The 111,801-nt window shown below is 70.5% G+C and carries 103 protein-coding genes and 5 pseudogenes (1 of these 108 only partly in view); 58 read left to right on the forward strand and 50 right to left on the reverse strand.

All coding sequences use genetic code 11. From position 1 onward, the window contains the following. Both ACIRF9_RS40420 and ACIRF9_RS40425 read left to right on the forward strand, forming a co-directional pair. Positions 1 to 171 (forward strand): annotated as a pseudogene (locus ACIRF9_RS40420) (type I glyceraldehyde-3-phosphate dehydrogenase); the annotation flags it as partial. A 63-nt stretch (positions 172 to 234) separates the two neighbouring features. Continuing rightward, positions 235 to 972 (forward strand): CBS domain-containing protein, encoded by a 738-nt coding sequence (locus ACIRF9_RS40425; protein ID WP_403833083.1) that lies wholly within the window; start codon positions 235 to 237, stop codon positions 970 to 972. Positions 973 to 1,183: 211 nt separating this feature from the next. Here ACIRF9_RS40425 and ACIRF9_RS40430 read toward each other — a convergent pair whose 3' ends face one another. Then, on the reverse strand, positions 1,184 to 1,765 hold the full coding sequence (locus tag ACIRF9_RS40430; protein WP_403833085.1) for a hypothetical protein: 582 nt from the start codon (positions 1,763 to 1,765) through the stop codon (positions 1,184 to 1,186). 794 nt (positions 1,766 to 2,559) lie between these two features. On the opposite strand from ACIRF9_RS40430, the pseudogene ACIRF9_RS40435 reads away from it, so the two are divergent. Next, a pseudogene (locus ACIRF9_RS40435) lies at positions 2,560 to 2,754 on the forward strand (universal stress protein); the annotation flags it as partial. A gap of 63 nt (positions 2,755 to 2,817) precedes the next feature. On the opposite strand, the gene ACIRF9_RS40440 reads toward ACIRF9_RS40435, so the two are convergent. The 4 genes and pseudogenes from ACIRF9_RS40440 to ACIRF9_RS40455 all read right to left on the reverse strand — a co-directional run. Then, positions 2,818 to 3,240: a hypothetical protein gene (locus ACIRF9_RS40440; protein WP_403833087.1), complete on the reverse strand. Its 423-nt coding sequence runs from the start codon at positions 3,238 to 3,240 to the stop codon at positions 2,818 to 2,820. Between the two features lie 93 nt (positions 3,241 to 3,333). Then, on the reverse strand, positions 3,334 to 6,036 hold the full coding sequence (gene adhE, locus ACIRF9_RS40445) for a bifunctional acetaldehyde-CoA/alcohol dehydrogenase (RefSeq protein ID WP_403833089.1): 2,703 nt from the start codon (positions 6,034 to 6,036) through the stop codon (positions 3,334 to 3,336). 103 nt (positions 6,037 to 6,139) lie between these two features. Then, positions 6,140 to 6,937 carry a CBS domain-containing protein gene (locus tag ACIRF9_RS40450; protein ID WP_403833092.1) on the reverse strand — a complete coding sequence of 266 codons (798 nt, stop codon included), beginning with the start codon at positions 6,935 to 6,937 and terminating at the stop codon, positions 6,140 to 6,142. 31 nt (positions 6,938 to 6,968) lie between these two features. Further along, positions 6,969 to 7,172: pseudogene (locus tag ACIRF9_RS40455) on the reverse strand (PEP/pyruvate-binding domain-containing protein); the annotation flags it as partial. Between the two features lie 605 nt (positions 7,173 to 7,777). Here ACIRF9_RS40455 and ACIRF9_RS40460 point away from each other — a divergent pair. Together ACIRF9_RS40460 and ACIRF9_RS40465 are read left to right on the forward strand one after the other, a co-directional pair. Further along, entirely contained in the window at positions 7,778 to 7,981 is a 204-nt protein-coding gene (locus ACIRF9_RS40460; protein WP_403833094.1) for a hypothetical protein, read from the forward strand. A gap of 175 nt (positions 7,982 to 8,156) precedes the next feature. Further along, positions 8,157 to 9,071 (forward strand): universal stress protein, encoded by a 915-nt coding sequence (locus tag ACIRF9_RS40465; protein WP_403833096.1) that lies wholly within the window; start codon positions 8,157 to 8,159, stop codon positions 9,069 to 9,071. A 432-nt stretch (positions 9,072 to 9,503) separates the two neighbouring features. Here ACIRF9_RS40465 and ACIRF9_RS40470 read toward each other — a convergent pair whose 3' ends face one another. Both ACIRF9_RS40470 and ACIRF9_RS40475 read right to left on the reverse strand, forming a co-directional pair. Next, positions 9,504 to 10,529, reverse strand: coding sequence for a 6-phosphofructokinase (locus tag ACIRF9_RS40470; RefSeq protein ID WP_403833098.1), 1,026 nt, complete (start codon positions 10,527 to 10,529; stop codon positions 9,504 to 9,506). A 357-nt stretch (positions 10,530 to 10,886) separates the two neighbouring features. Next, positions 10,887 to 11,756 (reverse strand): universal stress protein, encoded by an 870-nt coding sequence (locus ACIRF9_RS40475; protein ID WP_403833100.1) that lies wholly within the window; start codon positions 11,754 to 11,756, stop codon positions 10,887 to 10,889. Between the two features lie 48 nt (positions 11,757 to 11,804). Between ACIRF9_RS40475 and ACIRF9_RS40480 the strand changes: the two genes are divergently transcribed. After that, the gene (locus ACIRF9_RS40480; protein ID WP_403833103.1) at positions 11,805 to 12,437 is read left to right on the forward strand and encodes a hypothetical protein; all 633 of its coding nucleotides are present in this window, start codon (positions 11,805 to 11,807) and stop codon (positions 12,435 to 12,437) included. 68 nt (positions 12,438 to 12,505) lie between these two features. Here the strand turns inward: ACIRF9_RS40480 and ACIRF9_RS40485 are convergent, their stop codons facing one another. Then, positions 12,506 to 13,207 (reverse strand): CBS domain-containing protein, encoded by a 702-nt coding sequence (locus ACIRF9_RS40485; RefSeq protein WP_403833105.1) that lies wholly within the window; start codon positions 13,205 to 13,207, stop codon positions 12,506 to 12,508. A 367-nt stretch (positions 13,208 to 13,574) separates the two neighbouring features. Between ACIRF9_RS40485 and ACIRF9_RS40490 the strand changes: the two genes are divergently transcribed. Next, positions 13,575 to 13,862, forward strand: a complete 288-nt coding sequence (locus ACIRF9_RS40490; protein ID WP_403833107.1) for a hypothetical protein — start codon at positions 13,575 to 13,577, stop codon at positions 13,860 to 13,862. A gap of 56 nt (positions 13,863 to 13,918) precedes the next feature. Here the strand turns inward: ACIRF9_RS40490 and ACIRF9_RS40495 are convergent, their stop codons facing one another. Then, positions 13,919 to 14,461 carry a MarR family winged helix-turn-helix transcriptional regulator gene (locus ACIRF9_RS40495; protein ID WP_403833109.1) on the reverse strand — a complete coding sequence of 181 codons (543 nt, stop codon included), beginning with the start codon at positions 14,459 to 14,461 and terminating at the stop codon, positions 13,919 to 13,921. 82 nt (positions 14,462 to 14,543) lie between these two features. On the opposite strand from ACIRF9_RS40495, the gene ACIRF9_RS40500 reads away from it, so the two are divergent. The 4 genes and pseudogenes from ACIRF9_RS40500 to ACIRF9_RS40515 form a co-directional block, all read left to right on the forward strand. Beyond that, entirely contained in the window at positions 14,544 to 15,812 is a 1,269-nt protein-coding gene (locus tag ACIRF9_RS40500; RefSeq protein WP_403833112.1) for an amidohydrolase family protein, read from the forward strand. A 30-nt stretch (positions 15,813 to 15,842) separates the two neighbouring features. Then, positions 15,843 to 16,790: an NADP-dependent oxidoreductase gene (locus ACIRF9_RS40505; protein ID WP_403833114.1), complete on the forward strand. Its 948-nt coding sequence runs from the start codon at positions 15,843 to 15,845 to the stop codon at positions 16,788 to 16,790. Between the two features lie 49 nt (positions 16,791 to 16,839). Then, entirely contained in the window at positions 16,840 to 17,586 is a 747-nt protein-coding gene (locus ACIRF9_RS40510; protein WP_403833116.1) for an SDR family NAD(P)-dependent oxidoreductase, read from the forward strand. Between the two features lie 212 nt (positions 17,587 to 17,798). After that, positions 17,799 to 18,023, forward strand: a pseudogene (locus ACIRF9_RS40515) (APC family permease); the annotation flags it as partial. A 120-nt stretch (positions 18,024 to 18,143) separates the two neighbouring features. Here the strand turns inward: ACIRF9_RS40515 and ACIRF9_RS40520 are convergent. Next, positions 18,144 to 18,332 (reverse strand): hypothetical protein, encoded by a 189-nt coding sequence (locus ACIRF9_RS40520; RefSeq protein ID WP_403833384.1) that lies wholly within the window; start codon positions 18,330 to 18,332, stop codon positions 18,144 to 18,146. A gap of 65 nt (positions 18,333 to 18,397) precedes the next feature. On the opposite strand from ACIRF9_RS40520, the gene ACIRF9_RS40525 reads away from it, so the two are divergent. Continuing rightward, on the forward strand, positions 18,398 to 19,795 hold the full coding sequence (locus ACIRF9_RS40525; protein ID WP_403833369.1) for a flavin-containing monooxygenase: 1,398 nt from the start codon (positions 18,398 to 18,400) through the stop codon (positions 19,793 to 19,795). Further along, positions 19,788 to 20,075, forward strand: a pseudogene (locus ACIRF9_RS40530) (SDR family NAD(P)-dependent oxidoreductase); the annotation flags it as partial. The gene ACIRF9_RS40525 and the pseudogene ACIRF9_RS40530, both read left to right, overlap by 8 nt. A 9-nt stretch (positions 20,076 to 20,084) precedes the next feature. On the opposite strand, the gene ACIRF9_RS40535 reads toward ACIRF9_RS40530, so the two are convergent. Genes ACIRF9_RS40535 through ACIRF9_RS40570 form a run of 8 tightly spaced genes read right to left on the reverse strand, consistent with a single transcriptional unit; the run spans position 20,085 to position 27,228 of the window. Further along, the gene (locus ACIRF9_RS40535) at positions 20,085 to 21,194 is read right to left on the reverse strand and encodes an alcohol dehydrogenase catalytic domain-containing protein (protein WP_403833119.1); all 1,110 of its coding nucleotides are present in this window, start codon (positions 21,192 to 21,194) and stop codon (positions 20,085 to 20,087) included. A 41-nt stretch (positions 21,195 to 21,235) separates the two neighbouring features. Next, on the reverse strand, positions 21,236 to 21,553 hold the full coding sequence (locus ACIRF9_RS40540; RefSeq protein WP_403833122.1) for a 2Fe-2S iron-sulfur cluster-binding protein: 318 nt from the start codon (positions 21,551 to 21,553) through the stop codon (positions 21,236 to 21,238). A 23-nt stretch (positions 21,554 to 21,576) separates the two neighbouring features. After that, positions 21,577 to 22,812 (reverse strand): NAD(P)/FAD-dependent oxidoreductase, encoded by a 1,236-nt coding sequence (locus tag ACIRF9_RS40545; RefSeq protein ID WP_403833124.1) that lies wholly within the window; start codon positions 22,810 to 22,812, stop codon positions 21,577 to 21,579. After that, complete coding sequence (locus tag ACIRF9_RS40550; RefSeq protein ID WP_403833127.1) at positions 22,809 to 23,366, reverse strand: cupin domain-containing protein; 558 nt, start codon at positions 23,364 to 23,366, stop codon at positions 22,809 to 22,811. Before ACIRF9_RS40550 ends, ACIRF9_RS40545 begins: the two co-directional genes overlap by 4 nt. Further along, on the reverse strand, positions 23,359 to 24,030 hold the full coding sequence (locus ACIRF9_RS40555) for a 4-carboxy-4-hydroxy-2-oxoadipate aldolase/oxaloacetate decarboxylase (RefSeq protein ID WP_403833129.1): 672 nt from the start codon (positions 24,028 to 24,030) through the stop codon (positions 23,359 to 23,361). Before ACIRF9_RS40555 ends, ACIRF9_RS40550 begins: the two co-directional genes overlap by 8 nt. Before the next feature lie 2 nt (positions 24,031 to 24,032). After that, on the reverse strand, positions 24,033 to 24,944 hold the full coding sequence (locus ACIRF9_RS40560) for an ABC transporter substrate-binding protein (protein WP_403833132.1): 912 nt from the start codon (positions 24,942 to 24,944) through the stop codon (positions 24,033 to 24,035). 60 nt (positions 24,945 to 25,004) lie between these two features. Next, positions 25,005 to 26,024 carry an amidohydrolase family protein gene (locus ACIRF9_RS40565; RefSeq protein WP_403833371.1) on the reverse strand — a complete coding sequence of 340 codons (1,020 nt, stop codon included), beginning with the start codon at positions 26,022 to 26,024 and terminating at the stop codon, positions 25,005 to 25,007. 19 nt (positions 26,025 to 26,043) lie between these two features. Next, positions 26,044 to 27,228, reverse strand: coding sequence for a cytochrome P450 (locus ACIRF9_RS40570; protein ID WP_403833135.1), 1,185 nt, complete (start codon positions 27,226 to 27,228; stop codon positions 26,044 to 26,046). A 244-nt stretch (positions 27,229 to 27,472) separates the two neighbouring features. On the opposite strand from ACIRF9_RS40570, the gene ACIRF9_RS40575 reads away from it, so the two are divergent. The 7 genes from ACIRF9_RS40575 to ACIRF9_RS40605 all read left to right on the forward strand — a co-directional run bounded on the left by ACIRF9_RS40575 (position 27,473) and on the right by ACIRF9_RS40605 (position 34,479). Further along, the gene (locus ACIRF9_RS40575) at positions 27,473 to 29,035 is read left to right on the forward strand and encodes an FAD-binding oxidoreductase (RefSeq protein ID WP_403833137.1); all 1,563 of its coding nucleotides are present in this window, start codon (positions 27,473 to 27,475) and stop codon (positions 29,033 to 29,035) included. 51 nt (positions 29,036 to 29,086) lie between these two features. Next, the gene (locus ACIRF9_RS40580; protein ID WP_403833139.1) at positions 29,087 to 29,881 is read left to right on the forward strand and encodes an ABC transporter ATP-binding protein; all 795 of its coding nucleotides are present in this window, start codon (positions 29,087 to 29,089) and stop codon (positions 29,879 to 29,881) included. Next, on the forward strand, positions 29,878 to 30,636 hold the full coding sequence (locus ACIRF9_RS40585) for an ABC transporter ATP-binding protein (protein WP_403833141.1): 759 nt from the start codon (positions 29,878 to 29,880) through the stop codon (positions 30,634 to 30,636). Before ACIRF9_RS40580 ends, ACIRF9_RS40585 begins: the two co-directional genes overlap by 4 nt. Further along, a complete protein-coding gene (locus tag ACIRF9_RS40590) occupies positions 30,633 to 31,514 on the forward strand; it encodes a branched-chain amino acid ABC transporter permease (protein ID WP_403833143.1) in 882 nt (293 codons plus the stop codon). The genes ACIRF9_RS40585 and ACIRF9_RS40590 overlap by 4 nt, the downstream gene beginning before the upstream one ends. After that, entirely contained in the window at positions 31,511 to 32,536 is a 1,026-nt protein-coding gene (locus ACIRF9_RS40595; protein ID WP_403833145.1) for a branched-chain amino acid ABC transporter permease, read from the forward strand. Before ACIRF9_RS40590 ends, ACIRF9_RS40595 begins: the two co-directional genes overlap by 4 nt. Next, positions 32,533 to 33,729 (forward strand): ABC transporter substrate-binding protein, encoded by a 1,197-nt coding sequence (locus tag ACIRF9_RS40600; RefSeq protein ID WP_403833148.1) that lies wholly within the window; start codon positions 32,533 to 32,535, stop codon positions 33,727 to 33,729. Before ACIRF9_RS40595 ends, ACIRF9_RS40600 begins: the two co-directional genes overlap by 4 nt. Positions 33,730 to 33,876: 147 nt before the next feature. After that, entirely contained in the window at positions 33,877 to 34,479 is a 603-nt protein-coding gene (locus ACIRF9_RS40605) for a TetR/AcrR family transcriptional regulator (protein ID WP_403833150.1), read from the forward strand. Positions 34,480 to 34,585: 106 nt separating this feature from the next. Here the strand turns inward: ACIRF9_RS40605 and ACIRF9_RS40610 are convergent, their stop codons facing one another. Continuing rightward, positions 34,586 to 35,257, reverse strand: a complete 672-nt coding sequence (locus ACIRF9_RS40610; protein WP_403833153.1) for a DNA-binding response regulator — start codon at positions 35,255 to 35,257, stop codon at positions 34,586 to 34,588. A 72-nt stretch (positions 35,258 to 35,329) separates the two neighbouring features. On the opposite strand from ACIRF9_RS40610, the gene ACIRF9_RS40615 reads away from it, so the two are divergent. Beyond that, on the forward strand, positions 35,330 to 36,178 hold the full coding sequence (locus ACIRF9_RS40615; protein WP_403833156.1) for an aldo/keto reductase: 849 nt from the start codon (positions 35,330 to 35,332) through the stop codon (positions 36,176 to 36,178). Positions 36,179 to 36,359: 181 nt separating this feature from the next. Next, positions 36,360 to 36,734 carry a hypothetical protein gene (locus ACIRF9_RS40620; protein WP_403833159.1) on the forward strand — a complete coding sequence of 125 codons (375 nt, stop codon included), beginning with the start codon at positions 36,360 to 36,362 and terminating at the stop codon, positions 36,732 to 36,734. A gap of 262 nt (positions 36,735 to 36,996) precedes the next feature. Here ACIRF9_RS40620 and ACIRF9_RS40625 read toward each other — a convergent pair whose 3' ends face one another. From ACIRF9_RS40625 to ACIRF9_RS40665, 9 genes are all read right to left on the reverse strand, one after another. Further along, positions 36,997 to 37,779, reverse strand: coding sequence for a CbtA family protein (locus tag ACIRF9_RS40625; RefSeq protein ID WP_403833162.1), 783 nt, complete (start codon positions 37,777 to 37,779; stop codon positions 36,997 to 36,999). A gap of 22 nt (positions 37,780 to 37,801) precedes the next feature. Next, the gene (locus ACIRF9_RS40630) at positions 37,802 to 38,023 is read right to left on the reverse strand and encodes a CbtB-domain containing protein (RefSeq protein WP_403833165.1); all 222 of its coding nucleotides are present in this window, start codon (positions 38,021 to 38,023) and stop codon (positions 37,802 to 37,804) included. A 55-nt stretch (positions 38,024 to 38,078) separates the two neighbouring features. Continuing rightward, positions 38,079 to 39,797 carry an AMP-binding protein gene (locus ACIRF9_RS40635; RefSeq protein WP_403833168.1) on the reverse strand — a complete coding sequence of 573 codons (1,719 nt, stop codon included), beginning with the start codon at positions 39,795 to 39,797 and terminating at the stop codon, positions 38,079 to 38,081. Between the two features lie 92 nt (positions 39,798 to 39,889). Then, positions 39,890 to 40,951 (reverse strand): phenylacetaldoxime dehydratase family protein, encoded by a 1,062-nt coding sequence (locus tag ACIRF9_RS40640; protein ID WP_403833171.1) that lies wholly within the window; start codon positions 40,949 to 40,951, stop codon positions 39,890 to 39,892. Positions 40,952 to 41,014: 63 nt separating this feature from the next. Continuing rightward, entirely contained in the window at positions 41,015 to 41,317 is a 303-nt protein-coding gene (locus tag ACIRF9_RS40645; protein ID WP_403833173.1) for a hypothetical protein, read from the reverse strand. 101 nt (positions 41,318 to 41,418) lie between these two features. Next, entirely contained in the window at positions 41,419 to 41,877 is a 459-nt protein-coding gene (locus ACIRF9_RS40650) for a nitrile hydratase accessory protein (RefSeq protein WP_403833175.1), read from the reverse strand. Next, on the reverse strand, positions 41,874 to 42,476 hold the full coding sequence (nthA, locus tag ACIRF9_RS40655) for a nitrile hydratase subunit alpha (protein ID WP_403833178.1): 603 nt from the start codon (positions 42,474 to 42,476) through the stop codon (positions 41,874 to 41,876). The genes ACIRF9_RS40650 and nthA overlap by 4 nt, the downstream gene beginning before the upstream one ends. Next, complete coding sequence (nthB, locus tag ACIRF9_RS40660) at positions 42,473 to 43,192, reverse strand: nitrile hydratase subunit beta (protein WP_403833180.1); 720 nt, start codon at positions 43,190 to 43,192, stop codon at positions 42,473 to 42,475. Before nthB ends, nthA begins: the two co-directional genes overlap by 4 nt. Beyond that, complete coding sequence (locus tag ACIRF9_RS40665; protein ID WP_403833182.1) at positions 43,189 to 44,724, reverse strand: amidase; 1,536 nt, start codon at positions 44,722 to 44,724, stop codon at positions 43,189 to 43,191. The genes nthB and ACIRF9_RS40665 overlap by 4 nt, the downstream gene beginning before the upstream one ends. A gap of 566 nt (positions 44,725 to 45,290) precedes the next feature. Here ACIRF9_RS40665 and ACIRF9_RS40670 point away from each other — a divergent pair. The 5 genes from ACIRF9_RS40670 to ACIRF9_RS40690 all read left to right on the forward strand — a co-directional run bounded on the left by ACIRF9_RS40670 (position 45,291) and on the right by ACIRF9_RS40690 (position 49,508). Beyond that, positions 45,291 to 46,265 carry a helix-turn-helix domain-containing protein gene (locus ACIRF9_RS40670; protein WP_403833183.1) on the forward strand — a complete coding sequence of 325 codons (975 nt, stop codon included), beginning with the start codon at positions 45,291 to 45,293 and terminating at the stop codon, positions 46,263 to 46,265. Between the two features lie 154 nt (positions 46,266 to 46,419). Further along, on the forward strand, positions 46,420 to 47,226 hold the full coding sequence (locus tag ACIRF9_RS40675; protein WP_403833186.1) for a hypothetical protein: 807 nt from the start codon (positions 46,420 to 46,422) through the stop codon (positions 47,224 to 47,226). 235 nt (positions 47,227 to 47,461) lie between these two features. Then, a complete protein-coding gene (locus ACIRF9_RS40680; RefSeq protein WP_403833188.1) occupies positions 47,462 to 48,676 on the forward strand; it encodes a 4-hydroxybenzoate 3-monooxygenase in 1,215 nt (404 codons plus the stop codon). A gap of 119 nt (positions 48,677 to 48,795) precedes the next feature. Continuing rightward, on the forward strand, positions 48,796 to 49,287 hold the full coding sequence (locus tag ACIRF9_RS40685; protein ID WP_403833190.1) for a DUF2975 domain-containing protein: 492 nt from the start codon (positions 48,796 to 48,798) through the stop codon (positions 49,285 to 49,287). Further along, complete coding sequence (locus ACIRF9_RS40690) at positions 49,287 to 49,508, forward strand: helix-turn-helix domain-containing protein (protein ID WP_403833192.1); 222 nt, start codon at positions 49,287 to 49,289, stop codon at positions 49,506 to 49,508. The genes ACIRF9_RS40685 and ACIRF9_RS40690 overlap by 1 nt, the downstream gene beginning before the upstream one ends. A gap of 129 nt (positions 49,509 to 49,637) precedes the next feature. Here ACIRF9_RS40690 and ACIRF9_RS40695 read toward each other — a convergent pair whose 3' ends face one another. Next, a complete protein-coding gene (locus ACIRF9_RS40695; protein WP_403833194.1) occupies positions 49,638 to 50,420 on the reverse strand; it encodes a DUF899 domain-containing protein in 783 nt (260 codons plus the stop codon). Positions 50,421 to 50,544: 124 nt separating this feature from the next. Next, a complete protein-coding gene (locus ACIRF9_RS40700) occupies positions 50,545 to 51,105 on the reverse strand; it encodes a TetR/AcrR family transcriptional regulator (protein ID WP_403833196.1) in 561 nt (186 codons plus the stop codon). A 145-nt stretch (positions 51,106 to 51,250) separates the two neighbouring features. Between ACIRF9_RS40700 and ACIRF9_RS40705 the strand changes: the two genes are divergently transcribed. Beyond that, on the forward strand, positions 51,251 to 52,678 hold the full coding sequence (locus ACIRF9_RS40705; protein WP_403833374.1) for an MDR family MFS transporter: 1,428 nt from the start codon (positions 51,251 to 51,253) through the stop codon (positions 52,676 to 52,678). 100 nt (positions 52,679 to 52,778) lie between these two features. On the opposite strand, the gene ACIRF9_RS40710 is transcribed toward ACIRF9_RS40705, so the two are convergent. Further along, complete coding sequence (locus tag ACIRF9_RS40710) at positions 52,779 to 53,027, reverse strand: hypothetical protein (RefSeq protein ID WP_403833198.1); 249 nt, start codon at positions 53,025 to 53,027, stop codon at positions 52,779 to 52,781. A gap of 97 nt (positions 53,028 to 53,124) precedes the next feature. Between ACIRF9_RS40710 and ACIRF9_RS40715 the strand changes: the two genes are divergently transcribed. After that, on the forward strand, positions 53,125 to 53,478 hold the full coding sequence (locus ACIRF9_RS40715) for a VOC family protein (RefSeq protein WP_403833200.1): 354 nt from the start codon (positions 53,125 to 53,127) through the stop codon (positions 53,476 to 53,478). 171 nt (positions 53,479 to 53,649) lie between these two features. Next, positions 53,650 to 54,144: a hypothetical protein gene (locus ACIRF9_RS40720; protein WP_403833202.1), complete on the forward strand. Its 495-nt coding sequence runs from the start codon at positions 53,650 to 53,652 to the stop codon at positions 54,142 to 54,144. Between the two features lie 59 nt (positions 54,145 to 54,203). Here ACIRF9_RS40720 and ACIRF9_RS40725 read toward each other — a convergent pair whose 3' ends face one another. Beyond that, positions 54,204 to 55,472, reverse strand: a complete 1,269-nt coding sequence (locus ACIRF9_RS40725; protein WP_403833204.1) for an MFS transporter — start codon at positions 55,470 to 55,472, stop codon at positions 54,204 to 54,206. Positions 55,473 to 55,606: 134 nt separating this feature from the next. Between ACIRF9_RS40725 and ACIRF9_RS40730 the strand changes: the two genes are divergently transcribed. Continuing rightward, the gene (locus tag ACIRF9_RS40730) at positions 55,607 to 56,542 is read left to right on the forward strand and encodes a LysR family transcriptional regulator (protein ID WP_403833206.1); all 936 of its coding nucleotides are present in this window, start codon (positions 55,607 to 55,609) and stop codon (positions 56,540 to 56,542) included. Between the two features lie 298 nt (positions 56,543 to 56,840). Here ACIRF9_RS40730 and ACIRF9_RS40735 read toward each other — a convergent pair whose 3' ends face one another. The 9 genes from ACIRF9_RS40735 to ACIRF9_RS40775 all read right to left on the reverse strand — a co-directional run bounded on the left by ACIRF9_RS40735 (position 56,841) and on the right by ACIRF9_RS40775 (position 65,981). Then, positions 56,841 to 57,422 carry a hypothetical protein gene (locus tag ACIRF9_RS40735; RefSeq protein ID WP_403833208.1) on the reverse strand — a complete coding sequence of 194 codons (582 nt, stop codon included), beginning with the start codon at positions 57,420 to 57,422 and terminating at the stop codon, positions 56,841 to 56,843. 251 nt (positions 57,423 to 57,673) lie between these two features. After that, positions 57,674 to 58,012 carry a cupin domain-containing protein gene (locus tag ACIRF9_RS40740; RefSeq protein WP_403833210.1) on the reverse strand — a complete coding sequence of 113 codons (339 nt, stop codon included), beginning with the start codon at positions 58,010 to 58,012 and terminating at the stop codon, positions 57,674 to 57,676. 13 nt (positions 58,013 to 58,025) lie between these two features. Then, a complete protein-coding gene (locus tag ACIRF9_RS40745) occupies positions 58,026 to 58,475 on the reverse strand; it encodes a hypothetical protein (RefSeq protein ID WP_403833212.1) in 450 nt (149 codons plus the stop codon). Positions 58,476 to 58,484: 9 nt separating this feature from the next. Then, complete coding sequence (locus tag ACIRF9_RS40750; protein WP_403833387.1) at positions 58,485 to 58,799, reverse strand: hypothetical protein; 315 nt, start codon at positions 58,797 to 58,799, stop codon at positions 58,485 to 58,487. Further along, on the reverse strand, positions 58,733 to 59,134 hold the full coding sequence (locus ACIRF9_RS40755; protein ID WP_403833214.1) for a vitamin K epoxide reductase family protein: 402 nt from the start codon (positions 59,132 to 59,134) through the stop codon (positions 58,733 to 58,735). The genes ACIRF9_RS40750 and ACIRF9_RS40755 overlap by 67 nt, the downstream gene beginning before the upstream one ends. After that, positions 59,131 to 59,913: a respiratory nitrate reductase subunit gamma gene (gene narI, locus ACIRF9_RS40760; protein WP_403833216.1), complete on the reverse strand. Its 783-nt coding sequence runs from the start codon at positions 59,911 to 59,913 to the stop codon at positions 59,131 to 59,133. The genes ACIRF9_RS40755 and narI (ACIRF9_RS40760) overlap by 4 nt, the downstream gene beginning before the upstream one ends. Continuing rightward, positions 59,910 to 60,731, reverse strand: coding sequence for a nitrate reductase molybdenum cofactor assembly chaperone (gene narJ, locus ACIRF9_RS40765; protein ID WP_403833218.1), 822 nt, complete (start codon positions 60,729 to 60,731; stop codon positions 59,910 to 59,912). The genes narI (ACIRF9_RS40760) and narJ (ACIRF9_RS40765) overlap by 4 nt, the downstream gene beginning before the upstream one ends. Further along, on the reverse strand, positions 60,728 to 62,284 hold the full coding sequence (gene narH, locus ACIRF9_RS40770; protein WP_403833220.1) for a nitrate reductase subunit beta: 1,557 nt from the start codon (positions 62,282 to 62,284) through the stop codon (positions 60,728 to 60,730). The genes narJ (ACIRF9_RS40765) and narH (ACIRF9_RS40770) overlap by 4 nt, the downstream gene beginning before the upstream one ends. Position 62,285: 1 nt before the next feature. Beyond that, the gene (locus ACIRF9_RS40775; RefSeq protein WP_403833222.1) at positions 62,286 to 65,981 is read right to left on the reverse strand and encodes a nitrate reductase subunit alpha; all 3,696 of its coding nucleotides are present in this window, start codon (positions 65,979 to 65,981) and stop codon (positions 62,286 to 62,288) included. A 421-nt stretch (positions 65,982 to 66,402) separates the two neighbouring features. On the opposite strand from ACIRF9_RS40775, the gene ACIRF9_RS40780 reads away from it, so the two are divergent. The 6 genes from ACIRF9_RS40780 to ACIRF9_RS40805 all read left to right on the forward strand — a co-directional run bounded on the left by ACIRF9_RS40780 (position 66,403) and on the right by ACIRF9_RS40805 (position 73,881). Next, complete coding sequence (locus tag ACIRF9_RS40780) at positions 66,403 to 67,236, forward strand: DUF2249 domain-containing protein (RefSeq protein WP_403833224.1); 834 nt, start codon at positions 66,403 to 66,405, stop codon at positions 67,234 to 67,236. 31 nt (positions 67,237 to 67,267) lie between these two features. Beyond that, on the forward strand, positions 67,268 to 67,771 hold the full coding sequence (locus ACIRF9_RS40785) for a hypothetical protein (RefSeq protein WP_403833226.1): 504 nt from the start codon (positions 67,268 to 67,270) through the stop codon (positions 67,769 to 67,771). Positions 67,772 to 68,498: 727 nt separating this feature from the next. Then, positions 68,499 to 69,761 carry a TIGR04053 family radical SAM/SPASM domain-containing protein gene (locus ACIRF9_RS40790; protein ID WP_403833228.1) on the forward strand — a complete coding sequence of 421 codons (1,263 nt, stop codon included), beginning with the start codon at positions 68,499 to 68,501 and terminating at the stop codon, positions 69,759 to 69,761. After that, the gene (locus tag ACIRF9_RS40795; RefSeq protein WP_403833230.1) at positions 69,758 to 72,406 is read left to right on the forward strand and encodes a multicopper oxidase domain-containing protein; all 2,649 of its coding nucleotides are present in this window, start codon (positions 69,758 to 69,760) and stop codon (positions 72,404 to 72,406) included. Before ACIRF9_RS40790 ends, ACIRF9_RS40795 begins: the two co-directional genes overlap by 4 nt. Further along, positions 72,406 to 72,852 carry a hypothetical protein gene (locus ACIRF9_RS40800; protein ID WP_403833232.1) on the forward strand — a complete coding sequence of 149 codons (447 nt, stop codon included), beginning with the start codon at positions 72,406 to 72,408 and terminating at the stop codon, positions 72,850 to 72,852. Before ACIRF9_RS40795 ends, ACIRF9_RS40800 begins: the two co-directional genes overlap by 1 nt. A gap of 36 nt (positions 72,853 to 72,888) precedes the next feature. Continuing rightward, positions 72,889 to 73,881: an Acg family FMN-binding oxidoreductase gene (locus tag ACIRF9_RS40805; protein ID WP_403833234.1), complete on the forward strand. Its 993-nt coding sequence runs from the start codon at positions 72,889 to 72,891 to the stop codon at positions 73,879 to 73,881. 22 nt (positions 73,882 to 73,903) lie between these two features. Here the strand turns inward: ACIRF9_RS40805 and ACIRF9_RS40810 are convergent, their stop codons facing one another. Then, positions 73,904 to 74,326, reverse strand: a complete 423-nt coding sequence (locus ACIRF9_RS40810) for a pyridoxamine 5'-phosphate oxidase family protein (protein WP_403833236.1) — start codon at positions 74,324 to 74,326, stop codon at positions 73,904 to 73,906. A 276-nt stretch (positions 74,327 to 74,602) separates the two neighbouring features. On the opposite strand from ACIRF9_RS40810, the gene ACIRF9_RS40815 reads away from it, so the two are divergent. From ACIRF9_RS40815 to narI (ACIRF9_RS40840), 6 genes are all read left to right on the forward strand, one after another. After that, positions 74,603 to 75,889 carry a nitrate/nitrite transporter gene (locus ACIRF9_RS40815; protein WP_403833376.1) on the forward strand — a complete coding sequence of 429 codons (1,287 nt, stop codon included), beginning with the start codon at positions 74,603 to 74,605 and terminating at the stop codon, positions 75,887 to 75,889. 87 nt (positions 75,890 to 75,976) lie between these two features. Next, positions 75,977 to 76,453 (forward strand): hemerythrin domain-containing protein, encoded by a 477-nt coding sequence (locus ACIRF9_RS40820; protein WP_403833238.1) that lies wholly within the window; start codon positions 75,977 to 75,979, stop codon positions 76,451 to 76,453. A 203-nt stretch (positions 76,454 to 76,656) separates the two neighbouring features. Next, positions 76,657 to 80,340 carry a nitrate reductase subunit alpha gene (locus ACIRF9_RS40825; protein ID WP_403833379.1) on the forward strand — a complete coding sequence of 1,228 codons (3,684 nt, stop codon included), beginning with the start codon at positions 76,657 to 76,659 and terminating at the stop codon, positions 80,338 to 80,340. Between the two features lies 1 nt (position 80,341). Further along, positions 80,342 to 82,015, forward strand: coding sequence for a nitrate reductase subunit beta (gene narH, locus ACIRF9_RS40830; protein ID WP_403833241.1), 1,674 nt, complete (start codon positions 80,342 to 80,344; stop codon positions 82,013 to 82,015). After that, positions 82,012 to 82,659, forward strand: coding sequence for a nitrate reductase molybdenum cofactor assembly chaperone (gene narJ / locus ACIRF9_RS40835; protein ID WP_403833243.1), 648 nt, complete (start codon positions 82,012 to 82,014; stop codon positions 82,657 to 82,659). The genes narH (ACIRF9_RS40830) and narJ (ACIRF9_RS40835) overlap by 4 nt, the downstream gene beginning before the upstream one ends. Further along, positions 82,656 to 83,426, forward strand: coding sequence for a respiratory nitrate reductase subunit gamma (gene narI, locus ACIRF9_RS40840; protein WP_403833244.1), 771 nt, complete (start codon positions 82,656 to 82,658; stop codon positions 83,424 to 83,426). Before narJ (ACIRF9_RS40835) ends, narI (ACIRF9_RS40840) begins: the two co-directional genes overlap by 4 nt. A gap of 30 nt (positions 83,427 to 83,456) precedes the next feature. Here narI (ACIRF9_RS40840) and ACIRF9_RS40845 read toward each other — a convergent pair whose 3' ends face one another. Genes ACIRF9_RS40845 through ACIRF9_RS40855 form a run of 3 tightly spaced genes read right to left on the reverse strand, consistent with a single transcriptional unit; the run spans position 83,457 to position 87,514 of the window. Further along, complete coding sequence (locus ACIRF9_RS40845; RefSeq protein ID WP_403833246.1) at positions 83,457 to 84,419, reverse strand: hypothetical protein; 963 nt, start codon at positions 84,417 to 84,419, stop codon at positions 83,457 to 83,459. 1 nt (position 84,420) lies between these two features. Then, entirely contained in the window at positions 84,421 to 84,894 is a 474-nt protein-coding gene (locus ACIRF9_RS40850) for a hypothetical protein (RefSeq protein WP_403833249.1), read from the reverse strand. Between the two features lie 16 nt (positions 84,895 to 84,910). Beyond that, positions 84,911 to 87,514, reverse strand: a complete 2,604-nt coding sequence (locus ACIRF9_RS40855) for a CHAT domain-containing protein (protein ID WP_403833251.1) — start codon at positions 87,512 to 87,514, stop codon at positions 84,911 to 84,913. Between the two features lie 90 nt (positions 87,515 to 87,604). Between ACIRF9_RS40855 and ACIRF9_RS40860 the strand changes: the two genes are divergently transcribed. After that, entirely contained in the window at positions 87,605 to 87,922 is a 318-nt protein-coding gene (locus ACIRF9_RS40860) for a hypothetical protein (RefSeq protein ID WP_403833253.1), read from the forward strand. 67 nt (positions 87,923 to 87,989) lie between these two features. On the opposite strand, the gene sbnA is transcribed toward ACIRF9_RS40860, so the two are convergent. From sbnA to ACIRF9_RS40885, 5 genes are read right to left on the reverse strand one after another with little or no spacing between them, the layout of a single operon-like run. After that, entirely contained in the window at positions 87,990 to 89,078 is a 1,089-nt protein-coding gene (gene sbnA, locus ACIRF9_RS40865; protein WP_403833255.1) for a 2,3-diaminopropionate biosynthesis protein SbnA, read from the reverse strand. A 60-nt stretch (positions 89,079 to 89,138) separates the two neighbouring features. Continuing rightward, positions 89,139 to 90,227, reverse strand: a complete 1,089-nt coding sequence (gene sbnB, locus ACIRF9_RS40870) for a 2,3-diaminopropionate biosynthesis protein SbnB (RefSeq protein WP_403833258.1) — start codon at positions 90,225 to 90,227, stop codon at positions 89,139 to 89,141. Next, positions 90,224 to 91,231, reverse strand: a complete 1,008-nt coding sequence (locus ACIRF9_RS40875; protein ID WP_403833260.1) for a TauD/TfdA family dioxygenase — start codon at positions 91,229 to 91,231, stop codon at positions 90,224 to 90,226. The genes sbnB and ACIRF9_RS40875 overlap by 4 nt, the downstream gene beginning before the upstream one ends. Positions 91,232 to 91,266: 35 nt before the next feature. Beyond that, a complete protein-coding gene (locus ACIRF9_RS40880; RefSeq protein ID WP_403833262.1) occupies positions 91,267 to 94,581 on the reverse strand; it encodes an amino acid adenylation domain-containing protein in 3,315 nt (1,104 codons plus the stop codon). Between the two features lie 14 nt (positions 94,582 to 94,595). Beyond that, the gene (locus tag ACIRF9_RS40885; protein ID WP_403833264.1) at positions 94,596 to 97,229 is read right to left on the reverse strand and encodes a Pls/PosA family non-ribosomal peptide synthetase; all 2,634 of its coding nucleotides are present in this window, start codon (positions 97,227 to 97,229) and stop codon (positions 94,596 to 94,598) included. Positions 97,230 to 97,843: 614 nt separating this feature from the next. Here ACIRF9_RS40885 and ACIRF9_RS40890 point away from each other — a divergent pair. The 14 genes from ACIRF9_RS40890 to ACIRF9_RS40955 all read left to right on the forward strand — a co-directional run. Next, complete coding sequence (locus tag ACIRF9_RS40890; RefSeq protein ID WP_403833266.1) at positions 97,844 to 98,407, forward strand: dihydrofolate reductase family protein; 564 nt, start codon at positions 97,844 to 97,846, stop codon at positions 98,405 to 98,407. Between the two features lie 282 nt (positions 98,408 to 98,689). After that, positions 98,690 to 98,956, forward strand: a complete 267-nt coding sequence (locus tag ACIRF9_RS40895; protein WP_403833268.1) for a hypothetical protein — start codon at positions 98,690 to 98,692, stop codon at positions 98,954 to 98,956. Between the two features lie 116 nt (positions 98,957 to 99,072). After that, entirely contained in the window at positions 99,073 to 99,672 is a 600-nt protein-coding gene (locus ACIRF9_RS40900; protein ID WP_403833270.1) for a hypothetical protein, read from the forward strand. A gap of 192 nt (positions 99,673 to 99,864) precedes the next feature. After that, positions 99,865 to 100,482 (forward strand): hypothetical protein, encoded by a 618-nt coding sequence (locus tag ACIRF9_RS40905; protein WP_403833272.1) that lies wholly within the window; start codon positions 99,865 to 99,867, stop codon positions 100,480 to 100,482. Between the two features lie 188 nt (positions 100,483 to 100,670). Beyond that, positions 100,671 to 101,240 (forward strand): PadR family transcriptional regulator, encoded by a 570-nt coding sequence (locus tag ACIRF9_RS40910; protein ID WP_403833274.1) that lies wholly within the window; start codon positions 100,671 to 100,673, stop codon positions 101,238 to 101,240. 44 nt (positions 101,241 to 101,284) lie between these two features. Next, positions 101,285 to 102,067, forward strand: coding sequence for an ABC transporter ATP-binding protein (locus ACIRF9_RS40915; protein ID WP_403833277.1), 783 nt, complete (start codon positions 101,285 to 101,287; stop codon positions 102,065 to 102,067). A 2-nt stretch (positions 102,068 to 102,069) separates the two neighbouring features. Continuing rightward, entirely contained in the window at positions 102,070 to 103,842 is a 1,773-nt protein-coding gene (locus ACIRF9_RS40920) for an FtsX-like permease family protein (protein ID WP_403833279.1), read from the forward strand. 368 nt (positions 103,843 to 104,210) lie between these two features. Continuing rightward, complete coding sequence (locus tag ACIRF9_RS40925; protein WP_037622929.1) at positions 104,211 to 104,414, forward strand: cold-shock protein; 204 nt, start codon at positions 104,211 to 104,213, stop codon at positions 104,412 to 104,414. A gap of 325 nt (positions 104,415 to 104,739) precedes the next feature. Next, on the forward strand, positions 104,740 to 105,129 hold the full coding sequence (locus tag ACIRF9_RS40930) for a hypothetical protein (protein WP_403833282.1): 390 nt from the start codon (positions 104,740 to 104,742) through the stop codon (positions 105,127 to 105,129). 350 nt (positions 105,130 to 105,479) lie between these two features. Beyond that, complete coding sequence (locus ACIRF9_RS40935) at positions 105,480 to 106,697, forward strand: ROK family protein (protein WP_403833285.1); 1,218 nt, start codon at positions 105,480 to 105,482, stop codon at positions 106,695 to 106,697. A 25-nt stretch (positions 106,698 to 106,722) separates the two neighbouring features. Further along, complete coding sequence (locus tag ACIRF9_RS40940) at positions 106,723 to 106,938, forward strand: hypothetical protein (protein ID WP_403833287.1); 216 nt, start codon at positions 106,723 to 106,725, stop codon at positions 106,936 to 106,938. 46 nt (positions 106,939 to 106,984) lie between these two features. Next, positions 106,985 to 108,802: an alpha-galactosidase D gene (locus ACIRF9_RS40945; RefSeq protein WP_403833290.1), complete on the forward strand. Its 1,818-nt coding sequence runs from the start codon at positions 106,985 to 106,987 to the stop codon at positions 108,800 to 108,802. A 71-nt stretch (positions 108,803 to 108,873) separates the two neighbouring features. Then, positions 108,874 to 111,249 carry a glycosyl hydrolase family 95 catalytic domain-containing protein gene (locus ACIRF9_RS40950; RefSeq protein WP_403833293.1) on the forward strand — a complete coding sequence of 792 codons (2,376 nt, stop codon included), beginning with the start codon at positions 108,874 to 108,876 and terminating at the stop codon, positions 111,247 to 111,249. 17 nt (positions 111,250 to 111,266) lie between these two features. Further along, positions 111,267 to 111,801, forward strand: partial view of an SGNH/GDSL hydrolase family protein gene (locus ACIRF9_RS40955; protein WP_403833381.1) — the 5' end (the start) only. The gene runs 659 nt beyond the window's last position; 535 of the gene's 1,194 nt are visible here — the first part of the coding sequence; its start codon is at positions 111,267 to 111,269; its stop codon lies beyond the right edge, outside the window.

Genomic DNA, 111,801 nt, shown 5'->3' on the forward strand with positions numbered 1-111,801 from the left:
AAGGCCCCGATCGTCTCCCGCGACGTCATCGGCGACCCCTCGTCCTGCGTCTTCGACCCCGCCCTGACGCAGGCCAACGGCACCCTGGCCAAGATTTTCGGCTGGTACGACAACGAGTGGGGCTACACCAACCGGCTCCTGGACCTGACGGCGCTGGTGGCGGACCACTGACAAGTGCTCCCTCGGTGGCCCGACAGGCGATCGAAGGAGTGAAGCCATGGAGGAGGAACGGCCATGCGACACAACAAGGTCGGCACCGTGATGACCACGGACGTCGTCCGCGCCGAGTACGGCACACCGTTCAAGGAGGTGGCCCGGCTGCTCGCGACCCACCGGATCAGCGGACTGCCGGTCGTGGACGAGGACGACAAGGTCATCGGCGTCCTGTCCGAGACGGACCTGATGATGCACCAGGCGACCACCCCCGACCCCTACGAGCCGAAGCACCGCACGAGGCTCACCGAGCTGACGCCCGGCGCCAAGCGCCGGGCCGCCAAGGGCAGGGCCCGTACCGCCGGCCGGTTGATGACGGCACCTCCCGTCACCGTCCGCGCCGACGACACCATCGTTCAGGCCGCCCGCACCATGGCCCAGAAGCACGTGGAACGGCTCCCCGTCCTCGACGAGGAGGACCGGCTCGTGGGGATCGTCACCCGACGCGACCTCCTCCAGGTCTTCCTGCGGCCCGATCAGGAGATCCGCGACGAGGTGATCGAGGAAGTCCTGGTACGCGCCCTGTGGCTGCCGCCGCGCAGCGTCGAGGTCTCCGTGACGGAGGGGGTCGTCACGCTCACCGGACACATGGAACGCAAGAGTGAGACCGAGATCGCCGTGTCCATGACCCGCCGGATCGACGGCGTGGTCGACGTGGTCGCCCACCTCACCCACCGCCTGGACGACGCCCACCTGCGGACGGAGGAACAAGCCCAGACGATGCACGGTGTGGCCGACGACTGGCTGCGCCGACTGTGAGAGGAGGCGGACCACCATGACGTCGCCGACGTCCTGCGCAAGGACGGACTGACCGTCGAGGCGCTTCCCGCCCGTTCCGTGAACGGCGCGGTTCGTCCGCCGCAATCACGTCCTCCTCGCGCAGCGTCCGGTCCGGCTCTTCAGCAGCCGGCCGCTGGACGCCTGGGTTCCAGGCCGATCCCCGGCCTGGAACCCCGAATCCGTCGTGCCGTCAGCTGGTCTTGTGACCCCAGCGGGGTCCTACCCGGTCCCATTCCGTGCCCCACTCGTCGATGCGGCGGCGGTCGAGCCGCCACCGGACGACCGCTCCGGCACCGAACACCAGGCCGGCGAGGGCGATGGCGGCCGCGGTGCCCAGGAAGCCGGACTCGATGGCCGCCTCCGTGGCACTCGGCGGCGCGGCGGTGAGATGTCCCCGGCTGTCCTGCCAGACCGTGACCCTGGATCCGGCCTTGAGGCCGGTCTCCACCAGGGTCTGTCCCGTGCGGGGCGATCCGTCGGACATGGTCCAGCGCACCGTCGCCGTCCTGCGATCGGGAGTACCGCCGACCGAGGTGGCGGTCACGGGAACATCTTTCAGGAGCACGGCCTGGACGGACTGTCGTTCGGCCCGCTGCCGCGCGAACACCTCGTCCGCGGCGTGAGCGGTCACCAGCCCGGCGGCGGTGCCACCGACGGCGAAGACCGTCCACACGGCCAGCACGGTCCATGCCTCGATGATGTCGTCGCGTCGGCGCAGCGGGTTGCCGCGCCACCGCCACAACCATTTCTTCGCGTACTTGCCGCGGGCCATCGGTCCGCACCTCCTTCTCGTCGTCGTGGTGACACTTCCGAAGGTGGCAGCCGAGACAGTGCCGGGCGATGGGCCGACCAGGCGTTTCCGGAGGGCCGCTCGGGACCGACCGCGGAGTCTGGAAGGGCCGTTCAGCCCAGAACGCGGCGGTACCCGCCTGGCACTTCTCTACGAGGCGATGGCGCAGACACAGCAGCCGCTTCCCGTTCAGCAGCCGGCCGCTCCCCGAGGCGGTGCGTGAGGAGCTCGGCGGCCGCGGCCGGTGCGGAAGGCGCGTCCCTGCGCTTCTCGGAGGCGGTGGACACGGCACGTCTGCTGAGGCTGACCGAGGAGCCGAGTGGCGCAACCGCCTCGACGCGAACCGCGCGGCCCAAGGGCCGAGGCTGGCTGCACCGGGACCGGGAACCGGCGCCTCGGCCACCCAGCGTGGAGGTCGAAGGCGCCGGCCAAGTCCATTCACCGGAGGCCCCACGTCCAGCTGCGCCCTGAGCGCGGGCACCTCCAGGTGCTTCCCGGCAGGCGAGGGTGCCCGGCTCTCCTCCCCCCTGGTGACGACCGGACCGGGCAACGCTCGCAGGAACGCGGCGTTGGTGGCCCCGGTCAGGGGCGGCGGTGGTTTCTCCGGTGTCCGATCCGAACGGCCCTTGAAAGAAGGGCCGTTCGGCGTCGCTGCGAGTTCTGCCGGCTTCTGCCCGGAGGGGCGACGCACGAGGAGCATCGTCCGGGGAGGCCGATGCGTTCGTCGAGCGCCGCGTCCACCAAAACCTTCACTTGAGGAAAGGACAGGCACGGCCATGACGTCGCATCACATAGTCGTCGGAGTCGACGGCTCTCTCATTTCCGTAAGGGCGTTGGACTGGGCCGCGGCCGAAGCCGTACGGCACGGCACCGCTCTGCGCGTGCTGTACGCGGTTTCCGACTGCGACGAGGCCGCACCGATTCTGAGCTACGCCGCGGCGCGCACCCATGCGCGGCATCCAGAACGCCCTCGACGTGGGTCCCGGCGGCCCGGTCGTGGACCGTGGGCGACCGGGCCTGCTGTCGCTGCGGAATCACGCCGTCCGGGAATGGTCGGCCGTGCCGCCGGGGCGTGCGGTGGGAAACGGCCGTACGCCTCCGCCGCGCCACGGCGGGAGCGTCGTCCGGTGTCCGTTGTCCCAGGACCGGGCGGCCTTGTCGGTCTGGCGGCGCAGCCGGTCCTGGAGGTGGTCGACGACCTCCGTGCCGGTGGCCTCCTCGGCGAGGACGACCACCTGCCGGCCCCCGATGCGCAGGTCGGCCGTGGCCGACCAGGGGCGGTCGGCGTGATGCGCGGCCGCTCGGACGATGCGGACCTCACCGGTGACAGCGGGCAGTCCCGGCCGGGTGACGACGGCGTCGATCTTCGTACGGGCGTACGCCAGGGTCTCCTCGTCCACGGCGCCCTCGGAGCGCAGCCGGACCATGGGGGTCGCCTCGGGGTGGTCGGTGGTCATGCCGGGTCCCTTCTTCGGGATGTCGGTGGATGCGGTGCGGTTCAGGCTGCGGTGTCGGATAGCCACAGGGGAGTTGGACACGGCTCAGGTCCATCAGGCCGGTGCGGGCGCCACGACCGGTGAGCCCGCTCGCGCGGTCTCCGAGCGGCCGTAGTAGGCCGCCCGCATCAGCTCCCGCATGTCGTCGAGCATCGGCATCCGGGGGTTGGCGGGCGCGCACTGGTCGTCGTAGGCGTTGAGGGCCTGCTGGGGCAGCGCGTCGAGGAAGGCCTGCTCGTCGACACCGAGGGCCCGGAACGTCGGCTCGATACCGACGGCCTCGCGCAGCCGCTCCACCGCCGAGGCGAGCGACTCGACGCCCTCGACCGGGGTGGCGGCCGGCAGCCCCAGAGTGCGGGCGATGTCCTGGAAGCGTTCCGGGGCACGGTAGTTCTCGTACTTGGGCCAGCCGGTGAGCTTCGTCGGGACGGTGCCGTTGTAGCGGATGACGTGCGGCAGCAGCACGGCGTTGGTACGGCCGTGCGCGATGTGGAACGTCGCGCCGAGGGTGTGGGACATGGCGTGGACGATGCCGAGGAAGGCGTTGCCGAAGGCCATGCCCGCGATCGTGCCGGCGTTGTGCATCTTCTCCCGGGCCCGCTCACTCGCCGCGCGGTCGTTGACCGCCGCCTCGATGTTCTCGAAGATCATCCGGATCGCGTGCAGAGCGAGGCCGTCGGTGAAGTCGTTGGCGTAGACCGACACATAGGCCTCGATGGCGTGGGTGAGGGCGTCGAACCCGCTGTCGGCGGCGAGCGCACGCGGCAGCCCGGTGGTGAGCAGCGGGTCGACGATCGCCACGCTGGGGGTGAGGGCGTAGTCGGCCAGCGGGTACTTCTTTCCTGTGGCGGGGTCGGAGATGACGGCGAACGGGGTCACCTCGGCGCCGGTGCCCGAGGTGGTGGGGATGCACACGAGCCGGGCCAGCTTGCCGAGGACCGGGAAGCGGAAGGCGCGCTTGCGGATGTCCGAGAACTTGTGCCGCATGTCGGCGAAGTCGACGTCCTTGCCTTCGGCCTGCTGCTCGTAGAGCAGCCACATCACCTTCGCCGCGTCCATCGGGGAGCCGCCGCCGAGGGCGATGATGGTGTCCGGGCGGAAGTCGCCCATGAGACGGGCGCCGCGCCGTACGGAGTCGATGCTGGGCTCGGGTTCCACGTTGTCGATGACCTGGACGGTCACCGGTTCACGGCGCCGCCGCAGCACCCGCTCGACCCGGTCGACCAGCCCCAGGCGGGTCATCGTCGCGTCGGTCACGACGGTCACGCGGTGGATGTCCGGCATCGAGGTGAGGTAGCGGATGGACTGCGGCTCGAAGTAGATCTTCGGCGGGACCTTGAACCACTGGAGGTTGTTGCGGCGCACCGAGATCCTCTTGACGTTCAGCAGTTGGGCGGCGGAGACGTTGTTGGACACGGACGTGCTTCCCCAGGAGCCGCAGCCCAGGGTCAGCGACGGCAGCAGGCTGTTGTAGATCCCGCCGATGGCGCCCTGCGAGGACGGGGCGTTGACGATGATGCGTACGGTCTTCATACGGCGGCCGTACGCCTCGGCGAGTTCGGGGTCGCCGGTGTGGATGACCGCGCTGTGGCCCTGTCCGTGGAAGGCGACCATGTCGGCGGCCAGGTCGAAGCCCTGCTGCTCGGAGCCGGCCCGCAGGACGGCGAGGACCGGGCAGAGCTTCTCGCGGGTGAGGGGCTCGTCGGGGCCGACCCGGTCGGCCTCGACCAGGATGAGGGAGGTGTCGGCCGGCACGGTGAAGCCTGCCTGCTCGGCGATCCACACCGGGCTCTGCCCGACGGCCGCGGAGTTGACCTTGGGCTCGCAGCCCGCGCCCGCGGCACCGACGGGGAACAGGTACGTCTCCAGCTTCGCCTTCTCCTCGGCGGTGGCCACGTGGGCGTGCAGGGTGCGGAACTCGACGAGGACCGCGTCGTAGATCTTCTCGTCCAGGATGACGGCCTGCTCGGAGGCGCAGATCATGCCGTTGTCGAACGCCTTGGACAGCACCAGGTCGTTGACGGCCCGGCGGACGTCGGCGCTGCGGTGGACATAGGCGGGAACGTTGCCGGCGCCGACGCCCAGGGCGGGCTTGCCGGCCGAGTAGGCGGCCTTGACCATGGCGTTCCCGCCGGTGGCGAGGATGAGGGAGACACCCGGATGCTTCATCAGGGCGCCGGTGGCCTCGACGGACGGGGTCTCGATCCACTGCACGCAGTGCTCCGGCGCCCCGGCCGCGACCGCCGCGTCCCGCACGACACGGGCCGCCTCCGTGCTGCACCGCTGGGCGGAGGGATGGAAGGCGAACACGATCGGATTGCGTGTCTTCAGCGCCATCAGAGCCTTGAAGACGGTGGTGGAGGTCGGGTTGGTGACGGGGGTGATCGCGCACACCACGCCGACGGGCTCGGCCACCTCGGTCATGTCGTCGAGGTCGTCTCGGGCGATGACACCGACCGTCTTCATCGGGCCCATGCTGTGTGTGACGTACTCGCAGGCGAACATGTTCTTGGCGGCCTTGTCCTCGAAGACGCCGCGGCCGGTCTCCTCCACCGCGAGCCGGGCCAGCGCGGTGTGCTGGTCGAGGGCGGCGACCGAGGCCTTCTTCACGATGTGGTCGACCTGCTCCTGGTCGAGCGCCTCGTAGTCGGCGAGCGCCTTGAGCCCGTTGGTCACCAGGCGGTCCACCGCGACGGCGACGTCGGACGGCACGCCGGCGGGGTCGGTGGTCGCGGTGCGGTCGTCGTGGCGGGTCATGGGGGTGAGCCTCCGTCATCGAGAGGGTGGCGCCGCACGGGGTGACGGCGCGGATCGGGCGACCTGCGGGAGGCGGTACCGCTCCCAGCAGCAGCGTCTCCCGTCAGCGGGTTCCGGGAGCAGGTCCCGTTGGTCCCTTCGAAGGGCTGATCGGTCCCGGAACCGAGGGGCCAGGTGTCCTGCCGGGCAGGAGCTGGTCGTGCCGGAGACCAGGGGCGGGAGGTGTCGGGGTAGGGCGGATGTCGTCGACCCGGTAGGTCAGGCTGTTGACGACGCCCACCACCCCGTCGACCCGGTACGTCAGCCTGATCGCGAGCGGGATGTCGCTGCGGTGCCGCACAGCCCCTTCCAGCGTGGCCATGCCGTCCCGGACGGAGACGACCACGCTGTGGGCCGGCAGCCCGAGGGCGCGCGTCACCACCTCGTCGTGGATCTCCCGGCCGATCTCCTCGTCCGTGCGCAGGAAGACCCGCAGCAGGTCGCGCCGGGTGGCGATGCCGATCAGCCGGTCCTCCTCGTCCACGACCGGCAGTCGCTCCACGCCGTGACGCTCCATCAGGCGCGCGGCGTCCGCGATGCGCTGTTCCGGATGGACGGTGATCGCGGGCGTCGACATCAGCTCCTTTGCCGTGGTGGCGCGGGCGAGGGCATCGGCACGACGCGCGGAGCGGCCCAGCGGGCGCATCCGGAACCGTCGTACCCGCCCGTCCGAGGACCGCGCCGCCTGGCGCCGTATCAGATCGGTCTCGGAGATCACCCCCACGACCTTGTCGTCGTCGTCCACGACGGGCAGTCCGCTGATCCGGTGCCGGTCCAGCAGTCGCACCACGTCCTTGAACGACGTCTCCGGGTGTGCCTCGACGACGTCGACGGTCATCACCTCACCGACGATGCGGTCCATGACACCCACTTCCTTTCTCGTCGAACCTCGGCAGGTACCCGGAGGTCTCACGGGCCAGGCCGTCCGGCTCGGTGGGGGCGGTGTGAGGAAGGCCCGGCAGGCCTCGGTGGTCACCGTGAATCCCGGCGGGACCGGCAGCCCCAGCCAGGTCGTCTCGGCCCAGGTTCGCGCCCTTGCCGCCGAGCATGCAGGCCAAGTCACGGCCCTCGGTGAAGTCGTACACGTAACGGACCATGGCATCGGTCTCCTGCGTCGGTCGTCGGGCTGGACACCTCTCAGCGTCCGACCGCCGCGACCGGAGGGGCAGGTGCTGTCGGTCCCCTCCGCCGGGCCGGTCGGCCCAGCCGGTTCCGTCCCCTCCCCATGGGCGCGCCCGAAGCGGTGCGTCGTGGGGTGCGAGGCGTGGCTCCGGAGACGGCGTCGATGCCGGCGCTCTGTACCGCGAGCCACGGATGATCGGAAGGCGTCGCCCTGCACAGGTCCTGCTCGTGCGAGAGCCGGCCACAGCACGACGGGGCGGGAAGGCGCGCCACCCGCTTCTCGCGGATCCTGATCGCGCGGTGCGCGGCCCCCTGTGGCCGCTTCCCCGCGCCTTTGTCGGGGCCTTCCCGCCACTCCCAGCACACCACCAGGCCCCGAATGCCCACCAGGGCCGAGCGGCCCCAATCCCGGGGAGACGGCCCCCGCGCCCGTTCCCACCGGCTGCCCCGGGTCCGAGCAGCCCCACACACAAGGGCCGTTCCGCGCCTCGGTCCGGCCCCCTCGGCTCATGCGCCGCGACCCGCGGCGGAGTTGGCTCGCAATGACGAGAACGACCACCGACCAGGGAGGGCGAGCACAGTGGGTACCAGTCTCACACCGGAGTTCTGGGAGCGGTTCGCGGTGCTGCTCGCGTTGGGTGCGGGCCTGACGTGCGTCCTCGCAGCCTGGTTCGACGATTTCGCGGTTCGGCTGCTGCGCCGTCGGGTGCACAGGACGCCGCCGCAGGCGCCGACGCCGCGCCGGCCGGAGCGGCACAGTCATCGCGTGTCGGTGCACTCCTGACGGGCTGCCGGGCAGCGCTTCTGTGGGCCGGGGACATGGTCCCCGGCCCACCGTGCTGAGCGCTGCACCTGTGGCCGACCGGGGCCGGTCGGGCTCCTGGCGGGGACCTCCGGCCCCTCCTGCCCCCTGTGCGGGGCTCGGAGACTGGCAGCGCATCCCTGAAGGAGGTCCGCACATGCTCGCCATCACCGTCGGTCTCGACGGCTCGCCCGAAAGCCTTGCCGCCGCAGACTGGGCCGCTCGCGAAGCAGCACAGCGAGAGGTGACCCTACGTCTCCTGCATGCCGAGGACTCGCTGGGCCCTCAGTACGTGCCCTATATGGGCGTTCCGGGGCCAGGCGTGATCGATGCGCAGCGCGAATGGAGTGCCCACCTGCTGCGCGAGGCGGAGGGCCGGCTCACGGAACGCCACCCCGGTCTGCGCATCACCACCCAGCAGGTCCAGGACCAGGCGGTCCCGGCCCTGCTGACCGCCGGGGAGGCCGGCGAACTGCTCGTCCTGGGGTCCCGGCGGCTCGGTACGGTGACGGGATTCCTGGTCGGTTCCGTCGCCCTCGCCGTGGTGGCGCGTACGGAACGGCCGGTCGTCCTCGTGCGAGCCGGTGAGCGCGCGGAGGAAGAGCATCTGCCGGACGCGACGGGCGCAGAGGCGATCACCACTCCGTACCGCGACGTGGTGCTGGGGCTGGAGCTGGAGAGCCCGGGTGACGCCGTCGTCGAGTTCGCGTTCGAGGCCGCCCGGCGACACGCGGCAGGCCTCCGGGTGGTCCACGGCTGGAACCCCGCGGCCGTCTACGGCTACGGCGCCGTCCTGGATTCGGGACTCAACGCCGAACTGGCGGAGGAGGCACGGCACGGACTCAGCGACGTCCTGCGCCCGTGGAAGGACAAGTTCCCCGGGGTTCAGGTGCGGGAGCAGGCCGTCATCGGCGGCGCCGGCCGTCATCTCGTGCACGCCTCGCGGGACGCGTCGCTGGTCGTCGTCGGGCGCAGGAGGCGCAAGGCGCCGGTCGGCGGTCGCATCGGCCCGGTGACGCACGCGGTGCTGCAGCACGCCTCCGCGCCGGTGGCGGTCGTGCCGCACGACTGACAGCACCTGTGGCCACGACCGATCGGGTCCATCAGGGGCCCGATCGGCCCACGCACTCGGTGACTCTCTGCGGGACGCTGGAAGCGGCGAAGGGTGAGGAGGCGACCGCCGAATAGAAGGACGGTGTTCTGACCATCACGGTCCCGGTCCCGGAGGCGAAGGCGGGGACCAGGACCATCCAGGTGCGGCGCGGCTGGGGCAGGGCACGTCGGGCCGCATCAGGTGTGCGACACGTGCGCGGCCGTCCCGCCGGACGGCTGCCGGTCAATCGGCGCCCCAGAGCGAGCGAAGCAAGGGTCAGGAGAGCCACCGCGAAGGTCAACACCAGCCGTCCCTGCCGCCGTTCGGTCGTACCTTACGCCGGGCGGCAGCCGCTCGGAGGCCTGACCGCGGATCGCCGGGTCCGGCAGATCCGGTCACCTCCGGAGCCGGTCAGCCGAAGAACACCTCGAACTCGTCGTACAGCGCCGGATCGACCCTCTTGGCCGTCGCTGTGGCATCAGCGAGAGGGAGACGGACGATCCGAGTGCCCTGCAGGGCGACCATGACACCGAAGGCACCGTCCTTGAGGGCGTCGATGGCGTGCAGCCCGAAGCGGGTGGCCAGCCACCGATCGAAGGCACTCGGGGTGCCGCCGCGCTGGATGTGGCCCAGCACCGTGGTGCGGGCGTCCTTGCCCGTACGTTCCGATATCTCCCGGGCGAGCCATTCACCGACGCCTGACAGCCGTACATGCTCGAACTCGTCGACCGACTGGTCCTTGAGGATCATCTGCCCCTCTCGGGGTACGGCTCCCTCGGCCACGACGACGATCGGCGCGTAGTTGATCATGAATCGGCTGTTCACCTGCGCACAGACCTGATCGATGTCGAACGGTCGCTCCGGGATGAGGATCACGTTGGCGCCACCCGCGATGCCGGCATGCAGTGCGATCCAGCCGGAGTGCCGCCCCATCAACTCCACCACCAGGGTACGCATGTGTGACTCGGCGGTTGTGTGGAGACGGTCGATGGCCTCGGTCGCGATACCGACGGCGGTGTCGAAGCCGAAGGTGTAATCGGTACCGGAGACGTCGTTGTCGATCGTCTTCGGCACGCCGACCAGACGGATCCCCTGGCGGCTCAGCTCGGTGGCCACACCGAGCGTGTCCTCGCCACCGATCACGACGAGTGCGTCCACCTCGTACTTGGCAAGGGTGTCCTGAACCCGTCGTAGTCCGTCCTCGTGCTTGAACGGGTTGGTGCGGGAGGAGCCGAGGATGGTCCCTCCGCGGGGAAGGATCCCCCGCACGCTGGCGATGTCCAGCGGCCTGACATCGCCCTGGAGCAACCCGCGCCAGCCGTCCCGCACGCCGACGAAGTCGAATCCGTAGGTGCCGACGCCTTTGCGGACGACACTGCGGATCACGGCGTTGAGGCCAGGACAGTCACCGCCGCCGGTCAACACTCCGACCTTCATGGCCTTCCTCCCATCCGCCGGTCACCCCGTCCGATCGCGGCCGTCTTGCCTCGACAACCGCGGCCGGGATACGCGGGACCCACTTCCAGCCTCCCTCCGATCGATCCGCAGTCGCCACTCGGCGGGCGCGGTGCCGCACCGGTGCGGCACCAGCCGGCCTGCCATCTGATCCCGCCAAGGCATCCGACTCCTACGTTTCCGCAGGTCATGTGGGCTATCTGGACTCGCCCCGCTCCCTCGACGAGATCAAGGATCGAAACGCGTCCCGCGTGCCACGCGCCAAGGCGCCGGGCAACGGGAACGGGTCTCGCACACACCTCCACGCGCAGCGGCTGTCCGCTCCCAGGGTGGCCGGCCTCAGTCATGAGGGACGACGGCGACCGGGCATCGTCCATGATGGAGGGCGGCGTGGGCGACGGGACCCAGGTGGGCTGCCACACCGTGCCGGTGTGCGCGTCGGCCGACGACCAGGAGCGCGGCGCCTTCCGCGGCCTGTACGACGGCTTGGGCGGGGCTCGCGAGACGGATGCTGTCGGCCACGTCCACCTGCGGGTACTTCTCGTGCCAGGGGCGGAGCGCCTTGCCCAGTTCCTTGCGCGCGTCCTTCGTCATCTCCTCGCTGACGTCGTGATCCACACCCCAGGGCAGGCGTGCGTGGAGTGGCACGCTTCGGCCGTGGACCGCCATCAGGGGAACGCCCCGCGCGGCGGCACTGTGGAACGCGAAGTCGAGCAGGTCGTCGCTGGATCCGCGCAGTTTCAACGCCACCACCACGGCACCGGTCGCGGTGGATGCCGATGTCTCCTTCGGGGTTTCGGCGCGCACCAGCACGACCGGCCGCTCGGCGCGAGCGACGACCGGCATGCTGACGTCGCCCAGGAAGTAGCTCTCGACGGCCTCCAGCCCCCGTGAACCGAGCACGAGCATCTCGGACTCGGAGGCGGCCTGGAGCAGTGCCGCCTGGGCGTCCTCGGCGGCCAGGTTCCCCACGACGGTCAGCTGCGGATGACGTGCCTGCAACTCGGCTTGCGCGGTGTGGACGAGACGCTTGGCCCAGTAGTTCTGATCGACTTCCGAGGGGAAGCGGGCCGGTTCCGGCGCGAGCAGGGGCCACGCATGCAGCAGGCGCAGAGTGAGCCTGCGCTTGTCGGCCTCGTCGGCGGCCCATCGGGCGGCGGCAAGGCTTTCGGGTGAGCCGTCGAGACCCACGGTGACTACGGGTTCCATGGCGGCGGCCTCCGTCTCGTACGAAGCTGGATACGACGGTGGCCGACGGTGAACGAGTCCGATCGCGTGCACGGTCCAGACGCCGCCGACTTGCCGAGCGTGGTGCTTCTTCTCTCCTTCGAGGAGTACCCCAATCCCCTCCTCGGCGCATGTGGAGCCGTGGCGGAGGAGGGCTGCATGCGGCACCCGCCAGGAGAGGAGACGGGCGCGGTGGCGATTCCCCTGGTGGCCGGAATGGACGTTTCCGAAGTCGGCCTGGAGGCCGTCGTCGACCGGCCGTCGGGCGAGGCGGTCCGCCGCCGCGTGAAGCTCCACATCCTGGTCCGGCTGTCGAGCGACGCACGAGGAAGCCGCCTCCGCCCTCGTCGCCCAAGGACATCGCACCCGAAGACGGCCGGCTCCGGCTCGTCTCGTTGGCCGAAGCCCGACGCGGAGCTGACGACGCGGCGGCTCGACGGCACAGCGGGGCACCGATGCCGGACAGCCCGGCAACCGACGTTGTACGCGTCCGCACCGGCTTCAGCCAGTACGCCGAGGCGCATTGCTTCCACGACAGAGGGACAGCCGGAGCGGAGACTGGCGGCTGCGCTGCCTGTCGGCGTGCTGATCGACCTCGCCGCCGTCCTCGTCCGACGTTTCCTTCGTACAGGCGGCGCCCGTCTGCGGAAGTGCTCGCCGTGACAGCCGGCTCCGACCGGGCGGTCGGACCTGGCTGTCACAGAGCTCACCGCCATCAGTTCCCACCCGGGTCACGTGGCCAGGCCGGCCCGGCGCGGCGCATCGGCCTCCGATGCCGCGGAGGTGTCGTCGATCCGGTGGCGGAGTTCGGCGGAGACGCCGACCACTCCGTCCACCCCCTGGCACAGACGTACGACGACGGGGATGAGGGACTTGCGTTCGACGGTGCCCTTCAGCGACACCCGCCCGTCGACGACCCGCACGGTGATCGTGCCGGGCGTGATCCCGAAGCTGCGCAGAAGGATCTCCCCGGAGATCTCCTCCCGGATGGCGCTGTCGCCCCGCAGGAAGACACGCAGCAGATCGGCCCGACTGATCACGCCGATCAGCCGGTCGGCTTCGTCCACCACCGGCAGCCGTTTGACGTGGTGGCGCTCCATGACCTGAGCTGCCTCCACCGCCGTCCACTGCGGCCTGGCGGTCACCGCCGGGCTGTTCATCAGCCCCTCTGCGGTCGTGGCCTCCGCCTTCGCGCGGGCGGAGGGCCCGGGATGCAGCACCGGCAGCAGGCCGGCTGGATCCAGCTGGGCCGCCTCCTTGCGCAGCAGATCCGCTTCGGAGACCACGCCTACGACGCGTTCCTCGTCGTCCACGACCGGTACGGCGGTGATGTCGCACTCGGCCAGCAGCTTGGCGAGCTCCTTGAAGCCGGTGTCCCGGTTCGCCTTGACGACCGGTGTGGTCATGAGATCGCTCACCATCCGGTGCGACATGGCTCCCGCCTCCTGATGTTGCTCGTACGTTCCTCCTTCCACTCTCCGCCAGGCACGCGGGCGCCGCATGAGCCGGTCGGCCCGACCGGGGTCGTTCCATGGGGCCGGATGGCTCCGAGACGACTGGGCCTGGTCCGAACGAGGGAATGGCTCGAGGCGTTCCGGCCGGCCGAGCAGGCGGGCGCGGCCATGCAAGCCGGGCTCGGTCGAGAGCGGGCTCACCGAAAGGCGCCTGGCGAGTGAAAGAGCTCATGAGCAGGTTCTTCGTCTGCTGGTGGTACGGACTCGCGGTGCTGGGCCCGGCCATCGTCAAGGCGGTGCAGCCGTTGCCGTGGTCGGTGGCGAGCGCCGTGCAGAACATCTGTCCATGGGCGGAGTCATCACCGAGGACTTCGACGAGGACTCCGCGGCCTTCTGCCGGGAGGGCGCGAAGTGGTTCTGGGAGACCGTCACCCTGGAGGACACCCCCGACCAGGACGCGGGGTTCCACGCCCGGGTCGACGGCGTGCACACGGAGCTCAAGCCGCACGTGTGTGACAACTGCTGCGTCAACCCGTCGACCGACCACGGCCCCGAGTGGCGCCGTGGTGTGTGGGGGAGCCCCGTGAAGTACGCCCGGCTGGAGGGGCCAAGGCCGACTGACACCCCGTCATGACGGCGGAAACCGTGAGAGCGGCTCCCGGTGAGGGGCCGCTCTCTGCGTCTGTGCGGTCAGGCCTGGGAACGCGTGGCCCGGGCAGCGCCGGCGCCGCCGAGCAGACCAGGGGCGGCGGCGAAGAGCTGTCGCAGCGCGGCGGTCGCGGTCTCGACGACCTCGGCCGGCACCCCGTCGAAGAGCGCCTCGTGGGCGGCCGCGTTCACCAGGACCGAGCGCTCGGCGAGCGCGATGCCGTCCGGCGTCAGCCGCAGCCAGGTGCTGCGCGCGTCGTCGGGGTCGTCCTCCCGCTCCACGACACCGCGGGCCACGAGGCGGTGGGTGACGTTGGTCGTGCCGCCGGTGGAGAGCATCACGGAGCGGGCGAGCTGGTTGGGCTTCATGCGGTACGGCGCACCGAAGCGGCGCAGCGTCACCAGTACGTCGAACTCGGCCGGGGTCAGCCCGAGTTCGGTCAGCTCCCGGCGCATCACGCCGTCCAGCGTGCCGGCCAGGAACATGATCCGTTTGGTCAGCTCCGACGAGGGGTGCTCCACCTCGGGCAGCTCGGTGCGCCACGAGTCCATCCATGCGTCCACGGGATCCGGTGTTGTCGTCACGTGTTGCATCGTAGGTCACTATCGATATAGCTTTCCAAATAGCTTTTAAGAAAGCTTTCAACCTAGAGAGGTGGGCAGCGTCATGCCCGACACCCGCATCCTCATCCGCAACGGCCAGGTCATCGACACCGAGCCGCAGCCGTACGCCCGCCCCCACACCGACGTCATGATCGAGGACGGCCGCATCATCGCCGTGGGGGCCGATCTGTCGGCAGAGGGCGCCACGGTCATCGACGCCACCGACCGGATCGTCCTCCCGGGCTTCGTGGACACCCACCGGCACGTGTGGCAGTCGGCGCTGCGCGGCGCGGCCGTGGACGTCGACCTCGGCACCTACCTCGGGATCCTGGCCCAGTGCGGCCCCCGGTTCCGGCCGGGCGACGTGTACACCGCGACCCTGGCCGGCGCGCTGGAGTGTCTCGACTCCGGCATCACGACCCAGCTGGACTACTCGCACATCTCCTACTCGCCCGAACACGCGGACGCCGCCATCGACGCCCTGCGCACGGCCGGACTGCGCGCGGTCTACGGCTACGGCACCCCCGTCACCGGCGGCGGCAGCCTCGACGACGTCCGCCGGATCCGCACCGAGCGCCTGGCCGACGACAACGCGCTCGTCACCATGGCGTACGCGCCGCTCGGCCCGTCGTTCACCCCGGTGGAGGTGGTGGCGGGGGAGTGGCAGGTCGCCGACGAGCTGGACCTGCGCGTGACCTTCCACGTCGCCGCCACGCCCGTCAACGCCCAGCCGATCACCGCCCTGCACGATGCCGGTCTGCTCCGCGAGAAGATCCTCTACGTCCACGGCAACACCCTCGGCGACGACGAACTGAAGCTGATCGCCGACTCCGGTGCCGCCGCCTCGGCCGCGCCGGGCGCCGAGGCGATGCTCGGCAACAACTCCCCGGTGGCCGGCCGCCTGAAGCGCCTCGGCGTCACCACCGGCCTCGGCGTCGACGCCGTCACCTCGGCCCCCGGCGACATGTTCTCCCTGATGCGGGCCGCGCTCCTGGCCGGCCAGATCGCCGACAGCCCGCGCATGACCTGCGGGGACGTCCTGAGGATGGCCACCCTGGGCGGCGCCGAGGCGCTGGGCCTGGCCGACCGCACCGGCTCGCTGCGCCCCGGCAAGCAGGCCGACCTCGTCCTGCTGCGGCTGGACCACCTCAACACCCTCACCGCCGAGCGCGACCCCATCGCGGCCGTCGTCACGGCGGCCCACCCCCACAACGTCGACACGGTCCTGGTGGCCGGACAGGTCGTGAAGAGCGACAGTCGGCTGGTCCGCGCCGACCTCGGCCGCGTCGCCCAGGACCTGCGGTCCACGGCGGCCGCCGTCGCCGCTCTCTGAAACCCGCACACCGCAAGGAGAAACGTCATCATGCGCGCACTGCACGTCCCCGAAGCCGGTGCCCAGCCCGTCCTCGGTGAACTGCCCGTCCCGGCGGTCACCCCCGGACACGTCCTGATCAAGGTCAGGGCAGCCGGACTCAACCCTCTCGACAACGTCCTCGCGGCAGGAGCGTTCGCCGAGCGGTTCCCCCACCACTACCCGCTGGTCCTCGGCCGTGACGCCGCCGGCGTCGTCGAGGCGGTCGGCGAGGGCGTCGACCACGTCGAGCCCGGTCAGGAGGTCTTCGGCAACGTGCCGCTGGCCCCGCCGATCCAGGCCGGCACCCTCGCCGAGTACGCGCTGCTGCCCGCCGCGACCGTCGTGGTCAAGCCGGGCGGGCTGGACTTCGCCACCGCCGCCGCGCTGCCCCTGGCCGCGGCAGCCGCCTCGGCCGCCGTCGACAAGATCGGCGTCCAGCCGGGCCAGGTCGTGCTGGTCAACGGAGCCGGCGGCGGTGTCGGCCGCTACGCGGTCCAGCTGCTCGCCACTCAGGACGTGACCGTCGTGGGCACGGGCGCCCCCGCTGACGCCGAACGGCTCATCGAACTCGGCGCCACCTCCGTCGTGGACTTCACCGCGGGACCGGTCGCCGAGCGGGTCCGGGCCCTGTACCCCGAGGGCGTCGACGCGCTCGTCAACCTCGTCGGGTTCACCCCCGCCGACGTCCCGCTGGACGCGGTGCGCAAGGGCGGCAGTGTCGCGACCACCACCATGGCCCCCGACGCCGACACCCTCGCCGCCGCCGGACTCACCGGCGGCATGGTCCACGCCCAGCCGGTCCGTGAGACCACGGCGCCGCTCGCCGAGCTGGCGGCGGCCGGTCTGCTGGCCGTCGACGTGGAGGCCGTCCTGCCGCTGGAGCGGGCCGCCGAGGGCCTGGGCGTCCTCGCCGCGGGCCAGGCCCGGGGCAAGATCGTCGTCGCGTTCGGCGACTGACATCCCAAGAATGACCGTCAAGTAGCCCACAGAACAAAGGAGTTGTGTCATGGCTGGACGTCTGGAAGGCAAGACCGCCGTGGTGACCGGCGGCGGCGCCGGAATCGGCCGGGTGATCGCGCAGAAGCTGGCCGCCGAGGGCGCCGACATCGCCGTAGCCGATGTGAACGCGACGGACGAGACGCGGGCGCTCGTCGAGGAACACGGGCGGCGCTTCTTCGCCGCGAACGTCGACGTCTCCGACGAGGCCTCGGTGAACGCCTTCGCCGCGGAGGTGCGCGAGGCCCTCGGACCGGTGGACATCGTCGTCAACAACGCGGCCGTCGCGATGCTGCGCGACCTCGACAACACGACCTACGAGCAGTGGAAGATCCTCTTCTCCATCAACGTCGACGGTTACTTCCTGGTGACCAAGGCGTTCGTGCAGGACCTCAAGGACTCGGCGGCCGGGCGGGTGATCAACATGTCCTCGTCGAGCTACTGGGAGGCCCCGCCGATGTTCCTGGCCTACGTCTCCGGGAAGGGCGCCGTCAACGGCTTCACCCACGCCCTGGCCACCGACCTCGCCCGCTGGGACATCACGGTCAACGCCATCGGCCCGAGCGTCGTGCGCACCCCGACCACGCGCCGTGAGCTGAGCGACGAGTTCTTCGGGCAGCACGCGCAGCTGCAGAACCTGAAGCGGGAGCAGACGCCCGAGGACGTGGCCAACCTGATCGCGTTCCTCGCCTCCGACGAGGCCTCCTTCATCACCGGCCAGGTCCACCTCGTCGACGGCGGCCTGATCCGCCGCTGAGGCCCCCGCACCGCATGGGACCTTCCCCAGCGCGGGAAGCACCGTGCACGGCTACCTCGCCCCGCCCCCTCCGGGCGCGGCCCCGCCGACGTGGTCGGCTCGATCGGCTTCTGCATGGGGGGAGGCTTCGTCCTCCACCGGGCAGGGTGGTCGTCGTCGCGGTGTTCGGGCACCGCAGCGCGGACGTCTCGGCACGCTTCCTCGGCTTCCTGATGGTCCTCGAGTTCGCGGTCCTGCTCGTCCTCGACGTCCTCGTCGTCGGGGACAGGGGCGCCGGCGCCTTCCCGGCCGAGTCCTTCTCGCCGGGTCAGCTGTTCGGCGGCTCGCTGGGCATCGCGCGGATGTTCGCCTTCACGAGCTTCGTCGGCTTCGAATCGGCGGCGCTGTACGGCGAGGAGACCAGGGACCCGGCCCGCAGCATCCCCCGCGCCCTCTACATCTCGGTGACCTCGATCGGCGTCTTCTACGTCCTCACCGCCTGGGTCCTCATCGGCGGCGCCGTCGTCACCACGGTCTCGGTCGGTGTCGTCGGCGTCATGGGCGTGGGGGGCGAGTCCCTACGAGACCATCGCCGCGGCGGTCGTCGGCATGGGGACGCTGTCGATCGTCCTGGTCCAGGCGTTCACGGCGCTGGCGGTCATGGTGTTCTTCCGCGGACGCGGGGACCGGCGGACGTTCTCGGGAGTCGTCGCGCCGGTCGTCGGCGTCCTCGGCCTCGGTACGGCGTTCGTCCTGGCCTCCGTCAACTACGCGACCCTGACCGGCACGGACAACCCGCTGATCAACGTCGTCCCGGTCCTCATCGTCGTCACTGCCGTCGCCGGCGTCCTCGCGGCCCTGCGACTGCGCTCGCGCCGCCCGCTCGCCTACGTCCAGCTCGCCGGCACGACCAACCGGCACCGCCCGCGCGCCGCACGAGCGGCCGGCGTACAGCCGCCGCTACTGCGTCGTGGGTGCCGGCCCCGCCGGGATGATCATGGCCCGCAACCTGCTCCGCGAGGGCGTTCCCTTCGACTGGTACGAGCGCAACCCGGACTTCGGCGGGATCTGGGACCCCGACCACGCGGGCAGCCCGATGTACGACAGCTGCCATTTCATCAGCTCCAAGTACACCAGCGGCTTCTACGGCGACCCCATGCCCGCGCACTTCCCGGACTACCCGGGCTGGCGCGAGATCCGTGACTACATCAGGGACTTCGGCCGCCAGTACGACCTCCACCGGCACGTCCGCTTCGGCACCGAGGTGACCTCCGCCGAGCCGATCGCCGACGACCGCTGGCGGGTCACGCTGTCCGACGGCACGGTCCACGAGTACGACGGTCTCATCTGCTGCCTGGAGTTCCGCGGCAAGCGGGTCCTGGTCGTCGGCGCCGGCAACTCGGGGGTCGACATCGCGTGCGACGCCGCCCGGCACGCGGACACCGCGTATCTGTCGGTCCGGCGCGGCTACCGGTTCGTGCCCAAGCACGTCGCCGGACTGCCCACCGACGCCCTGCTCAGCGGGAAGCTCGACCCGCCCAAGGGTGTCGTCCTCACCAGCGACGTCAACGCGATGCTCGACACCCTCGTCGGCGACCTGACCCGGTTCGGACTGCCCGCACCGGACCACGACGCCCTGAGCAGCCATCCGATCATGAACACCCAGGTGCTGCACCACCTCGCGCACGGCGACCTCGTCGCCCGGCCCGACATCGCCCGGCTCACCGCGACGGGCGTGGTGTTCGGCGACGGCAGTGAGGCCGAGGTGGACGAGATCGTCCTCGCGACGGGCTACGAGTACCGGATGCCGTTCCTGGACCCGGCCCTGCTGGAGTGGCGGCACGGCCACCCGCAGCTCTACCTCAACGTCTTCTCCCGCGAGCTGGACTCCCTGTACGTGCTCGGGTTCGTCGAGTTCGCGGACGCCGCCTACAAGCGGTTCGACGAGATGGCCCAGCTTGTGATGATCGACATCAACGCCCGCGAGACCGGTCTGCGCAAGGACGAGCTGACCGAGCTGAAGCGCACCGACACCCCGGACCTGCGCGGCGGCGTCAAGTACCTCGACAGCCCACGGCACGTCAACTACGTCGAGCGCACCACGTACATGGCCTACCTCGCGCGGCTCCGCGACCGATTCGGCCGGCACGTCGTCGACGACCACACCTACGACGGTCTGCGCGCCGACGCGACCTCCACTCCCTCGCCCAAGGAGCCCAGCCATGTCTGACCGTCCGTCCCTCGCGCTCGTCACCGGTGCCGCCGGCGGGATCGGCGAGGCCGTCTGCGCCCGGCTCACCGCGCAGGGCCGCATCCCGCTGTGCGTCGAACGCGACGAGCCGCTCGCCGACAAGGCGGCCCTGCCGGCCGGCCCGGATGCCGTCCCCGTCGCCTGCGACCTGTCCGACCGGGACGCGGTCGCCGCGCTCTGCGCCCGCATCGAGGGCGAGTGGGCCGACCGCCTGGAGCTGGTCCTCCTCAACGCCGGCGTGATCGTCCCCGGGGACGCCGTCGACGCCTCAGATCTCCACGAGATAGCTCGTGAAGCCGCCCTCGCCGCTCGACGCACCGGAGATCGCGTCGTTGATCTCGTCGAGCGGCCAGGACCTGGGCTGGAGCACGGAGACGTCGATCGCCCCGCTGCCCAGCAGACCGGCGAGTTCGACGCCCTCGGCGGCGGTGAACCAAACCGAGCCGACGAGCTCCATCTGCTCGTCCATCCACCACTTCACGTCGACGCCCAGCTCGCCCGCCGTACCGCCGATGTTGACGATCCGGCCACCCCGGCCGACCCCGCGCATCGCGTCCCTGAGCGAGTCCAGGGAGGCGACCGCCCCCAGGGTGTCGATCATGAAGTCCGCGCCCCGGCCCCCGGTGCGCGACCTCACCCACTCCTCGGTGCCGCCGTCGCGGTTCGAGAAGATCTCGACGCGGTCCGGGGCGAGTTCCTTCAGCCGCTCCAGGAGCGGCACACCGCGGGCGACCGCGAAGACGCGGGAGACACCCAGCGCGAGGGCGACGAGCGTGACACCGACACCGAGGGTGCCCGACGCGCCGTTGACGATCAGTGTCCTGCCCGCGAGGGGGCCGAGCTTCTTGACCGCCGCGTACGACGTGCCGAGGTAGCCCAGCCGGGTGGCCTGCCGGAATTCCAAGTTGTCCGGGAGCTTCACCAGCGCGCTCTGCGGCGCGAGCATGTATTCGCAGAAACCGCCGTAGGGGTAACGGGCGAACATCTCGAGGCTGCCCGGGTTGTAGCCGAAGTAGCCGCCCAGGGTCCAGTAGTCGCACTTCTGCGGTGTGCCGGCGCCGCAGGCGTGGCAGGCACCGCAGGAGCGGCCCGGGTTCACATAGACGCGGTCTCCCGGCCTGACGCCCACGACCTGCTCACCGACCTCGTGCACCACACCCACCGGGTCGAGCCCGAAGATCGCCGGGAGCGGGGGCAGCGGCATCTGGGGGTACCACGTCTGCCAGTTGGCGAGCACGTTGGCCAGGTTCGGCACCATGCCGCAGCCCTTGACGGCCACCACGACGTCCGTGCCGGTCGGGCTCGGCCGCTCCACGTCCTCGATCTGCATCTTCTCGCCCACGGCGTGCAGCCGCGCGGCGCGCATCAGTTCGTTCATCATCTCTCTCCGTGCTCGGGGCGATCCGTCGTCGCGCATGATCAGTACTCGGGCGCGATCGTGACGCGCATGCCGTCGAGCGCGGGACCGAAGACGAGCTGACAGGACAGTCGGGAGTTCTCCGCGAGGTCGTCACAGGCGTCGAGGAGGTCCTCTTCGTCCGGCGACTTGGGGGCGAGCTCTGTGCCGGGTGGCAGGCTGTCGACGTAGACGTGGCAGGTCGCGCAGGAGAGCGAGCCGCCGCAGATCGCCTCCAGCTCGTCGACCCCGGCGTTGCGGATGTTCTGCATGAGGGACAGGCCCGCGCGCGCTTCGACCGGGTGCGTCCCGCCGTCCCGCGTAGTCACTGTGATCTGCATGTTCTGGTTCCTCCGGGGCGGGATCAGGCCGACTTGGCCAGGTCTTTGAGAGGGGTCTGCGCGTCGGCCAGCAGCGCGGGGTCGACCCGGGTGCCGGCCTCCACGAGCCGGCGGCCCTGCAGGTAGTCCCGGGCCGCGTTGACGCAGTCCAGGGCGGCTACCGCGCCGTCCTTGAGATAGACGAGGGAGAAGCTTCGACTGCCGGGGTGGCCGCGCAGGACGGTGCTGTCGTGGCCGTGGCTGAGGCCGACGGTCTGCAGCCGCAGGTCGTACTGGTTCGACCAGAACAGCGGGAGCAGGCGCAGCGGTTCGGGACGGCCGCTGATCGCCTTCGCCGCGGTGTCCGCCTGCTCGGAGGCGTTCTGCCGGGACTCGATACGGATGCCCGGGCCGCCCCGGACCACCGCGCAGTCGCCGGCGGCGTAGACGTCCGCGAGTGAGGTGCGGCACAGGTCGTCGACCAGGACGCCCAGTCCCGCCGGGGCCGCCTCCGCCCCCGCCGACAGCAGAGGTCCGATGACGGGCTCGATGCCGATGCCCACGATCACCTGGTCGGCCGCGACCACGGAGCCGTCCGTGAGACGCACCCCGCTCACCGCGCCGTCCCGGCCCACGATCTCCTCGACCCCGGTGCCGAGGCTCAACTCCACGCCACGGGCGCGGTGTTCGGCCTCGTAGAAGCGGGAGAGTGGTTCGGCGGCGACGCGGGAGAGGACACGGTCCAGCGCCTCGATCACCACGACCTGCTTGCCGAGTTCGCTCAGCACGGCGGCGGCCTCGAGGCCGACGTAACCGCCGCCGATCACCACGATGCGATGACTGTGCGGCAGGGCGGCGATCAGCCGGTCGCAGTCGGCCTTGTCGCGGATCGCGTGGATGCCGCTCAGGTCGTGGCCCGGGCAGCGCAGGGTGCGCGGGGTGCCTCCGGCGCACCAGACGAGGGAGCCGTAGCCGATCGTGGTGCCGTCGGCGCAGGTGACGGAGTGCGCCTCGGCGTCGACGGCGGTCACCCGCCGGCCGACCGACAGCGTGACCTCGTGCTCGGGCCAGAACTCGTCGGGCCGCAGCAGGAGTTGGGTGAACTCCTTCTTGCCGGCCAGGTACTCCTTCGACAGGGCGGGACGCTCGTACGGCGCCACCGGCTCGTCGCCGAGCAGGCAGACGCTTCCCTCGAACCCGGACTGGCGCAGGGAGACCGCGGCCTGTGCGCCCGCGTGCCCGGCGCCGACGATCAGGCAGTCGTAGTACTCGTTCGTCATCGAGGCGCACCGCCGATCAGGACGAAGCACATCGTCGCGGGCCGGTCGCCCTTGTTGCGCCACGCGTGCCGGGTGCCGCACTGGACGGCGATGTCGCCCCGGCGCAGGTGCGTGGTCGCCCCGTCGTCCAGTTCGAGCCAGATCTCGCCGTCGAGGACGAGGTCGTAGTCGACCGTGTCGGTCCGGTGCATGCCGGGCGCGTCGGCTTCGAAGCGCTCGGCCAGGCCGGGGATGAACTCGCGCTGCTCGGCGTCCGCGGCGGCCGGGTCGAACTCCGGGCTCATCATGACGGAGTCGGGCGGGAACGTGACGATCATCAGGCGGGTCTCACCCGGGGCGGGGGGTATGCGCAGCCGGGGCGGGGCGGTCTCGCCCTCGTCCTGCGGCAGCGGAGGCGGCGCCGCGGTGGCGTAGACGACCGAGGTCGTCATGCCGGGGATCGAGGCGTAGTGGTGGACGTTGGGTACGGGGCCGTCGGAGGCGAAGACCGACCTGCCGTCCCGGACCGCGGTGACCACGCGCCGGGGGACCCGGGGTCCGGCGGTCTCACTCATAGGTCAGCCCCTTCTCCTTGAGGCGGGCACGCATGGAGTTGACGTCGAGGCTGAGTCGTCCGGCCGCGTAGAGCCTGCGCTTCTCCTCCTCCATGGCGGCCCGGCGGCGGGCCGCCGTGAGCACCTCGGTGGCGGTCTCGCGTGGCACCACGCAGACACCGTCGTCGTCCGCGACGATCACGTCCCCGGGTTTGATCAGGGTGCCGCCGCAGACCAGGGGGACCTGGACGTCGGCGAGGGTCTCCTTGACACAGCCCTGGGCGCTGACGGTCTTGCTCCAGACGGGGAACTCCATGGCGCGCAGCTCCGCGATGTCGCGCACCCCGGCGTCGATCACGAGGGCGCGGACGCCCCTCGCCTGCGCCGATGTGGCGAGCAGGTCGCCGAAGTAGCCGTCGTCGCAGGGCGAGGTCGGGCTGACCACGAGGATGTCGCCCGGCTGGGCCTGTTCCATGGCCGCGTGGATCATCCAGTTGTCCCCGGGCGGCACCTCGCAGGTCAGCGCCGGGCCAGCGACGACGCGTCCCGACTGGCGGGGCCGCAGACGGTGGTCGAGGAGTCCGGTGCGGTGCTGCGCCTCGTGCGCGGTCGCCACTCCGAGCTCCGCGAAGCCGGCGCAGATCGCCGCGTCGGCGCGTTCGACCGTGGTCACGATCCTGGCCATGGTCAGGCACCCCGGACGAAGCTGGTGTCGAGCACGCCGGCCGCGTCTTCCACCCGCTCCGGCGCGAGCAGCCCGGCGCGGACCATGAGGTCGGCCGTGGCCGCCCAGGCCGCGGGGCTGACGGCGAGCCCGGCCGGCCACATGCCCATGTCCCGTGTGTAGCTGAAGCCCTGGGCGGCCAGGTCCGGTGCGTCGGGTGTGGTGATGCGCTGGTAGATCGGCAGCGTGGTGTCGTCCCGCCGCGGGTCGTTGACGATGTCGTGGGCCTCGGCCAGCGCCGCGATCAGCCGCTCGACCGTGTCGCGGTTCTTGGCCGTCCAGTCGTCGCGGCCGATGACGCCTGCGAAGACGACCTCGGGGATCGCGTCGTTGACCTCGCCGATCAGGCGGTACCCCTCGCGCTCGGCGAGGAAGTTCCACGGCGCGGGCTGGGGCGCGCAGTCGATCTCGTCCTTCTGGAGCGCCGCCCACCGGGTCGTGTGCACCCCGGCGAGGACGAACTCGTAGTCACCGGGGTACGACAGTCCCTCGCGCTGGAGCATGATCTGCGTGTAGAGCGCCGTTCCCTCGGTGAGGGAGGAGGTGCCGATGCGCTTGCCGCGCAGCTCGGCGACCGAGCCGACCTCGGGGCGGGCGACCAGTGACATGGGCAGCCGCAGCGAGTTGGCGGCGACGATCCGCAGGGCGCCACCGGCGACGTAGTCCGCGACCGCGCCCTCGGGCGGGGTGATCGCCAGGTCCGCGGTGCCCTCGCGTACGGCCGTGGTGGCCTTGTCGACCGAGCCGAGCCGCAGGTACTCGATCTCGATGCCGTGCTTGCGGAACAGGCCCAGTTCGTCGGCGACGAACACCGGGAGCCAGTTGAAGCCCTGGGCGCCGCCGGCGAAGCGTACGGGCGTCAGGTCGGAAGTCATGAGGGAACTCCAGTTCGGGGTGCGGTGCGAGGGTCTTCAGCGCCCTGGATGCGAGGGTCTTCAGCGCCCTTGAGCGGTGAGCAGTGCGTCGAGCCGGGGGTAGACCCGCCGGGCGTTGCCTCCGAGGACGGCGTGCCGGGTCTTCTCGTCGAGGCCGAGCGCGTCGATGTAGCGCTTGGTGTCGTCGAAGGGATGCCCTGTCTCCGGGTCCACGGCCTTGACGGCGCCCAGGAGTTCGGACCCGAAGAGCAGGTTCTCGGGCTCGACGACCCGGAACAGGGTGTCGATGCCGGCCTGGTGGTACACGCAGGTGTCGAAGTACAGGTTGCGCATGAGGTGTTCGGACAGCGGCGGTTTGCCGAGGGCGATCGACAGGCCCCGGTAGCGGCCCCAGTGGTAGGGAGCGGCGCCGCCGCCGTGCGGGATGATCAGCCGCAGGTCCGGGTGCCGTTCGAAGAGGTCGCCCTGCAGCAGCTGCATGAAGACCACGGTGTCCGCGGCGATGTAGTGGGCGCCGGTGGTGTGCAGGGCGGGGGAGCAGGAGCCCGACACATGGATCATGCCGGGCACGTCCAGGCGGGTCATCGCCTCCCACAGCGGGTCCCACCAGGGGTCGTACAGCGGAGGTGCCGTCCAACGCCCGCCCGAGGGGTCGGGGTTGATGTTGCACCCGACGAAGCCGGCCGCGGTACAGCGTTCCAGCTCGGCGACGACGGGTCCGAGGTCGCCGTCGACCGTCTGGGGCAGCTGGCACACGGCGGCGAAGTTGTGCGGGAACAGCTCGCAGACGCGCCCGACTGTGTCATTCGAGAGCCGGGCCCACTCCGTCGCGATGTCCTGGCCGGGGACATGGTGGCCCATGCCCGACGCGCGGGGCGACAGGAGGGTGAGGTCCGAGCCCCGCTCGCGCTGCAGCCGCAGATGGTTGTCGGTGATGATCCCGGTCAGGGTGTCGTCGTCGACCCCGGCATAGCGGGGCCGGTCCTGCGTCCGGCTCTCGGCGAAGTCCACCTGGGCCGCCCGGAAGGCATGGAACGCGGGCGGCTCGGTCGTGAAGTGGCCGTGGCAGTCGATGGCCAGGCCCGTGGTCGGTTCCATGTCACGCGTCCCAGACGGCCGGCAGGTCCGTGACCCCGCGGAAACGCCAGCCCTTGGCCGCCGGCTCGCGGCTGTCGTCCAGCCGCAGGTTCGGCAGCCGCAGGAAGACCTCCTCCAGCGCGATCGTGCCCATCGCCCGCGACAGTGCATGGCCCGAGCAGAAGTGCGGACGGAAGCCGAAGGAGAGGTGCGGCCGCTTCTTGCGGAACATGTCGAACCGGTCGGGGTCCTCGAAGCGGTTCGGGTCCCGGTTTGCCGACGCCATGACGATGGCGACCGAGGACCCCGCCGGGATGGTGGTGTCGGCGACAACCACGTCCTCGGCGGCGACGCGCGGGGTGACGCCGATGGGGGCGATCCAGCGCAGGCCCTCGTCGAAGGCGCGCAGCGCGTGCTCCTGCGGGGCGTCCGCGACGACCTGCGCCTGCTCGGGGTTGAGCAGCAGGCCGGCGCAGGCGTTCGCGGCGGCGTGCCCGGGTTCCTGCAGACCGCCCAGGATGATCACCTTCATGGTGGGCAGCACCTCGTCGAAGCCGCGCACCTCGCCGTCCGGCAGGCCGCCGCGCACCACATGGCTCATCAGGGTGTGGTCGGGCTTGGCGGCCACCCGCTCGTACAGTGCCCCGAGCGACGTGTCGATCTCGGCCAGCGCGCGGTCGAGCCGGTCCCACACGGCCGGGTCGTCGGCGACATTCTGCAGACCGGCGCTCATCGCGTGGAACCACTCGACCAGTGTCTCGTTCGGGGTCTCGGTCAGTCCGATGACGTCACCGATGCAGCGCACCGAGATCGGTTCGAAGAGGTCGGCGGTGAGGTTCGCCGACCCGCGGGGCGCCAGCTCGGCGAGACAGCGCTCGACGACCGGGCGGGTCAGGGCCTCGACGTAGCCGCGGACCCGTTCCAGGGTGAGGTTCTCGTCGATGCCCAGGCGGAGCAGCTGGTGGTCCTCGCCGGTCATGGACAGCACGTTCGGCATGCCCATGACCCGGGCCTCCGGTCGGTCCGGGCTGCCGGACGGTCCGAAGACGCGGTCGTTCGCTCCCACCGCGCGGCAGTCCTCGAACCGGGTGACCAGGTATTCATGGGTGCCCTCGAAGAAGGCCACGGGAGCCTCCTCGCGGAGACGGGCGTAGACGGGATAAGGGTCCCGGTACAGGTTCTCGCCATTGAGTTCCAGCGCAGACATCACGGGCCGATCCAATCCGGATTCGAGTCTGACTTCGGATTCCGATGAGTATTTGAGAGCTCTCGGTGCGATGTCAATACGTCGAACATCGGCAAGTTTTCCAGGTGATCTCGCCGCTGCTTGCTGCGTCTGTCGGCGAAAAAAGATCTCTTTCCCGATCCGTTGACAGCCATCTGGGTGAGGCATACGGTCCGGAATCCGAAGACCGATCGGTATCTGAAGCACTCCCTGAAATGAGATGGCGATGACCGACGCGACCCTTCATCTGCCCACCCTCCCGGACGAGTTGGTCCGCGAGCTCGTGGCGGTCGTCGGCGACGACTCCCTCCACATCGAGCGGACCAAGGTCGACGAGTTCAAGGACTCCTACTGGATCCCCGGCGACGAGACCTACGCCGCCTCGGCGGTCGTACAGCCCGTCTCCACGGAGCAGGTGCGGGAGATCGTCCGTCTGGCGGGCCGGCACGGGATCCCCGTGTGGCCGCACAGCCAGGGCCGCAACCTCGGACACGGCGGAGCCTCACCGCGGGTACGCGGCTCGATCCAGATCGGCTTCCAGAAGATGAACCGCATCCTGGAGATCGACGAGGAGCTGGCGTACGCGGTGGTCGAGCCGGGCGTGACCTGGTTCGACCTGTACCACGCCGTACGGGCCCGCGGCCTTCGGCTGCTCACCCCCTGCCCCGACCTGGGCTGGGGTTCCATCGTCGGCAACTCGATGGACGCCGGCCACACCTACCAGCACTACGGCGCCGACTACATGCTCCCCACCGGTCTCGAGGTCGTCCTCCCGGACGGTGACCTCCTGCGCACCGGCGCCGGAGCACTTCCGGACGGCAGGGCCTGGCACCTGTACAAGCGGAGCCTGGGACCGTCGCTCGACCGGCTGTTCGTGCAGTCCAACCTCGGCATCGTCACCAGGATGGGCGTCTGGCTCAAGCGCCTGCCCGAGGCGTACGCGCCGGTCATGCTCGCGATCGGCGACGACGCGGACCTGGAAGCCGCCGTGGACACGATCCGCGAACTGAGGCTCGCGGGACACCTGGAGGGCGCCCCCGCGCTGTTCTCCACCCTGCGCGCCTCCCATATGCTGCGGGACCTCCCCGTGGCCGCCTCCCATCAGCTCAGCGCCGCCGAGATCCAGGAGATCGGAGAGCGCACCGAGGTCGGCGCCTGGGCCGCGCGCGCCGCCGTGTGGGGCGACCCGGAGATCGTGCGGGCCAAGGTCAAACGCATCAAGGACGCCTGGGCGAAGCTCCCGAGCGGCCGGGTCGAGGCCTCCCGGATGTACGCCCCGGACGAGTACGACGAGATCGTCCTGTCCGCCGACCAGATCATGATCGGCATCCCCACCCTCAAGGCGATCGAGAACACACCGGACCACGTCGCCCACATCGACGTCGCACCCGTCGTGCCCCTCCAGGGCCGTCAGGTGCGGAGCATGGTCGAGACGGCCCGGTCGCTGGTGCTCGACGCCGGTGCCAACTTCGGCGCCACCGTCGTGGTCACCGGAGAGCGCTCCTGCGTGGTGATCATCGGCGTCCGCTACGACCGGACCGACCCGGTGGAGGCGCGCGGCGCCTTCGACCTGGCGAGGAGCCTGGTCGCCGCGGCCGGCGCGCTCGGCTACGGCGAGTCCCGCCCCCACCTGGAGTGCATGGACCTCGCCGCCGACCAGTACTCCTTCAACAGCCACGCCTACCAGCGGTTCGTGGAGAAGATCAAGGACGCCGTGGACCCGCACGGCATCCTCGCCCCCGGCCGCCACGGCATCTGGCCTGCCTCGTACCGGGCCTCCCGCGCCTAGGTCACCACGGGCCGTTCCCCTCACCTCACGCAGAACAGGACGGTGCCATCGATGGCCGATCCGACTCACGACACAGCCCTGCGTGTCGACGCACTGGGAGTGAGCTTCCAGGGTGTGCAGGCACTCCAGGACGTCTCCTTCTCGATCCCGGCGGGCGGTGTCTCCGCGGTGATCGGCCCCAACGGGGCCGGAAAGACGACCTTGTTCAACTGCATCAGCGGCGTCGCCCGGCACACCGGCAAGGTCGAACTGGAAGGACGCGACCTCAGCCGGCTGCACGCCGACCGCCGCGCCGCCCTCGGTATCGCCCGCACGTTCCAGACGCCGCTGCTGGTCCCCGAACTGAGCGCCCTCGACAACATCCTGCTCGGCGCCCACACCCGCATGAAGCACGGCCTGCTGGGCGCGCTCCTGCGGCTGCCCCCGGTGGCACGGGCCGAGCGGGCGATGCGCGAGCGGGCGTCCGAACTGCTCGGACGCCTCGGACTCGACCGGTCCCAGGACCGGCGCGTCGACAGCCTCCCGCACGGCGACCGGCGCCGGGTCGAGGTGGCGCGGGCCCTGATCGCCGAGCCGCGCCTGCTGCTGCTCGACGAGCCCGCCGCCGGCCTCGGCGCCGACGAGGCCGCCGATCTGCTCGGCGACATCGAGGCCTTCGCCGCCGACACGGGGATGACCTGCGTCCTCGTCGAGCACGACGTGGGCCTGGTGATGAGGGTCTCGCGTCATGTGGTCGTCCTCGACGCGGGCCGGCTCCTCGTGGCCGGAACCCCCGCCGAAGTGGCGGCCGACGAACGGGTGATCGCCGCCTACCTGGGCGACGACTGGTCGGAGGCGGGCGTGTGAGCACGACACTGCTCAAGACCCGTCGGCTCGTCGCGCACTACGGCTCCGTCGAGGTCCTGCACGGCATCGACCTCGCCCTGTCGGACGGCGAGATCGTCGTCCTCCTCGGCCCGAACGGCGCCGGCAAGACCACCCTGCTGCGGGCCATCTCCCGACTGGTGTCCACCCAGGGCGCGATCGAGTACGACGCCGTGGACATCACCGGCTGGAGCGGCGCCCGCACGGCCCGCGCGGGCGTCGGCCACGTGCCCGAGGGACGCGGCACGTTCGTCGACCTGACCGTGGAGGAGAACCTCCGCCTCGGCAGTCTCGCCCGCCCACGGGACCAACGGGTGCGCTCACGCGAGGACTTCGCACTCGTCTACGACACCTTCCCGGTGCTGGCCGAGATGCGCGGGCGCCAGGCCGGACTGCTCTCCGGCGGGCAGCAGCAGATGCTCGCGATCGGACGGGCCCTGATGGCCCGGCCCCGCCTGCTGCTCATCGACGAGCCGTCCCTCGGTATCGCACCACTGCTCACCCGCCAGCTCTTCGAGGCGCTGGCCCGGATCAGGAACGAGTGGTCGATCTCGCTGCTGATCGCGGAGCAGAACGCACGGCTCTCCCTCGACATCGCCGACCGCGTGATCGTGCTCGCGGGCGGCCGCGTCGCCGCCGCCGGCCCGGTCGAGGAGTTCCGTGACGGCGATGTGATCAAGCGCGCGTACCTCGGCGAGACGGACGGCGGCGCGGAAGCGATCGGAGTCAAGAAGTGACCGAACTGTTCCAACAGGTGCTGGACGGGCTGAGTTCAGGGCTGGTGTACGGCATCCTCGCCCTCGCGCTCAGCGTCGTCTTCCAGGGCACCGGCATGCTCAACTTCGCCCAGGGCGAGATGGCGACACTGTCCGCCTACGTCACCCTGCTCATCCTCAACACCGGGCTGTCCTTCTGGGCGGCGGTCCCCCTGGTCGTCCTGCTGTCCGCAGCCGGCGGGGCGGTCATCGAGAGGGCGCTGGTCCGGCGCGTCGAGGACGCGGGCGAACTCCCTCTGCTCACGCTCAGCGTCGCCCTGCTCCTCGGCCTGAACGCGCTCATGGCGATCGTCTGGACGACCGATCCCCGTACGTTCCCCAGCCCCTTCGGCGAGGGCCTCATCGAATTCGCGGGACTGCGCATGACCGTGCAGCAACTGGGCTCACTGATCACCCTGCTCGCCGTCATGGCCGTCACCGCACTGCTGTTCAACCGGACCGGCGTCGGCCTGCGCCTGCGTGCCGTGGCACAGAACCCGGCCTCCGCCACCGTGCTCGGGCAGCACCAGGGCCTGTGGCTGATGATCGGCTGGGCGATCGCCGCGGCGGTCGGCGCCTTCGCGGCCATCGTCGCGGCACCCGTCCTCACCCTCACACCGGGGATGATGACCTTCCCACTGCTCCTCGCGCTGGCCGCCGGCACGCTCGGCGGGCCGGCCAGCCGGGTCGGTGCGGTCGTCGGCGGCGTACTCGTCGGCATCGCCAACGGGCTCGCGGGCCGGTACGTCCCCGGCCTCGACGGAGACCTCGCGGTCGTCGCCCCCTTCCTGCTCACCGCCGTAGTGGTCACGGTGAGGCCGGCCGGACTCTTCGGCAGGACCAGGACGGTGCGGGTATGAACACACTGCGCCGCTACGCCGTCCCCGGCGGCTGGACCGCCGCCCTCGTGGTCGGCCTCGTCATCCCCTTCCTGGTCTCCGACTACGACCTGCTCGACCTCTCCCGCGTCCTCACCCTCGCGATGGCCGTGGCCGGGCTGAACCTCCTCCTCGGACACTCCGGCCAGATCAGCGTGGGCCACGGCGCCGTCTTCGGCCTCGGGGGATACGCCGCCCTCGTCGTCGTCACCAAGAACGGATGGCCGTGGGTGCCCGCCGTCCTCCTGGCCGGCGTCCTGTGCCTGGTGTTCGGTCTACTGCTCGGCGCGCTCGCACTGAAGATGGGCGGCGCCAACCTCGGACTGCTCACCATCGCCGTGGCCGCCGTCTTCCCCCTCGTCGTCATCCGGCTGAAGTCGACCACGGGCGGGACGTTCGGCCTCTCGCTGGCGCACCCGGGCATCGAGCCGCCCGCGTGGACGGGACTCACCGGGGCGCAGTTCGGATTCGTCGTCAGCCTCCTCGCCCTCGCCGCGACACTGCTCCTGCTGCGCAACCTGGTGACCGGCGCCGGCGGCAGAGCCCTGGCCGCCGTGCGTACGAGCCCCCTGCTCGCCGCCGCGAACGGGGTCAACGTCAACCGCGTCAAGCTCATGGCCTTCGCCGTCAGCTCGGCCGTGGCCGGTGTCGGCGGCGCGCTCTACGCACTCGTCGTCGCCATCGCGGTGCCGGACAGCTACCAGATCGCCCTCTCCATCACGCTCCTCGCGGCCAGTGTCGTCGGCGGCACCAGGACCTGGGCGGGCGCGATCGTCGGCGCGGCCATGGTGGTCTACCTGCCCACCGCCGCCGAGAACGTCGTCAGCGGCGAGACCTCCGGCAACTGGGCCCAACTCGTCTACGCCTGCTGTCTGATCCTCTCCCTGACCGTCGCGCCGACCGGTCTCGTCGGCGGTCTCACGCGCCTCCTGGGCCGGATCGCACCCACCACCGACTCTCCTTCCGCACCAGCTCCTCTCCCCGCAGAAAAGGAAGTTCGATGAGGAACTACCCAACGAAGCTGATCGCCCTTGTGGCCGTGGCCGCGGCCACCGCCACCGCCTGTTCCGGACGCTCGTCCGGGACGCAGACCGACAACAGCGACATCGTGATCCGCGCCAGCTACCCGCTGAGCGGCGTCCTGTCGTCCGCGGGCGTCTCGGCGGACGGGGCGGCGGCCTACTTCAAGGCGGTCAACGTCGCGGGCGGCATCAACGGGCGGAAGATCGACTTCCAGGTCAAGGACGACGCCTTCGACCCCGCCCGTCTGGTGTCCAACAACACCGAGTTCGTCACCAAGGACCACGCGACGGTCGTCATCAACTTCGGCGGCATCGCGGTCGCGGCCCGGCCCCAGCTCAACTCGGCGGGCGTGGCGCAGATCGTGCAGGGCGGAGAGACGGTACTGAGCGACGTCGAGAAGTTCCCGGATTCGCGCGCGTTCGTCCCCGACATCTCCTGGGAGGGCGAGCTCCAGGGCCGCTACATCAAGGAGAAGACCCCGAAGGCCGTCGTCGGCTTCATGGGCTTCAACAACGAACTCGCCGACAGCCAGCTCGCCGGGCTCGCCAAGGCCGGCGTCAAGCCGGTCAAGGCCCTCAGACTCCCGCCCGGACAGGGAGACGTCGCCTCGCAGGTCACGGAGCTCAAGGCGGCCAAGGTCGACACCCTGGTGGTGACGCTCGGCCCGCCGACCCTGGGCGCGCTGCTGTCCTACATGGGCCAGATCGACTACCACCCCCAGGTCTTCATCGGCAGCCCGTACGCGGACTTCGCGAGCACGGTCAAGCCGGCAGGCGCCGCCAACGTCAAGGGAGCCCTCTCCTACCAGTGGTTCAAGGACCCGCAGAACCCGGCGGTGCACAACGAGAAGGCGCTGGTGCAGTACCGCGCCGACATGGCGAAGTACGCGCCCAAGGCGGACGCGGCCCAGTCGTTCGCGCTGACCGGTTACGGACTGGCCGCGGCCGTCGTCGCGGCCCTCAAGGGCGCCGAGGAGGTCACCAGCAAGGGCTTCCTGGCTTCGTGGGACTCCCTGGCCAAGGTGGAGGACCCGCTCCTCATCGACGGAGCGAGCCTGACCGGGGAATCGGACGGCCGACTGGTGCACGAGTACCAGCTCCACGAGTTCAATGGCACCAGCTGGGTGCCGCAGGGCTCCGTCGTCAACGTGTCCAAGAATGGAATTTCCGGCTGAGTTCGTCGCGCGGCGACCGGACCGGCCGAGAACCACTCGGGTTTTCCTCCGGTCCGGGGCGCGAGTTCCGGCACGATACACTGGCGCGCGGTTCAACACCGGGCTGTTCCGCCGTTTGTGAGCGAATGCAGTGGGGAGAGCATCATCATGGCGAGGCTGACGCGAGAGCAGAGCCAGGCGCTCACGCGAGAGAAGCTCCTGAACGCAGCACGTGACGTGGTGGCGCGCGAGGGATACGAGGGTGCCTCCGTCGAACGCATCGCGGACGAGGCCGGCTACTCGAAGGGCGCGTTCTACTCGAACTTCTCCTCCAAGCAGGACGTCCTCCAGCAGCTCCTGGAGGGCAACGCGGGGCACGACGTCGAGGAACTCTCCGAGTTTCTGCGCGACGTCACCGACCCGGACGCCGTCATCGAAATCGTCGCCCATTGGTCCGACACCCGCGCCGCGGAACAGAAATGGGGGATCATCGCCATCGAATTCCTGCGGCGAGCGCAGCGTGACGGAAATCTGGGAATGCGACAACGGCAGCTTTTCGTCAGCCAGTGGGAAGAAATCGGAAATCTCCTCCTCGATAAACTCGCCCTGGGGCGCGACCGCAGAATCAGCGCTCTCGACATGGGCGGAATCGTGCTCGAACTCACCTACGGCGGTATCTCCGGATTCCTTCGCGCCAACACCGCCGGGCAGATGGTGCGACACGTGCTCAAGTCGTTCCGCGACTCGGCCGGGGCGGCGCGAGAAGGGTGAGGGACGCGGCGGGCAGGCGCCGGAGCAGCAGGACGGCGCTCAGGTCGGCGCTCGTACGGACACGTTCGCCGGGTACCCCGGACCATTTCCCTTGTGCCCAGGTGGGTCACCCCCGGAACAGACCCCACACTCCCGCCCGCATCCCGGCCTGGAAACGTGATTCCGCGTTGAGGGCGACGAGGAGTTCGGCGACCCGGCGCCGGTAGGTGCGCAGCGACATGCCCAGTTCCCGCGCGGCGGCCACGTCGGTCATGCCGGAGCCCAGCGCGTACAGGACCGTACGGCCTTGCGCGTCTATCCGGGGCCGGTCGGGATCGAGGAACGCGGCAAGGTCGGTCGCGCTCTCCCACGCGGCTTCGAACAGCGCGTACGCCCCGCTGACCAGCGACGGCTCGGCGCTCATCGTGTACGTGCGGTGACGGTGATCGAGCGCGTACGACGCCCTGGGCCCGGGGTCGGCGAGAATCATGGTCCGCCGGTCGATGAAGACTGTTCCCTGGAGCAGCGGTGTCGCGGCGATGCGTACCGGGATGCCGCTCGCGGCCAGCTCGCGGAGAGTCTCCCGGTCGCGCTCGTCGGCCAGCACGGTGGGGCTGTACAGCTTGCGGGCCTGAGCCCCAGCGTCACGGTGGATCCGCCGCCGCGCGGCCTCACGGGCACCGGGCCAGGTGTCTAGGTCGCGTGCGACATTGACCCATTCCGCGTCGTGGGACTCCGCCAGAGGCCTGATGCGTGCCCGGAGCTCCAGATCTCCCTTGAGGACCATGGTCTGCGCCATACGTTCATTGTGCCTCTGGCAGCAAGGTGCCATCGACTCGTCGGGGGTCTCGGGCCGGTGCAGGCTGGCCGCATGAGCAAAGACTTCCGCCTGGGCGGCGACCTGGTCATCAACCGGCTCGGCTTCGGGGCCATGCGCCTCCCGTCTCAGCAGGGCATGGGCGGTCCGGCCCGTGACCCCGAGACCGGCCGGGCTGTGCTGCGGCGTGCCGTGGAACTGGGCGTCAACCACATCGACACCGCGGACTTCTACGCCAGCGCCGGCGGCGCGGTGCGTGCGAACACCCTGATCCGTGAGGCCCTCCACCCCTACCCGGCGGGCTTGGTCCTGGCCACCAAGGTGGGGCCCATCGTCCGCCCCGACGGCTTCTCCCACGGCACCCCGGCCGACATGCGCGGCCTCGTCGAGGCCAACCTGGAGCGTCTGCGTGTGGACCGCCTGGACCTGGTCTACCTGCGTATCGGCTTCATGGAGCCCCCGCTCGGCGAGTCCCTCGCCGGGCGCTTCGAGGCGCTCGCGGCCCTGCGTGAGGAGGGCCTGATCCGTCACCTCGGTCTGAGCAACGTCGACGCCGCTCATCTGGCGGAGGCGCGTGCGATCGCTCCCGTGGCAGCAGTGCAGAACGAGTTCCATGCCAACCGGCGCGGTGACGCGGACCTCCTGGCGGCCTGTGAGGAGGCCCAGATCGCCTTCGTTCCGTTCCATCCGGTGGGTGGCGGCGGGGAGTTCGAGGACGCCCGGCTGGGCAAGGTCGCGGCCCGGCACGGCGTGAGCGTGCACCAGATCGGGCTGGCGTGGATGCTGGCGTCTTCCCCGGTGGCCCTGGCCATCCCGGGCACGGGTTCCCTGGCCCACCTGGAAGACAACATGGCGGTGGCCGGAATCGACCTCACCGACGAAGACCTCGCCGACCTCAGCTGACCTGGGTTCTCGCGAAGGCCAGACCTGGGTCCTGGCCGGGCAAGAGGGAACGATCGCGTCGCCCCACAGGGCGGCAGCGTGCTTCCGGTGGATCTGGCATCCCTCGACAGCGTCCGCGCCTTCGCGGACGACGTCAGGGGGCGTACGGCCGCCACGGGCATCGACATGTCCGATCACGTCGATGGCCCCCAAGACACTCGATCCGCGGTCACTCGCGGATCCGCCCAAGGGCGGCGGCGCACGTTCGGGGATGCGCGCGTACGCGGCGTCCAAGCCGTGCAACCTGCTGACCGCGCGGTCCCTGGCGGCACACGACGAAGCACGGGCGCGTCACATCACCGTGATCGCATACAACCCCGGCCTGACGGCCGGTACCTCGCTGGGGCGCGCCCAGCCCTGGGCGGCACGCAAGCTCATGCCGCTCCTGCTGCCACCGGTTACCGCGGTCCTCGGCAGATTCCGCCCCCAGTACCACCTCGGAACGGCCGAGCGTGCGGGCGAGGCCCTGGCCGGGCTGGCCCTCCTTCCCCGACCCTTCGGAACCGGCCCGCAGTGACGAGGCCCGTGCCCTTCCGTGGCGGGAGAGCGCGGCCATGGTCGGGCTTTCGCCCTGAGCACCGCGGGGCCGAGCGCTCGACGGCGTAGCGAGTCTGTCCAGAGGGCAGGAGCGTGCCGTCCAGGGCGAGGAGCCTCAGCCCCCCGTCGCCACGCGCCCGGGCGCCCGGGGTGGCGAGCGGGCCGGCCGCCTTCCGGAACACGGTCTCCAGTACGTCCTTCCCGAGCCGGGCCCGCGCCTGGGCCCGGCACGACGACCGGACTCACTTGGGCGAGAGCACGACTGCCGCAGTGCCTGCCGTCACCGCCGCGGGCGACGCCCCCGTTGCCGGGGTCGGCTCGGGGCTGAGCAGCCGTTGCGCCAGCTCGCCGAAGACGAGTCCGAAGACTCCCCACAGAGTGGCCTGGATGGCGAGAGCCGACAGTCGGAACCGCCACAGCACCGTTGCCGGGAAGCCGGAGGGCACCTCGTTGACGGAGGGCAGGAACGCGAACGCCAGGCCGATCGCCAGTGCGAAGGCCGCCACGGCGGTGACGGTGGCGTACCAGGTGCCCAGCTTGGGTGCGAGCCGCCTGCCGAGGAGGACGGCGGCCACGGCGAGGAGAACACTGAGCACGATCATCAGGAAGTACAGGGTTGTCCGTTTGCCGATGGTGTCGGGGTCGCCGACGGCGGGCGGGTTCGCCGGGTACTTCAGGAAGGGCAGGACATAGACCACGGCCAGGGCGCAGGCGGACAGGAGCAGCGCCGTGGCTCGTGGAGTGAAGCGGCCGACTCGGCCGAGGCAGAAGCAGTAGGCGAGGGCGGCGACACCGCCGAAGGCGATCCCGTAGACCAGGACACCGGTGGCGAGGCCGGCGGTGGACTGGAGGCTGCGGGAGACGAGTTCGACCTCGTGCTCGTGCGCGTGGGTCTCCTCGAAGCCGATTGCCTTGCCGACGTTCGGCTCACCGAGGAAGTAGGCCACGGCCAGGGCCGGCACGCCGGCCCCGAGGCCGGCGAGCATGCCGCGTACCAGTAGGTGTCTCACTGTTGCGGAGTTCATGAGCGTGTCCGTGTCCCTTGCGTCAGTGGCAGGGGAAGCCGAGGAGGTGGCGGGCGTCGTGCACCCATTCGTGGACGTCCTCTCCGCTCATCACGGAGGTGGCTCCCTGCTCCGCGCCGACGAAGTAGAGCAGGATCAGCATCAGGATGCCGAAGAAGACCGCCCACGGGACGATCGCGGAGATCGGCAGCCTGGCGGGGAGTTCGGGAGTGGTGACTGTCGGCGGCGCGATGTGCTGTGCCATGGCAGGGGCTCCTTCGGGTTCGCGTTCCATCTCAGTGGTGCTCTTGCTGGTGATGTCAGTGCTTCAGTTCGGGGAAGTCCGAGTCGCGGTACTCGCCCGCAGGGCGGTTTCCCTCAACCTCGTTCTCACGCCGGCGGAGTTCGACCCGGCGGATCTTGCCGGAGATGGTCTTCGGCAGTTCGTAGAACTCGATCCGCCGCACCCGCAGGAACGGCGCGAGGTGGTCACGGGCGTACCGCAGGATCGACCGCGCGGTGTCGGCGTTGGGCTCGTGGCCCTCGACCAGAGCGATGTACGCCTTCGGCACCGCCAGGCGGACCGCGTCCGGAGCCGGAACGACAGCGGCCTCCGCCACGGCCGGGTGCTCGATGAGCACCGACTCGAGCTCGAACGGGCTGACCTTGTAGTCGGACGCCTTGAAGACATCGTCGGTACGGCCGACGTACGTGATGTAGCCGTCCTCGTCACGCGACGCGACGTCCCCCGTGTGGTAGTAGCCGCCCTCCATCGCTGCGGCGTTGCGCTCGGGATCGCCCTGGTAACCGGTCATCAAGGTGAACGGGGATTGCGAGAGGTCGAGGCAGATCTCGCCCTCCCCGACGCCCTCGACCTGGTTGCCCAGCGGGTCGGTGAGCACCACGGGGACACCGGGGAGCGGGCGGCCCATGGATCCCGGTTTCAGCGGCCGGCCCGGGGTGTTGGCCACCGCGGCGGTCATCTCGGTCTGCCCGAAGCCGTCGCGAATGGTCAGTCCCCACTGTCGCTGGACCTGGCTGATGACCTCCGGATTGAGTGGCTCACCCGCGGCGATCGCCTCACGCAGGCTGCCCGGTCCACCGCTCAGATCCGCGTTGATCAGCATCCGCCATACGGTGGGCGGCGCGCAGAAGGTCGTCACCGCCTCGGTCCGGATCTGCCCGAGGAGGGCTCTGGCGTCGAAGCGGGCGTAGTTGTAGACGAAGATCGTGGCCTCGGCCAGCCACGGTGCGAAGAAGTTCGACCACGCGTGCTTGGCCCAGCCCGGGCTTGAGATGTTCAGATGGACGTCACCCGGCTGGAGCCCCAGCCAGTACATCGTCGACAGATGGCCGACCGGGTACGACAGGTGGGTGTGCTCGACGAGTTTCGGCCGGCTTGTGGTGCCGGAGGTGAAATAGAGCAGCAGGCGGTCGGTGCTCGCGTTGGCCGGGTGGGGCACGGCTGCCTTGGCGGCGTCACCGGCGAGGTCGTACGCGTCGGCGTAGCGCAGCCATCCGGCCGGCATTTCCGTGTCCCCGACCGCGAGCTTGAGGTAACCCCCCGGGACCTCGTCGAACTTCGATGTGTCGGCGGGGTTGCAGATGACGGCGCGGGCGTTGCCGCGGTCCAGGCGATCGATCAGCTCCGCGGGTCCGACGGCGGTGGTCGTCGGCATGATGACGGCGCCCAGCCTGATGAGGCCGAGCATGCTCTCCCACAGCTCGACCTGGTTGCCGAGCATGACGACGACGCTGTCGCCGCGGCCGATGCCCTGGGCGGCGAGATGGGCCGCGACCTTGTCGGAGCGCCGGGCCATCTCGCCGAAGGAGTACGAGGCGCGGGTGCCGTCCTCCTCGACGATCACCAGTGCGGGCCGGTCGTTGTCGCGCGCGTAGGTGTCGAACCAGTCGTGGGCGAAGTTGAACGTCGGGCCGACATCGGGCCAGGAGAACGAGGAGAGTGCGTCCTCGTACGCGGAGCGCAGCTTCTGCAGCCGGTCGCGGGCTGTGCGCAGCGCGGTGGTCGTCGTGCTCATCCTTGAGGCCTTCATCTCCAGCGGGAAAGCGAACGGGTGTGGTCCGTTGCCGGTCCGGGTGCTCGGCCCGGCAACGGGATCCCTGCGGTCGCTCAGACCGCGGCGGGGAGCGTGGCGTCGCGCATCATTCCCGTACGCGGGTGGCAGTTGACGTACTCGAACATCTGGTCCTTGCCGTCGGAGACCGAGACCTCGTGGTAGAGCCGCAGCTTCTCCAGGCCGGTCACCACACGGAAGAAGGTGACGAAGATCCGCAGGTGTGTCGGGTGCGATTCGGCCCACCGCTCCAGCAGGTCCAGAGACCGCCAGTGTCCGATGTTGTAGCTCTCGTCGAGCTCGTTGCCGTCGAGGTCGATGCTGCGCACGAAACGGTTGCTGTAGCAGCCGAGCGTGTCGCCGTTGTCGCGCAGGAAGTCCATGCCGTCCTGAAGGCTGGGCAGGATCTCGTCGAAGTAGAGGGCGCGCTCGTCCTGACCCGCCGCCATCCAGTCCTGGCCGGACCGGATGAGCGCGATGTTGTCGTGGCCGCGGACGATCACCCGGCCGCCCTTGGCCGGGTCACCGGAGACGACGGTGAGCTCGGAACGGGCCTCCAGCCAGTCGGTCTGCGAGAGCGGGATACGGTCACGCATCGAGCCCCAGTAGCCGTGCTCCTCGATCTCGCCGCTGCACTCACCCATGAGGCCGCCGATGCCCGGGAAGTCCTCGGTGAAGGCGTACAAGGTCTCGAACTGCTCCGCGCGCGGCGCCACGATCTCGCGGAAGTAGCCGAGGCCCTCGGCCAGCCGCTCGTCCGACTCCCACCAGCCCTTGACGTCGTCGGAGCGCAGCCAGCGGCAGTACGCGGCCGGGTCGGCCCAGTACGCGACGGCCATCAGGTTGTGATGGTCCTGGTTGTCCACGTGGTGCGTCAGGTCATGGCGCACCGGGCCGTCGGCGAGACCGAAGCTGTCGACGATGTGCCGCAGCGCGGCCAGCGCCTGCGGACGCCGGCCCTCATCGGCGTACTGGACTCCGAAGTAGGCCATCACGACCTGCTGCAGCGCCTTGTCACCGCGGGCGACGAACATCGGGAACGGCGGTGTGTAGTCCTCGGACACCCGCCGCGACAGCGTGCGCGGGCACCGGAGGTGCGTGTCGATTGCGGATTCCATGAGTGGTTCCTTCTGTGAGATCTGTGAGATCTGTGAGAGCTGTGCGATCGGGCGGGGGTGTCGTCACCAACCGGTGTTGCCTGCGCGTGCGATCTGAGCCCCGGTGCGGACAAGGCCGAGCTCCGGCGGCGGTTCGGCGATTCCGGGGCCGCCGTCACGCACCCAGGCGGCCAGGGCTTCGGCACGCTCGACGGTGTTCACATGGGTGATCCAGGCGGGTCTGGTTCCCGCGTGTCGTGCCTCGGTGGACGGGTTGACCACGACGACGTTGGAGAGCTCACACGCCCACAGGCAGTCGGTACGCACCAGTTCGGTGTCGGGACCGCTGTGGTGGGTGAGGATCTCGGCGATGCCGTCGTGATCCACGTCGGGATGTTTGCGGGTGGTGCCGCAACAGCAGCCCCGGCACATCCGGATCCGTGGACCGGCGCGCGCCGGCCCTGACGTCGCCGGGGCCGCTGCTGTGTTCACGTGCCGCGCCCCGACCGGCTGCGAGCAGGATCGACGGCGATCGGCTCGGTGTGGGCCTCGTGGTGGTTGCGGTTCGGCGGTTCGGCGAGGACTCGCCGGACTTTCTCGGCCAGCGCGTTCGATTCCAGGGCGCAGTGGGTGGCCATGACGGTCTCCAGCGCCGCGACCCAGTGCTCGTAGTACGACCACGGAACCTCGCCGGTCCCGGTGTCGCCGTTCTCCCAGTCCTGGATGGAGGAGATGAGCGCGCCCTGGAACTGCGACCAGTCGAACCTGAGCGCCTGGTGAGCCGCGACCGCCATGGCGAAGGCGCGGATCTCCCAGGGGAACTGGAAGCCCATCTGGCTCGGGTCGGCGCCCGGCAGACTGCAGACGAGCTCCTCGACCTGGCGCCGGGACTCGCCGAGCGTCTCCGGGGAGGCGTACGGGCCCGGGAGAGTCTCCGTGCCGGTCATGACGCGGCCGTGGCGACGGGACCGACGCCGATCATCGAGTCGCGGGTGACGAGCTCGGCGAGCTGCTCCTCGGTCCAGCCCTCCGTGCCGGCGGGGCGCTGCGGCAGAACCCAGTAGCGCATCTCGCTGCTGGAGTCCCATACGCGCACCTCGACGTCCTCGGGCACGGTGAAGTCGAAGGACTCGCCGAGCACCTTGCGCGGCTCGCGGGTGATGGCGGCACGGTACTGCGGGTCCTTGTACCAGTTGGGCGGGAGGCCGAGCACCGGCCACGGGTAGCAGGAGCAGAGCGTGCAGACGATGACGTTGTGGACGGTGTCGGTGTTCTCCACCACGACCATGTCCTCGCCTTGCAGGCCGCTGATACCGAGCTCCTTGCAGGCCTCGGAGGCATCCTCGACGAGGCGCGCTTTGAACTGCGGATCGCTCCAGGCCTTGGCGACGACCTTGGCGCCCAGTTGCGGGCCGACCTCGTGCTCGTAGATCTCGACCATGCGGTCGATGGCCTGGGTGGTCATGATGCCCTGCTCGATCAGCATCGACTCGAGCGCCTTGACTCGGGCGGCGATCTCCTCCTGGGTCCGGATCTTCGCGCTCACGCGACTGCTCCTTCGGTGTCGGCGGACACGGGGGTGACGAGTTCGATGTAGGGGTCCCAGACGTCGACGTAGACGGAGCCGTTGGGCTCGGCGTGCTCGGCGCCCCACAGTTCTTCGTTGGTGAACCGGAGCGTGTAGACGTGCTCCGGGTTCTCGCCGAGGCCGTTCCCGGCGGTGTCGGGGTAGATCATCGGGCCGTGGTGGAGGACCACCTCGGCGATCGCGCCGCGGATGTAGCGCGCACGGCGCGTGTGCCCCTTGGGAGCCGAGCGGTCGACCCGGACGATGTCGCCGACCTTGAAACGGGCCACCTTGTCCGAGGGGCGCTTGGCCGGAGCGCCGGCCGGGACGACGGCCTCGACGAAGGCGAGCAGCTCGGGGTCGTCGGCGTGCTCCGGAAGCGGAGCATCCGGGTTCGCGAGGTAGTACTCGGTGCGTCGGTCGAGTTCGGCCATGTCGAGCTTGCCGAGTTTCTCCCCGAAGTGCTCGACGGTGTGGACCCAGTGCTCGTAGTACGGCGACTTCAGGTAGACGGCCGGATCGATCAACTCGATGCCGTGACGGAACTGGTCGACGCCGAAGAAGCCCGCGCGGAAGCACATGGCGAACATCGGGAAGACGGCCTTCTCCCATTCGGTGCGGAAGACCGGCTCCTCGTCGGGGACGACGACCGGCCCGACACCGTCGGTGCCGGCGAGGTCGAACACACCGTTCATGCGCTGAACTCCTTCTTCCTGTCAGGGACGGTGAGCGTTCCGAGCGTCTGCTCGAAGGCGTGGGCCGCGCGCAGGACTTCGGCGTCGGCGAACCGCTTGCCGATGACCATCAGACCGACGGGCAGGCCATCGGCCAGGCCCGCCGGGATGGTGCACGCGGGGTGACCCGTCACGTCCAGCGGCGCGGTGTTGGAGAGCATTTCGAGAGCTCGTCCGAGGACCTCCTCGACCGGGGCGTCCGCCGGCGGGACGAGGCTCGCTGTGATGGGCAGCGTCGGCATGACCAGGACGTCATAGGTGTCGAGCACGTTGTCGTAGGCGGCGGCCAGGACGCCTTCGAGGTTGCGCGCCTTGGCGTAGCTCGCGCCGTAGCCGTTGCGCAGCGCGTAGGTGCCGCCGAGGGCGACCAGCTTGACCGTCTCGGAGAACGCCGATGGATCGCGGCGCCACTGTTCGCCGAAGAACGCGATCTGCGCCGGGTCGTAGAGCCCCTTCCAGTTCATGCCGTAGGCGTTGCCCTGAACCATCTGCCAGGTCGCGCCCTCGACGGAGATGACGTCCCAGATCGCGGCGCCGTGCTTGTGCCACGGAATCGAGACCTCCTCGGCGACGTGGCCCGCCGTCGTCAGCCTTTCGACGGCCTGCCTGACGACCGCGTTGACGCCGGGGTCGGAGTTGGCCTGGTCGAATCCCTCGGTGACGACACCGATGCGCAGACCGCGTCCCGAGTTCTCCAGCGCGGCGAGGTAGTCCGCACCGGCGATACCGGTGGGCTGGCGGGGGTCCTGGCCGTCCGCACCCGCGATCACCGTCAGCATCGCGGCGGCATCGGCGACAGTCGGCGCGATCGGGCCCAGGTGATCCAGCGACTGCTCGATGGGGAACGCTCCGGTGTACGGCACCAGACCGAAGGTGGGCTTGAAGCCGACGATGCCGCAGAACGCGGCCGGGATGCGGATCGACCCTCCCTGGTCACCACCGAGGGCGAGGTCGACCTCACCGGAGGCGACCAGAGCGGCGCTGCCGCTCGACGAGCCGCCGGTCGTGCGGTCATGGTCCCAGGGGTTGCGGACCGGGCCGGTCTTGGAGGTGTGCGACGCCCCGGAGAAGCACAGGTCTTCGCACACCGCCTTGCCGGCGATGGTCGCTCCCGCCTGGAGAAGGCGCGTCACCACGGTCGCGTCCACGTCCGGAACGAAGCCGCGAAGAGTCTCCGATCCGTTCATCATGGGTACGCCCGCGACCGCGACGTTGTCCTTGACGGCAATACGGCGACCCGCCAACGGGCCGTCGCTGCTCTCGCGCAGCTCGGTGGTCACGTACCACGCTCCGAGCGGGTTGTCGGCCGGCTCGGACCATGTGCGCACCGGGGCTTTCGGCGCCACATCGTGGTCGTACAGCTCGTCGACGACCGCCCAGGAGCCGAGCAAGCCCGACGCCGCCGCGTGGTACACGTCCAGGTGCTCCGCGGGAACGCCGAGCCGCAACTCGTCGGCCAGGTCCTCGACGGCCCTCCGCGAGGGAAGCTCCATACCAATCCTCCTATATGTCAAGGCTCATCAAGGCTCATCGGCGCGTAGGGAGACACCACGGTCTGCGTCTCGTCGAAAGGCGAGAGAGGTCGATCTCGGGATGCCGGCCCGGCGAAACGCGCCGGGGCCGGCGCCCGGGTCGCCAGGCGCGACCGGGCCGGCGCCGTCCAGCGGGCGGCACGTCATCAACGCGGCGTCGGCATACCCGTACGCGTCGAGCGATCCTTTTTCCACTCGGAATGAGGTGGCATCTCGGCCTCCAGTGCGAGTCGGCGATAGCCCGGAACGTCCTCTTGGGGTTCCGCGAGTCACCATGACCGTACGAGTCGCCGCAGCGTCGTGTTTGTCGCACAGAGACAGCCGCCTTGACCGTCAGTGCCATCGTCAGCGCGGCGGCCCTGAGCGGGAGGGCATCCGATCGCACGGCCGGAGCCGCGGCCGCGAGCCCGACCGGCCGCTGACCGCCCCGCCCCTCCCGTTCCGGACCGCGACGGCGTATCGTACGGCCGCACTACACGCCTCAGTCGGCTTTGTGGGGATGAGATCCACTTGGGAGGAGGGGGCCGATGTCGTTGCAGCCTGCACCCGCCGATCGGCCTGATGCCCAGGACTGCGCCTCGGCGACGGTTCAGACCCATGCGGTCGATACCTGGATCGAGATGATCCGCGACACCTTCGTCGCGCTCGACATCACGCCTGCCGACCCGGCCCGGTTCTCCGGGTCGGTGCGCACCCGGCAACTGGCGCACCTGATGGCAGCCGATGTCGCCGCCACCTCGCAGACCTTCGAGCGCACCCCCCGCCTGACCGCCCGTCAACCCCGGAACCTTCTGCAGATCGGCATGCCGGTCGCGGGCGAGGGCCTCCTCTCCCAGGACGGGCGGACCTGCACGCTGCGACCGGGGGATTTCGCCATTTACGAAACCTCCCGACCGTTCACCTGGAACCTGAGCCCTGACTGGAAGCTGCGCGTGTACACCTGGCCACGCGCGTCCATTCCGCTGACGGAGTCGGGATCGCATCAGCTGACCGCGACGGCGGTGCGCGCGGATTCGGCGCTGGGACGGCTGCTGTCACCAGTCCTGTCGAACCTGCTGGACCCCGGCTGCGAGGTGTCCTCGGGCGGTGCTGTCCGCCTCGCCGGCGAAATCGCGGAACTGGCGATCACAGCCGCGCTCGAGGAGGTCGAGCCGGACGACCCCGACGCCCAGGCACGCCGGCTCTACACCGCCGTACTGCACCACATCGACGCACACATCGACGACCCGAGCCTGTCACCCCAGCAGATCGCGAACACTTTCTACATCTCCACGCGCACCCTCCACCGGGTCTTCTCCCGCTTCGACACCACGGTGGCCACCGCGATCAGAACCCGCCGCCTGGAATCCTGCCGCCAGGCGTTGCTCTCACCCCGCAACGCCCACCACTCGCTCACCGACATCGCGGCCCGATACGGATTCACCAACCTGGCCGTCTTCAGCCGAACCTTCACCTCCACCTACGGCACCACCCCCAGCCGCTACCGCGAGGTCCGCCGCTGACCACGACTCGGTGGAGCCGTTCGCGCGCTGTGGCCACCCGTTGCGCGCTCGGAGAGTTGGGCTTCGTCGGCGAGATCGCCCGCAAGGGCGGCTACGGCGCTGCGCCGAGAAGCACAGCCGGGTCGTGGACTTCTCCGACGGTTACCCTGCGGGAATGCCGTACGAGCTCAACGCTGTCATGGGAAGTTTCGACCTGCTCAGGAGCCAGACTGCCGGGATTCGGGAAGCGGCTGTCGCCCCGCTCCGACAGTGCATGGGGCTCGTGCCTGTCACCGAACAACTCCTCGAGGAGCCGACCGGTCTGCTTGCCGGCCAGGATGGCGCCGGGCCTGAGAGTCAGCCATTCAGGGTAATGTCCCCGGCCTTCGAGCAGACCTGGAGCTACTGGTCCAGGGGCGGGCCGATCGCCTACGTGGAGGCAGACTTCCACGGGGGAGACGGATACCAGACCTCTGCCGTGTGGCGAACCGGCGCGAAGGTGTGGGGTCCGGCCCATACCTGGGACTTCACCGGTCCACGGGAAGACTGGCCGATCAATGCCGCACTCGCCCTGCTCGATGTCGTTCCGAGCAGCTCCGAAGAAGCGGACTACCACGACCTGTTCCTGGAAGTGGGGCTTGGTCGGGAACAGGACATGGACGGCTGGCAGTTGGCCGGCCGGACTGCTCGATGGGCGGCAACCTACGCCGAGTGGCATGAGGAGCAGCTGGCGGAGCACGAGAGAACAGCGCGTGCCGCTGCGGAGTTCGAGAAACGCAGGAGGCTCCCCAACGTTCCGGTGGCTCTGGACGGTAAGGCGATCATGGAGCTGCTCGGCATACCTCCAGGCCCACTGATCGGTGCGGCCACTCGCCAGCTACAGGATCTGCATCTCGAACTCGGCCCGCTGTCACGGGAAGAGGCCGTAAACCGGCTGCGGACCTGGGCCGTGGAGCAAGACACGGGGCGCCAACAAAGATGATGCAACACGGTAAGAGGTCCTTCGCAGTCACAGAACGTCAACACCCCCGTGATCGTGTGAGCTCCTTGCTACTGCCGGTTGCTCTCCCCGACCCGCCACTTCTCCCGGTGCCCGACGCTCCGCCCGGCGATCCACCGGCGCACCCGCACCGGATCCCCCGTGGACTGGTGGGCACGTGCGAGGACCGCGCCGGTTTGGGCGACGCCGTCGGCTACGCTGCACTGGGAGGTGTCAAGTGGCGGAAGAGCAGCGGGAGTTGAGTGAAGCGCCGGAGTCCACGACCGTCGTGGTGATCGGTGCGGGGCCGGCCGGGCTGACCTTGGCCCTTCTACTGCGCAGCTGCGGCGTCGACTGTGTCGTCCTGGAGCGCCGCAGCCGCGAGTACGTGGCGCAGCGGCAGCGAGCCGGCATCGTGGAGAGCCGTGCCGTCAGGATGTTCGAATCCTGGGGGCTGGCCGACCTGGTGCTGGGCGGCCCGCCGCACGACGGCATCCTGGAGTTCAGGGTGGACGGCGAGAGTCACCTCGTCGACGACCGCGACGGTTCCGAAGGCCCCGGGGCGCGTCTGTGTCCCCAGCAGATCCTGGTCCAGAAACTCACCGCTGCCTGTCTCGCCGACGGTGGCGACCTGCGCTACGAGGCGGCCGACGTCTCCCTGCACGACCTGACCGGCGACCGCCCGACCGTCCGCTACCGCTCCGCCGAAGGCGCCCTGCATACGATCACCTGCGCCTTCGTCGCCGGCTGCGACGGTGATCACGGCGTCACCCGCACCGCCGTTCCCGACGGCGTCCTCACCGCCCACACCCACGACCACGGCATCGGCTGGCTCACCGTCCTCGCCGACGCCCCGCCCCCCACTCACCCCCTGCTCGCCGTCAGCTCGCAGGGCTTCGCCGCGCACTTCCCCCGCGGACCGCACAGCAGCCGCTACTACCTCCAGTGCCCGCCCGACGACCATCCCGACGCCTGGCCCGACAACCGCGTCTGGGACGCGCTGCGCACGAGACTCGCCGACCCCGCCCTCATCGCGGGCCCGATCACCGACCGCGAGACCTTCCGGCTGCGCAGCCTCGTCCACGACCCGATGCAGTACGGCCGGCTGTTTCTCGTCGGCGATGCCGCCCACATCGTGGCCCCCATGGGCGGCAAAGGCATGAACCTCGCCCTGTACGACGCCGATCTCCTCGCCCGCGCCATCCGGGACCACGTCCGCGACCACGACGACACCGGGCTGCGCACCTACTCCCGGCGTTGCCTGCGGCGCGTATGGAACGACCAGGAGTTCTCCCACTGGCTGACCCGGACGGTCCACGACGCCGGCGACGACACGAACTCGGGCCCGTTCCTGCGCAACCTGGCCCGCTCCCGCCTCGACCGGCTCTTCACCTCCCCGACGGCAGCTCAGGCCTTCGCAGAACAAATGGCCGGGCTGGACCCGGCCCAGTAGTACTTCATCAGATTCTGGTTCTCCTCCTGCGTGCGGTGAGGGGGCGGCCGCAGGTGACGCCTTGCTTCGTCTATCGAAACTCGATAGATTTCCATCGCAAGTCGATGGAGGGATGGGCTATGGGGAAACTGGCGGTGTGTGCGCTGCGCGGCGTGCTCGTGGTGGTGCTCGTCGGCACCGTGTTCGTACAGGCATTGATGGTGTGGACGTTGGTCAGCGGGAACGACCCGGAGGACGGGTCGCTCCCGCTGACTCCGCTGCGCGTGATCACGATCCTGGGCATGGTCTCGGTCCAGGTCGCCCTGGTCTGCGTATGGCGGCTGGTGACGATGGTGCGACGCGGAACCGTGTTCTCCCACGCCGCCTTCCGGTACGTGGATGGAGTGATCGGCGCGATCGTGGCGGCTGCCCTGGTGTGGTTCGCGGTGACGCTCATCAATGCGCCGGGCCAACGGGAAGACCCGGGCGTCACCGTCATCATGGGCGGGGTTGGCGTGGCCATCCTCGGGGTCGCGCTCATCGTGCTCGTGCTGCGGATGCTGCTCGCCCAAGCCGTCGCGCGCGACGTCGAAGCGGCGCAGATGCAGGCCGAGTTGGACGAGGTGATCTGATGCCGATCGCCGTCGACATCGACGTGATGCTGGCCAAGCGGAAGATGTCCGTGGGCGAACTCGCGGACCGCGTAGGGATCACGCCCGCCAACCTTGCGGTACTCAAGAACGGCCGCGCCAAGGCGGTGCGCTTCGCGACGCTCGCCGCGCTCTGCGAGGTGCTCGAGTGCCAGCCGGGGGACCTGCTGCGCTGGGAGGCCGAGGATGCCGTGGGTGGATGACGCGCCCCAGGGCTGGGGTGAAAACGCCGGGCACCACAGGCCCCTGACGCGGCACATGGACCGCGAACCCCCGTCCTTCCAGCCCGGCAGGGCGGGGGTTCGTCATCGGGCGGGCAGCCAGAGACCGTGTCAGTGGTGGTGGCCGTGTCGGCCGAGGGTTTCCACGGGGGTTGCGCCGGGGCGGGTCCACTGCGGTACGGGGCGACTGGTCGGGCCCCAGGTGGCGTTCCCGTTCGCGTCCGCGCGCCAGGACCAGCACGGGCTGCGCCCCTCGGGCCGGCCCTCGGGGTTGTCCTCCCATGCCTCGCCGCGGCCATAGGGCGTCATGTCGAGGAGGCCGAGGGACCCGTTGACCCGCTCGTTGCCACGGCCCGTTGTGGAGTAGGTGAGGAACACGCGGTCGCCGTCGCGCAGGAAGCAGGTGAGGTAACCCATGTCGCCACCGACCGGCGCGTCCACTTCGCGCACTGAATACCAGGGCTGGGTGTAACCCATGAACTCGACGTAGGAGGCCACCTCGTCCCACCGACCCGTGGTCAGGATGGCGAAGGACACGCCGCGGGCGTTGAGGTAGACGGCGTCCTTGAGGTGCCAGGCCGTGGTGGTGCAGCCCTCGCACTGCCCCTGGTGCGGCGCGCCGTCGTACCACATGTGCTTGTAGACCACGAGCTCGTCGCGGCCCTGGAACAGGTCCAGGAACGGGACCGGGCCGTCGGGTCCGACGACCTCGACCGTCCCGTCGAACTCCACCATCGGCAGCCGGCGGCGGGCCGCGGCGAGAGCGTCGCCCTCGTGGGTATAGGCCTTCTCGCGGACCAGGAGCTCGTCACGGGCGGCCTGCCAGGTGGCCAGGTCGACGACGGGCGGGCGGCTGGGCAGCGCCGTGGTCGGGTCACTCGGCGTGGTCGTCATGGCGTCCTCCGTGGGGTCTCGTGCCGGGCGGCGTCGTACGACGACGTCCTACGACACCAGAACAGACCCGCGATCCGGCCGAAACTCATCGTGGCGGGGCCCTCGGATGAGAGGTCCCGCGTGGTCAGCGCACGAGGGGGAGGAAGATCGTGTCGACGATCTCTTCGAGGACGTGGTCGGGTGCGGGCGCGAAGGTCGTCAGGATTTCGTGGCGCAGCAGGTCGAAGGGGAGGGACTTGATGCGCTCGGTGAGGTGTTCCGGCTTGATCTCGCCGCGGGCGACGGCGCGGTCGAAGAGCATGTCGGCGGTCTGCTCGCCTCCCGCGGTGAGGAGGTCGCCGGGGCTGGTTCCGGTCTCCTGGTAGTAGCCGGCCAGGTGTGCGCTCATGACGATGACGAGCTGGACACGGGTGGCGTTGATCTCCCGCATGAGGGTGAGGACGTCCTCCCGCAGGCTTCCGGTGTCGGGGGTGTCTACTCGGGAGCGCTCCAGGACGTGGGTGATGGCCGCCCGGACGAGCTCGTCGCGGCCGGACCAGCGGCGGTAGAGCACCGGAGGACTGGTGCCCGCGCGCTGTACGACGGCGTCCATGGTGAACCTGGCGTAGCCGTGGTCCGTGAGTTCTTCCCAGGCCGCATCGAGAAGAGCCTTCTCCAATGCCGCTCCACGGCGCCGCTCGGCCATCCGCCCTCCCTTAGATAGATTGACCTTTCTTATTCTAGCCCCCTACCCTGACCATCGTAAGATAGACCGCTATATCTTAAGGTGGCTGTTCGTGAGCACTCCCAACGAGACCGGAACCGCACCCGCGGTCGCGGACCCCGACCGCATGGACCCCGCCGTGTGGCGGACGGCGGTCACCATCATCGTGGGCGCCCTCGCCGTCGTCTTCGACACCACCATCGTCAGCGTCGCCCTGGGCGACCTGGCGGAGGAACTCGACGCCCCGCTGTCCACCATCCAGTGGGTGAGCACCGGCTACCTGCTGGCGGTGTTCGTCACCATCCCGCTCGCCGGATGGGCCCAGTCCCGGCTGGGTGGCAAACGCCTGTGGACGGCGTCCCTTGGCGTATTTCTGCTCGGCTCGATCCTGAGCGCGCTGGCGTGGGACGCGGCCGGCCTTATCGCCTTCCGCATCGTCCAGGGCATCGCGGGCGGCATCATGATGCCGCTCACGGCCACGCTGATCATGCAGGCCGCCAAGGGCCGCAACATCGGCAAGGTCATGGCCGTCATCACCGTGCCCACCGCCCTCGGCCCGATCCTCGGCCCGGTCCTGGGCGGCCTCATCCTGCATCTGGCCGACTGGCGCTGGCTGTTCCTCGTCAATGTCCCCTTCTGCGTCGTCGGCGGCTGGCTCGCCCGGCGCAACCTGCCCGACGACCGGCCCGCACCCGGCAGCCCCCGCGCCCGCTTGGACGTCATCGGCGTGCTCCTGCTCTCCCCGGGCGTCGCCGCCCTCATCTACGGACTCTCCCGGGTCGAGGGCAGTGCGGGCTTCGCCGACGCCGAGGTCCTCGTCCCGCTCATCGGCGGCCTCGCCCTGGTCGGAGGCTTCACCGCCCGGACACTGCCCCGCACCACCGGCGCCTTGGTCAACCTGCGGCTGTTCCGCCACCGCGCACTGGCCTCCGCTTCCACTCTCCTCTTCCTGGGCGGCATCACCCTGTACGGGGCGATGATGCTGCTGCCCCTGTACTTTCAGCAGGTCCGTGGCGAGGACGCCCTCGGCGCCGGGCTGCTCCTCATCCCGCAGGGCGTCGGCGCGCTCCTCGCACGCACCCTGGCAGGCAACTACACCGACCGCATCGGCCCCCGCTGGGTCGCCCTCGCCGCCTTCGCCGTCGTCACCGCTGCCTCCGTGCCGTTCGCCCTCGTCACCGACGACACCAGCGAGGTCCTGCTCATGGCCGCGCTGCTCGTCCGCGGCATCGGCATGGGCGCCGCCATGATCGCGCTCAGCGGCGCCGCCTATGTCGGCCTGGAACACAAGGAGATCCCCGACGCCAGCATCATCACCCGCGTCGCCCAGCAGATCGGCGGCTCGGTGGGGATCGCCGTCCTTGCCGTCATCCTCCAGCACACCGCCGGCGACGCCCACACCCCGGGTGCCCTGGCCGACGGCTTCGACGCCGCCTTCTGGTGGTCGGTGGCCTTCACCGCCGTCGCCGTACCGGTGTGCCTGCTCCTGCCCGGTCGTCCCAAGCCAGTGGACCCTGCCGACAGGGCCGAAGCCGAAGCCACCATCGAGGTCTAGGGGGTGTTCGGCGGATCATGCAAGTGGGCGCGGCTGGGGCGCCGCGCCTACCGAAGTCCGGTCAGAGGGGTGGGCGTTGGGCGAGCCATTACTTGACCGATCACCGGCCGTGGCGCCCCGTGTCCTGCTCCACGGCCCAGGTTCGCAGCCGGGTTACGGCTTCTTCCCGTGACAGCGGGCTGAGTTCGAGATGCAGATCGGCGACCAGCACCCCGCCGGGACGGCAGCCGCACGAGCCGAGTTGCCGGCGATTGGGGACGCGGTCCGCGGCGACGGGGATGGTCGCCTCGGTACCGCGTCTGCGCAGGTGGGCCTGGAGGATCGCCCCGCCGTGCCCGGCTGTGATCACGACGGACAGTGGCTTTGTCCCTGCTCGACGGCCAGATGCGTCTCGGGCGATGGTGTCGTGTCGGCCCGCCGGATCGTCGTCCTGGCAGGATGGCGGCATGGAACGTGTGCTTGGAATCGGTGGATATTTCATGCGGGCCACCGACCCGACAGCCCTGAGCGTGTGGTACCGCGATTGCCTGGGCCTGGAGGCCGATGAGAACGGCCTGTGGCAGCAGGGAGCCGGGCCGACGGTGTTCGCGACGTTCGAGTCCGGGACCGACTACTTCGGGTCCCGCGCCCAGCAGAGCATGCTCAACTTCCGCGTCCGCGACCTGGATGCGATGCTCGCGCAGTTGCGTGCCAAGGGAGCGGACGTGGCTGAAGAGACGCAGGACATGGAGGGTGTCGGTCGCTTCGGCTGGGTCACGGACCCTGAGGGCAACCGGGTCGAGCTGTGGCAGCCCGCCTGACCGCGTCTTGACGCAGGCGGAGCACGTGACGCAGCCCTCAGCGCATCACGTTGAACGTGGCCTTGGCCAGGCATCCGTGTCGCTTGCCTTCTCGCGCTCCCTGCGCATCAATGTGGCCAATACCTGACGTGACGTCAGGCAAACGGCAGGTCTGCGCAGGAGGAGTGAGTCATGAGACGTACGAAGCGGAAGTTACGCACCGCGGTGATCGCTGTTGCCTCCGCAGCGCTGATGGCCGCCACTGTGGCTCTGGCCCCCGGGGCGGGTGCCGTGACACCGATGCGGGCCACGGCCCAGTACGACTGCGGAACCCTGGGGTGGACCACCGCTGAATTCACTGCCGCCCAGAACGGCACCGAGGCGACGATCACAGTCACATTGACCTCGATAACCGCCCCCGTCACCATCCCGCCGTACACCATCACCACCACCCTGGTGCTCTACGACACCAGCAGTGGAGAGCCGACCACCTTCACCGGGACGCTGTCCAACCCACCCCTCCTCGCGGGCGACCCGCTCAACACCGGCCCGCTCGAGGGCACGGTCGAACCCGGGGACAGCCTGGACACCATCGGCGGCGTGCACGCGCTGCGTTTCGTGATGTTCGGCATCACGTCCTACTGCCAGGCCGTCACCCCGTTGTCCCCGGGCCCCTTGGTGTTCTGAGCACCTCCTCCGAGCCGGCCGGGGCCGGAGGCCGGGACGCCCGGGTCGATTGCGGCCCGTCAGGTGTGGTGTGGCGCCCGTTCCGGCTGGGAGAGAGGTGCTGCCGCGCGGCGGGGGAGGAGCAGCGGGGTCGCCAGCAGGAGCACGCCGGCCAGGCCGATGGCCGTACGCGGGCCGAGCAGGCCGCCCAGCACGCCCCAGACGGCCGTCAGGAGCGCGGTCGAGGCCTTGGTCGTCACCGCCCAGGCGGACAGCGTGCGGGCGACCCGGTCGGTCGCGGTGCGCTGGAGGCGGTAGGTGGCGTGGACGGGGTTGAAGACCCCGCAGCAGAAGATGAGCCCGAGCTCGACGCCGATCACCAGCAGCAGCCCTGACGTGCCGGGCCCCAGGAAGGCCAGGCCGACGGGCCAGATCGCGCGCAGCGCCCCGGCCGTGACGAGGACCTGGTGCTGCCCGAACCGGGTGACGAGCGGTCGGGCCAGTCTCGAACCGAGCAGCCCGCCGATCGAGGGCGCGGCGAAGGCGAGGCCGTACTCCCAAGGTGTGAAGCCGAGTCGGCCGAGCATCAGGACGGCCAGCAGCGGCTGGGCGGCCATCACCAGGCCGTTGAACAGGGCGGTGTTGAAGAACAGTGGGCGCAGTGTCGCGTCGGCGAGGATGTAGCGCCAGCCGTCGAGCAGGTCCCGGGCCCGCATGCGCGGGGCCTCCCGGCGTACGGGCGGCGGCTCGTTCCCGCCCGACGCGCGGATGCCCATGGCCGAGAGCAGGTAGCTGACCGCGTCGGCCACCACCGTCGCCACCGGACCGAGGAGCCCGATCGCCACGCCGCCCAGCGGCGGTCCGATGATCGTGGTCGTCCAGGTCGTGGACTCGAATCGGGCATTCGCGACGAGCAGGTCCTCGGCCGGCAGCAGCGTCTTCAGGTACGCCCCGGAGGCGGCGCGGAAGGTGATGTCGGCCGCCGCGACGACGACCGAGACGAGCAGGAGCTGAAGGAAGGTGAGCATGCCGAGCGCGAACGCGGCGGGGATCGTCAGCAGCGCCGCGAACCGCACCAGGTCCATCGCGATCAGCACCGGCCGCTTGCGGCGGAACTCCACCCACGGGCCGAGCGGCACCGCCGCGGCCGCGCCCACCGCAGCCCCCACGGAGGAGAGCGCGGCGACCTCGGCCGGTGAGGCGTGCAGCACCTGGATGGCGATCAGCGGGAACGCGCCGAAGGCGAGCCACGTGCCGAGCGCGCTGGTCCCGTACGCTGCCCACAGCCAACCGAACTGCCGCCCCAGCCGATGTCCGAGCAGACGTCCCAGCCGGTGCCCGCTCCTCATGTCCGATGCCCCTCGCACTCACCCTGCACAACCGATTCGCGATCGGCAGCATCAAACCGAGCACCGTGCCCAGGGATCAAACAACCGCAGGGCCGTCGGCCACAACCATCGGTTGTACCCCTAAGGTGTCCGGCGTGGACCTCGACACCGTCCGGACCTTCGTCGCTGCCGCTGACGCGGGGCAGTTCCAGGAGGCAGCCGCGGAGCTGGCGGTCACCCAGCAGGCTGTCTCCAAACGCGTCGCCGCACTGGAGCGCACTCTCGGCGTGCGGCTGTTCACGCGCACCCCGCGCGGCGCCGAGCTCACCATCGACGGACAGGCGTTCCTGCCCCACGCGCGCGAGCTGCTGCGCGTCGCCGAGCGCGCGGTCGCGTCCGTGCGCCCCGGCCGCCGTCCGCTGCGCGTCGACGTGATCGCCTCGCGCGGCGCGGCGTCGGGCCTGATGCGCGGCTTCCACCGCGTGCACCCCGAGATCGACCTCGACGTGGTGATGCTGTTCGAAATCGAGACCGCCCTCACCGCCATCCGGTCCGGTGCGATCGACGCGTCCTTCCGCGCCGTCGCCGCACCCGGCCGGCCCCTTCCCGAGGACATCGCCTCCGTCCGGGTACTCGACGAGCCGCTCCAACTCCTCACCGGCCCCGCCCACGCGCTGGCGGGCGCCCGGTCGGTGACCCTCGCTCAGCTCGCCGGACATCGGATCTGGATGCCCGGCATCGTCCCCGGCACCGAGTGGGCCGCCTACTACGACGACCTCGTCGCCGAGTTCGGCCTCACCATCGAGGCGACCGGCCCCAACTTCGGCTCCGACGCTCTCCTCGACACCATCGCCGACACGCCCGCCCTGGCGACCTTCATGGGCGGGGACACCCGCCTTGTCTGGCCCGCCGGCCACGGCCTGCGCCGCATCCCGGTGACCGACCCGACGCCCGTCTACCCGCACTCCCTCCTGTGGCACCGCGACAACCCCCACCCCGCACTGGCCACCCTCCGCGCCCACCTCGCCGCCACGGCGGCCGGCCACGACGCCGCCGGGACCTGGGCACCGGGCTGGGTGATTCCCCGCTGAACGCAGCCGTGTCCACGATTCATCGTGGTCGGATCGACGGATGGTGGCTCGGTGGAGGCGGCGTGGCCACCGGCACACTCAGGCTCTCCCCCCGCCGCAATGTCTGCGGCGGTCCCGGCACGGGCGGTGACAGGCAGCCCGGGTAAGGCTCGATGCGTCTGAGGGTCCCCGGGTGGGACTCGGCCGGTCGTGGTGGGCGAGCCCCGTTGCATCCAGCAGCCCGACCGCCGCGCCCGTGTCGTCGAGGGGGACGTGATCCGCGGCCCGGCACGTGTTCGGGCCTGCTGTCGGAGGGGTCCTACGCGTGCCGGTGGCCCCGGTCGGTGTTGAACGTGGCCCAGGCCCGGTCCCACTGGGCTGTGCGGCGCGCATCCAGCCGTGCCCGTGCGGCCCACGAGGCGCCTGCCACCAGCACGCACGCACCGGCTCCGGCCGCCGCGCCGAGCGCGGTTCCCTGTGCGCCGGCCTGAGCGGGGGTGGGCGGGGCGGGACGGAGGCGGCCCGCGTCGTCCAGCCACACCGTGGTGGACGAGCCCGCCTTGCCGCCCGCTGCCGTCATGGCCTCACCGGTCCTGGAAGAGCCGTCGGGCAACGTCCACCGCACGGTCGCCCGCGCGTGGTCGTCCGTCATCCCGGAGAACCGTGACGGCGTCACGGTGGCGTCCTCGACGAGGCGGGCGGCAGCGCGGTGCAGGCCCTGCGCCTGGTCGAGGGCGGAGCGCTCGCCGACGACGGCCGTCACCACGCCCACCGCGGGCGCCATGAACAGCAGCAGTGCCGCCGCTGCGACGCCGATCCAGGCTTCGGCGATGTCGGAGCGCCTCCTGAGTGGGTTGCGCCGCCAGCGCCAGAGCAACACCCTGCCCTTCCCTTTCAGCATGTGCGCATCCCTCCGGGCACGACGGACCTGAACATCACACCTCCACGGTGCCCCATCCGCGATCGACGACGGCAGAGACCAACGGGTCGTCCTGCGAGGGCCGATCGACCCCATGGGGACATCCGGCCGGGCCCGGCCGGCCGAAGCGCCGCCGGGGGGATCAGTCCCGATCCGCTGTTCGCCGTGCTGTCGTCCACGGTGGCAGCGGCGCTGGTGCGCTGATCAGGGCAGGGCGCACGACCGGGCGTCGGTCACAGCGCGGAACCGGACGGCTCCGGGGCGGGCAGCATGGTCAGCAGCATGACGCTGGGCTCGGTGGCACGCACGGTGTGCGGCAGCCGCGCCGGCAGGTGGATCCAGCTTCCGGGCGTCGCCTCGGTCATCTCCTCGCCGAGGAAGAGGTCGAGACGGCCTTGGACGACCTGGATGACCACGGGCAGGGCGGAGGTGTGCTCGGTCAGTTCCTGGCCGGCGGCGAAGGCGAAGCCGACCACGCGCAGGCGGTCGTCGCGGTACAGGACGCGGCTGAGGGTACCGTCCTCGGGCACGGTCAGTTCGGCGGCCAGGTCGGTGATCACGGTGGCGGTCATCTGGGGGACCTCCTCAGGGCTGGGACGGGGTGGGGACGGCGAGCAGACTGATCGCGCCCAGATGGGCGCTGTGGCGCTGGAAGACGCGGCGCAGGTGCAGCACACGGCGCAGGGCGGCCGGGTCCCGCAGCGCTCGGCCGGCGATGCGCAGGGCGGGGGTCAGCCCTTCGTCGGCGACCGGTCGGCGCGGTTCGAGCAGCGCCATCGGCGCCGTCCTGTGCGCGGTGACCGTGAAGCCCTCGTCGGTGAGGAGTGCCTTCCAGTCGGTGGGCGTCAGGGGGCGGGCACCGACGTGGATGGCGTCCTGCAGGTCCGAGGTGATCCGGTCGGCGAGGGCCGGGTCCAGGTCGTCGGGCAGCAGGCACAGTTCGTGGATGGCGTACCGGTCGGCGGCGCCGTCGAGCAGACGGCGTGCCTCCCGTACGACGCGCCGCTTGGCGGGGTAGGGCTGCATCGTCAGCATCGCCTCGCCTTACACGACCGTGGCACCGCCGTCCGCCAGCCCGGTGTCCGCGGCGTCCGACCGTACGGCACGCACCTCGGTCGCGCCGGGGGCGGCGAGGGCGCTGAGCGCGGCCACGGCGGCGGCGTCGCGGTCGACGGCGGTGTAGGCGGCCGGGCGGCGGGCGAGGGTCAGCCGGGCGGTGGCGCCGAGGCCGGCGGCCAGCTCCACCACCCGGTCCCGCAGACCCACACCCAGGGCGTCCAGCATCCACCGGGTCAGCTCCACACCGCCGGGACGCAGCACACGCTTGCCCAGGCGGGCCAGCAGCCAGTGGCCGGGCATATGGGCGGCGGGCGCGCCCCGGAGAGCACGGCGACGCCCAGGGTGGTCACGTCGGCGACTGGGCCGAGGCCGAGCAGCATGTTGGGGAAGCCGAACAGGCCGCCCTGCGGGCTGGACATGACGCTGCCGCAGCTCACGACGGGGCTGATGTTGCAGGGCGGTTGGTAGGCGGGGTCGCGGAGCAGGCGCCGGTCGTCCACGGTCAGCCGGAAGGAGGCGAGCCAGCCGAGGATCCCGGGGAGGACCATCACGCATCCCGTGCGGCGGCTCGCGCCCACCGCGTGCGGGCGCGGGGCGGTCGTGGTGCCCGGTGCGAGCGAGGGTCCGTGGCTCATGCGGCTCGCCGGGGGCCCGACGCGGACCGGGTCCGGCCGCCCACCCCCGGGGCTGCCGCCGGTGCGGTCCGCCGCCGGTAGACCAGGTAGGGCCGGGCGAGGTAGCCGATCGGGGCGCTCCACACGTGGACCAGCCGGGTGAACGGCCAGGCCGCGAAGAGCAGGAAGGCGGTCAGGGCGTGCAACTGGAAGAGCAGCGGGGCTCCGGCGATGGCCTCCGGCTCCGGCTGGAGGACGAACAGGCCGCGGAACCATACGGAGACGGTGGAGCGGTAGTCGTAGCCGCCGCCGAAGACGTTGTGGGCGGCGGTGGCGGTGATGCCGAGCAGGACGGTGGCGGAGAGCAGCGGGAAGAGGAGCTTGTCGCTGCGGTCGGTGCCGAGGCGGATCCGGCGGGTCAGCAGCCGGCGGGCGCACAGCATGCCCAGCCCCGCGACCATGGCGACGCCCGCCACCGAGCCCGCCCAGACGGCCGTGGTGTGGTAGGCGTGCTCGCTGATGCCCACGGCCTCGGTCCACGAGCCGGGAACGGCGAGCCCCACGACATGCCCGGCGATCACCATGAAGGCGCCGAGGTGGAACAGCGGGCTGCCCCAGCGCAGCCAGCGGTGTTCGAGGAGCTGGGTGGTCCGGGAGGTCCAGCCGAACTGGTCCTGCCGGTAGCGCCAGACGTGCCCGACCGCGAACACGGCGAGGCAGATGTAGGGGACGGCGACCCACAGGAGGAGATCGGCACCGCTCGCCGCGGCGGCGGCCAGGGGGGAGAGCGCGGCGTTCATCGGGGGCCTTCCGTACGGCTGGTCGGGGCGGGCGGGACTCGGGTCGGCGGTGCCTGCATGGGCGGCACGAACGTGCCCGGAGGCGCGAACTCGCCGTCCCCGTAGGTCCCGTAGGGGTCGAGGCCGACCTCCTCGTCCGGCGGGCCCTCGGCGACTAGCTGGTCCACTGCCGCGCGGTCCGCCTCGGTGGGCGGTGGCATCAGGGTGAGCAGCGCGGCCAGGACATGCCGGTAAGGGGAGTCGGAGTCGGTCAGCGCCCGGTGGATCAGCTCCAGCCCGCGCCGGTGCTGGCGCAGCGGCGCCTCGCCGGCACCGGGACCCGTCAGGGCGGCGAACTCCAGGACGACCGGGAGGTGGTCGGGCAGTTCGCCGCCGTCGGTGTCCCAACCCGCGGCGCGGTAGCGCTGGTTCAGGGTGAGCAGGGCCATGCCCCGGCGGCGGGTGTCGCCGTGCAGGTAGTAGGTGAGGTAGAGGCTGCTCCTGCGGCGCAGGTCGAACATCTCGACGTAGTGGCGTTCCAGAGCTTCCGGCTCCTCGTCGGCGAGCCAGGCGGTGAAGGCGGCCAGGTGCTCGGCGGCGGGTGACGGCGGCAGCGCCTCGACCGTGGCCGTCAGTACCGGGCGGGCGGCGGCGAGTTCGGCATCCGGGTACTGCAGCAGCAGCGAGCACAGCCGCAGCAGCAGGGAGCGGGCCTCGGCCTCCTCCGGCGTGAGCCGGGCCGGGCGGCGTACGGCCGCCCGGATTCGGGTGCGGACGAGGGCGGGAATCGATGGGGGTCTCCCCAGGCGTTCAGCACTGGGGGAGGGCAGCGGGCTCACGAGTGGCCTCCGGCGGTGTCGCGGCGCAGGGTGGGGATGCCGAGCATCACGCGTCGGCCACCGGCCTCGGCCGGTTCGCCCGACGACTCGACCGGGCAGCGGTTCTCCATCGCGGTCAGTGCGGCCGCGTCCTCCTTGTGCGCGGCGGGGACCACGTACCGGTCGGCGTACTTGGCGACGGCGAGCAGCCGGTGCAGGTCCTCCGCCTCGCGCACGGTGAGTCCGACGGCCTTGAGGACCGCCTCGTCCCCTTCCTCACCGAGGGTGCGCTCGCGCATGTAGGAGCGCAGCGCGGTGAGCTTCATCAGCACCCCGCCGACCACATCGGTGTCCCCGGCGGTGAACAGCTCGGCCAGGTACTCGAGCGGGATGCGCAGCCGGGTGACGGCGGCGAAGACATGGTCGGGGTCGTCCTGGTCGCCGCCCGCCGCGTCGACGGCGTCGAGCACGGGGGAGAGCGGAGGCACGTACCAGACCATCGGCATCGTCCGGTACTCCGGGTGCAGCGGCAGCGCCACCTTGTACCGCATGACCAGGTCGTACACCGGGGAGCGGCGGGCGGCGTCCAGCCAGTCGTCGGGGATGCCCGACTCCCGAGCGGCCGCACGGACTTCGGGGTCGTGCGGGTCGAGGAAGACGCCGCGCTGGGCGTCCAGCAGGTCCTTCTCGTCCGGGGTGGCGGCGGCCTCGCCGACGCGGTCGGCGTCGTACAGCAGCAGCCCGAGGTAGCGCAGCCGGCCGACGCAGGTCTCCGAGCAGACGGTGGGCTGGCCGGCCTCGATGCGCGGGAAGCAGAACGTGCACTTCTCGGCCTTGCCGGTGGCGTGGTTGACGTACACCTTCTTGTACGGGCACGCCGTCACGCACATCCGCCAGCCCCGGCAGCGGTCCTGGTCGACCAGGACGATGCCGTCCTCCACGCGCTTGTACATCGCGCCCGACGGGCAGGCGGAGACACAGGCCGGGTTGAGGCAGTGCTCGCACAGGCGCGGGAGGTGGAAGAGGAAGGTCTGCTCGAACTCGAACTTGACCTTCCGCGCCCACTCACCGCTGAGGTTGGGGTCGCCGCCGGCGTTCTCCGGCGCGCCGCCCAGGCCGTCCTCCCAGTTGGCGCCCCAGGTGATGGCCGTGGGCTTGCCGGTGAGGACGGAGCGGGGGCGGGCGACGGGGATGTCCTTGCCGGCCGGGGCGCTGACCAGGTTGTCGTAGTCGTAGGTGACCGGCTCGTAGTAGTCCTCGAGGGTCGGCAGGTCGGGGTTGGAGAACAGCGACAGCAGCCGCTTGATCCGCCCACCGGAGCGCAGGACGAGGCGCCCGCGCTTGTCGAGCATCCAGCCGCCCTTCCACTGCTCCTGGTCCTCGTAGCGGCGGGGGTAGCCGACGCCGGGTTTGGTCTCGACGTTGTTGAACCAGGCGTACTCGACGCCGGTGCGGTTGGTCCACGTCTGCTTGCAGGTGACCGAGCAGGTGTGGCAGCCGATGCACTTGTCGAGGTTCATGACCATCGCGATCTGAGCCATCACCCGTCCGATAGTGGCTTCGCCACGGGGCATGTCAGTACTCCACATCCTGCGAGCGACGACGGATCACGGTGACCTCGTCGCGCTGGTTGCCGGTCGGGCCGTAGTAGTTGAAGGCGTAGGTGAACTGCGCGTAGCCGCCTGCGAGATGGGTGGGCTTGAGCAGCAGCCGAGTCAGGGAGTTGTGGATGCCGCCGCGCTTGCCGCTCACCTCGGTCTTGGGGACGTTCACGTTGCGGTCCTGGGCGTGGTACATGTACACGGTTCCCTCGGGCATGCGGTGAGTGACCACGGCCCGGGCGGCGACGACGCCGTTGCGGTTGTACGCCTCGATCCATTCGTTGTCCTTCACGCCGATCTTCTCGGCGTCGACGGTGGACATCCAGATCGTCGGCCCACCGCGGGACAGATCGAGCATGTACTTGTTGTCCTGGTAGTTCGAGTGGATCGACCACTTCGAGTGCGGGGTGAGGTAGCGGACGGTGACTTCGGCGCGGCCGTCGTCGAGGTGCTCGTCGCCGTAGTGCTTGGGAGTGTTCAACGGCGGCCGGTAGACCGGCAGTTGCTCGCCGAGTTCCGTGATCCAGTCGTGCTGGACGAAGAAGTGCTGGCGGCCGGTGAGGGTGTGCCAGGGCTTCTTGTGCTCGGTGTTGATGACGAAGGGCGAGTAGCGGCGGCCACCCGTCTCCGAGCCCGACCACTCGTAGGAGGTCATCACGGAGCGCGGCTGGGTGCGGGTGTCGGCGAAGGTGATCCGCTCCGCCTCGCGCTCGGAGGCGAGCTCCACCAGGCCCTCCCTGCCGGTCTGTTGCTCCAGTGCGCGGAAACCCTCGGTGGCCAGGCGGCCGTTGGTGGTGCCGGACAGGGCGAGGATCGCCTCGCACATGTGGCTCGCGGTGGCGAGCGCGGGCCGTCCGGCGGCGACTCCGTCCCTGACGGTGCCGTTGCGGCGCCGCAGGTCGTCGATCTCCTGGTTCGGGTGGACGGTGACGCCCTTGGTGGTGGTGCCCAGGGTGTCCAGGAGCGGGCCGACGGCGCGGATCTTCTGGCCGATGGCGGCGTAGTCCCGTTCGATCGTGACCAGCTTCGGCATGGTCCGGCCCGGGATCGGCTCGCACTCGCCGGCCTTCCAGTCCCGTACGACCCCGCCGGGCTGGGCGAGTTCGTCGGGGGTGTCGTGCAGCAGCGGCACCGCGAGGACGTCGGTGCGGGTGCCGAGGTGCTCGGCGGCCAGCTCGCTGAACCGGTCGGCGATCGTGAGGAACGCGTCGTAGTCGGTGCGGGCCTGCCAGGGCGGGGCGATCGCGGGGGTGAAGGCGTGCACGAAGGGGTGCATGTCCGTGCTGGACAGGTCGTCCTTCTCGTACCAGGTGGCGGCCGGCAGGACGACGTCGGCGAGCAGACCGGTGGACGTCATCCGGAAGTCCATGGTGACCAGCAGGTCGAGCTTGCCCTCGGGTGCCTCCTCCCGCCACACCACGTCCTTCGGGCGCCCCTCGGGCGGGGTCTCCTCGGAGCGGACGGCCGCGTCGGTGCCCAGGAGGTGCCGCAGGAAGTACTCGTTGCCCTTGCCGGAGGAGCCGAGCAGATTGGCCCGCCACACGGTCAGCACGCGCGGGAAGTTGGCCGGGTCGTCGGGGTCCTCGGCGGCGAACCGCAGCCGACCCGACTTCAGCTCGTCGACGATGTGCTCGGCGACCTCACGCCCTCGAGCCTTCGCCTCGTCCGTCAGGTCGAGCGGGTTGCGGTTGAAGCCGGGGTGACCGGGCGTCCAGCCCAGCCGCACGGCCTGCGCCAGACAGTCGGCGAAGCCCTTGCCCTGGAACCGTCCCTTCCCCAGCGGGGAAGCCAGCTCCTGCGGCCCGAACGCCTCATAGCGCCACTGGTCGGAGTTCAGATACCAGTAGGAGGTGCCCGCCATGTGCCGGGTGGGCCGCTGCCAGTCGAAGGCGAACGACAGGTGCTGCTGCCCGGTGACCGGACGGACCTTCTCCTGGCCGACGTAGTGCGCCCAGCCGCCGCCGTTGACGCCCTGGCAGCCGGTCATGGTGGTCAGCGCCAGGAAGGCACGGTAGATGGTGTCGGAGTGGAACCAGTGGTTGGTGCCGGCACCCAGCGCGATCATCGAACGGCCCTGTGTGCGCTCCGCGTTGCGCGCGAACTCCCGGGCGATACGGGCCGCCTGCTCGGCCGGCACGGAGGTGATCGTCTCCTGCCAGGCCGGGGTACAGGGCTCGCTCGCGTCCTCGTACGACGACGGCCAGCTGCCCGGCAGCCCGGGACGCCGCACCCCGTACTGGGCGAACATCAGGTCGAACACGGTGGTGACGAGCCGTCCGCCGATCCTGCGGACCGGAACGCCCCGGACCATGATCGAACCGCCCTCGGTGCCGCCCTCGTCGAACCGGGGCAGCGCGATCTCGACGCTCTCCTCGGCCCGCTCCAGCAGGCTCAACTCGGGTACGACATCGCCCAGTTCGAGGTTCCAGCGGCCTCGCCCGGCCTCCCCCCACCGGAAGCCGAGCGAGCCGCCGGGGACCACCGGTTCGCCGGTGGCCCGGTCCAGAAGTACGGTCTTGAACTCGGCGTTCTCCTCGTCACGGCCGAGGTCGGCCGCCGTGAGGAACCCGTCCGGAACGAGACCGTGGTCGTGCTCGCGCAAGGTCACCAGGAACGGCGCGTCGGTGAACTTGCGCAGGTAGTCCTGGAAGTACGGCACTTCTCGGTCGACCAGGAACTCGCGCAGGATCACATGCCCCATGGCCATCGCCAGCGCCCCGTCCGTGCCGGGGTGCGGGGAGACCCACTCGTCGGCGTGCTTGACGTTGTCGGCGTAGTCGGGGCTGACGGCGACGACCTTCGTGCCGTTGTAGCGGGTCTCGGTGAGGAAGTGCGCGTCCGGGGTGCGGGTGACGGGGATGTTGGAACCCCACATGATCAGATAGCCCGCGTTCCACCAGTCCGCCGCTTCCGGCACGTCCGTCTGGTCGCCGAAGACCTGCGGCGAGGCGATCGGCAGGTCCGCGTACCAGTCGTAGAACGACAGCAGGGTGCCGCCGATCAGCGAGTGGAACCGTGCTCCGGCCGCGAACGAGGCCATCGACATCGCCGGGATGGGTGAGAAGCCCGCGACACGGTCGGGGCCGTACGTCTTGACGGTGTGCACCTGGGCGGCGGCGATCAGTTCGCTGACCTCGTCCCAGTCGGCGCGGACCAGACCGCCCTTGCCACGGGCGCGCTTGTACGCGCGGGCCTTCGCCGGGTCGGAGGTGATCTCGGCCCAGGCCGCCACCGGGTCACCCAGCCGCTTACGGGCCTCCCGCCACAGCTTCAGCAACGCGCCCCGCACATACGGGTAGCGGACCCGGCTGGGCGAGTACGTGTACCAGGAGAAGGACGCCCCGCGCGGGCAGCCGCGCGGCTCGTACTCGGGGCAGTCCGCGCCGATCGACGGGTAGTCGGTGGCCTGGTGCTCCCAGGTGATGATGCCGTCCTTGACGTACACCATCCACGAGCAGGAACCGGTGCAGTTCACCCCGTGCGTGGAGCGCACCACCTTGTCGTGCGCCCACCTGTCCCGGTAGAAGCCCTCCCACTGCGGGTCGCCCGTGCCGAACACGGCGCGCCCGTCGGCCGACACCTCACGGCGGGTGAGCAGCCGCCGGGCGGCCAGCGGCCAGCCCTCACCTGCGCGGGGCTCCTGACGCCGTGCGTTCTGATCGTTCTCCATGGCCAGGAACGCTAGGTGGCGCGGAACCCGGTGCACCTGGGGCCGGCGGTCCTCGCCGGACGACCTTCCGGCCCAATCCGGCCGGCCGCAACAGGGACCAATGGTCCCGGCACCCGGGACCGGTCGGCGGGGGAGCCGGGCTGGCCGGCGTTGCATGCTTGGCACTGACCGAACCGCGGATGCCCCTCTGTACGACCGCATTCCGTGCCTGCCAGGCGGCTGATTCCCCCGTCCCCGGCCGCCGCGGGTGAAGCGCGTACGGCGCGTGGCGCCCGGTCCGGTCGCGCGTCCGGCCGTCCCTCACGGCCGGACGCGGCATCCCTCTTCCCCGGCGTCGACGTTCCCCGGCGCCGACGCCCGGGATGCCGGCCCCGCCCGTGCCGGTCGGCCGAGCCGATCGCGACCTGCTGGAGACACCCCCATGAGTGCGCTCACCCTCGCCTCGGCCCCCGAGGACGCCAAGGCCCTCGAAGCCGCCGAGGCGCATCACGCCCGCCTGGCCGGGGAACTGGCCGGACGGGTCAAGATGCTGCTGACCGCCGTGGCCCGCGACCCGAGCGCTGCCGCGCGGATCCACGCCGGGCTAGTGGCCTTCTGCGACCGTTCACTGCTGCCGCACGCCGCCGTGGAGGAGGCCGTGCTCTATCCGGCCGCCCATGGCATGCCCGAGGCCCGCCTGCTCGTCGAGAGTCTCATCGGTGAACACCGCTGCCTCACCGCGCTCGTCGCCGCCCTGCGTGCCGCACCCGGCCCCTCGGGCGCGGCGGCCGACGCCCGGGCCCTGCAGGTGCTCTTCGAAGAGCACGTGGCCAAGGAGAACGGCCTCGTGCTGCCTCTGCTCGCCATGACGCCCGACGTCTCCCTGGCCGCGCTGCTCGCGGACATGCACCACCGGCTCGCCGACGGCACGCGCGCCAGGAACGCCCAAGAGGATCAGGACCTCCAGGAAGGACAGGACATGCGAGAGGCGCGGATCGAGGAGACCGGCGGCTGCGGCGGGGTGTGCGGCTGCGGCGGCGAGGAGGAGACGGCCGAGCCCGAACTGGACGTGCGGGAGGTTCCGCACGCCCTGCGTCACGCCACGGTCTTCGGCGCCCTGGACGCCGTCCCGGCGGGCACGGCGATGGTGCTGGTCGCCCCGCACGACCCGCTGCCGCTGCTCGCGCAGATCGAACAGCGCAGCCCGGGAGCCTTCTCGGTGGAGTACCTGGAACGCGGCCCCGCAGCCTGGCGACTGCGGCTCAGCCACCGCTGACCCACAGCCACTCGACGAAAGAGGACACGTCATGGACGCATCGCACCGCCGGGCCGGCACCCTGCTCGGGACGGTCGGCATCGCCCTGGGAGTCGCCGGACCTGTCATGCTGTGGCGCGGTCGCAGCGGCAGAAAGGAGATCCGCACCGAACTGGCGGCCCAGAAGATCACCTTCCCCCAGCGCGGGCTGCCCGCCGAACTCGCCGCCCACGCCGGCCACCGCGTGGAAACCGGCCCCGAGGCACACGCCTACGCCGAGTTCATCAAGGGCAATCTCGCCCATGCCACCGGCGGCCGCACCTACGCCGAGATCACCGCCGAGCTGTACGCCGTCGGAGGCGACGACGAGAAGCTCGCCGAGCTGCGCCAGACCGCGTTCATGGGCCAGTCCCTGCGCGCCTCACTGATGTCCGCCTACCAGGCATGGCACCTCACGACCCTGGTCACGGGCCTGGGCGCCGCACTGACCGGTCTGGGCGTGGCCCTGCTGGCCACCGCTGACGCCCTGGCACCCCGCTCCCCGAACCGCCCCTGAACAGACAGGCGCGTCCGCGTCTGTCCGGCGGCGCGCGGACCGCATCTGTCCGGGGGCCGTCCGCTCCCGCGGGGCCCTGTCCGGGGGCCGTCCGCTCCCGCGGGGCCCTGTCCGGGGGCCTGTCCGAAGGCTCGTCCGCGCCTGCCGGGGTCTGTCTGAGGGCCAGTCTGAGGGCCGTTCGTGCTTGCCGGGGTCTGTCTGAGGGCCCGTTCGTGCTTGCCGGGGCCTGTCTGAAGGCCCGTTTGCGCTTTCCGGGGCCTGGCCTGTCTGAAGTGGCATGTCCGCGCTTGCCGGGACCTGTCCGTCCCGGGACCTGTCCGAAGGCCCCGTCGCGCCTGCCGGGCCTGCAGAGCCTCGCCCGCGCCTGCCGGGCCTGCACGCCTCGCCCGCGCCTGCCGGCCCAGCACGCCTCGTCCGCGCCTGTCCGGGCGCGGACGAGGGGCCCGTACGGCCCCGTCGTACCGGTTGCGAAGAGGGACCCTCGGCCCTGTTCGAGAAGACCATCGGCCGCCGCGCCGACCACCGCCGCCGCTGGATGCTGACGGCGACCGATCCGGAGGTATCCCGTGTACGACCACGTCGACCGCCCTCGAGGCCGATTCCACCGCCGCCGCTCGTGGTGGACGCCGCGCACGGTACGGCCCGGTCACCGTCCGGCCGCCCGCCTCGTCTGCCCCGACTCCAGGGCGGCCGGACACAGCCCCAGGGCGCTGGGCAGGGCCGCGCGATGAACACGGCCGCCCATGCCATCCGCCGCCAACGGCACAACGCGGGAGAGCGGCCCTTCATCGTCATCTGGGAGTCCACCCGGGCCTGCCCGCTGGCCTGCCTGCACTGCCGCGCCGAGGCGGTGCCCGACCGCGACCCGCGCGAGCTCGACACCGCCGCCGCCAAGGAGCTGCTGCGCCAGGTGGCCGCCTTCGGGCAGCCCGCCCCGCTGTTCGTCATCACCGGCGGTGACCCCTTCCAGCGCCCCGACCTCACCGAGCTCATCTCCTACGGGCAGGAGGCCGGCGTCCGGGTCGCGGTGTCCCCGTCCGGTACGCCGACGCTCACCTCGGGGCGGCTGCGGGAGTCGCACGCGGCGGGGGCGGTCGGCCTCTCGCTGAGCCTGGACGGCTCCACCGCCGCACTCCACGACGACTTCCGGGGGGTGCCCGGGGTGTTCCGGTGGACCCTGGACGCCTGGGACGCGGCGCGGGCTCTCGGCATGAAGGTGCAGATCAACACCACGGTCGCCCGGCACAACCTGCACGACCTCCCCGACATCGTCCGCCTGGTCGCCGACCACGGGGCGATGCTGTGGAGCGCCTTCTTCCTGGTGCCCACCGGCCGCGGCCGCAGCCTCGGGGTGCTGACCGCGGGGGAGGTGGAGGACGTCCTCAACTTCGTCCACGACGTGGGGCTGACCGTGCCCGCCAAGACCACCGAGGCCCACCACTTCCGCCGCGTCGCTCTGCAGCGCCGGGTTCTGGCCGCCACCGGCGACGACCACGTGGCGGTGCTCGGACTCGGCCCGCTGTACCGGGAGTTGCGCGAGCGCGCCACCGAGCTGGGCCTGAACGCCGGAGCGCGCCGCGTGCGGCGCCCGCCCCTGGACGTCAACGCGGGCCGCGGCTTCGTCTTCGTCTCCCACACCGGCACCGTCCACCCCAGCGGCTTCCTGCCGTTGGGTGCCGGAAACGTCCGCGAGACACCGCTCACGGAGATCTACCGCACCTCGGAGCTGTTCACCGGACTGCGGGACCCCGGCCGGCTGGGCGGCCGGTGCGGAGCGTGCGAGTTCCGCCGGGTCTGCGGCGGCTCGCGATCGCGCGCGTACGCCGTCACCGGCGACCCGTACGCCGAGGAGCCGTGGTGCGGATACGTCCCCGGCTCCTTCCCCCACCAGGAGGAGTTGGCCGCGCTCCTGCCCGCCGGCGCCGACGGCGGGAACGCGTCGCACCAGGGAAGCGGCGCGAGTTCGCCCCAGCACCAGGGAGTGGCATGACCAGCATCGCCGACGGGCCTGCCGGGACCGGCGACGCGAGCGGACCCGCCAAGTACCCGAACCGGTTCAGGGCGTCCGGCGCGAAGACCCGGCATCTGCGCGCCCACGTTCTGGTGGTGGGGTGGCTGGGCCTGGCCCTGCTGACGGCCGCGGCACAGGAGTCGCTGCCGGTGGCCCGCTGGCTGGCTGTGCACATGTTCCTGCTCGGTGCGGTCACCACCGCCATCCTGATCTGGAGCGAGCACTTCGCCGTCGCCCTGCTGCACGTGAAGATTCCCGACGAGCGCCGGAGCACCGCGCGGCTCGCGGCGGCCAACCTCGCCGTGGCCGGGCTGCTCGTCGGCGTGTGGACCGTACGGTCCGTGCTGACCGCCGTCTCCGCCGTGCTGCTGGTGGGCGCGGCGACCGCCCACCTGGTGATGCTGGTCCGCCTGGGGCGGGGCGCGCTCGGCGGGCGGCTGAAGCCGATCGTCTCCTACTACCGGGCGGCCACTGCTGCCCTGATCGCCGGTGCCGTACTCGGCGCGCTGCTGGCCACCGGCGGCGCCGGCGGGCCCGATCGGTACGCCGGGCTGCGCCTGGCGCACATCCACGCCACCCTGCTCGGCTGGATCGGTCTGCCCGCCCTGGGCACGCTGTTCATGCTGTGGCCGACCGTGCTGGGCGTCAGGATGAAGGACCGCACCACGAAGGTGTCGCGGTGGGTGCTGTGGCTCACCGGCGGCGGACTGCTGGTGGCGGTCACAGCTCTGGCACTCGGATGGCGCTGGCCCGCCGCGGCGGGTCTCGCCCTCTACGTGGAGGGAGCGGCCCTCGCCGTCCACCTGTTCGTGCGCACCGTACGCGGCAACCGTCCCGTCTCCGCGGCGGCGGCCTGGATGCTCGCCGCCGCCACCTGCTGGCTGCTGATCGCGGTCGCGGCGGATCTCGCATGGCTGGTCACCCGGCCGCTCGCGGCGGCACGGACCGGGATCGACTCTCTCGTCCCGGTGCTGCTCATCGGCTTCGTCGCCCAGATCCTGATCGGCGCGCTCACCTATCTGCTGCCGGTCGTCCTCAGCAGCGGCCCGAAGGACCGTGCGGTCGTCCGGGCGCCGCTCGAACGGGGCTGGCCGGCGAGGCTGGTGGCGCTGAACACCGGGGTCGCGCTGGCGGCCCTTCCACTGCCCGGCCCGGTTGCCACGGCCGGCATGGTGCTGGCCGCGCTGGCCGGGGCCGCGTTCCTCGCCCTCACGGTGCCCGTACTCGTCCACAGCGGCCGGAGGCTGCCCGCGAACAAGGACACGGACACGGGCGCTGCCGGAGTGTCACGGCGCCCCGTCCTGTGGGGCACGGCCGCGGGTGCCGTACTCACCGTGCTGGCCGTGCTCGTGGCCAACAGCGGCGGGGACACGAACGGTCGGACGAGCACCGCGAGGACGACGGGCGCGGGCGCCGGGACCACCCGCACGGTCGCCGTCACCCTGAAGGACATGCGTATCCGGCCGGCGCGCGTCGAGGTCGCGGCGGGCACCGCGCTACGGCTGAAGGTCACCAACGACGACGCCCAGCGCCACGACCTCAAGGTCGAGGACGGTCCCGCCACCCCGATGCTCGCCAAGGGCAGCACCCGCGTACTGGACCTCGGGCGGGTCACCGAGAACCGCGAGGCGTGGTGCACCCTGCCGGGCCACAAGGCGGCCGGGATGACCATGGACATCGTCGTGAAGGACGGCGCAGCGACGGACGGCAGTGAGCACGAGGGACACGTATCGGCCGCCGGCGACGACGACGGCCTGGACCTCTCCGCAGACTTCTCCACCGGCTGGCAGTCCCGCGACGCCGACCTCGCCCCCGTGCCCGGCGGGACGGTCCACAGGGTCGAGCTGCACGCCGCGCACACCACGGTCGAGGTGGCGCCGGGTGTGAAACAACAGATGTGGACCTTCGGAGGCACGGCCCCCGGCCCCACCCTGCACGGAAAGGTCGGGGACGTCTTCGAGGTCACCCTCGTCAACGACGACACCGCCATGGGCCACGGCATCGACTTCCACGCCGGCTCCCTCGCCCCCGACCGGCCCATGCGCACGATCCAGCCCGGCGAGCGCCTGGTCTACCGCTTCCGCGCCGAGAAGGCCGGGGCCTGGCTGTACCACTGCAGCACCGCCCCGATGCTCCAGCACATGGGCAACGGCATGTACGGCGCCGTCGTCATCGACCCGCCCGGCCTCGCGAAGGTGGACCACGAGTACGTGCTGGTCTCCTCCGAGCTCTACCTCGGCACACCCGGCAGCACGGCCCAGGTGACGAAGATGCGCGAGGGCACCCCGGACGCCTGGGTGTTCAACGGCGTCGCCGACCAGTACGCCCAGCGGCCCCTGAAGGTGAAGGCCGGCGAGCGGGCCCGCTTCTGGGTGGTCGCCGCCGGGCCGGGCGACGGCATCGCCTTCCACATCGTCGGCACCGTCTTCGACACCGTGTACAAGGAGGGCGCCCACCTGCTCGAGCCGGACCAGTCGGGCGGCTCGCAGGTGCTGGACCTGGCCGCGGCACAGGGCGGTTTCGCCGAGACGACGTTCCCCGAGGCCGGCCACTACGCCTTCGTCGACCACGACATGCGCCACGCCGAGGCGGGCGCGCACGGCATGGTGGAGGTGAGCGACTAGTGGACACCGTCGGCGTGTGGTCCCTGGTGCGGTTCGCGCATGTGGCCGGCGCCGCCCTCTGGGTCGGCGGCCAACTCGCCCTCTCCCTCGTGATTCTGCCGCTGGCCCGCCATCTGCTCGCCCCGGAGGCCAAGGACGGCTTCACCGCCGCGGCCGGTCGCCGGTTCGGGATGCTGACCGGAGCGGTGTTCCTGCCCGTGCAGCTGGCCACCGGCTGGGCCATGGCCTGGCACCGGGGAGTCACCTGGGCCTCCCTCGCCGAACCTGGCTACGGCCGCACCCTGGCGACCAAACTCGCCCTCTTCGTGGTGGTGATGCTCGCCGCGGCAGGCCACGGCATCGCCCACGCCAAGGGCCGCGCCGACCTGGCCCGGGCCCTGGCGGTCGTCTCCCTCGTCGGTTCACTCGGCGTCGTCCTGCTGGCCACCGCCCTGCCCGCCACCTGACCGGCGGCCATGACGAAGAAAGGAAGGGAAGCCATCATGCGCACCCAAGTCCTGCTCGACGCGGACACCGTGGAGTCGCTCCTGGCAGCCGCCGTGGCGGCCCCGTCGATCCACAACACCCAGCCCTGGCGTTTCCGCCTGGACCCCGACCACCAGGTGCTGGAAGTCCATTCGGCGCCGGAGCGAACACTGCCCCTGACCGACCCGACGCACCGCGCCCAGTATCTGTCCGTGGGCGCCGCGGTGTTCAACCTCCGGCTCGCCGCCGTGCACCGGGGCCTGCGACCCGACGTGAAGCTGCTGCCGGATCCGCACGAACCCGGCCTGCTGGCCACCGTACGGCTGACTGGTCCCCTCCCTGAGGGGGAGCAGCCGTCGGACCCTGGCCTCTACGAGGCCATCGCACGGCGGCACACGAGCCGGGTGCCGTTCACCGGCCGACCGGTGCCCGAGCCGATCGTGGCCGAGATGGCGTCGGCCGCCCACGCCGCCGGCGCCCGTCTGCACGTGCCGGACATCGTCGGAACACGGCGCCTGCTGCGCCTGACCGCCGCGGCCGAGGCACGCAACCACGCCCATCCGGACCGCACCGCGGAGACCCTCACCTGGCTCACCGCCCCCGGCGGAAACACCCCCTACGGCATTCCCGTCACCGCGCTCGGCCCACCGGACGCCGGCAGGCGGATACCGATGCGGGACTTCACCGGCGCACGGCCCGCCCTCCGCCTGCCCGCCCTGTGGTTCGAACGCCACGTCCAACTGGCCCTGTTGTGGACGCCCCACGACCGGCGGGAGGACTGGCTGCGAGCCGGCCAGGCCCTGCAGTACGTCCTCCTCACGGCGACCGCCCGAGGACTGCGCACCTCAGTCCTGCACCAGGCCATGGAATGGCCCGACCTGCGCTCCAGGACGGCCCTCCCACGACACCAGCGATGCCACCCCCACCTGCTGATCCGATTCGGCTACGGCCCGGACGGCGGCCGCCGCACACCGAGAGCCCCCGGACACTCCGTGCGACGACCCGCGTGATGCGAACCCGGGCCCCCGCGCCTCACTGCGTGTCGCGCGCCCCCCGGAGCTCGCGTCCGGTGACCATCTCGGACTCGATCCGTACGAACACGGCGTCCCGCAGAGGCATCCAGGACATGGGCCCGGCCTGGGAGAGCCGGTCGTGTTCGCCGGGGTCGGTCACCACGTCGGCCCGTCCGGTGACGACCACGCTCCAGCCGGACCGGCTCCCGGCGTCGAACTCGTCCGCCTCGAAGGCGACCACGACGCCGTCGATGGCGCGGACGAGGTCCGAGTCCGGTGAGGTGCGCAGCAGGACGGAGGCGTCCGTGTCCAGGGAGAAGTTGATCGGGAGGACCGCGGGCAGCGCCTGCCGGGTGTAGACCACGCGACCGACCGGCACCTTGGCGAGCAGGCGCAGACACTCCTCCCGGTCGAGTGCGCGAAAGGCGTCGTACTGGAACATCAGTCCATCGTCTCCCCGGTGAGGCCAAAGGGGGTAGGGCCTATCGGCCCCACCCCCCACCACGCGGGCAGGGCGGTACCCGGGGCCGTACGCAGGGACGGCCGGGCCCGAACCCGGGGACCGTCCGTCCGTCGGTAGGGACTCATGGCCCATGCCGACGGCGAGACCTGACGCGGACAGTGGTCACGGGATGCCGTTCAGCAGGCAAAAGGACCTGCCGTGCACGTGCGATCCCTGTGGCGCAGTACCACCATGAAGAGGAAAGGGACGGACAACATGGTCCAGCCGTTGAAGTCGAAGAGCGGCAGCTCACCGTCTGCCGTGCCGGTGTCCGGCCGGGCGTGGCTGATGCTGGCCCTGGCCACCGTCGGTTTCGCCGTGAACTTCTGGGCGTGGGCGCTGCTCAGCCCGCTCGGCCCCCGGTTCAAGGACAGCCTCGACCTGTCGTCGTTCCAGCAGTCGCTGCTGGTGGCGGTGCCGGTCGTGGTCGGCTCGCTGGGCCGCATCCCGGTCGGTGCGCTCACCGACCGGTTCGGCGGACGGGTGATGTTCCCGATCGTGTCGGCGGCCACCATCGTGCCGGTGCTCTACCTCGGCCTGGCCGGGCACTCCTCGCTGGCGGCACTGCTGGTGGGCGGGTTCTTCCTCGGGATCGGCGGCACCGCCTTCGCCGTCGGCGTCCCCCTCGTCAACGCCTGGTTCCCGCCCGAGCGGCGAGGCCTTGCCATCGGCGTTTTCGGCGCCGGCATGGGCGGCACCGCGATCAGCGCTCTGACCACGGTGAAGCTGGTCGACGCCAACAGCATGTCCACCCCGTTCCTGATCACCGCCGCGATGCTGGCCGTGTACGCCGTGGCCGCCGCGCTGCTGCTGCGTGACGCACCCGGCCGCATTGTGCCGACCGAACCGCTGGGCCGCCGCCTGGGCGCCACCCTGCGTCTGGGCGTCACCTGGCAGGCATCCGCGCTGTACGCGGTCGCGTTCGGCGGCTACGTCGCCTTCTCCGTCTACCTGCCCACCTACCTCAAGACCGGCTACGGGCTCACCCAGGCCGACGCCGCCAACCGGATGGCCGGATTCGTGCTCCTGGCGGTGGCGATGCGCCCGATGGGCGGCTGGTTGTCCGACCGGCTGGGCCCGGTCCGCGTGCTGGCCGGCTCGCTGGCCGTGGTCGTGGCCGGGGCCGTGACCCAGTCGTTCACCCCGCTCCTGGCACCGGTGGGCACCATCGCCTTCCTGGCCATGGCCGCCGCGCTCGGCGCCGGCAGCGGGGCGACCTTCGCCCTGGTGGCCCTGCGCACCCCGGCCAACCAGGTCGGCTCCGTCACCGGGGTGGTCGGCGCGGCGGGCGGCCTGGGCGGCTTCCTGCCGCCGCTGGTCATGGGCTCGCTGTACGGCGAGTACGGAACGTACGCGGCCGGTCTGGCCCTGCTCGCGGTCGTGGCCGCCGTGGCCCTGGCCTTCACCGTCACCGCGGTGCGCGCCGCGGGCGAGGGCGGCGAGCGCAAGCCCCACACCGGCGGCCGGCGCGGGCACCGCACCACCGCAGGCACCACCGCGTAAGGGCGAGCGGACGACCCAGACGGGCCGAGGAACAGCGACGGGCCGAGGGACGGCCGAGGAACGGCCGAGGAACAAGGAGAAGAACCGGTGTGCGAGTACTGCGGCTGCCAGGCCCTGGAGACCATCGACGAACTGACTCAGGAGCACGACGAGGTGGTCCGCCTCCTCAGCCACCTCCGCCCCGCCCGTCAGGAGGGCGGTGCGGCCCGGATGGCGGAGGTCGCCCGTGAGATCGCGAGGGTGCTCGGCCCGCACACCCGGGTGGAGGAGCACGGCCTGTTCCCGGCCCTGGCCGGCGACTTCCCCGAGCAGATCGCCGCTCTGGAGGCCGAGCACCGCCGTATCGAGGCCGTGCTGGCCGAGGCCGCCGAGGGGGCCACCCCCTCCGACCCGGCCTGGCCGGACCGGCTGATGGAGGCGATGGCCGTGTTGCGCGACCACATCCTCAAGGAACAGGACGGCGTCTTCCCGGCCGCACTCGCCAACCTGAGCACCGAGGAGTGGGAAGCGGTCGAGGCCGTGCGCGCCGAGGCGGGCGGCGCCCTGTCCCGCCCGGTCGCCTGACCGGGCGGAGCCCGAGCAGCCGCTTCCGCGCAGGCGATCTTTGCAAGCCACGTGTTCCCTGTGGCGTGGCTGTTGACCTTCCGGGGGACGGCGGTCGTAGTGTCGTTCGCGGCCGAAACCGACACGATTCGAACGGGCCGACGTGCCCGGGGCGGAGTGGCACGGTGAGCACGGAGACCAGCCGGGAACGGGCACGGACGGGCATGGACGGCGATCTGGCGGAGGCGCTGGTGCGCAGCCGCCGGTTCTTCACCAGGGCGGAGGTCTCCGACGACCTGCGGACCCTGCACCGAACGGGCGGCCGGCAGGCGGACGAGTTCTACCGGGACCGCTGGTCGCACGACAAGGTGGTGCGCTCCACCCACGGGGTCAACTGCACGGGTTCCTGCTCGTGGAAGGTGTACGTCAAGGACGGCATCATCACCTGGGAGGCACAGCAGACCGACTACCCCTCGGTCGGCCCGGACCGTCCCGAGTACGAGCCGCGCGGCTGCCCGCGCGGGGCCGCCTTCTCCTGGTACACGTACTCGCCCACCCGGGTCCGCTACCCCTACGTCCGGGGTGTGCTGTTGCAGATGTACCGGGAGGCCAAGGCCCGCCTCGGCGACCCGGTGGCGGCCTGGGCGGACATCGTCTCCGACCCGGAGCGCGCCCGCCGTTACAAGAAGGCGCGCGGCAAGGGCGGCCTGGTCCGGGCGAGCTGGGACGAGGCGGTGGAGCTGGTCGCCGCCGCGCACGTGTACACGATCAGGAGGTACGGCCCGGACCGGCTGGCCGGGTTCTCGCCGATCCCGGCGATGTCGATGGTCTCCCACGCGGCCGGCGCCCGCTTCTACTCCCTGCTCGGCGGGGCGATGCTGTCCTTCTACGACTGGTACGCCGACCTGCCGGTGGCCTCGCCGCAGGTGTTCGGTGACCAGACCGACGTACCGGAGTCGGCGGACTGGTGGGACGCCGGCTATCTGATCATGTGGGGCTCGAATCTGCCGGTGACCCGTACGCCGGACGCGCACTGGATGGCGGAGGCCCGCTACCGGGGCCAGAAGGTCGTGGCGGTCTCCCCGGACTACGCGGACAACGTGAAGTTCGCCGACGAGTGGCTCCCCGCCCAGCCGGGCACCGACGGCGCGCTGGCGATGGCCATGGGGCATGTGATCCTCAAGGAGTTCTTCGTCGACCGGGCCACGCCGTACTTCACCGACTACGTCAGGAAGTACACGGATCTGCCGTTCCTGGTCGCCCTCGACGAGGCCGGGGGCGAGCCGGGCACCTGCCGGCCGGGAAAGTTCCTGACCGCCGCCGACCTCGGCGGCGAGTACGCGCGGGCCGAGCACGCGGAGTTCCGGACCGTACTGCTGGACGCGGCCACGGGCCGGCCGGTGGTGCCCAACGGCACGCTCGGCGACCGCTACGGCGAGTCCGGCGCCGGGAAGTGGAACCTGGACCTCGGCGACACCCGGCCCCTGCTGTCCGCCGAGGGCGGTGACGAGGCGTCGGTCGCGGTCGAACTGCCCCGCTTCGACGCTCCCGACGGCAGCGCGGGCCGGCTGCGACGCGGCGTCCCCGTACGGCGCGTCGCCGGGCGACTGGTGACCACGGTGTACGACCTGATGCTGGCCCAGTACGGCGTGGCCCGCGACGGTCTCCCCGGTGAGTGGCCGTCGTCGTACGAGGACGCGAGCGAGCCGTACACCCCGGCCTGGCAGGCGGCGATCACCGGAGTGGACGCGGGCCGGGTCGCCCGGATCGCGCGCGAGTTCGCGGCCAACGCCGAGGAGTCCGGCGGTCGTTCGATGATCATCATGGGAGCGGGTACCAACCACTGGTTCCACTCCGACACCATCTACCGCGCCTTCCTGACCCTGACCACGCTCACCGGCTGCCAGGGGGTCAACGGGGGCGGCTGGGCGCACTACGTCGGCCAGGAGAAGGTCCGTCCGATCACGGGCTATGCGGCGATCGCGACCGCCGCCGACTGGAACCGGCCGGCCCGGCTGATGATCCAGACCGCGTACTGGTATCTGCACAGCGACCAGTTCCGCTACGACCCGTTCTCCGCCGACACCCTCGCGGCGGCCGGCTCGGGCGGCCCGTTCGCCGGGAAGTCCACCGCCGACGTCATCGCCCAGTCCGCGCGGATGGGCTGGATGCCGTCGTACCCGACCTTCGACCGCAACCCGCTGGACCTGGCCGACGAGGCAGAGGCGGCAGGGCGCCCCGTCGGCGAGCACATCGTGGCCGAGCTCAAGGAGGGGCGGCTGCGGTTCGCGGGCGAGGACCCGGACGCTCCCGAGAACTTCCCCCGCGTCCTGACCGTGTGGCGGGCCAATCTGCTGGGATCCTCGGCCAAGGGCAACGAGTACTTCCTCAAGCACCTGCTCGGCACCGACGCGTCGGTGCGGGCCACCGAGGCGCCGCCGGACGCCCGCCCGACCGATGTGGTGTGGCGGGAGGAAGCCCCCGAGGGCAAGCTCGACCTGCTGCTGACGCTGGACTTCCGCATGACCAGCACCACGGTCTTCTCCGACGTCGTCCTGCCGGCCGCCACCTGGTACGAGAAGCACGACCTGTCCAGCACCGACATGCACCCCTTCGTGCACGCGTTCAACCCGGCGATCGCCCCGCCCTGGCAGACCCGCACCGACTGGGACGCCTTCCACACGCTCGCCAAGGAGTTCAGCCGCCAGGCCGCCGACCACCTCGGGGTCCGCACGGACGTGGTCGCCGCCCCGCTGCTGCACGACACCCCCGACGAACTGGCCACCCCGCACGGCCGGGTCCGGGACTGGAAGGCGGGGGAGTGCGAGCCGGTTCCCGGCCGCACCATGCCGAAACTCATCACCGTCGAGCGGGACTACGGCGCCGTCGCCGACAAGATGGCTGCCCTCGGTCCGCTGCTCGACACCCTGGGCGCCACCACCAAGGGCATCACCTTCAAGGTCGACCGCGAGCTGGAGTACCTGCGGCACAAGAACGGCACCGTGCGCGGCGGAGCGGCCGACGGGCGGCCCTCGATCGCCCGGGACGTACACGCCTGCGAGGCGATCCTCGCGCTGTCCGGCACCACCAACGGCCACCTGGCCACGCAGGGCTTCCACACCCTCGAAGCCCGCACCGGCACGCGGCTCGCGGACCTGGCCGCCGAGCACGAGGGCAGGCAGATCACCTTCGCCGACACCCAGGCCGCCCCCGTCCCGGTCATCACCTCCCCCGAGTGGTCGGGCTCGGAGACGGGCGGGCGCCGCTACTCGCCGTTCACGGTCAACGTCGAGCGACTCAAGCCCTGGCACACCCTCACCGGCCGCCAGCACTTCTACCTCGACCACGACTGGATCACCGCTCTCGGCGAGCAACTCCCGGTCTACCGGCCACCGTTGAACATGGACGCGCTGTTCGGCGAGCCGCGCCCGGGCGACGTCGGGGAACTGGGCGTGACCGTCCGCTACCTGACCCCGCACAACAAGTGGTCGATCCACTCCGAGTACCAGGACAACCTGCTCATGCTCTCCCTGTCGAGGGGCGGCCCGACGATCTGGATGAGCACACAGGACGCGGCGAAGGTCGGGGTGAGGGACAACGACTGGGTCGAGGCGGTCAACCGCAACGGTGTGGTCGCCGCCCGTGCGATCGTCTCGCACCGTATGCCCGAGGGCACCGTCTACATGCACCACGCCCAGGACCGGTTGATCGACGTGCCCCGCACCGAGACCACCGGCCGGCGCGGCGGCATCCACAACTCCCTGACCCGCCTGCTGATCAAACCGAGCCACCTGATCGGCGGCTACGCCCAGCTCTCCTACGCCTTCAACTACCTGGGCCCGACCGGCAACCAGCGCGACGAGGTCACCGTCATCCGCCGCCGCGCCAACCAGGACGTGGAGTACTGACATGCGCGTGATGGCCCAGATGGCGATGGTGATGAACCTCGACAAGTGCATCGGCTGCCACACCTGTTCCGTCACCTGCAAACAGGCGTGGACCAACCGCACCGGCGTCGAGTACGTGTGGTTCAACAACGTCGAGACCCGCCCCGGCCAGGGGTACCCACGCCGCTACGAGGACCAGGACACCTGGAAGGGCGGCTGGGAACTCAACAAGCGCGGGAGGCTGGCGCTCAAGGCGGGCGGCCGGTTCAGGAAGCTGATCCAGATCTTCTCCAACCCGGTGCTTCCGTCCCTGGACGGCTACTACGAGCCGTGGACGTACGACTACGAGACCCTGACGAACGCGCCGCTGCAGGAGCACACCCCGGTCGCCCGCCCCAAGTCGCTGATCAGCGGCAAGGACATGAAGATCTCCTGGTCGGCGAACTGGGACGACGACCTCGGTGGCTCGGCCGCGACCAGCGAGCGGGACGTCCTGCTGAACGAGGTCTCCGAGAAGATCAAGTTCGAGTTCGAGCAGACCTTCATGTTCTACCTGCCGCGCATCTGCGAGCACTGCCTCAACCCGTCCTGCGCGGCCTCCTGCCCCTCCGGCGCCATCTACAAGCGGGAGGAGGACGGCATCGTGCTGGTCGACCAGGACCGGTGCCGCGGCTGGCGGATGTGCGTCACGGGCTGCCCGTACAAGAAGGTGTACTTCAATCACCGCACCGGCAAGGCCGAGAAGTGCACCTTCTGTTTCCCCCGCGTCGAGGTGGGCCTGCCCACCGTCTGCTCCGAGACGTGCGTCGGCCGTCTGCGCTACATCGGCCTCGTGCTCTACGACGCCGACCGCGTCCTGGAAGCCGCCTCCACCCCCGACGACACCGGCCTGTACGAGGCCCAGCGGAAGGTCTTGCTCGACCCCCACGACCCCCAGGTCATCGCCGAGGCGGAGCGCGGAGGCATCCCGCGGGACTGGATCGAGGCCGCCCAGCGCTCACCGGTCCACTCCCTGATCAACACCTACAAGGTGGCCCTGCCGCTGCACCCGGAGTACCGCACCCTGCCCATGGTCTGGTACATCCCGCCGCTGTCCCCGGTGGTCGACGCGGTACGCGACACCGGCCGCGACGCCGAGGACCACCACAACCTCTTCGCCGCCGTCGACGCCCTGCGCATCCCCGTCGACTACCTCGCTCAGCTCTTCACCGCCGGCGACCCCGCCCCTGTGGACGCGGTCCTGCACCGACTGGCGGCCATGCGCTCGTACATGCGCGACATCAACCTCGGGCGCGAGCCGAACGACACCATTCCCCAGTCGGTCGGCATGAGCGGCGAGCAGATCTACGACATGTACCGGCTGCTGGCCCTGGCCAAGTACGACGAGCGCTACGTCATCCCGCCCGCCCACGCCGAACAGGCGCACAGACTGGAGGAGTCGGCGACCGAGTGCAGCCTGGACTACGAGGGCGGCCCCGGCATGGGCGGCTCCGGGCCCTTCGGCGAGACCTCCGGCGGCGCCGCCCCCCTCGCGGTCGAGAACTACCGTGCCCTGCGCGACCGGCAGACCTCCGACACCCCCGCCACGCCGACCGACAAGGCCACCCGGGTGAACCTCCTCAACTGGGACGGCAAGGGCTCCCCGCCCGGCCTCTTCCCGCCCACCGCGGACGACGAGAACGGCTCCGTGTCATGAGGCCCCTCGCCACCGACGCCCGTAACGCCCTGGCCTGGCAGGCCCAGTCGCTGCTGCTGGCCTACCCCGACGACCAGTTCGAACACCGCCTCACCCTGGCCCTCAAGGTAGCCCCCACTCAGCCGAAGACGGTCGGCGGCCCCCTCGTGCGCTTCGCCGAGCACGTCGCCCGCACCCAGCCGCAGGAGCTGGCCGCCGACTACGTCGCCACCTTCGACCACCGCAGACGCTGCTGCCTCTTCCTGACCTACTACGCGCACGGTGACACCAGGAAACGTGGCATGGCCCTGCTGCGTCTGAAACAGACCTACGCCGAAGCCGGATGGCGGGTCACCGACGACGAACTGCCCGACCACCTGGCCGTCGTCCTCGAATTCGCCGCCGCCGAGCCCACCCTCGGACACCGGCTGCTCAACGATCACCGTGCCGGCCTGGAACTGCTGCGCCTCGCCCTGCGCGACTCCGCCTCGCCCTGGGCGTCGGTACTGGAGTCCGTTTCGGCCACCCTGCCCGGGCTGCGCGGCGACGAACGCGAAGCCGTCATGCGCCTGGCCGCCCAGGGACCGCCCGAGGAACAGGTCGGCCTCGGCCCGTACGCACCCCCGCAGTTCCTGCCCGACCCCGTCGTAGGAGGCCCCCGATGAACGCGCCCGCCGAGCACGTCACCCTGGCGGCCGAGACCGCCACCGGCGGCACCCTGCTCTGGGTCGTCCTGCCCTACGTCGCCCTCGCCGTGTTCGTCCTCGGCCACGTCTGGCGCTACCGCTACGACAAGTTCGGCTGGACCACCCGCTCCTCCCAGCTCTACGAACGCCGCCTGTTGCGCATCGGCAGCCCGCTGTTCCACTTCGGCATCCTCGTCGTCCTCATCGGCCACATCGGCGGCCTGGTCATCCCCGAGAGCTGGACCGAAGCGGCCGGCATCGGCGAGGACGCCTACCACGTGTCGGCCGTCGTCCTCGGCACCATCGCGGGCGTCGCCACCGTGGGCGGACTTGCCATCCTGATCTATCGCCGCCGCACCGTCGGGCCCGTGTTCTCCGCCACCACCCGCAACGACAAGGCCATGTACGTCTCCCTCACCCTGACCATCGGGTTGGGCCTGGCCGCCACCGTGGCCGCGAACCTCGTGGGCGGCGGTTACAACTACCGCGAAACGATCTCCCCCTGGTTCCGCTCCATCTTCTACCTCCAGCCCGACCCGGACCTGATGAGCGAAGCGCCCGTGCTGTTCCGGCTCCACGCGCTGAGCGCCCTCCTCCTGTTCGCGTTCTGGCCCTTCACCCGGCTCGTCCACATGCTCACCGCACCACTCGGCTACCTGACCCGCCCGTACATCGTCTACCGCAGCCGCGACACCCGACTCGGCGCCCGCGCACCCCGCCGGGGCTGGGAACGGACCGGCGCCTGAGCGAGCAGCAGACGGGGCGGAAGCACCGTCTCAGGGTCCGGAAGCCGGGCCACCGGCCTGCGGGGGGTGGCACAGGGGGCAGGGCGGACAAGGGTGTTGCGGATAGCGCAGAGCCCGGGCTCCGTCCCCCGCTTCCGGGGTCCCCTGCAGCCACACGTTCCCGAGCTGCCGCCACTGGGCGAGCTCCGTGGTCCAGCTCACCGGCCGCTCCAGCCCCAGCGCGTCGATGAGGAGTCCGCGGTGCACGTCGAACGCCGACTTGACCAGCGCCGCGTAGGCGAGCGCGGTGTGCACGGCGCCGCGGTAGGCGATCCAGCCCAGGAGCAGCCCGCCACCGCCGCACGCCAGCGCGGCGTACCAGGACAGGACGATGGCGGCGAGGACCCCTCCGGCACCGGCGAACAGCACGCTCAAGCCGCACATCGTCACCATCAGGTCGACGTCGGACGCGGCCACCGCGAGTTGGGCGGCGAACCGTTGCGGGAGCACCGGGTACAGCCGGGGCCAGACCAGGACGGCGTCGATCCCGTAGCGGTCGTACGGGTGTGTCTCGGCGGATCGGAGCACGTTGCCGAACCGGGTCGGCATGACGTCGTCCTCGGCCAAGGGGTAGTACGGCGCTTCGCGGGCGAAGACCTTCGGATCGGTCACGACGGTTCGATGGCGCAGCCGGTACCGATCGGTGCACCGCTCGCGCACGGCGTTGAGACCCGGGAGTCTGGGCCAGTGGCCCTCGAGCAGCCTCACCAGGAGGGGGAGTTGAGCAGACCATAGGGCGCCGATGAGGAGGGAGGCGGAGAAGGCACCCAGCGCCATCGCCGCACGGGCCTCGGTGCCGCGCTCGTGCCACCATCGCGCGGCGTCCGCCCAGCCCCACCCCGTGACGGTCAGCGCCGTGAGGCCACCCCAGAAGAGCAGGTTGGGCAGCCACACCGCGAACAGGAAACGGCGACCGAGCTGGCCGCCGAGTTTCTCCAGTGTTCCGGTGAGCACGTCAGGTCCAGTCCACTTCCAGTGGGTGCCCCTGCGTGCACGGGGTGCGGCCCCGGACGTAGACGAGCACGGTGTTGAGGGTGTGGCAGACCGTGCAGGTCAACTCCAGGGCCCGCGGGGGTTGGAGGTCGCCGTCGAGTGTCTCCGGCCCCATGGTGCCGGTGTCGGGCAGGTAGTCCAGGAGGTGTTGCAGCAGCACCTGTGCCGGCACGTGTCCGGTGGGACGTCCGGCTTCGACGACCACGACTGCCGGCAGTCCGGCCTCCAGCAGATCGAGTACGTCCAGGTCGGCCAGCACGGCGTCCAGGCCGATCTCCGGAGTGCAGGCCACCACGGGGAAGGTGGCCGTGCCCGAGCGGACGGCCACGATCCGGCCCGTTCCGTCCCGCTCGAGGACGATGTCCCCGGCGTCCGGGGCCGGCCCGGGGACACCCGCGACCACGACCTCCCGTACCTGCGCTCCCCAGTCAGCCACTCTTGTCCCTTCCCGATCAGCTGCCCATTCCCACCAGCACAAAAGCCGCCCAGTGGCGCATGTCGTCGTACAGTCGGCGATCGTAGTCCGATGCCACCCTCTGCCGCCCGCCCAACCGGGCGCTCCTGTTCACCCGTTCAGCATCGAGCTGTTCTGAACTCGACAGAGTGTTCGAGGCCATGGCGTCGGCCGCCAGCGAGTGGGCCGCCGTGAAGTCGCGGGCGGCCAGGCAGACCTTGGCCTCGGCCAGCGTGATCGCGGCTACGGCATGCGGATCGAGCGCGGAGCGTTCACGGGCCCGCTGCGCGTAGCGGCGGGCGTCGCGGGCGGTGCTGTCGCGCAGGGCCCGCTGCGCGGTCCGCAGTGCCTGAGCCTTCGGCTGTCCCTCCACGAGCCAAGCCCGGTAGAAACGCTGAAGCAGCATGCCGGTGGACAGCTGGTCCACTTCCCACAGGCTGAGCAGCAGCGCGTCCGCCCCGGCGATGACCAGGGCGCGCGCGAGGCCGAGGAGTTCGTCTCCCGGCCGCCGTTCCGTGATGCCGCTCTCGCAGGTTCCCACCGTCACCAGTTCGCAGCGCAGCCTGAGCTCCGAGAAGTCGCGCGCGGTCAGCGACTGCCGGCCCAGAGGGATGCCGGACTTCATGGGGTGCTGCGCATCGAATCGTCCGTGTCCGGCGATGTGCAGGATGCGTGGCCCGTCGGCGTTCCGCAGCGCGGCGAGCACGGCACGCCGCCCGGGTGGCCTGCCCGGGGTACCCGACGCGGGCAGTGCCGTGACCCGGTGACCCGCGTCGGTCAGTGCCTCGGCGACGCTCAGGGCCTGCTCGGAGGCGAAGACCAGGTCACCGGAGTGACCCGAGGTGTCGATCACCAGGGCTTCCCCCGCCCTGTGCGCGCGCTGCCGGATGTGCTCCAGCACCGTGATGCTGGGGGCATAGCTGACAGGGTTGCGGATGCCGAGCGGTGTGCCGCGCAGGGGGACGGCGTGGAGGGGCACGCGGTGGAGCGCGTCGTGCGGTACCAGGACGATGCGTTCGTCGGGCCGGATCCGGTCGCCGAGCGGTTCCAGCAGCGGAGCCATCAGCCGCAGCCATTCCTCTCGCCGGGCTCCCTGGACCGTGCCGTCGCTGGGCCCGCCCCGGGTGACGTCTCTGAGCAGCGCGCGGTCGATGCTGACCGGAACCGCGACGGGGTCGGCCCCGTCCGCGGTGAACGTGAACACGACGGCGGTTTCCTCGGCGAGGTGGAATTCCACCAAATGGCAGGGGCGCCCCCCGCTGCTGTGGTGCCGCAGCAGCGCGCCCACCTGCTCGTACCACGCCTCCTCGTCCGCCGTGAAGAGCGCCAGCTCCGGGTCCACCGCGCGCAGTTGGCCGTCCACCCCTCCATCGGTGGTGGTCGCGGCCCCGGCCAGGCGACGGATCAGCTCCCTGCCCTTGGCTGCCTCCGCACACAGCAGGGCGCGGCGGGTGTTCCCCGCGTCGGCGGAGAGCCGTACGAGCCGGTCCAACACCTCGTCGCCGCGCGACTCGTCGAAGTAGTCCAGCGCGTCCTGCTCGCTGAGCAGGCCGCGCAGGCCGGACTGGGCGCGCGCCGCCTCCAGATACTGAGCGAAGGCATCGGACATCCGGCCGTTCACCAGATGGCAGTCGCCCCACACGAAGCGGACGTCCGCGACGTCGCGCGGGTCGCCCACCTCCTCGGCGAGCCGCAGCGCGTCGCGCAGGTACTCCTCGACCGGCTCCCCGGCCTGCCGGGCCACGATCGCCAGGTCCACCAGAGCGGAAACGGCTCCACGCTTGTGCCCGGCCTGCGCGTACAGCTCCAGAGCGCGCAGGTGCAGACCGCGCGCCTCGTCCCCACGCCCCCGGATCTGCAGCAGCGAGGCCATCGCGGACAGGTTGTGTGCGACGCCCACCCCGGAACCCAGCGCCTCGTCCAGCGCCAGGGCCCTGCGGTAGCACCGCAGCGCGTCGGCGACACGCTCCTGCTTGTCGTACAGGGCACCGAGGTTGTGCCAGATGATCGCCTCGTTCTCGGCGTCGGGGATCGACCGGTACGCCCGGCGGGCGGCGCGGTAGTGGCGTTCCGCCGCCTTGAGGTCGTTGAGCAGTTCGGCGAGCAGGCCCAGACCCGTCCTGGCGTGCCCCACCAGGCCGACCAGGCCGGCACGCCCGGCCAGCCGCAGGCCCTCCTCCAGGTCCTCACGGGCGGCGCTCAGCCGGCCCAGGTCCTTCTGCACGATGCCGCGTTCGACCCGCAGGGCGGCCAGCACCTCGTCGTCCGGATCGTCGCGCAGGGCCAGGGCCCGAGAGAGTGTCCCCTCGGCTGCGGCGTTGTCGCCCTCCTCCCGCTGGAGCGAGGCGAGGTCGACGAGCACGAGCGCCTCGGCCCGGGACGCACCAGGATGGAACCGCAGCCTGGCCAGCGCGGCATCGAGGACCGCGTGGGCTCTCCGAAAGTCGTCCTTGGTCTTGTGGAGCCGGACCAGGCTTCGCCAGATGTCGATCTCCTCGTCGATGCCGGCGTCCTCAAGGTCATCCTCCCGCAGGGCCGCCTCGAACCGGTCGATCGCAGCATCGCGCTCGTCCTCCTCCAGCCGGTCTTCGGCCTCCCGCACACGATCGGCCCACCCCATCGACCCACCCCTCCCAGCCCCCACGGACCCGGCCTCGCCACATCCTCGTCCAAGAATGCCGCGTGTCCCGTGATGCGGGTCCTGGACCGCCTGGACGACTCTCCCGCGCCGGTGCTGACCGACATGGCCGACACCCTCGCGCAGAATCCGCTCGCCGTCGCCCTGCTGGGCGATCAGACCCGTCACACCGGGCTGGCCCGCAGCGCCTACTACCGCTGGTTCACCGATGCGGCCGAGCGCCTGGAGGAAGACCACGAGCGTCACACTCGCACGCAGGCGGCACGGCTGCGGGCCGCGCTGACGTCCGGCAGCGACACGGCCAGAGCCGCCCGCATCGTCGCTGAACTCCGGGAGAGCAACCCCGAGTTCGTCCGCGTGTTCATCCCCTGATGGCGTGTACGAACGGATCGTCGACGCGAACCGCGCCCGGGCCCGCAGCAGGTCTCTTTACGAACCGTCACGCTTTGCGGTTCTGATGCTTATGGTGCCGGCCGTCACCGCCGCCGTCGGTCTGCGGGTGGTGCGGTGGGTGGCTCTCCTGGCGCGTCGGTGCAGGGCCGGCTGCCCAGGAATCTTCGGCCCCTTCGTCGAAGTCGATCACCTCCTCGCCGTACAGATCCTGGAGCCAATTGGATTGGTAGACGGTGTCGAGATAGCGCTCGCCGAGGTCCGGGGCGATGGCCACCGCGGTGAGTTCACGCCCGTCACCATGCTCGGCCAGCCAGCGCATGGCGCCGCTGACGACCGTGCCGGTGGAGCCGCCGAACAGGAATCCGTGTCTGGCCAGGCGATGGCAGGTACGGATCGTGTCCGTCTCCTCGACGTGGATCACCTCGTCCACGTAGGACTCGTCGAGCAGCGGCGGGCGCATGCTCATGCCGAGGCCGGGAATCATGCGGCGGCCGGGCGTACCACCGAAGATCACCGAGCCCACACTGTCCAACGCGACGATCCGCACCGGCCGGTGCCACTGGCGGAAGTAGCGTGCGCAGCCCATCAGTGTCCCGGTGGTGCCGGCGCCGACGAACAGGACGTCCAGGCGCGGGAAGCTCTGGGCGATCTCCGGTGCCGTCCTGCGGTAGTGCGCCTGCCAGTTGCCCGGATTGGTGTACTGACTGAGCCACACGTACCGGTCGTCGGCATCGCACAGCGCGCGGACGTAGTTGAGGCGTGCGCCCAGGAAGCCGCCGTTGGCGTCCAGGTCGGAGATGGTGAGCACCCGGCTGCCCAGTGCCTTCATCAGAAGTCTGGTCGACAGGTTGCAACGAGAGTCCGTCACACACAGGAACCGGTAACCCTTACTCGCCGCGATCATGCTCAGCGCCACGCCGAGGTTGCCCGACGAGGACTCGACCAGGATCGAGTCCGGCTTGAGGACTCCGTTCCGCTCGGCGTTCTCCACCATCTCCGTCGCCGCTTTGAGCTTGATCGAACCGGCGAAGTTGAAGCCCTCGCACTTCAGGAACAGGGAGCGTCCGTAGATGGGCTCGAGGTCGACATAGAGCTGTCCCTCGTTGAAGGCTTGGGGCGTGGATATGACGGGCACGACGGCCTCCTCCTCAGCTGCAACAGGACCTTCTCCAGAGCTGAAAGCGCTCTCGGACGGTCATCCGTACCGGCGCATGTCATGGAAGAAGTCGTCGATGACATGCAGCTCTCCTGAGCGGACCACCTCGTCGTAGACGTACTTGCCGACCGCGAGGTCGAGCACCCCGAGGCCGAAGGGCGAGAACACCACCGGCCGGCCCGCCGGCACCGCCACCCGGCCCGCCATCACGTCGTCCAACGTGCCGTGCAGAAAGTCCCGGTTGCCGGTGAGCTGCTCGGCCAGATGCGGTGAGGTGTCGGCCTTCAGACAGTGCTCGACGTCGTCGACGATGTTGGTCGAGGCGAGAATGATCTCCGGTGCGAGGTCGCGCAGCGACACGTGCAGCACCACTGGATTGTGGGAGAACCACGCGGGGTCGCTGACATGCGGCTCACCGGCGACGGTGGCGAAGACCACCAGGTCGCTGAAGCGGATCAGCTCCTCGGGGCTGTCGTGCACCGTGATCCGGCCCGCGGTGCCCGACTGTTCGAGGTAGCAGCGGAACCCGGCCGCGCTGTCGGCGGACAGGTCGTGTACGCCGATCTCGTCGAACGACCAGCCGCTGCCGGCCAGGAACGTGTGGATGTAGCGGGCGATCAGGCCCGTCCCGAAGAACCCGACGCGCGTGGGCCGCGGCCGGCCCCGGCTGAGCCGGTCCGCGGCCAGTGCCGCCGACGCGGCCGTCCTGGTGGCGCTGATGATGGAACTCTCCAGGCAGGCGAACGGGTAGCCGGTGTCCCGGTCGTTGAGGATCAGCACGGCGGACGCCCTCGGGATGCCGGCCTGTACGTTCTCCGGGAAGCTGGAGATCCACTTCACGCCGTCCACCCCTACGTGTCCGCCGATCGAAGCGGGCAGCGCGATGATCCGCGAGGACGGACGGTCGGCGAAACGCAGGAAGTACGACGGCGGGTTCACCGAGTCACCCGCGCCGTGCAGCCGGTAGGTGGCCTCGACCAGGTCGATGATCTGCTTCTCGCGTCCCTCCAGCACCTGCTGGACCTGGGCACCGGAGACGACCGCGAAGGGCCGCACGGTGTGCTGCTCGGTTGTCGCGGACCCCGTGACGGAGGTGGGGACGACGGTCTTCGGGCGGTTGCGGGTCATCGGGCGGTCACCTCGAAGTTCGGCGAGCAGTCGGACAGTCGCCTCGAGTCGGCCATCGCGACGAGCACCTCGCGCGATCCCTCGAAGGGCTCCCGGCTGTGCGCGGTGCGGATGTTGTCGACGAGCATCAGGTCGCCGGCCTGCCACGGCTCGCGTGCGGTGTTGGCCTCGTAGACCTTGTTGAGCAGTCCCACCACGTCCTCGCCGATCGGGTCGCCGCCTCCGAAACGGGTGTTGAACGGCAGCCCGTCGGCGCCGTACACCTCGACGAGGTATTCACGGACCTCGGGGGCCAGTGTCCACTCGTTGAGGAAGGCGATCTGGTTGAACCAGCAGCGTCGGCCGGTGACCGGATGGCGCATCACGGCGCTGCGGCGCTGCCGGGTGCGCAGGCTCCCGTCGGGCTGCCAGTCGCATTCGATCGCATTGGCGCGGCAGTAACGTTCGACGGCATCGCGGTCGTCGGTGCCGAAGGCCTCGATGAGGGACGACCCGATCTCGTCGTTGTAGCTGCGGGTGAGCAGCCAGCCCTCCCGTTCGAACCGCTCGGTCAACTCGGTGGGCAGCTCCTCGAGCACGGTCGCCGCGTCGGCCACTCCGGTCGCCCCGCCCTCGGTGGGCGCGGTGAGGCAGGCGAACAGCATCAGGCCGGGGAACTCCAGCGTGTAGCTCAGCTCGTGATGCATGCACATCGGCTGGTTCGGCGGCCACTGCGCGGAGGAGTACACGCCGTCGGCGTAGGTCCGCCGGGGGGCGAAGGCCTCCCGCTCCGTCATCAGCCCGGTGCTCAACCGCTCGAAGACGGCACTGGTCCCGGCCACGTCGCGCAGCCCGAGGCCGCGGATCAGTACGCAGCCCTGCTCGGCCGCGAGGGCACGCAGCGCGTCCCGGTGTGCGGCCGCCCAGCTCGGCGCGTCGCCGGAGAGCTCGGCCCGCAGTATCGGGGGCCGGCCGGGTTGGAACTCGACGTCGTCGAGCAGCGACGCCGGGGACATGGAGGACATCTTGATTCCTTTCGGTGTACGGCGGTGTGTGCCGCTCAGGGAGAGGACAGCGGTTCGGCGGTGCGCAGCACGGCCTGTGCCGCCTCGGCCGGACGGGTGCGCAGGAAGTAGTGGCCGCCCTCGGTGAGTTCGTGCAGGTCGACGCGGACCGCGAGGAGCTCCCAGTCGCGGTGGCGGCGCGAATGACCAGCCGTGACCGGGTCGTCGGCGGCGACGACCACGGTGACCGGCGCGGACAGTTTCACCGCCGGGGGAGAGGCGAGGAGGTCCGCGAAATAGCGGTGTGCGGACAAGCAGTCGTGCCGGTAGGCGGCACCGACATGCTCGGCACGCTGCGCATCCAGCGGCTGGAGCCCGGTGTAGCCACGGTCCGTGCTCAGTTTCGCGGCGATCTCGGCGTTGCTCCGTCCGGTCAGCTCGGTGACGGCGTCGCGCCGGTCAGCGGCATCGCCGAGCAACTGCGCGCCGACGAAGACCCGTTGGACATCCAGCCCGCGCTCTTCCAGCTGTCTGGCCGTCTCCAGGGCGAAGGCCGCGCCCGAGGAGTGACCCCACAACAGGACCCCGGGCAGGCCGCGCTCGGCGACCTCGGCGACCTCGGCGACCTCGGCGATCTCGGCCACGACCCGCGCGACCACATCAGCCATCGGCGCGAAAGGCTCGGTCTCGGCGCCCACATCGTGACCGGGCAGCTCAACGGCGTAGACCGCGATCCCACTGCCCCGCAGCGCCTTGGCCAGCGGCTGAAAGTTCACCGCGTTGCCGCCGGCGTAGGGAAAGCACACCAGGGCACCGGTCGGCGCACCCTCCGGTTCGTACAGAGACTGAAGAAGACCGGAAGGCCGATCGCACCTGCCGTCGAGCAGCGCGGCCAGATCGGCGAGGACCGGATGGCGGGTCACGTCCTTGAGCGACACCGCGCGCTCCAGGGCGATGGCCAGCTTCACGGCCGACAACGATGTCCCGCCCAGGTCGAAGAAGTGGTCGCGTCGGCCGATGCGATCCTGCGGGATGCCGAGCACGTTCGCCCAGGCGGCCGCCAGCCATCGCTCGGTCGGCGTACCCGGAGCGTCGTGGCCTTCCTTGTGGTCTCCGACGGCATCGAGCTCTCCCGCGAGCACCGCCAGTGCCTTCTTGTCGGTCTTGCCGTTGGCGGTCAGCGGCAGTCTGTCCAGCCAGTGGAAGGCCGACGGCACCATGTACTCCGGCAGCGACTCACCCAGCCGGTCACCCAGATCCTCGACCGAGAGCGACCCCGCGCCCGAGTGGAAGGCCACCAGGTGCGCGCTCCGGTCGGGCCGCTCCACGACCACCACCGCACCGTCGCGGACACCGGGCACCCGCAGCAGTGTGTTCTCGATCTCGCCGATCTCGATCCTGAAGCCACGGATCTTGACCTGCGTGTCGCGGCGCCCGAGGAACTCCAGCTTGCCCTCGGGCAGCCAGCGGCCGTGGTCGCCACTGCGGTAGAGCCGGGTGCCCTCGCGGTGCGGATCGGGCAGGAAGGCCTGCTTGGTGCGGTCGGGGTCGTTGACGTATCCCCGGCCCACACAGACGCCGGAGAAGACGATCTCGCCGGGGGCGCCGAGCGGCACCGGGGACAGCTGCTCGTCGACGACGTAGATGTGCACATTGCTGATGGGGGGACCGAGCGGGACCCGTTCGCGGGCCGGCACCCGGTCCATGACCTCGTGGTTGGTGTCGTCGGAGGTCTCGGTCAGGCCGTACGCGTTGACCAGCTTGATGCCGGGCTCGGCCGCGAACCAGCGCTGCGTGAGCTCCTTCTTCAAGGCCTCACCGGTGACGGACACGCACCGCAGGTCGGGCAGTTCGCGCGGGTGCTGCTCCAGATAGGTCAGCACGACCTCGAGGTACGACGGTACGACCTGGAGTACGGCGACCCGGTCGCGGACGATCTTGTCGACGAACCGCTGGGCGTCCAGGATCACCTCCTGCTCCACCAGCACGGTCCGCCCACCGACCAGGAGCGCGGACACCAGTTGCCACAGCGAGATGTCGAAGCACTGGGGGGCGGTCTGGGCGACCACCTGGCCCTCGCCGATTCCCAAGTCGTCGATCTTGGCGTACAGGTGGTTGAGCATGCCCGCGTGCTCGCACATCGCCCCCTTGGGCTCTCCCGTGGAGCCGGAGGTGAAGTAGATGTAGGCGAGTTGGTCCGGCGCGACGGCGATGCCCAGGTCGTCGCCGCCATGACCCTCGTCGTACGCCGTGCCGATGAGGAGCTTTCGGACTCCCGGCAGCGAGTCCAGGGCTTGGTCGAGCGATTCGGTGCTGTCCGGTTCGGTGAGGACGAGCCCGCACTCGGCGCGGGAGAGCATGGCCGCGATGCGGTCGGCCGGGAAGTGCGGCTCGACGGGGAGGTACACGCCTCCGGCCTTGAACACCGCGAGGACCGCTGCCATCCAGTCCAGGTTTCTCTCGGTCACCACCGCGACGACACCTTCGCGCCGCAGCCCCCGCGCCAACAGGGCTCGTCCCAGCTGGTTGGCCCGTGCGTTGAGTTCCCCGTACGTCCACTCCCGGTCGCCGTGCACGGCGACCACGGCATCCGGACGCACCCTCACCTGCTGCTCGAACAGCTCGTGCATCCGGGCGTCCGGCAGGGTACGGGGCGGTCCGCACAGCCCTTCGAGCTGGAACCGGAGCTCCTCGGTGGACAGCAGGCTCTGTCGCGCGTGCTCCTCGTCCGGATCCGCGGCGATGAACGCGAGCGCGGCGAGGTGGTAGCCGGCGATCCTGGCGGCGTGGTCCGCGTCGAGTACGTCGGTCCGGTACCGCAGTCGCAGCACGGCCCGGCCACCGTGCTCCGAGAATCCCACCCACAGCACGGTGTCTGCGGCGAGATCCTCGTCGACGCCCGTCGGACGGGGAGCCGAGGCCGGATGCGGATCGAAGACGGTCTCGATCGACGCTTCGGACAGCCCCAGTTCGCGCCTGAGTGCGTCGACCGGGAAGTCCTTGTGCGACAGCAGTTCCGACGCGACGCGATGGGCGTCCACCAGCAGTGCCCGCCACGACTCGGGTGCGGTCGTGAGCCGACAGGGCAACAGCCGGCCGCCCTCCTCGGCGACGTAGCCGGTCGTGACGTCGTGCTCGCCGGCCAGCGCGGCGAGTACCTTGGCGTGCGCGGCCAGCATCACGGAGCCGAGCGGCATCGTGAGGTCCGTGGCCAAACGGCGCAAGCCGGCCATGACGTGGTCCGGGACCGTGGCCTCGTGCTCACCGACGCCCGTCATCGGCTGGAGCGTCCACCGCGGGATCGTGGTGGATCCGCCGGCGACGAGTACACGGCGCCAGAAATCCCGGTCCGTCTCCACTTGCGTTGCCATCGATCAGTCCCTCTTCACTCGCCGTGGCCAGGATGTCCGTCACCGCCGACCAGGGCGGCTCCACTGCCGTCGTCACCGGGCGCGGGGGCATCTCTCATCTCCGTGGCCGGATTTCCACCCCACCGCGCGTGCTGCGGGACTTCCTCGCCCTTCATGAGGAAGGAGTCGGGCGCGAGCACTGCGCCGTCACCCATCGTCACGCCGTAGTGGACGTGGGAGCCGACACCGAGGGTGCATCCGTCGCCGATCGTGCTGCGGTCGGACTTGAAGGTGCCGTCCTCCTGCGAGTGACACTGGATTTTGCTCCCCGCATTGAGGGTGCAGTCGTTCCCGATGGTGGTGAGCATCCGCTCCGTCAGATAGCAGCCGTCATCGAAGACCCTGCTGCCGAGCCGAACCCCCAGGAGCCGCCAGATCACGTTCTTGAAGGGGGTGCCGTTGAAAACGTTGAGGTAGTGGTCAGGCACCTTCCACAGACGCTCGTGCCACCAGAAGTACGGGTCGTAGATGGAGCACAACCGCGGTCGCAGCCCGCGGAAAGCGACGATGGCACGCTCCACCAGCACGAAGTAGACCGGGGTGAATGCCAGCGAGAGCACCAGGAATACCGCGATCGGCACGTGTCCGTAGGCGTCGTACAGATCCATGTCCGCGAGCGCGAGCAGGGTCAGCACGAAGAAGTACAACCACCGCACGAACAGAAACAGGATCATCGACCGGATGTTGTAGCGGTTCTTGGCGGCGAGACTGCGGCGCAACTCGCCCCCGGTCCGCAGGTGATCGAACCGGAGGTCGCGCTCCACCGACCGGGGAATCTCGAAGCACGGTGAGCCGAGCAGACCCACCCCCTCGCGCATCTCACCGTCCAGCGGAATCATCACCTTCGTCGCGAGGAGGCAGTTCTCGCCTGTCCTCGCACCGGACGGATACGCGATGTTGTTCCCGAGGAAGTTGTGTGGCCCGATCGTCGCCCGGGACACCCGGAAAGACGTGCCCGAGAAGTCGGCATTCACGATGGACAGGCCGTCGGCGACCATCGTGCCGCTGCCCACAGAGCAGAGGTACGGGGTCTCGTGCTGTACTTCGGTACCGAAGTTCGACCCTGTCTGCTCCACCCGGGAGAGGTCGTATCCAAGTCCACGCAGATAGTGGACGATGTAGGAACTGTCGCCGAACAGCCAGGTGAAGAACCGAATGTTGGTGATGCGCGCGATCGCCCGGTGCGCCGAGTAATGAAAGCCGTACAGCGGATAAATCTTGTCCGGCTTGACTGCCAGATTCAGCAGGCGCGGAACGGTGAAGAGAACGCCGATGCCCACGACGACGAGGCCGAAGAACAGAACGCAGGACACGATCAGTGCGTCGATGTAGAGCTCCGGCGACGTGACCCCTGCCGAGCCCGGCTGCAGCCGCTCGCTCAGCGCCGGGACCTGTGTCAGCAGCATGTACAGTCCGCCGACGGCCAGCGGCAGGGAGAGGAGGAACATCTGCCCCAAGGCGGCGAGGCCGAAGCCGGCCCGGCGCAGGGTGCCGCACCTGGCGGGCGGGATCCTTACGTAGTCGACCTCCGTGCTCTGCGCCGGAGATCCGTGCCACCGTCGGCCGTCCGGGACCGCCTGGCCGCTGTGCAGCGAGGACGTGTGACCGAGCTGCGCCCCGTCACCCATCGACGTGTTGATGTCGAGCACGGTCTTCTCACCGATGAACACGTCCCTGCCGAGGGTTACCGGGCCCGTCTGGATACGGCCCGCGTGCGCCCGGTAGCAGAGGAAGAACGAGTCCTTGCGGATCACCGTACCGGCGCCGATCGTGAGCAGGTCGGTGCAGACCGGAACGTTGCGGGAGAGGATCGTGACACCCCTGCCGATGCGTGCGCCGAGTGCCCGCAGGTACAGCACGTAGAGGGGGTTGCCGATGAAGAAGAGCATCGGGTTGGCGTGGAGCAGCACCTTGACGGTCCAGAAGCGCAGGTAGGTCAGGCCCCAGACCGGGAATTCGCGTGTTTTCCACCGGCCGACAAGGATCCATTTCGCCGCGATGGGGAAAGCGCACGCGCCGACGAAGGCGGCGGCGCCGAAGACGGCCGAGCGGATGTAGACGTCGATCAGGTTCGAGCCGTCGGATATCCATGCATAGCCGCGTGCGGTGATCATTGCGGCGAGGAGGGAGTATCCCAGGAAAAGCAGGAACTGCAGCGCTCCGCAGAGGGCGTACTGCAGTGTGCCGGCCGGCGTCGTTGCCTCCGACGACGCAGGCGCCTGCGAGCCGACGGCGGCGGATGTGGTACCGGTGCCGGCACCGGCACCGGGATCGGTGTCGACGAGCGCCGTCGCCAGGGTGCGGATCGTCGGGTAGCGGTAGATGTCTTTCATCGACACCGATGGCAAATCCGTTCGCTTTCTGACGCGTGCACAGAATTGAGCCATCACCAATGAATTGCCGCCGAGGTCGTTGAAGAAGTTACTGTCGACCGACACCTGATCGACGCACACGACCCCGGCGAGCACCTCGGCGAATTTCCGCTCGGTCTCCGTCGGCTGGATGTTGTCTGCCTGCGGGATGTCGTCCATTGGGCCTTTCGTTCCGTGCTCGGCGACTGAGGAATCACCCGGCGCGGTCGTCAGGTAATCGGCAGACCTCTCCAACATGCATGCTCCTTGAGAAAAATCTGATCACCGTCGGCCCGTGCGGCCGACGACCGGTTTCCTCGCGCCGAGTGCTGAGCGGTAAATTGGTTCAGGCGCCGCGAGCTCGTGGGCTGATGCCATCACGAATCCATTACCTCCTAGTTTCCGCTGTCCACCGGCGGGGTGCCACTCGACTCGATCGCGGAGGTACGCCATCAGGACGCGTCGGGTGCCCGGAGGCTGGATTCCATGGGCCCAGCGCCTGGTGTGCAGGCCAGGTACACCTTGCTGCACGCGGGTGGCGTGGACCTGGTCCGTAGCGGAGCTGAGCCGGGGAGCGGAACGGGTCACTCAGCGGTGATTCCTGTAGGCGGTGCGCAGCGGTGACGCGTGGGTGGGAGCAGTGACTTCGGCACGCGGGCCTTTTGCGTACACTCCGACGCGCCTTTTGTGGCCCCTACTGCTGCTCAATTGGCTTTTCTCTGCGAAGGACAATTCAGTGAGGTTTCCTCAAACGAATGATCTCGTGAGGTGACTCGGTCCAGGGGATCCCGCGAGTCGCGATGAGTCCGGCGGCGTCCGGCGGTCGTACTTTGGAACCCGTTACCGAGGAGCGTTACCGAGGAGGACTTCTGATGCGCAGCGTCACCTATGCGATGAACGTCTCGCTGGACGGCTACATCGTTGGGCCGGACGGCGGTTTCGAGTGGACGGAGCCCGACGAGGAGGTCTTTCGCTTCTGGATCGACGAGATCCGAGGGGTCGACGTCCACCTGCTGGGACGACGGCTGTACGAGACGATGCTGTACTGGGAGACCGCCGACCAGGATCGATCGCTCGACGACTCCGAGCTCGAGTGGACCGCGCTCTGGAATCCGCTCCCGAAGGTGGTGTTCTCCACCACGCTGTCGGCGGTGCAGGGCCATGCCCGCCTGGCCTCCGGCGGCCTGGCGGAGGAGATCGAGCGGTTGAGAGCCGAGCCGGGGGAGGGGGACATCGCGATCGGCGGCGCGACTCTCTCCGCCGAGGCGGCCGCGTCGGGTCTGATCGACGAGTACCGGGCCATGGTCTACCCGGTGCTGGTCGGCGGTGGCATTCCGTTCTTCCCCCGACGCGAGCGCCGGGTGGATCTCGAACTCGTCGAGACCCGCACCTTCAGCTCGAAATTCGTCTACCTCCGCTACCGAGTGGCGCGTTAGCCGGCCCGTCGGAGCCCAAAGGGCGGGTCCCGTACTCGATCTTCAGGTGCGCCGCGTCTGCCGAACCGCTGGGCGGTGGCTGTGTGCTGTACAGGCGCGTTGGGAGGGCTGGGTGATGACAGCGGGGGATTGCGGATCTAGGATCCGCCCTGATCGAGGAGACGGGGGGCACCCCGTCGTGAACCAGCCGCGCCACCACGCGGCCACCCCGCCACACGAGATAGGGCGTGCCGACGGCTCCACGCTCGTCAGCATCCGCTCGCTCGCGTCCAGGAACGGCGGATGGGCGCGGGAGGCGCGGTCCTGATCGCCCTGCTCCTGGCGGCCGGCGCTGTGATGGTGGCGGTGAGTGCGGCCGGGGGAGCGGGCTACGCGGCGAGGCTGGTGCCCGCGTTCATCGGCATCCTCATCGGCTGGCTGACGGCCTACCTGCCCGGCCGGAGCCTGCGCCGGACATGGTGGCTGCGGAAGCACGGCATCGCGGTGATCGCGCAGTTCTCGCACACGAGCATCGCCCTCTGGGGGCCCTCTCGTTGGCCGGCAGCCTGATTTGCTGGCGGCGCCTCAAAAGGAACCACTGATGAACGTGTTGCCGGCTCCAAACCGACAAGCGCCCGAGGGGCGGGTTGTGAGAAGGTGCGGTTCGATCTGGGACAGGGGGAAGTGTGGGGCTGATCTACGGCTACGACATCTATCTGAGTCCTCGGAATGTCGCCAGGGCGTTGGCCAACCTGGCCGAGCTGGCGCCACCGGCCCGTGCCGTACCACCACTTGAGATCACCCTGCCCGGCGGTGACCGGCTCGTCCTCCCGTTCACGTCCCATTTCCAGAGTGATCCGGTCGACTGCTCCACGAGCAGCACCCTCGAGCTCGACACATCCCTCATGTTCGACGTCGATGATGCACTGCGTGAGTACGCGCAGACGCAGGGCCCCGAACCCGAGGCAGACGGGCGCATCCAGATCGGGTACATCTACGCGATGATCCGGTTCGAGTCCCTTCTGCACCCCTGTTACACGTCGATCGAGTGCTGGGCAGCGACCTCGGGGATGAGCCGGTTGTTCGCGCGGTCGGCCAACATCAGGAAGGTGTTCACCGACCTCACCGCCGACAGCGGAGGAGTGTGCTGCCTGTTCGACACGGGCGACGGCGCCCCCGAGCAAGTGTGCTGGCTCAACGGTGAACCCACCCAGGAGATGGTCTCCGGTCCCCGCTTTCCGGATCGACGAGCACTTGCGGCGACTTGGCCCGACCCCGAGAAGTGAGCATCGGTGCTCCCTCTCTGAGGCCACAAGATCGTGTTACGAGCGAGTGACGGCTCCCGAGCGGTTCCGACAAGGAGTTCCGTAGGAAGATCCGCCAACCAGGTGGCTCCGGGGCAGGGTCGGCCGCCTGGCGTCAGTCCGATGGTGCGAAACGCGCGAACACTGGGGGCCTCGGACGAGGGAGGAGAGACCGTGGACGGCCTCGATGCTCAGGAAGCCCGGAAATCCACGTCGGTCGGCACAGGCGTCCATGGCGACCCCGCCCAGGCCGGGATCATTGGCATCGGGCTCGCCGCCGTGCTGACGTTCGCACTCGCGCAGGGCTCCTGGGAGTGGTTCGCGGCGTACATCGGGGTGACGCTTCTCGCGGTGATCTTCTCCTTCTATCGCCTGCCGCCGTGGACGCCCGGCCTCCGCTTCGCGTACGTGCAGAATCTGGTCGCGTACTCGCTGGTGGTGGGTCTGTGCGTCGCGATCGCGCTGGCCCCGGTGCTGCAGCGCTCGGCGTGGCTCTTCCCGATGCCAGGCACCCGCAGCGACTGTCGGGAACTGGGCGCGTACGAGAGTCTCCGCACGGAGGCCTCGCTGGCCCATCTGGCCGGACGCGACAGTGCTGCCCTGGCGTACGTGCAGGACAGGCAAAGAGACGAGGCTGTGGCCGACTGCCTGGCATCCACCACGACCCGGTGGCTGCCGCTGTATGGACTCGGGGCGGCCGTGTTGGTGGGTCTGGGTGCGTGGTCCTTCGACCGCGCCCGGGCTCGCAGGGAAGCGAGCCTGGCCACCCGAAGCCCTCGTCGCCGAGGCTGAGCTGCGCAGGCGTTTCCCTTGGATAGCCGTGCTCACACACCTGTACCCCCACGGCCACGTGATCATCCGTGCGTGGTGCGTTGAGGACTTGAGGGTGCCGAGGTCTCTCGAAGTCCCGAGCGCGGTCAGATGGTGGCGGGCAGGCGTGCGTCGTCGTTTGACGTTCCTATTGCATAACCGCTATCTATATGCGCGTCGCAGAGGAGGGCGGTCTGTTGCAGGACGTGGTGCTGGCGCTGCTGGTCAAGGAGCCGTCGCACGGGTACGACTTGCGCAGGCGGCTGGCGGCGGCGCTCGGACCGCTGGGGGAGACGCTGAACGCGGGTCAGATCTACGTCACGCTCACCCGGCTGGAGAAGGCGGCGCTGGTCGTCCTGGAACGTGAGGACACGCCGGTGCGCGGCCCGCGGCGCAAGGTCTACGCGCTGACCGCGGCCGGGCAGGAGAGGGTGACCGCGTGGATGGCCGAGGCGGCCGGGCCCAGAGCGGATGTGGCCGAGTTCCACCTGAAGCTGGTGGCCGCCGCCGAGTCGGGCCTGGCCGATCCGCTCGCGCTCGTGGACGCGCGGCGGCGGGAGCTGATGCGCAGTCTCGCCGAGGTCCAACACGCCGCTCTCGCTCACGACACGGATTCGGAGGCCGGGCTGCTTCTGGAGGGCATCGGCCTCCGCTTGCAGGCCGATGTGCGCTGGCTGGAGGCGTGTGAGCGGACCTGGTCGGCCCGCGCCCCGCGTGGGAAGGGCGGAAGGATCGGATGACGAGGAACGCGCCGCTGGTCAGGGGCCGGTTACGGCGGAAGGGTATGGACGACAGCCCGGGCGCGGGACCGGTCGGCCGCCAGTCCGGTGATGCCCCCGGGCCGGTGCTGCGGACGGTCGGCCTGTCGCGGGTGTACGGGGAGGACGAGAGCCTGGTGTGGGCCGTCGACGGGGTCGGCCTCGACGTGCCGGCCGGGCAGACGCTCGCGGTGACCGGGCCCAGCGGCTGCGGCAAGTCGACGTTGCTGCAGCTCCTCGGCGGTCTTGACCGGCCCACCGACGGCGAGGTGTGGCTCGGCGGCCGGCGCATCGATCACCTCGGCGAACGGGCGCTGGCCAGGCTGCGGCGCCGCGCCGTCGGATTCGTCTTCCAGGACTTTCACCTGATGGACGAGCTGACCGCGGCGGAGAACGTCGAGCTGCCCGCGCTGCTCGCCGGCGCCTCACCGCGCGCCGCCCGCCACCGTGCCGCTGGGCTCCTGGACCGGGTCGGTCTCGCCGACCGGGCCCGGCATCTGCCCTCGGAGCTGTCCGGCGGGCAGCGGCAGCGCGTCGCCATCGCCCGCGCGCTGGTCAACGAGCCGCTGGTCGTCCTCGCGGACGAACCCACCGGCAACCTCGACAGCGCCGCGACGCACGACGTCCTGCGCATCTTCGGTGAACTGCGCGCCGCCGGCCAGACCCTGGTGGTGGTCACCCATGACGAGCGCGTCGCCGCCACCGCGGACCGCGTCGTCTCCCTGCGGGACGGCGCGTTGGTCGAGGACACCCGGCTGGAGAACAACGGCACCACACGGCTGAGTGCGCTCCTGAGCTGGGAGGAGTGACCGTGGGACGCCTGCTCCTGATATCGCGCCTGATCGCACGCGACCTGCGCCGACGTCCCGCCGAGACGGTCATGTTCCTGATCGCCGTCACCGCCGCCACCGCCGCCCTGACCCTCGGACTGGTGACCGACAACGCCGTGGCCACCGCCTACGCGAAGACCCGCGCGGCCACCGCCGGCCCCGACGTGATGGTCTCTACGACGGCCCCGGACCCCTCCGACCTCGCCTCACGCCTCGCCCAGGCACCCGGCGTGACCGCGCTCGGCGGCCCGTTCTTCGCGTTCGACACGACCATCCGGGCGAACGGCCGTTCCGCCCACTCCGCGGTCGAGGGGCGTGGCAGTTCACGGTCCGCCGTGGATCAGCCGCTGGTGACCTCCGGCAGTTGGGTGCGTCCCGGCGGCGCGGTGGTCGAGCGCGGCTTCGCGCAGTCACTCGGCGTGCGCGTCGGCGACCGCATCACCGTCAGCGGGCTCGGCTACCCGGTCGTCGGCCTCGCGATCAGCGCGGCCACGTCGGTGTATCCGTGGGCCGACCCGGCGCAGGTCGGGCCCTCCGATGCCGGTGGCCTGGTCTGGCTCACCACCGCCGACGCCCATGCGGCGGTGGGCGACGCGCCCGATGTCCACCTGATCTACCTGAAGCTGTCCGATCCGGCCGCGACCGCCGCCTTCGGTGAATCCGCGGCCGTCCAGGCCGTCGGGTCCGACGCCTGGCTCAGCTACCACTACTGGCAGGACGTCCTCCAGACGGACATGGCCATGATCCGGTTCACCCGGCCCACGCTGGTCATCGGCGGCTGGCTGCTCGCCGTCGCCGCGATCGTCACCCTCGCCGCGCTCACCGCCGTACGCGCCGCCCGCGACCACCGGCGGGCCGCACTGCTCAAGGCCGTCGGCGCGGGCCCCGGCACCGTCACCGCCGTACTGCTGACGCAGTACCTGCTGCTGACCGTCCTGGCCACCGCGCTCGGACTGACGGCCGGGACCCTGGCCGCACCCGAACTGGCCGATCCCAGTGCCGGGCTGCTCAACACCGTCAGCCCCCCGGGCACCGACACCGTCGTCGGCACGGTCTTCCTCGCCGTCGTGGTCGCCCTCGCCGGTACGCTCGGCCCCGTCCTGCGCGCCTCCCGCAACAGCACCGTCCACAGCCTGGCCGACCCGGCACACCTGCCCAAGCACCACCCGCGGCTGAACGCCGCGACGGCCTACCTGCCCACGTCGCTGCTCCTCGGCGTCCGGCTGCTCGCCCGCCGACCCGGCCGCGCCGCCCTGGCCTCCGCCGGCACGGCCGCCACCACCATCATGGTCACCGCGGTGCTCACCTGGCACACCGCGCTGAACGCGGCCCCCGCCTCCATGCGGTTCGGCCCCATCGAAGTACGAACCGACCAGACCGGCCAAGTGCTGCTCGCGGTCACGATCGCGCTAGGGGCACTGTCCACGCTCAACACCGTGCTTCTCGGCTGGAGCACCGCCGTGCAGGCCCGGCGCGCCCTCACCGTCACCCGCGCCCTCGGCGCCACCCCCGGCCAGGCCGTCTCGGCACTTTGCGTCGCGCAACTCCTGTCCACCGTGCCCGGATTGGCGGCGGGAATCCCGGCCGGGCTCGGCCTGTACTGGCTGTTCGGCGACACGGTCACGCCACCGGCTTCGTGGCTGCTCACCGCCGTACTCGTCATCCTGACGGCAGCCGGAGCGCTGACCGCCCTGCCCGCGTGGGCTCACACCCGTCGCCCCGCAGGGCGCGCCCTCAACGCCGAATCCGCCTGACGGACCGCTCACCGGGGCCGCCGGTCAGGTGCGCGCCCCTTCAGCATTCCAGGCGCCCCAGGGCACAGGACGCGGCGAACATCCGGCTGGGCGATGCGGCGACGGGCCGGTGATCCTTATCGTGGCCCTGTGTGCGCTCCTCGGGGTGCGCACAGGCAGACCGGACCGTTTCCCGAATTCCGGTGCGGCTCACTGCTGTTACTCGCTGGTGCAGGCTCGTTTTGCCGTGTAGCGTCGCTGTCAGCTGTCGTGGTTCGCCGTACCTGCCCGCGCCCTGGCGCGGGCGTTTTGCTGTGCAGTGCCGGGCCAGGGCGATCACCTCCAGGACCGCGCGGTGCGGTTCCTGACATCGACTGAGAGGCACCAGCATGGCCAGCGGAACCGTCAAGTGGTTCAACGCCGAAAAGGGCTTCGGCTTCATCGCCCAGGACGGCGGCGGACCGGACGTCTTCGCGCACTACTCCAACATCAACGCCACCGGCTTCCGTGAGCTGCAGGAAGGCCAGGCGGTCACCTTCGACATCACCCAGGGCCAGAAGGGCCCGCAGGCGGAGAACATCACGCCTGCCTGACCCGGGCCTCGGCCGCAACAGGGCCGTGGCAGGGTAACTCCTGCGGGTCGCCGCGTCGTTGAGCACGGCGCGGCGACCTGTGAGTGTAGCTTCTGGCAGCGGGCCGCCGTGTCGTCGTGGCCCGGGAAGCACGAGGCTGTCATCTACGCCAGCGCCGTGGCCGCGGGCAGTCCGCCCGGGCCGCAGGAGGCCGAAGCAGTGAGGCGGCCAGGCTCGGGCCGATCAGTGCAGTGGCGTCGCTCGACGATCACCTTGCGCGGGCGGCTTCGGCGGCAACCGTGCCGCCCGTACCGTGGCCGTAAGTGCTGGAGAAAGGGGCTCCGGTATGGCTGATGAGCGCGTCCATCCCGAGATGATCCGCGATGAGGATCCCTGGCGATCCCACCAGGGCTGGCACGGTCACGCGCATGTACGGGTGTGGCGGACGGAGCCGGATCAGGTGACCGTGGTGATCAGTGGTCCGGGTGCCGAGTTCGATCTGGAGACGGTGATTCCCCTGCTCCGCGCCGAGTACCCGGACGACACGGTCGACTTCTTCTTCCACCGCCCGATGGACTGGACGGACGTGGGTTACTACGCGGAGCTGACGTCGAGTGACGACGGGACAGTGACCCGGACGCACATTACGGGGGGCAGCCTGGCTGCGCGCCTCGGGCCCGCGCTGTACGCGACCGAGGACCCGGACGACGAGTCGGTCGGCGGGGACAGCCCCTGAGCCTGAGTCATGCCACCCCCAGGCGTGGAAGTCGGCGATCCGCTCCCACATCCACACGGGGCTGGAGTACATGGGCCAGCGCCCGCTGTGCGAAACCTCGGCCAACCTGATGCCGTTCGCGGCGAGTTCGGGGAGGTAGGACAGGGACGCGTGCTGTGGGGCGTCGTACGCATGTGGCCCTGCTTTCCAAGCCAGAAAGGTGCTGACACTCAGCAAACGTGACCTTGGATCAGCTGTCAACGGGGCGTCACGGCAATCGGTTTGCATGCATCACGTAGACCCAACCACGGTTTCACGAGTTCCTGCTTCTTTCATTGACACCGGAAAATAAGGGCCCTAAGTTCCAGGCCATGCAGTCGACCTCCCCTGCGACTTCTCCTCCCGAGGCCTTCCCGGCACAGACGCACTCCGTCGCCCAGATCTTCACCACGGTGCTCTCGCGCGGCCCCCTCACCCGTTCCGAAGTGGCTGAGCGCACCGGACTGTCCGCCGCGGCGGTGACCAAAGCGGTACGGCCGCTGATCGAGGCCGGGTATCTCGTGGAGGACACCGACGACGCCCGCCGCGCCCTGGGCCGGCCGGCCAATCCGGTGCGGGTCGACGGAGGCCGAGCGCTGTTCATCGGGGTCAAGGCGACCGGGGACGAGCTCATCGGTGTTCTCACCGACCTGTGCTGCCGGATCCGCGTGGCCCGCCGCCTGTCGCTGACGGATCCTGCCCCGGCCGCGGTGCTTGCCGCGATCGCGGAACTCGTGCGGGAACTGCTCACCGAGGCCGAAGGCTTCGGTGTCCCGGTGCTCGGCCTGGGTCTGGCCGTCTCCGGCGAGGTGGACCGCGCCGAAGGAGTCGTCCGCTACTCGCCGTTTCTGGAGTGGCGCGACGTGGCGCTCGGTGAACTCGCCCACTCGGCGACCGGGTTGCCGGTCACCGTGGAGAACGACGTGCGGGCCCTGACCGTCGCCGAACAGTGGTTCGGCGCCGGCGTGGGGCTGTCCGACTTCGCCCTGGTCACCGTCGGCGCGGGCATCGGCTGCGGACTCGTGGTCCACGGACGGGTGGTCGCCGGGGCGCACGGGGTGGCCGGCGAGATCGGGCATGTGGCCATCGATCCGGCCGGCCCGATGTGCCGCTGCGGCAACCGGGGCTGTGTGGAGGCGATCGCGGCCGACCCGGCCATCCTCGCCCGCATCACCGTGACGACGGGAGCCGAGGTCACCGATTCCGCCCATGCCGTGGACCTCGCACGCCGGGGACACCCGGGAGTACGGGAGGTCTACGCCGCTGCCGGCGAGGCGATCGGCCGCGGCATCGCCACCGTCGCCAACCTGTTCGGGCCCGAGCGAGTGATCATCTCCGGGGAGGGCCTGGCCGCCTACGACCTGTTCGCCGACCAGATCCGCGACACCTTCGCCGCGTACGCCTTCGGCTCCGCCGCGCAGTGCGACGTACAGACCCGCCCGCTGCCCTACGAGGAGTGGGCACGCGGTGCGGCCGCCACCGCGATCCAGAGCTTCATCAGAGCCGACACCCACCAGCAGCGCACCAACGGCGCTGTCGCGCCTGCCTAGCACGCACGAACAGGAGGAGCGACGAATGACGCAGCGCAGCAGCTTCCCTCCGGCTGGGCGGAGCCCCGGCAGGCGCGGAGCGGTCGGCGCACTGGTCGGACTGTCCGCCGCGGCCGCCCTGGCCGGTCCCGCCCGCACCGCCTGCGGCGGCGTACCGGGGACCGACCCCCAAACGGTCATGTTCGGCTCCCACGGCGCCAACGCCACACCGAAGAAGGCCATCGGCTCGAGCAAGGGCTGAGCCGCCCTCGTATCCCTCGCGCACCGAACAACAGGAGGTACGGCCCATGCGCTTATCCTCGAACGCAGCCCTGCCCGGACGCCGGCTGAGAACCGTCGTCGTCCTGGCCCTCACCGCCGGACTCGTGACGGCCGCTCCCGCCGCGCAAGCCGGGACCGAGGCCCCCACGACCCCGGCCGCCACGACCACCACCCCGGCCGCCAAGCCCTACATGGGCTGGACCAGTTGGACCATGCAGTCGTCGAAGTACCCGGGCCTCAACCCGAAGGGCGACTACAGCTACCTGGCCGAGGCGAACGTCGACAAGCAGACCGACGCCATGGCGGCCAAGCTGAAGAAGTACGGCTACGAGTACATCAACATCGACGCCGGCTGGTGGATGGACTGGTCGTGGAAGCCGCAGTTCGACGAGTACGCCCGGCAGAAGGCCGACCCGGAGCGCTTCCCGAGCGGCATGAAGGCCGTCGCCGACCGCATCCACTCCAAGGGCCTGAAGGCCGGCATCTACCTCCCCGTCGGCCTGGAGAAGGCGGCGTACAACGACGGCAGGACGCCGATCTGGCAGGCCGAGGGCTGCACCACCGCCGACATCGTCTACGACGACCTGCGCACCACCAACGGCTGGGACAGCTCGTACAAGATCGACTTCTCCGATCCCTGCGCGCAGAAGTACATCGACTCCCAGGCGCGGATGTTCGCCGACTGGGGCTACGACTTCCTGAAGCTCGACGGCGTAGGACCCGGCTCCTTCAAGAGCGGCGACAACTACGACAACGTTGCCGACGTGGCCGCCTGGCAGAAGGCCATCGACACCGCCGGCCGCCCCATCCACCTGGAGCTGTCCTGGTCCCTCGACTACGGGCACGTCGAGGACTGGAAGAAGTACTCCGACGGCTGGCGCATCGACACCGACGTCGAGTGCTACTGCAACACCCTGGTCAGCTGGGAGAACTCGGTCGACGACCGGTGGGACGACGCCCCGGCCTGGACGGACCACGCAGGCCCCGGCGGCTGGAACGACCTCGACTCCCTCAACGTCGGCAACGGCGAGATGGACGGCCTCACCAAGGCCGAGCGGCAGAGCTACGCCACCCTGTGGGCGATCGCCAAATCCCCGCTCTACACCGGCGACGACCTCACCAGGCTCGACTCCTACGGCCTGTCGCTCCTGACCAACCGCGAGGTCATCGCGATCAACCAGGGCAGCGCGCCGCCCGCCGAGCCCGTCACCGCATCCGACCCGCAGCAGGTGTGGGCCGCGAAGAACCCCGACGGCACCTACACCGTGGCGCTGTTCAACCTGTCCGACGCACCCGCCTCCGTGACGGCGAACTGGCCGACCCTCGGCTTCCAGGGCAAGGCCTCGGTGCGTGACGTGTGGAACAAGGAGGAACTCGGCTCCTACCCGGACAAGATCACCCAGGCGCTGCCCGCCCACGGCTCACGGCTGTTCACCGTCACCCCCCGCGGCACCGGCCTCACATGGACCGGCTACGAGGCCGAGGCGGGCAGCCTGAGCGGCAACGCCTCCGTGGCCGACTGCTCCGCCTGCTCCGACGGCCGCAAGGTCGGCAACCTCTACGGCGGCGGCAAACTCACCCTCACCGGCGTCGTCGTGCCCAAGGCCGGCACCTACCAGATCAAGATCTCGTACATCAGCGGCGACGCCCGCGCTGCCCTGATCTCCGCCAACGGCGGCGGCGCCACCTCGCACAAGTTCGCCTCCACGGGTGACTGGGGCACGGTGAACAGCGTCCATGTGCCGGTGAAGCTGAAGTCCGGGGCCAACACGATCACCATCGACAGCGGCAGCGACGGCTACGCGCCGGACATCGACCGGATCGACGTACAGAAGTCTCTCTGACCTCCCTCCGCCCTCCCCGCCGGGGGCCCGGCCCTGCGCCGGGCCCCACCCCAGACGCATCCGGAGCCGCCATGAACACCAGCCCTGACGACCCGAGCAGAAGAACCCTCCTCTCCCTCGCCACCACGGCGGCACTCACCGCCGCCGCCGGCACGCTGCCCGTCTTCACAGCCTCCGCCGCGCCCGCCCGCCCCGCCGAGGCTCCGCCACCCACCGACTCCTCCCGCCACCGGCTCTGGTGGCAGGCCCCCGGCGACGAAGGCTCACTCATCGAACAGGGACTGCCCGTCGGCAACGGCCGCATCGGAGCGCTCGCGAGCAACGACCCCGGCCGCGAGCTGCTGCTGATCACCGACGCCACGATGTGGACCGGCGGCCTCAACGACACCCTGGACAACGACGGCCAATTCCCCTACGGCCGCACCGACTTCGGCTCCTTCACGCTGCTCGCCAAGCTCACCGTCGACATCCCCGACCACGACCTCGGCGCCGTGAACGGCTACCGCCGTACCCTCGACCTCTCCCAAGGCCTGGTCACCAGCTCCTACGTCCGCTCCGGCATCACCTACCGACGCGAGATGTATGCCAGCCACCCCGACGATGTCATCGTCCTGCACTTCACCCAGAGTGGCGGCGGACGCTACACCGGAACGATCACCCTGACCGGCACCCACGGCGAGAGTCCCACCGCCGCGGAGTCGTTCGGGGCGACTCTCGCGAACGGACTGCGCTACGGCGCCGCCGTCAAGGCCCGCGGCAGAGGCGGCAAGGTCACCGTCGAGGACACCCGGATCGACTTCTCCGGCTGCACGGAACTCACCGTCGTCGTGAGCGCCGGCACCAACTACGCGCCCGACGCCACCGCGGGCTTCCGTAACCCCTCCCTCGACCCCGAGCGGCTGGCCCGTACGAAGGTCCGCGACGCCGCGTCGGAGTCCGCCGACGCCCTCCGGCGCACCCACATCGCCGACTATCGTGCCCTCTACGGGCAACTGGACGTCTCGCTCGGCACGTCCAGCGCCGAGCAGCGCGGGCTGGACACCTGGGAACGCCTCCACGCACGCACCCGGGACCTCGTCCCCGACCCCGAACTGGAAGCCGCCTACCTGCAGTTCGGCCGCTACCTCATGATCTCCGGTTCCCGCGACAGCCTGCCCCTGAACCTCCAGGGCCTGTGGCTGGACGGCAACGACCCGGACTGGATGGGCGATTACCACACGGACATCAACATCCAGATGAACTACTGGATGGCCGACCGGACCGGCCTCACCCCATGCTTCGACGCCTTCACCGACTACTGCCTCGCCCAGCTCCCCTCCTGGACCGAGCTGACCCAGAGCCTGTTCAACGACCCGCGCAACCGCTACCGCAACTCCACCGGCAGGATCGCCGGCTGGACCGTCGCCATCTCCACCAACCCCCATGGCGGAGGCGGCTGGTGGTGGCACCCGGCGGGCAACGCCTGGCTGTGCAACAGCCTGTACGAGCACTACGAGTACACCCAGTCGCGCGCCCACCTCGCGAAGATCTACCCCCTCCTCAAGGGCGCCTGCGAGTTCTGGGAGACACGGCTGCTGCCCCACACACTCCCCGGCTCCACCAAGGAGGTGCTGATCGCCGACAGCGACTGGTCCCCGGAGCACGGCCCGCTCGACGCCAAGGGCATCACCTACGCCCAGGAACTGGTGTGGGCGCTGTTCGGCAACTTCGCGACCGCCTCCGCCCTGCTGAAGAAGGACACCGCCTACGCCGACACCATCATCGGCATGCGCAAGCGCCTGTACCTGCCGCAGGTGAGCCCCAAGACGGGCTGGCTGGAGGAATGGATGTCGCCCGACAACCTCGGCGAAACCACGCACCGGCACCTGTCCGGGCTGGTCGGCCTCTTCCCCGGCGACCGCATCCGCCCCGACGGCTCCACCCCCGAGGAGATCGTCGACGCGGCCACCGCTCAGCTGACCGCGCGCGGCATGAACAGCTTCGGCTGGGCCAACGCCTGGCGCAGCCTGTGCTGGGCCCGGCTCAAGGACGCCGAGAACGCCTACCAGCTCGTGGTCAACAACCTCCGCCCGTCCAGCGGTGGCAGCAACGGCACCGCCTTCAACCTCTTCGACATCTACGAGGTGGAGCAGGGCCGCGGCATCTTCCAGATCGACGCCAACTTCGGCACTCCGGCCGCGATGACCGAGATGCTGCTGTACTCGCGGCCCGGCCATCTGGAACTGCTCCCGGCCCTGCCGGACGCGTGGGCTTCCTCCGGCCACATCACCGGCCTTCCCGCACGCGGCGGATTCGTCGTGGACCTGAAGTGGCAGGACGCGAAACCCACTTCGGTGAGGCTTCGCAGCGTCGGCGGTCGCACGACCACCGTCGAGTTCGCGGGCCGCACCCGCAATGTGGTGCTCGAGGCCGGCGCGTCCGTCACGCTCAAGGACTTCGACCGGTGATCCGCCGGATGGCGTCCATGGGTGGGGCGCTCGCGATGGTGTGCGCCCTGCTCGTCCCGTCCGGGCAGGCGCTGGCCGCGGATTCCGGTAAGGCGGCTCGCCGGCACGACGTCGTCAGCTGGGGCGCGAGTGCCGACCGCCTGGGTGAGGGAGTCGCCGGGCGCGGCTACCGGCTCGTCGTGCACACCAGTGTCGGCGGCGACAATCTGCGGATCCGCCTGTCCAACGCCTTCGGCGACCGGGCGGTGACCTTCGGCAGTGCCTACGCGGGCCTGCAGAAGTCGGGTGCGGAACTGGTGAGCGGCAGCAACAAGCGGCTCACGTTCGACGGCGCCGGCTCGGTCACCGTCCCCGCCGGACACACCGTCTACAGCGACCCGCTGCCCGGCCGGCTGGCCGCCGACTCCGACCTGGTCATCAGCGTGCACAGCCCGGACGCCGCAGGCCCCGCGACCGGCCACAGCATGGCCATGGCCACGTCGTACGTCACCCAGGGCGATCACACGGCAGAGGAGAGCGCCGCCAACTGGGCCGACCGGACCGGCTCCTGGC

Source organism: Streptomyces sp. NPDC096132 (assembly GCF_044763345.1).
GTDB lineage: Bacteria > Actinomycetota > Actinomycetes > Streptomycetales > Streptomycetaceae > Streptomyces.

Excerpts from the sequence above, each read along its gene's own strand:
- ACIRF9_RS40630 (WP_403833165.1), bottom strand. The coding sequence starts at position 38,023 with ATGGCACAGCACATCGCGCCGCCGACAGTCACCACTCCCGAACTCCCC.
- ACIRF9_RS40570 (WP_403833135.1), bottom strand. The coding sequence starts at position 27,228 with ATGTCTGCGCTGGAACTCAATGGCGAGAACCTGTACCGGGACCCTTAT.
- sbnB (WP_403833258.1), bottom strand. The coding sequence starts at position 90,227 with ATGACCCGCAACCGCCCGAAGACCGTCGTCCCCACCTCCGTCACGGGG.
- ACIRF9_RS40465 (WP_403833096.1), top strand. The coding sequence starts at position 8,157 with ATGCTCGCCATCACCGTCGGTCTCGACGGCTCGCCCGAAAGCCTTGCC.
- ACIRF9_RS40670 (WP_403833183.1), top strand. The coding sequence starts at position 45,291 with ATGTCGTTGCAGCCTGCACCCGCCGATCGGCCTGATGCCCAGGACTGC.
- ACIRF9_RS40880 (WP_403833262.1), bottom strand. The coding sequence starts at position 94,581 with ATGGCAACGCAAGTGGAGACGGACCGGGATTTCTGGCGCCGTGTACTC.
- ACIRF9_RS40910 (WP_403833274.1), top strand. The coding sequence starts at position 100,671 with ATGCGCGTCGCAGAGGAGGGCGGTCTGTTGCAGGACGTGGTGCTGGCG.
- ACIRF9_RS40555 (WP_403833129.1), bottom strand. The coding sequence starts at position 24,030 with ATGGCCAGGATCGTGACCACGGTCGAACGCGCCGACGCGGCGATCTGC.
- ACIRF9_RS40540 (WP_403833122.1), bottom strand. The coding sequence starts at position 21,553 with ATGCAGATCACAGTGACTACGCGGGACGGCGGGACGCACCCGGTCGAA.
- ACIRF9_RS40925 (WP_037622929.1), top strand. The coding sequence starts at position 104,211 with ATGGCCAGCGGAACCGTCAAGTGGTTCAACGCCGAAAAGGGCTTCGGC.
- narI (WP_403833244.1), top strand. The coding sequence starts at position 82,656 with ATGAACGCGCCCGCCGAGCACGTCACCCTGGCGGCCGAGACCGCCACC.
- ACIRF9_RS40720 (WP_403833202.1), top strand. The coding sequence starts at position 53,650 with ATGAGACGTACGAAGCGGAAGTTACGCACCGCGGTGATCGCTGTTGCC.
- ACIRF9_RS40505 (WP_403833114.1), top strand. The coding sequence starts at position 15,843 with ATGCGCGCACTGCACGTCCCCGAAGCCGGTGCCCAGCCCGTCCTCGGT.
- ACIRF9_RS40625 (WP_403833162.1), bottom strand. The coding sequence starts at position 37,779 with ATGAACTCCGCAACAGTGAGACACCTACTGGTACGCGGCATGCTCGCC.
- ACIRF9_RS40805 (WP_403833234.1), top strand. The coding sequence starts at position 72,889 with ATGCGCACCCAAGTCCTGCTCGACGCGGACACCGTGGAGTCGCTCCTG.
- ACIRF9_RS40535 (WP_403833119.1), bottom strand. The coding sequence starts at position 21,194 with ATGAACGAACTGATGCGCGCCGCGCGGCTGCACGCCGTGGGCGAGAAG.
- ACIRF9_RS40945 (WP_403833290.1), top strand. The coding sequence starts at position 106,985 with ATGCGCTTATCCTCGAACGCAGCCCTGCCCGGACGCCGGCTGAGAACC.
- ACIRF9_RS40950 (WP_403833293.1), top strand. The coding sequence starts at position 108,874 with ATGAACACCAGCCCTGACGACCCGAGCAGAAGAACCCTCCTCTCCCTC.
- ACIRF9_RS40795 (WP_403833230.1), top strand. The coding sequence starts at position 69,758 with ATGACCAGCATCGCCGACGGGCCTGCCGGGACCGGCGACGCGAGCGGA.
- ACIRF9_RS40610 (WP_403833153.1), bottom strand. The coding sequence starts at position 35,257 with ATGGCGCAGACCATGGTCCTCAAGGGAGATCTGGAGCTCCGGGCACGC.
- ACIRF9_RS40785 (WP_403833226.1), top strand. The coding sequence starts at position 67,268 with ATGGACGCATCGCACCGCCGGGCCGGCACCCTGCTCGGGACGGTCGGC.
- ACIRF9_RS40485 (WP_403833105.1), bottom strand. The coding sequence starts at position 13,207 with ATGTCGCACCGGATGGTGAGCGATCTCATGACCACACCGGTCGTCAAG.
- ACIRF9_RS40735 (WP_403833208.1), bottom strand. The coding sequence starts at position 57,422 with ATGCTGAAAGGGAAGGGCAGGGTGTTGCTCTGGCGCTGGCGGCGCAAC.
- ACIRF9_RS40510 (WP_403833116.1), top strand. The coding sequence starts at position 16,840 with ATGGCTGGACGTCTGGAAGGCAAGACCGCCGTGGTGACCGGCGGCGGC.
- ACIRF9_RS40700 (WP_403833196.1), bottom strand. The coding sequence starts at position 51,105 with ATGGCCGAGCGGCGCCGTGGAGCGGCATTGGAGAAGGCTCTTCTCGAT.
- ACIRF9_RS40695 (WP_403833194.1), bottom strand. The coding sequence starts at position 50,420 with ATGACGACCACGCCGAGTGACCCGACCACGGCGCTGCCCAGCCGCCCG.
- ACIRF9_RS40860 (WP_403833253.1), top strand. The coding sequence starts at position 87,605 with ATGCGGGTCCTGGACCGCCTGGACGACTCTCCCGCGCCGGTGCTGACC.
- ACIRF9_RS40940 (WP_403833287.1), top strand. The coding sequence starts at position 106,723 with ATGACGCAGCGCAGCAGCTTCCCTCCGGCTGGGCGGAGCCCCGGCAGG.
- ACIRF9_RS40775 (WP_403833222.1), bottom strand. The coding sequence starts at position 65,981 with ATGGAGAACGATCAGAACGCACGGCGTCAGGAGCCCCGCGCAGGTGAG.
- ACIRF9_RS40745 (WP_403833212.1), bottom strand. The coding sequence starts at position 58,475 with ATGCTGACGATGCAGCCCTACCCCGCCAAGCGGCGCGTCGTACGGGAG.
- adhE (WP_403833089.1), bottom strand. The coding sequence starts at position 6,036 with ATGACCCGCCACGACGACCGCACCGCGACCACCGACCCCGCCGGCGTG.
- ACIRF9_RS40650 (WP_403833175.1), bottom strand. The coding sequence starts at position 41,877 with ATGACCGGCACGGAGACTCTCCCGGGCCCGTACGCCTCCCCGGAGACG.
- ACIRF9_RS40890 (WP_403833266.1), top strand. The coding sequence starts at position 97,844 with ATGCGCAGCGTCACCTATGCGATGAACGTCTCGCTGGACGGCTACATC.
- ACIRF9_RS40685 (WP_403833190.1), top strand. The coding sequence starts at position 48,796 with ATGGGGAAACTGGCGGTGTGTGCGCTGCGCGGCGTGCTCGTGGTGGTG.
- ACIRF9_RS40895 (WP_403833268.1), top strand. The coding sequence starts at position 98,690 with ATGGGCGCGGGAGGCGCGGTCCTGATCGCCCTGCTCCTGGCGGCCGGC.
- ACIRF9_RS40885 (WP_403833264.1), bottom strand. The coding sequence starts at position 97,229 with ATGTTGGAGAGGTCTGCCGATTACCTGACGACCGCGCCGGGTGATTCC.
- ACIRF9_RS40930 (WP_403833282.1), top strand. The coding sequence starts at position 104,740 with ATGGCTGATGAGCGCGTCCATCCCGAGATGATCCGCGATGAGGATCCC.
- ACIRF9_RS40725 (WP_403833204.1), bottom strand. The coding sequence starts at position 55,472 with ATGAGGAGCGGGCACCGGCTGGGACGTCTGCTCGGACATCGGCTGGGG.
- ACIRF9_RS40755 (WP_403833214.1), bottom strand. The coding sequence starts at position 59,134 with ATGAGCCACGGACCCTCGCTCGCACCGGGCACCACGACCGCCCCGCGC.
- ACIRF9_RS40475 (WP_403833100.1), bottom strand. The coding sequence starts at position 11,756 with ATGGAACCCGTAGTCACCGTGGGTCTCGACGGCTCACCCGAAAGCCTT.
- ACIRF9_RS40615 (WP_403833156.1), top strand. The coding sequence starts at position 35,330 with ATGAGCAAAGACTTCCGCCTGGGCGGCGACCTGGTCATCAACCGGCTC.
- ACIRF9_RS40665 (WP_403833182.1), bottom strand. The coding sequence starts at position 44,724 with ATGGAGCTTCCCTCGCGGAGGGCCGTCGAGGACCTGGCCGACGAGTTG.
- ACIRF9_RS40470 (WP_403833098.1), bottom strand. The coding sequence starts at position 10,529 with ATGAAGGTCGGAGTGTTGACCGGCGGCGGTGACTGTCCTGGCCTCAAC.
- ACIRF9_RS40440 (WP_403833087.1), bottom strand. The coding sequence starts at position 3,240 with ATGACCACCGACCACCCCGAGGCGACCCCCATGGTCCGGCTGCGCTCC.
- ACIRF9_RS40935 (WP_403833285.1), top strand. The coding sequence starts at position 105,480 with ATGCAGTCGACCTCCCCTGCGACTTCTCCTCCCGAGGCCTTCCCGGCA.
- ACIRF9_RS40595 (WP_403833145.1), top strand. The coding sequence starts at position 31,511 with ATGAACACACTGCGCCGCTACGCCGTCCCCGGCGGCTGGACCGCCGCC.
- nthB (WP_403833180.1), bottom strand. The coding sequence starts at position 43,192 with ATGAACGGTGTGTTCGACCTCGCCGGCACCGACGGTGTCGGGCCGGTC.
- ACIRF9_RS40740 (WP_403833210.1), bottom strand. The coding sequence starts at position 58,012 with ATGACCGCCACCGTGATCACCGACCTGGCCGCCGAACTGACCGTGCCC.
- ACIRF9_RS40620 (WP_403833159.1), top strand. The coding sequence starts at position 36,360 with ATGGCCCCCAAGACACTCGATCCGCGGTCACTCGCGGATCCGCCCAAG.
- ACIRF9_RS40600 (WP_403833148.1), top strand. The coding sequence starts at position 32,533 with ATGAGGAACTACCCAACGAAGCTGATCGCCCTTGTGGCCGTGGCCGCG.
- ACIRF9_RS40810 (WP_403833236.1), bottom strand. The coding sequence starts at position 74,326 with ATGTTCCAGTACGACGCCTTTCGCGCACTCGACCGGGAGGAGTGTCTG.
- ACIRF9_RS40790 (WP_403833228.1), top strand. The coding sequence starts at position 68,499 with ATGAACACGGCCGCCCATGCCATCCGCCGCCAACGGCACAACGCGGGA.
- narJ (WP_403833243.1), top strand. The coding sequence starts at position 82,012 with ATGAGGCCCCTCGCCACCGACGCCCGTAACGCCCTGGCCTGGCAGGCC.
- ACIRF9_RS40500 (WP_403833112.1), top strand. The coding sequence starts at position 14,544 with ATGCCCGACACCCGCATCCTCATCCGCAACGGCCAGGTCATCGACACC.
- ACIRF9_RS40640 (WP_403833171.1), bottom strand. The coding sequence starts at position 40,951 with ATGGAATCCGCAATCGACACGCACCTCCGGTGCCCGCGCACGCTGTCG.
- ACIRF9_RS40560 (WP_403833132.1), bottom strand. The coding sequence starts at position 24,944 with ATGACTTCCGACCTGACGCCCGTACGCTTCGCCGGCGGCGCCCAGGGC.
- ACIRF9_RS40425 (WP_403833083.1), top strand. The coding sequence starts at position 235 with ATGCGACACAACAAGGTCGGCACCGTGATGACCACGGACGTCGTCCGC.
- ACIRF9_RS40430 (WP_403833085.1), bottom strand. The coding sequence starts at position 1,765 with ATGGCCCGCGGCAAGTACGCGAAGAAATGGTTGTGGCGGTGGCGCGGC.
- ACIRF9_RS40915 (WP_403833277.1), top strand. The coding sequence starts at position 101,285 with ATGGACGACAGCCCGGGCGCGGGACCGGTCGGCCGCCAGTCCGGTGAT.
- narI (WP_403833216.1), bottom strand. The coding sequence starts at position 59,913 with ATGAACGCCGCGCTCTCCCCCCTGGCCGCCGCCGCGGCGAGCGGTGCC.
- ACIRF9_RS40875 (WP_403833260.1), bottom strand. The coding sequence starts at position 91,231 with ATGTCCTCCATGTCCCCGGCGTCGCTGCTCGACGACGTCGAGTTCCAA.
- ACIRF9_RS40715 (WP_403833200.1), top strand. The coding sequence starts at position 53,125 with ATGGAACGTGTGCTTGGAATCGGTGGATATTTCATGCGGGCCACCGAC.
- ACIRF9_RS40635 (WP_403833168.1), bottom strand. The coding sequence starts at position 39,797 with ATGAGCACGACGACCACCGCGCTGCGCACAGCCCGCGACCGGCTGCAG.
- ACIRF9_RS40575 (WP_403833137.1), top strand. The coding sequence starts at position 27,473 with ATGACCGACGCGACCCTTCATCTGCCCACCCTCCCGGACGAGTTGGTC.
- ACIRF9_RS40750 (WP_403833387.1), bottom strand. The coding sequence starts at position 58,799 with ATGCCCGGCCACTGGCTGCTGGCCCGCCTGGGCAAGCGTGTGCTGCGT.
- ACIRF9_RS40605 (WP_403833150.1), top strand. The coding sequence starts at position 33,877 with ATGGCGAGGCTGACGCGAGAGCAGAGCCAGGCGCTCACGCGAGAGAAG.
- ACIRF9_RS40690 (WP_403833192.1), top strand. The coding sequence starts at position 49,287 with ATGCCGATCGCCGTCGACATCGACGTGATGCTGGCCAAGCGGAAGATG.
- ACIRF9_RS40705 (WP_403833374.1), top strand. The coding sequence starts at position 51,251 with ATGGACCCCGCCGTGTGGCGGACGGCGGTCACCATCATCGTGGGCGCC.
- narH (WP_403833220.1), bottom strand. The coding sequence starts at position 62,284 with ATGCCCCGTGGCGAAGCCACTATCGGACGGGTGATGGCTCAGATCGCG.
- ACIRF9_RS40550 (WP_403833127.1), bottom strand. The coding sequence starts at position 23,366 with ATGAGTGAGACCGCCGGACCCCGGGTCCCCCGGCGCGTGGTCACCGCG.
- ACIRF9_RS40825 (WP_403833379.1), top strand. The coding sequence starts at position 76,657 with ATGGACGGCGATCTGGCGGAGGCGCTGGTGCGCAGCCGCCGGTTCTTC.
- ACIRF9_RS40450 (WP_403833092.1), bottom strand. The coding sequence starts at position 6,937 with ATGGACCGCATCGTCGGTGAGGTGATGACCGTCGACGTCGTCGAGGCA.
- ACIRF9_RS40545 (WP_403833124.1), bottom strand. The coding sequence starts at position 22,812 with ATGACGAACGAGTACTACGACTGCCTGATCGTCGGCGCCGGGCACGCG.
- ACIRF9_RS40490 (WP_403833107.1), top strand. The coding sequence starts at position 13,575 with ATGGGCGGAGTCATCACCGAGGACTTCGACGAGGACTCCGCGGCCTTC.
- ACIRF9_RS40675 (WP_403833186.1), top strand. The coding sequence starts at position 46,420 with ATGCCGTACGAGCTCAACGCTGTCATGGGAAGTTTCGACCTGCTCAGG.
- ACIRF9_RS40815 (WP_403833376.1), top strand. The coding sequence starts at position 74,603 with ATGGTCCAGCCGTTGAAGTCGAAGAGCGGCAGCTCACCGTCTGCCGTG.
- ACIRF9_RS40780 (WP_403833224.1), top strand. The coding sequence starts at position 66,403 with ATGAGTGCGCTCACCCTCGCCTCGGCCCCCGAGGACGCCAAGGCCCTC.
- ACIRF9_RS40580 (WP_403833139.1), top strand. The coding sequence starts at position 29,087 with ATGGCCGATCCGACTCACGACACAGCCCTGCGTGTCGACGCACTGGGA.
- narH (WP_403833241.1), top strand. The coding sequence starts at position 80,342 with ATGCGCGTGATGGCCCAGATGGCGATGGTGATGAACCTCGACAAGTGC.